Below are 115,343 nucleotides of genomic sequence, written 5' to 3' on the forward strand. Positions count from 1 at the left end.
AACGAAATTACACGCAAGTAGTCGTTGAAGGTTTGGAAGGTAAGAGAAAAAAATACACTCCGATGGATTCTGCACTTCGATTAATCGAAGAGAAGTATAAATCCCCATATTTTCTGTACATAACGCCAGAGACAGCTAATTTATTTGCCTCGTACTCATCTTTTGAGGAATGGATCGTGAAAATTCGACTCTTATTAAATGCAGAACCTACTGTTTTACATCCAATGCTTGAGAGATATCAACATCGTTGGGCTGTGAATAACTTATTATAAGTTTATTATGAGAGGCATATTGTATGTTAGCGGTGTTGTTACCAACAGAATTGTGAATAACTATGTTCATAATGTTTATAACTAAGCAATAAATGTGAGTAATTTAACTGAAATGTGAATAAGTTGTTAACAATTGTGGATAACTAAAATTAACCGCTACAATATATCCGATGTTTATACGAAAAACTCAATCTTCAAATAGGTTGAGTTTTTTTACATTCTAATGATGTATCTAACCAAAATAAAAACTATAATAATAGGTAGGTGAAACTAGAAGGAGGATAAGTTTGTGAAGAAGATCATTAATTTTGCACATCGAGGTGCATCAGCAGTATGTCCTGAGAATACAATGGTATCATTTATAAAAAGTCTTGAATTAGGTGCTACAGGGATTGAAACAGATGTGCAAATGACGAATGATGGACAGCTTGTCTTGATTCATGATGAAGCTATCAATCGAACTACGAATGGTAAGGGCTACATTAAAGATATGACCTATGATGAAATATCTAAGTTAGATGCAGGCTCTTGGTTCGGGGAATCATTTGCAGGAGAACATATCCCCACTTTAGTTGAACTATTGGAACTTCTACGAGAAGGAGATACGATCCTAAATATTGAATTGAAAAATGGAATATTTATGTATCCTGGTATGGAGGATAAAGTCATCAACCTAGTTCGCCAATATGGCATGGCGGAGCGAGTTGTACTCTCTAGCTTTAACCATTACTCTTTAGCATATTGTAAATCCATCGCCCCAGAGATCCGGACAGGGGTATTGTATATGGAAGGGTTGTATAGACCTTGGGATTATGCCTCTTCAGTTGGTGCAGATGCACTACACGCAATTCATTTTGCAGTATTGCCAGAGTTCGTCGCAGATGCTAAGAAACATGGCATCGATTATCATCCGTTTACTGTAAATGATGCTGATCGAATGAAGTTTTTGATTGAAGCGGGTGTTTCCGGAATTATTACCGATTACCCTGATATACTAGCTGAACTATTATCTCAAAGAGGAGTGTGAGTGTGTGAAGAGAACATGGCTACTCGGGTTTGGATTTTTCAGTATTAGTATTACATGGGCATTATATAATGCATTTGTTCCATTTTTCCTCGAGAATTATGTGCAAAGTATAGCACTTGTTGGATTTTTGATGACGATCGATAATTATTTTGCCTTGTTCCTGCAACCATGGATAGGGAACCGTAGCGATCGTACTAGAAGTCGTTATGGTAGAAGAATGCCTTATTTGTTAATTGGGATGCCATTAGCTGCAGTCTTAACGGCCTTAATTCCTTTTCATACAGGATTATTTACGCTGCTATTATTCATGATCCTCATGAACCTTGCAATGAGCTTATATCGCTCACCGACCGTTGCTCTTATGCCTGATATTACCCCAGAGACCGGACGTACAAAGGCGAATGGTATTATCAATTTTATGGGTGGGGTTGGTTCAATCATTGCATTTGGTGTGGGTTCTATGTTGTATGATGTTCATAAATCTGCACCATTTATTGCTGCGGGAATCGTAACATTAATCTGCCTTCTGGTCGTTAATCGTTCCATTAAAGAAGAGAGAGATGGAGTGAATGTACATACTGAACAATCTGTTATTGCAAAAAAACCTCGTATTTCGTTAAAAAAGCAGCTTGATCGTACGACGTTGTTTCTACTAGCAGCTATATTCTTCTGGTTCGTTGCTTATCAAGGTGTGGAAACATTGTTCACACTATATGGTAAAAATCATCTTGGGCTGAGCGAGAATGCCTCTTCTTTCTCACTTACGTTCTTCTCGTTAGCCTTTGTTCTTTTTGCGATTCCAAGTGGATTTCTAGGTAAGCGATTCGGTAAGAAAAAGATGATTATGATCGGTATTTGTGGTCTGTTTACGGTGTTTGCTTTAGTTACCCTTGTAGAGGATTTACTTATGTTACGTCTTGTGCTACTCATAGGTGGGATGTTCTGGGCCTGCATTAATATCAATTCTTATCCGTTTATTATTTCGACTGGTAAAGAGGAGAGTATTGGAACACGAACAGGATTATATTACTTGGTCTCTTCATTAGCTGCCATAACCTCTCCACCTTTATTGGGTAAGATGATCGATAGTTTTGGTTATTCTATATTGTTCTACTCTGCATCAGTAAGTATGCTAATGGCATTGGTTTGTATGTTGATGGTTAAGCAAGATAATGAGTCTTTAAATGTATCGGATAATGGATTATCCCAATAATTTGACACTCTATATAGAACATTTTAAATAAATCTCTGTAAAGTAATTGGAATAAGAAGGTTTTGACGTTATAATATCAGTATTAGAGGATAATCAATCTTGATTATTTTTATTGAATACGAGAAGGAGAGAATAAATTTTATGACGAAAGTACTTATTTTTGGACACAAAAATCCAGACACAGACACAATTTGCTCTGCAATTGCTTATGCGGAATTAAAGAATGCAATAGGTGTAGATGCAGAAGCCGTACGCTTGGGTAATATCAGTGGTGAAACACAATACGCACTGGACTATTTCAAAGTGGATGCACCTCGCTTAGTTGAGACGGTATCGAATGAAGTAGAAGATGTTATTTTGGTTGACCATAATGAACGCCAACAAAGCGCGAGTGACATTGACAAAGTTCGTGTCGTTGAGGTCATTGACCATCACCGTATAGCGAATTTTGAGACAAGTCATCCATTGTATTACCGTGCTGAACCTGTTGGCTGTACGGCGACTATTTTAAATAAAATATATAAGGAAAAGGGTGTAGCTGTTCGTAAAGAAGTAGCAGGATTAATGTTATCTGCAATTATTTCGGATTCGCTTCTCTTGAAATCGCCAACTTGCACGGACGAAGATGTAGCAGCAGCTAAGGAATTAGCTGAGATTGCAGGAGTTAATTTAGAAAGTTATGGACTTGAGATGCTAAAGGCAGGTGCCGATCTTAGTGACAAGACAATTGCCGAATTGATCTCACTTGATGCTAAAGAATTCCAGATGGGAAATTATAAAGTTGAGATTGCACAAGTAAATGCTGTAGATACCAATGACGTAATAACTCGTCAAGTTGAATTAGAAGCTGCGTTGTCTGCTGTTATAGCGGAGAAAGGGTTGGATCTATTCGTATTCGTTGTAACGGATATTCTAAATAATGATTCCATTGCCTTAGCACTTGGTAAAGTAAGCCATGCTGTTGAGCAAGCTTACAGCGTTCAATTAGTTGATAATAAAGCTCTTCTTAAAGGTGTAGTATCCCGTAAATCACAGATTGTTCCTGTATTAACTGAAATTTTGAATAAATTGTAATTTATAAATTAAGAAAGCGCAGTTATAGCCGTAATTTGGCTTGACTGCGTTTTTTCGAAATATAAGATATAAAGTATAAGTTTTACGTTATACTTTATATCTTATATTTCTTGCTTAAACACTTACCGTCCTTATAAGGACGCCGAAGGCGTTTATGCTTGTGATGATATATAAGATAGATCTAGTAAGTTTGCAAAAGAATTATTATTCGGTAAAATGTAGTGTAGGATAAATGATCTTGTCATGAACGGATCAACCTCAGGAGGAATAACATAATGGAAAGAATTCAAACAGAAGAACAGTACCGTCAATTGACACAGGATGATGAATGGACTGTCGTTAAATATGATGCTACTTGGTGCCCCGATTGTAAAACATTAGATAAATTTATGGATAGTATTATTGAGAATAATGCCGATAAACGATTTTACGCATTGGATGTTGAGCAGTTCCCGAATGTATCTGAAGAGAATGATGTAAGAGGGATTCCAAGTTTATTGGTATATCGGAATGGTGAGAAAATTGCACATTTGCATAGTAAATTTGCCAAGACTCCTGCACAGATCACGGAATATTTAGACGCAATTAAGTAATGAATTCAGCGTTGGTTGCTGATATGACAAATACCTTCCCTCAGTATAAATTTGAGAGGAAGGTGTTTTTTGTTGGGATATATAATCAACGATAGTGTCAAAATAGTTTTTTAGCTGTGATATGATGGTGTTGAGGTGAACGATATGTGGAGTTTCTTTCTCCTAAAAACGAATAACATTCAAATAAAGAATAAACTTATCTATTCATATATTATTGTTGTCATGGTTCCCGTTATCATTATAGGTGTTATGGTGATCGGTTATTCTAAACAGTTAGCATTAGATAGTGCAATTGCTCAGATGTCAAATAACGTAGATAGGGTTCGCAATCAAATGGAGAATATGCTGAGAGTGCCTATTGATATATCCAATAAATTATACTTAGACGGAGATTTACAGTCGATAGTGAATAGAAGTTATGAGAACGACATAGAGTTATTCCAAGCTTATCAAGGGTATAAGGAGTTCGCAGAGCTTACTGGGCTCTACACAGAAATTAGCGGAATTCGATTCTACCATCATAATGAAACAATGAGTGATAATCTGGATTTCACTCATATTGACGATAATATTACAGAGACAGAGTGGTATAAGACCGTGGGGACAAGTAATGGAATTGGTTGGTTTTATATGAAGGATAAAGACTCAACGTCAGAGGAGAAGCTAAGTTTAGTTCGACGTATAAGATTTAGTGAATACCCTACACAAGGTGTACTCGTTATTTCTCTGAATCAGAATCGTTTGAATTCAATTTTGAGTAACGAGCCTTTTGAGACGATGATCGCGGATGACAGTGGCTATATTGTAGCAGCTAAGAACCCAGATTTAGTAGGTAAGACACTTGCGGAGCGAGATTTGAATTTTAGCATATCGGAGGCAAGCAAGGATACCTTCGAGGCAGAGGTTAATGGTATACCTTCTAACATTGTTGTAAGTGAACTAACGTTGGAATCTAGTCGTAATGGGCTTAATATCGTCTCTGTATTCTCAACCGAGAGTATTACGAAAGCTTCACAGCGAATTGGGTGGATTGGACTGGTGCTTATTGCCGCGGTTCTAGCATTAGCATTAGGACTTGTTTATATTATATCTCAACTGATTACAAGTAGATTACTTCATCTTAGCAGGCAGTTGAACAAAGTAGCGAGAGGTGATTTCTCCGTTACTTCTGAAATTGATGGTAACGATGAGATAGCACAACTCTCAAGACAATTCAATTATATGGTTATGAGTATTAATGATTTAATGAATCAAGTTTATGAGACGAATGAAATAAATAATAAGTTAGAGATTGCTCAGAAAGAGATCAGACTTAAAATGATGGCTAGTCAAATTAATCCTCACTTTCTATTTAATGTTCTGGAGTCAGTTCGAATGAAAGCCCATATTAATGGGGAAAAGGAAATTGCTTATATTGTTAGGCTATTGGGTAAATTAATGAGAAAAAGCTTAGAAATCGGTGAAGGCAGGACTACGGTAAAAGAAGAAATGGAAATGGTACGTTCTTATTTGGAAATTCAAAAATTCAGATATCAGGATCGGATGAATTTCGAATTATTGATGGATCCAGATGCAAAAGATGTATTTATATTACCTCTTATTATTCAACCACTCGTCGAGAATGGGATTATTCATGGTCTTGAAAGCAAAGAAGTTAATGCGCTTCTAACTGTGAGATGCTGGATAGCTAATAACGAATTGAATATCGAAGTGAAGGACAACGGGCAAGGAATTTCACCTGAGAACTTACGGAAAATTCAGGATTCTTTAGAATGGGACGAAGTGGAAGGGGCTCGAATTGGACTACGAAATATTCACCAAAGACTTAAGTTATTTTATGGAGATGAGCATGGTTTAGTTATTGTTAGCGAGCTTGGAATAGGTACAACGATATTATTTAATGTACCGATTGGGGGAGATAGCTTTGTTTAATGTATTAATTGTAGATGATGAGCCTTCTATTCGTGAAGGGTTAAAGACGATTATTAATTGGGAAGAGTGCGGTTATAAAGTGATCGATACTGCATCAAATGGAAGGGAAGCATTGGCTAAATTTCAACAATTGCGACCTGACCTCACTATCATTGATATACGGATGCCTGGAATGACTGGACTTGAAGTGATCGGCCAAATACGTCAGGAATATAGTAGCGGAAGATTCTTAATTCTAAGTGGATATGCCGACTTTGATTATGCTAAAAGAGCGATTGTTTTTGGTGTAGACGGTTATTTACTCAAACCAGTGGATGAAGATGAATTGGTGGATGAATTGCAACGAATCCACTTATCACTATCCAAAGGTAGAGAGTTGCAGCAACGGAATGCAGAAGATGATCATTATTTGCGTTCACACATGGTGGAGGATTTCCTTTTTCATGAGAGCGAGCAAGGGAATTATGATAATGTTGTGAATTTGGGACTTCTATGGAATTCATTTCAAATCATTTTAATTGAAGTTCATGGTCAAGCTTTCGGGGGATCTATGTATTTAAATGCACTCAAAGGAAAATTAACGGAGTATTTTGAGCAAACTGAACGAGCAATCGTTTTTTCAGCAGGGACTAATATAGGATTATTATTAAATGATATCGTGGAGGGAGAGCAACGAGCTGAGGCATTGTATGAGGAACTTTCTAAGATAACGATGGATTGGGGCTGGGATGTCTACGCTGCAGCCGGACAAGCAGTCAAAGAAATAGGAGAATTAGGTACATCATATAGCAGTGCAACCGAGTTACTTCATTATCGCTTTCTTTTTGAGCATAAACGAGTAATGCTTATCGATGACCTTCAGGTAATGCGGGTAAAATTTGATAATCAACTTGTTGTAAGTCAGGTAGACGAGATTGAGTTATCAGATAAGCTATACTATGCCTTGGACATCCGGAGTAAAGAAGCTGTTTGGCGTGTAATGGAAGAGATTGAACAGCGGATTGTGAGTATAAGAAGCTCAGAACAAACGATGAAATCTTTATATGTTCAGATCCTTACTATCGTAATGAATAAGCTATCTAATAGTAATCCTGAGTTGAATCCAATTATTCAGCAATACTCTGTATTTATTTCAGGCTTGTATCAACAAGATACGTTGAAGGAATTGAGACAGCTAACGATTGATCACCTTAGTAACTTAATAGATAGATTAGGTGGTATCAGTAAGGACACCGTGCTGAAGCAAATGATTGATTTTATCAAGAGAAATTATAATGAAAATTTAAAATTAGAGCTTTTAGCAGAAGTATTTAACTACAACAGTGCTTATTTAGGTAAGCTATTCAAAAATTACACAGGCGAGCAATTCAACACGTTTTTAGACAAAATCCGTATTGATAAGGCGAAGGATTTACTTACTGCAGGCCTAAAGGTACATCAAGTGGCTTCTCGTGTGGGATATGCCAATGTGGATTACTTTCATAGTAAATTCAAGAAATACACGGGAGTTTCTCCATCTTCTTTTAAAGGGAAGGAAAAAGATTAGTAGTATATATAGCGAATAATATCGAAAAATGACGCGCTAAATGACTTGTTTTCATGAAAAACAATAATATTTACATGACTTTCATACTGATTTAATGAATTATGTCTAATTATTATATGATTTTATATAAAATTCATTGGGTATGATGCTCTATTTGATTCAAGTAAGATAGAGTATATCAAATAGAGGAGGGGTCCTTAAGATGGAAACGCTAACAACCAGCGACATTTCCCCCAACAGTAACGGTGGAGGTTCACCGGCTCCAAAAAAGAAAAAAGGGCTTTGGAAGTTGCTTGCACAACAAAAATATCTTTACTTAATGTCTTTACCTTTCGTAATCTGGGTCTTTGTATTTAGTTACTTGCCTTTATGGGGATGGACGATGGCTTTTCAGAACTACAAACCAGCTCGTTCATTCGGTGAACAGAAATGGGTAGGGTTCGAACAGTTCGTAGAGTTATTCTCAGATGAACGCTTTTATCTTGTAATGAGAAACACCTTAGCGATGAGCTTAATGGGATTAGTATTCGGATTTGTAGTTCCTATTATCTTCGCACTTCTATTGAATGAACTTCGTGCAGTAATGTTCAAAAAATTTGTACAAACCGTTTCATATCTCCCTCACTTTGTATCATGGGTGGTAGTAGCAGGTATTATTACGAAGGTGTTATCCACAGAGGGCGGCGCAGTAAACCAATTATTAATGCTTCTTAATATTATTGATGAACCGATTCAGTTCATGGCTAAAGGGAACTTATTCTGGTACATTGTAACTGTTTCAGATATATGGAAAGAGATGGGCTGGAATACAATCATTTACTTGGCGGCAATTACAGGTATTGATTTAGAGCTTTACGAAGCTTCACGTGTTGATGGTGCGGGTCGAATTAAGCAAATGTGGCATATTACATTACCAGGAATTCGGTCAACGATTTCGGTTCTTCTCATTATGTCTATTGGTCACTTGATAAGTATCGGCTTTGAGAAACAATTTCTACTCGGTAACAGTTTAACAACGGATTATCATGAAGTGCTTGATTTATACGCACTGAATTATGGTCTCAATATGGGTAGATTCTCATACGGTACAGCCATTGGGATATTCAACTCAGTTGTGAGTGTTATCTTGCTCTTTACGGCTAATGGTATCTTCAAGAAAATCACTAAAGAAAGCATAATGTAGAAGGAGGGGGTAGATATGCCTAATAAAGCGTTTAATGCAACCAAGTCGGAGAAAATATTTGACGTATGCAATATTATCTTTATGATACTAGTTCTGATCGTTACTTTGTATCCATTCTTAAACGTCCTAGCTATTTCACTGAACGATTCGATTGATACCGTTCGGGGCGGGATAACGATCTTCCCACGTCAATTTACGTTAGATAACTATAAGACTATCTTTGGATATGACACCTTGATTCAAGGGTTAAAAGTATCAGTACTTCGTACATTAGTTGGTACATTGTTAGGATTGTTAAGTGCATCGATGATTGCTTTTACACTCAGTCGTGTAGATTTTTCAGGTAGAAAATTTGTTTCTACATTCCTTGCATTAACGATGTATTTCTCAGGTGGATTGATCCCAACATACATTCTAATGCGCGATTTGAATTTGATCGGAACGTTCTGGGTTTATGTTCTACCTGGATTAGTAAGTGCGTTTAATGTATTTATCGTAAGATCATTTATTGATGGTCTACCGTATGCGTTGCAAGAGTCAGCTAAGCTTGATGGAGCGAATGACTTCACGATTTACTGGAGAATTATTCTTCCATTGTGTAAACCCGTTCTTGCTACGATTGCCTTGTTTATTGCCGTAGGTCAATGGAACGCATGGTTTGATACGTATTTATACAACGGTAGTAATTCTACTTGGACAACTTTGCAATATGAATTGATGAAAGTACTTCAAAGTACTCAATCTGGTGGTTCTGCAGTAAATGCTAATGATATGGCACAAAAGATGGCTCAAATTTCACCAGAATCGATCAAAATGGCGATTACAATCGTCGTTACGGTTCCAATCTTAGTAGTCTATCCTTTCCTACAGAAGTACTTTGTTGGTGGTATGACACTAGGAGCAGTAAAATCATAAGCACTTAAGCAAGTTATTAATTAGGTCTTAGCTATGATGAGTAATGTCTATTCAAATGATATCGAATAGACTACGCATCAGAAATATAGATATAGATAGAGATAGAGATAAAATAGACAAAGACAATGTATAGACAGATCAATCTGCTATACAAATAAAGACTAGACATACGTTAGGGAGGTTTTTTATTCATGGCAACAACTAATAAGAAAAAAATGGCTTTTATCTCGTTAATCGTAGCTTCATTAGCTATTGCAGGATGTGGTAGTAACGCAAACAATAGCGCTGCACCTGTAGATACTGGAGATACAACATCACCAATTACGTTCTCCTTCTTTGGAGCAGATGCAAGTCCAAGCTGGAACAAAATGCAAGATGCAGTAGGGAAAGCAATTACAGAGAAAACTGGCGTAACGTTAAATGCAGAATATGCAATTTCTGGCGGAGGTCAAGATAAAATTGCGCTTATGGCAGCAAGTGGCGATTATCCAGACTTTATCTATGCAAAAAGTGATGTAGCTAAATTAGTAGATGCTGGCGCAATGCTGGATTTGACTGATTTGATTGAAGAGCATGCCCCAAATATCAAAAAAGTGTACGGTGAATATTTGGATCGTCTTCCTTATAATAATGAAGATCGCGCGATCTATGTTATTCCGACGAATGCTGCTGTAAATCAGACAAGTTTTGATGCAACAGGTGGATTTGAGATTCAACATGAAGTTCTTAAGGAACTAGGTTATCCAGAAGTGAAGACACTTACAGATTTCGAGAATGTACTACAGACGTATTATGACAAACATCCTACAATTGATGGTCAACCGACGATTCCTCTGACTTTAGATGCGGATGATTGGAGAATCATGATCACTGTAACGAACCCAGCATTCTATACTACTGGTGCACCTGATGATGGTGAATACTACATTAACCCTGAAACATTTGAAGCTCAACTTCATTACAAACGTCCGGAAGAGAAAGAATACTTCCGTTGGTTGAACCATATGTACAGCATAGGTTTACTTGATAAAGATTCATTCATTCAGAAGAGTGACCAATATAAATCGAAAATATCCAGTGGTCGAGTTCTTGGTCTGATCGACCAAGAGTGGGGATATGCAGATGCTGAGAACGCTCTGAAGACAGCTGGTAAAGACGAAAGAACATATGCACATTTCCCAGTAACACTTTCTGAAGAATACCAAGATCATACCTTTGTAGATACTGGATTCCTATCAGGTTGGGGTGTCGGTATCACATCAGCAACAAAAGATCCTGTACGTGCAATTAAATTCTTGGATTTCCTTGCTTCTGATGAGGGACAAGTCCTTATCAACTGGGGAATCGAAGGACAACATTATAATGTTGTAGATGGTAAACGTGTCATTCCTGAAGATGTTCTAGATCAGAAGAATAATGATAATACTAACTTCATTAAGACAACGGGTATTGGATTATATGGTAATATGTCTGCACATTATGGAGATGGTGTATTAGATCCATCTGGCAACTATTACACAACGAACTTCCCAGAGCAAATCGTAGCTGGATACAGCGAGGCTGAGAAGGAAAGCTTAGCAGCATACAATGCGACTACTTGGAAGGATCTATTCCCAACGGAGAAGGATTTCCCAGTTAAGGCTTACGGTGCGGCATTTAACATTACCGTAGAAGAAGGTTCAAGTTACGCTGTTAAATTCCAAAAAACGCAAGATATTATTCGTAAACGTATTCCAGAAGCAATTCTAACGACTCCTGAGAAATTCGATGCTGTCTATGATGCGATGCTAGTAGAACTTGATAAAGCTGGCGCAATTGAGATGGAAAAAGAGTATACGGAGCTTGTGAAACAGCGCGTAGATCTATGGAGCGGTAAATAATCAGAGTATATAAAGACTAGGGGACTTGCTATAAGCAAGTCCTCTTTTTTTTGAAATATAAGGGAATTTAAGAAAGAGGTGGATAAAAATCGTAATTTTTTCAACCTAAAATCGCAAGTTTACCACCTCAAAATATGGAAATGAATCTTGTAGAATAAGAAATGTAAATAGAAACATTCTCGAGAGGGGTTAGGAAAATGAAAAGAGTTAAACATTGGACAGCATTGATTCTTATAATCATGTTAGTCGCATCGTTGGCAGCTTGTGGAGGGAATGGCAACAATAATACTAAAAATAATGCTGCTGCTCCTGAAAAAACTGAATCAACAGAAACAAAGAATACTGATGAAGCTACTGAACCTGCGGAAAAGGTTGAGCTTTCATTCTGGTCACTAGGAACAACAAATTATGAAGATCTTGCTAAGAAGTATACAGAAGAAAATCCAAACATTACGATTAAGTTTCAGAATACATCTGACCAAACCGCACATCATAATAATTTGACAACTGCGTTGTCAGCGGATTCAGGTGCTCCAGACATCTTCATGCTTGAAATCGGTTTCATGGAGCGTTTCATTAATGCTCAAGATAAATTTCAGAACTTAAATGATTTTGGTGCTAAGGATATTGCCGGCAATTACTTAGACTGGAAATGGAAACAAGCATCTTCCGTTGATGGAAGTTTCCAACTTGGTCTTCCTACAGATATTGGACCAACAGTTGCTTATTATCGTGTAGATCTAGCTGAGCAAGCAGGGCTACCTGTTGATCCTGAGGGATTCGGAGCTCAAATCGATACATGGGATAAATTCGCAACAGTAGCAAAGGATTTCACAGCAAAAACAGGCAAACCATTTGCAGATTTAACAGATCTTGTGTACAACGCTCTTCGTGATCAATCTGCAGACCAAATTTACTTTAATAAAGAAGATGGATCTTTTATTGGAGATACCAATCCACAAGTGAAGAAAGCTTATGATTTCACAGTTCAGGGTATCCAAGAAGGATGGATTGGCAATACACTGCTATGGTCTCCTGAATGGGGTCAAGCAATGAATGATGGAGGATTTGGTGTAATCCTAGGGCCAGCATGGATGGCAGGAAACATTAAGAGTAATGCTCCAGACTCAACTGGTAAATGGAAAATTGCTCAACTTCCAGAGGGTGCTGGTAACTGGGGTGGATCATTCCTAACCATACCTAAAGAAGGTAAGCATCCACAAGAAGCTTATGACTTTATTTCTTGGTTAGATAGTCAAGAAAGCCAACTAGAATCCTTTAAAGCTAGTGGTCTAATGCCTTCAATTCCTGCTTTGTATGAAGATGCGGCATTTACAGGATTCCAAGATGAGTTCTTTGGAGGTCAAGCAACAGCAGTTGAATATGGTAAAGCGGCAGAACGCGTAAAACCTGTTTATTACGGACCATTACATGACCAAACAGATACATTCTTCAAAGATGCACTTAAAAATGTATTAGAGAAGAAAGCAGATCCAACTGAAGAATGGGATGCTGCAGTTAAGAAAGCGAAGACATTAGCGGAACGTAGCTAGTAATTATAAATAGTACCAATATAGCTAGACCATCCAAATTCGCAGGGAGGGACACTTCTTGCGAATTTGGATTTACAAAATATTTCATGGAGGTGCAGCATGGCAGAACCGATTACAGTTCGCCCATCTGTTAGCGTTAAGAAGCCTTTTCTGACGGAAAAACGACGTAGCAATATTACGGCCTATACATTTATAGCCCCATTTTTTATTATATTCTCTATATTTGGGCTTTATCCGATCGTATTCACTATCTATCTATCGTTTTTTAAGTGGGACGCATTGGGTCCAATGAAATATGTTGGGCTTAAAAATTATGATCTTATCATTAGTGATCCTACCTTCTGGATCTCATTTAGCAATACGCTTATTATGGGCGTCATGGGGACGATTCCCCAGTTAATCGTAGCATTATTTGTAGCGATTATGCTTAACTCAGCTCTGACCAAATTCAAGAAAACCTTTCGTATTCTTTATTTCATGCCCAATATTACGTCAATCGTAGCGGTAACACTCGTTTTTAGTACGATGTTCGGAAATAATGGGATGATTAATTGGATCCTTAATGGATTGGGATTAGAGAATGTGGCATTTAACTCGGGATGGTGGGGTGTTAAAATTGCTATTTCTACGATGGTAATGTGGCGTTGGACAGGGTATAATGCCATTATTTTTCTATCAGGTCTGCAAAGCATTCCGATAGACTTATATGAGGCTGCTAAAATTGATGGTGCGAATAGAAAGCAACAATTGATGTATATCACTTTACCATTGTTAAAGCCTTTTATTATCTTCGTAACTTTATTATCAACGATAGGAGCACTTCAATTATTTACGGAGCCATACGTATTCCTCGGACAATCAGGAACTGGTTCTACTCGCGAAGAAGGGGTTACGATGGTTACTTATCTATACAGTGAAGCCTTCCGTAACGGTTTCTTTGGTACAGCAGCTGCAACAGCAGTTATGTTGCTCCTAATCACCATCGTTTTCTCTGTCCTGAATATGATCATATCTAATCGTTTAGGTGGAGATTCAAAAGGAGGTAAAGCATGAGCACAATGAATACATCTTCGACCAAACTAGGCAACCCAGGATTATTTAGTAAAATATTATATTATGTATTACTAATAGTAGGGGCTCTGGTATCCGTTTTTCCATTTTATTGGATGTTTGTAATTGCTACGAATGATCGTGGAGCTGTTTTTAACATACCTCCTTTACTAACAATTGGTGATCAATTTTTTAATAACTTTGAACGTGTATTGGAGAAATCAGATTTCTTCCAAGCTTTAGGTAATTCGTTATTTGTTTCTTCGATGGTTACGATTTCTGTTGTATTCTTTTGTACTCTAGCTGGATATGCGTTTGCTAAGTATGAGTTTCCCCTCAAGAATATTCTATTCGTTTGTGTTATTGCGACCTTGTTTGTACCAACTCAATTGAGTGTACTTCCAACGTACATTATCATGGCTAAGCTACATTGGATTGATACTTACAGAGCGCTTATCGTACCAGCAATGGTTAATGCATTTGGTATATTCTGGATGAGGCAGTATATATCCACTTCAGTGCATTCCGAATTGATTGAAGCAGGCCGTATCGATGGGGCGGGACATTTTCGTGTTTTTTGGAACATTGCTATCCCGGTAATTACACCTGCTATGGCTACACTCGGAATACTGAATTTCATGAATGTATGGAATGACTTCTTCTGGCCACTAGTTGTGTTGAAGAATAAAGAACACTATACGATTCAGATCGCATTGCAACAATTATTCTCAAATCGCGATGGTTTGGATTATGGAATGATCATGTCCGCAACCTTTACTGCAACAATCCCACTATTGATAGTATTCCTTTTCTTTAGTAGATACTTTATTGCAGGTCTTACATCAGGGGCGATCAAGAGCTAAATTATATTTGTTTTATTTTACGCAAGGAATTAGAAGCGCAATGAAGAATAATAGACGTAAGAGACAGCAGGAGGAAGTGAAGAAATGAAACTCCGTCGTAAAATTTTGCTCGCTATTATTCTTCTTGTGTTTATTCCTGTGATCGTGATGGGGGCCATATCATATTATAATTTCTCGAATGCGATGGAGAAGAAATCAAGTCATTTCTATTGGATTTCCCTACTGGAGACAGATCGCAAATTAAAGTACGCTCTTAGTGAAATTACTGCCATCTCTAATGCAGCAATTACACAACCACTCGGTGCAATTCAACAATCTCTGAAGCAACTAGATATGATTATGACTTATGATCGTAAACAGGAAATCAACAATACGTTAATTAACCATCCTATGATCTCATCATTTAGCCTTTATAGTAATGATAGGTTAATCTATCATTATAATGAGCCTCTGTCTTTCGACAGTATGAAGAGAAAAGTATGGTATGAATCGATGCAGAAAGCTGAAGGACAACCTGTGTGGTTTGGACCTGGGGAGAACGGTACGTCAGAACAAGGAAATCCAGTTCTCATTCATTCGCGGGTAATTAAGGACTATTATTCTTTAGAGAATATAGGATCTCTCGTTATTTATGTTAAACCAGATATATTAGATCAAGTTTTTTGGGAGACAGCCACGCTGAAGAGCGGGGATATTTTGCTTGTGAATAAACAGGGAAACATTGTTTTTAACAAAGCAGGCGGTCAAATGGGTGAACATATAGAATTTCCCTTTTTAGCGAGTGGATACTCGAAGGAGAAGGGGTATTATATTGATGATTATCGGGATGAAAAGTCTCTAATCACGTTCTTACCATCCTATAATGAGGAATGGTATTTGGTTGCAATTACACCGATGAATCTGATTCGTTCTGAATCTGACTCTATTCGTAACGTTGCCATTATGTTAGGTCTATTTTCATTATTGTCAGCTTTTTGGTTTGATCAATTTTTCATAAGTAAACTAGTTCGAAGTATCATTAGTGCAGTTAATGGGATGAAACGGGTACAGCAAGGCGTATTTATACCCATTCTTTCGCATAAAAAAAGTGACGATGAAAGAGATTTATTGATCGATGGATTTAATCGAATGAGTACGCAAATTAATGAATTGATATTACAGGTGGAAACGGAGCAAGGTCGTAAGAAGGAAGCTGAATTACAGGCATTAGTGGCTCAAATCAATCCGCATTTTATATATAATTCATTAGAATCTATTAATTCTATGGCTATATTACAAGGTAACAAAGATATCAGTAAGATGGTTATTTCCTTGGGAAAATTACTAAGGATTAGTATAAATGAGAATCAGGAATTAATTCCGATACATATGGAGCTTGAGCATGTACGACATTATTTGAATATCCAGAAATTCCGCTTTGAGGATCAATTTGATTACAGCATTGATTTTCCTGAATCTATGAAATATTTCATGACGCAGAAATTGATCGTTCAGCCGATTGTCGAGAATGCATTATATCATGCAATTGAGCCTATGGAGAGCAAGGGGTATATTACGATTCAAGCTTATGAGTCAGAGAAGGATATACTGATCGATGTCATAGATAATGGACCTGGTTTTGATCAGTCTACATTGATGAACCTATGGAATACGGATTCCACAGGTCAGAAGAAGTACCGTAATAATGGTGTAGGGCTAAAGAATGTTCATGAACGCTTAGTTATTCGATTCGGTAGCCCTTATGGTATTCTGATTTGTTCTTCTCCTGGTTACGGATCAACTATTCGAATTCGTATTCCGAAGATTACTACCTAAATAGTCACATATACTGAGGAGGAGGAGTTATTGTGAGGCGATTTATGAACTGGGGTTGGATCATTGTATATACGATTCTTCTGGTTGTAACGGTCATATTTATTACTGTTAAGGAAGAAGATTCTCCCGTCGATGACACAACCACGGAGAAGATTACATTAACCTTTCGTCATTTTTGGATTCTGGAGCATGATCGGCATGTACTAGATATTTTTGAAGATGTCGTACAGACCTATCAATTATCGCATCCAAACGTGAAGGTTAATTTTGATGGAATGGATCAAACGGTTCATCGAGAACAAAAATTGAAGAGTGAAATGGTCATAGGATCACCACCAGATATGTTTGTATTATTTGGCGGTGCTGAAATTGAACCCTATATTCGTGCCAATCGTTTGATGGATTTAACGGATTTCATAAATGATAATCATTTAAAAAATCAGTTTAAAGATCTTCAATTGTGGACATCGAATGAAAAGGTTTACGGATTACCTATTGAAGGGAATGCGGAGCCGCTATATGTAAATTCAACGATTTTTGAAAGTTTGGGACTTCAAATACCGCGTACCCTTTCAGAATTAAATGAAGCTATCGTAGTATTGAAGCAGAATGGTTATATCCCTTTTGCATTGGGGAATAAGGAACGGTGGCCAGCAGGGATTTTTGCACATTATCTAATGGATCGTTTCTCGAATTCAGATTTGATTAATCAGTTGGTGCAGGGCGAAGAGAATATTGCGTTTCAGAATGAGGACTACTTAAGGGCATTTAATCAATTGGAATTATGGATTAATGATGATGTGTTTGGACCCTCGCCTAATGAACTTTCAACGGAAGATGCTGTGCACCTTTTTACTCATGGTAAAGCGGCTATGTATTTGAATGGGAATTGGGATATTACATTGTTTAACAATGATGATGCCCCGAAGGACTTCCAGAATGAAGTGACTGTCATTCCATTCCCTTCGCTTTATGCTGCCGAAGGAACACGGTCGATGGCAGGGGGATATACCATTGGAATAGGACTATCTTCCAACTTATCTGATGCTAAGAAAGAAGCTGCATTGGAGTTAATGCAAGCTTTTTATACGGAAGAAGTTCAGACACGAATTGTTTATGAAGGTTTACGTATCCCTTCAATGTGGATCAGATTTGATCCTGAGAAGACAGGGCCGATCTTCACTCAAATGATCCAACTCATGGAGGAAAGCTCAATAAGCTTTGTTCCTTATGATAATTTGTTGTCTCCAGAGGTGAAAAGGTCATTTTTAAGAGTGATTGAAGAAATGATTGATGGTAAGAACACTGCAAAAGAGGCATTGGATCAGCTTGATGATGCTTCAAATCAATATTGGAGTCTAAGGAGAAATACGCTCAGTAAGTAAATGTTGGGAGGTTAGATATAATGGTTGCAATCAGTAATAAATATAAGGTGATTTTGGTGGATGATGAGCCTCTAATCTTGCGTAGTCTAAAAGCAGCTATTCCTTGGAATGAGCTAAACCTTGAAGTGGTTGGAGAAGCGAGAAATGGAGAAGGAGCACTTCATTTAATTCAGGAGACTTCACCGCACATGATTATTAGTGATATTCGTATGCCAGGTATTGATGGGATATCTCTGATGAAAGAAGTATCATTGAACAATCCAAAGCTGATATTTATCATCATTAGTGGATACGGCGAATTTGAATATGCCCGTGAGGCACTTCGCCAAGGGGCATTTGATTATCTGTTAAAGCCCATTGATCATGATGAATTAACTGAGATGCTTAAGCGGGCTATTCAAAGATTGGATTCTCAAATTGAGAATGAGGAATTGATACACTCTGTTCAAGTTCTATCATTAATGGCCCGGGAGCGGATGTTTGCAGAACTGATTGAAGGCAATCAAAGATCGCAGCAGCATTTGAAATGGATGGAGAGTAATGAACTAGAACATGATTATTTCATGGTTGTTATTCAGCTTGATCAATATCTGTTATTAAATGGGCATTGGACGACAGGAGAGAAACGTTTATGGCTGTTTGCTATTCGAAATATTCTAGAGGATTGGATTCGATTGAATAAAGGGCTTACTATATTTCCTTTTCATAGTGGGGAATGGATTATTTTATTGCCAAGCATGTTGAATGATAATAAAGTATCACTCGGTGAAGATATTATTCGTCAAATAAAAAAATACTCTAAATTAACCTGTTTTGTTGGTATTAGTCATAGTACTAAGGGAATTGATCAATTAAGTTCGTCGTATCAGAGTGCAACAAGAGCATTATATCAACGTTTTTATGCTGAGCATAAGGGGGCTTTTGTTGATTCGGATTCTACCCATGATATAACTCAAATGAAAGAAGTTAAATATCCTAAGCATATAGAAATATCTATCCTAGAATGTATCCGAAATTTAGATTTAGCGCGAATGTTATCTCTATTTGACCAGATGAAGTTTTATATCGAAGAGAATTCATTAACTAAAGATATCGCTGAACGAATGATTATAGAAATGACAGTCGTTCTATATAGACAGTTTGAGTATGGTAACCTTTTAGTAGATGGATCTTTAGGTGGCTTAATTCAAAGAATTCATGAGATGACAACTCTTCATGAGATGATTCATGCCGTGAAAGAGGCCTTCGAGAAGAGAATGAGAGAGAATAGAGAAAGCCAGTCGAAAGAAGATATTCAGGCAATCGTAGAAAAAGCACAGAACTATATTGTAAATAACTATCACAAGGATTTGGGAATAGAGGAATTGTCAGAGTTGGTGGGTCTAAGTGCTAGCCATTTTTGTATGATATTTAAACAGATTTCTGGATTTACATTCTTAGAATATTTAACTAAATGTCGATTAGAGAAAGCTAAGTATATTCTGAAAAATACCAATGTGAAAGTCTATCAAATAGCACCACTTGTAGGCTATCAAGATCCTAAATATTTCACACAAGTATTTAAGAAAGCGATAGGGAAGACACCAACCGAATATCGTGAAGAGACGGGTTAAAACTTTATAAAAGAAGGGGTGCTATAACGGTAACAATATCAAATAAATTAATATTGACACATGGAATATAGTTCTATATAATAAATTCATGAAAGTGCTTTCAATATTCAATCTTTTTTTGAAAGCGCTTATCGAAAACGTTTCAAATAATCAAGCTAGAATATTTGGAATGAGGTTTTTCATCTTGGTATAGACAGGAATGTTCCTGTGTTTACAATATAATTCAGTCATATTAAAGGGGGATTTACAGGTATGAAAGGGAGAACACCGAAAACGTTTGCGATGTTATTATTAGCTAGTGCGCTTCTTGTATCCGCTTGCGGAAACAATGGTGCTAGTAATAATACAGGAGAGACAAACGAACCAGCAGCAACAAATACAGAGGAAAAAGTCGATACAAGTCCTGTTACGTTTAGTTTTTTCGGGGCAGATGCTAGCCCTAACTGGAATAATATGCAAGATGAAGTTGGGAAAGCAATTACTGAAAAAACGGGTGTTACAATTAATGCTGAATTTGCCGTGCAAGGTGGCGGTCAAGATAAGATTGCTTTAATGGCTGCTAGTGGTGACTATCCGGATATGATTTTTGCTAAAGGCGATATTAGTAAGATGGTAGACGCTGAAGCAATGATTGATTTGACAGACTTAATTGAAGAGCATGCTCCAAACCTAAAGAAAGTATATGGTGATTACATGGATCGCCTACCTTATAGCAGTGAAGATAGAAGTATATATGTCCTTCCAAGTAATGCTCATGTAGGTCAGACTTATTTTGACTCTAGCGGAGGATTTGAAATTCAGCATGAAGTGCTAAAAGAACTAGGATACCCTGAAGTGAAAACTCTGGAAGATTACGAGAATGTATTACAGACATACTATGACAAACATCCAACGATTGATGGACAACCAACGATTCCATTAACATTAGATGCAGATGACTGGAGAATTATGATTACAGTTACAAACCCTGCATTTCAATCAACTGGGGCACCAGATGATGGTGAGTACTATATCAACCCTGAAACTTTCGAAGCTCAACTTCACTACAAACGTCCTGAAGAGAAAGAATATTTCCGTTGGTTGAACCATATGTATAACATTGGATTACTTGATAAGAACACATTCGTACAAAAGAGTGACGAATATAAAGCTAAAATCGCTAGTGGTCGAGTATTAGGTCTAATCGACCAAGAGTGGGGATATGCAGATGCAGAGAATGCTCTAAAAGCTTCAGGCAAACCTGAAAGATCATATGCTCACTTCCCTGTAACACTCACATCGGATATTGTAGACCATGGTTTCCAAGATACAGGGTTCATGGCTGGATGGGGTATAGGGATCACTACATCTGCTGAAGATCCAGTTCGTATTATTAAGTTCTTGGATTACTTAGCTTCTGATGAGGGTCAAATTCTTAAAAACTGGGGAATTGAAGGGAAACACTATGTAATCGAAGATGGCAAACGTGTTATTCCGGCAGATGTATTAGACAAGAAAATCAATGACGCTAGTAACTTCACTAAGACTACAGGTATTGGTTTGTATCTAACATTCTCTGGTCACTATGGTGATGGAGTACTAGATCCAACAGGTAATTACTATACAACTAACTTCCCTGAACAGATTGTAGCTAGCTACTCTGAACCAGAGAAGGAATCATTAAAAGCATATAATGCTACAACGTGGAAAGACCTATGGCCATCTGAAGATGAGATGCCTGTTAAACCTTGGGGGGCTGCTTGGGATTTAGCCGTTGAAGAAGGTTCAGAATATTCTGTAACATTCCAAAAGACTCAAGACATTATTCGTAAACGTATTCCTGAAGCGATTCTGACTACACCTGAGAAATTCGATGCAGTTTACGATGGTATGATTGCTGAATTGAATAAAGCTGGTGCAGAGAAGATGGAAGCTGAATATACAGAGTTAGTTAAAGCAAGAGTAGATCTTTGGTCTGGTAAATAAAAGGGAATAAAACTCAATAATAATACTTGAAGGGCTCTCGTTTTGAGAGCCCTTTTTTGTGATAAAAAACTCTGAAATAAGAGTGTACAAAATGTAGGAAATGGTATATATTATATTTGTAAGCACTTACAACAATAGTTTTTTTGTTTTAAGAAAACGGTTTCTAAACATCACGAATAACATACTTGCTTTAAAGATTTAGAGCATAATAGATACGGGAGGGTTATATTAAATGAAAAGAAAAACGCCAAAAACATTTGCAATGCTGCTCATTGCAAGTGCGCTACTGATTTCTGCTTGTGGAAATTCCAACACAAATAACTCCGGGAAAACAGCAGAATCCACGGGGAATTCAACAAGTACGAATGCGGTCAAGGAAGAGACAAATGACATTTCTCCAATAACGTTTACGTTCTTTGGAGCTGATGGTAGTCCGAACTGGAATAATATGAAGGACGATGTTGGACAAGTCATCACTGAAAAGACAGGTGTTACTATTAATGCAGAGTATGACATGAATAATGGCGGTGACGATAAGATCTCTCTTATGGCTGCGAGTGGTGACTACCCTGATATCATCTTCCCCAAAGGTAACTTAACTAAATTGGTTGATGCAGAAGCTATGATCGATATGACAGACTTAATTGAGGAACATGCTCCTAACTTGAAGAAGTTATATAGTCAGAACCTTAATCGCCTTAAATATAGTACAGCTGATCCAGCCATTTATACAATCCCTACGAATGGTTCTGTCGACCAAACGAGTTTCGATGCAAGCGGTGGATTTGAGATTCAACATAGAGTGTTGAAAGAACTAGGTTATCCTGAAATTCGTACCACAGTAGATTTTGAGAAAGCCTTAAAGGATTATGTAGCGCTACACCCTGAAACAGATGGTGTTCCAACAATTCCATTGTTACTAAATGCTGATGACTGGAAAATTATGATTACGGTTACAAACCCGGCATTTACGGCAACGGGCTTATCGGATGATGGGGAGTTTTATATTAATCCTGAAACATACGAAGCACAATTACACTACAAACGTCCGGAAGAGAAAGAATACTTCCGTTGGTTGAATCATATGTACAATGAGGGACTTCTAGATAAAGATACATTTGTACAAAAAGATGACCAATACCAAGCTAAAATTGCAAGTGGTAGAGTTCTTGGATTAATTAGCCAAGAGTGGGAATATAGTAATGCTGAGAATGCCCTTAAAGCTGCTGGGAAAGATGAATACACTTATGGACATTTTCCAGTGACAATATCTGAAGATATTCTTGATCATTCTTTCCAAGATATCGGATTTGATGGATATGGTATTGGTATCACAACGTCTTGTGAAGATCCAGTTCGAGCTATTAAATTCTTAGACTGGATGGCATCTGAGGAAGGTCAAGTACTAAGAAACTGGGGGATTGAAGGGAAGCACTATAATGTAGAAGATGGTGTTCGCGTTGTTCCCGCAGATGTTCAGGATAGAAAGAATAATGATAATATAGCATTCACTAAAGAAAGCGGCATTGGACTCTACTTTGTCTTCAGTGGACACTATGGAGATGGTGTAAAGGACTCTACTGGTAACTATTATACTACGAACTTCCCTGAACAGATTATTGCCAATTACTCTGATGTTGAGAAGGAATCATTAGCAGCATATAACGCTACAACTTGGAAGGACTTATTCCCAAGTAAAGATGAATTCCCAGTGAAAGTGTGGGGAGCAGCGTATAATATGCCGGCTCCAAGTGACCCAGAATACACTGTAGCCTATCAAAAAACTCAAGATATTATTCGTAAACGTATTCCAGAAGCGATTCTTGCTAAACCTGAAAAATTCGATCAAATTTTCGATGATATGCTAGCAGAACTTGATAAAGTTGGAGCCGTTCAGATGGAACAAAAATACACTGAGTATGTTCAAGATAGAGTGAAATTATGGACGGGTCAATAATTAAGGATATTTGATAATAATACTTAAGGAGCTCTCAATTTGAGAGCTCCTTTTTATGCTGATAATTTTCGGAAATAAGGATATACAAGATAGGAAAAATGATTTATAATTTACAATGTAAGCACTTACATTTTTGAGGTCTTTTCGAGAAAACGATTTCCGCACACCATGATTCTCATTTTTGCTTTAATGATTAAAAATTATATTTATCATGGGGGTTATGTTTAATGAAAAGAAAAACACCAAAAACATTCGCAATGCTACTAATCGCAAGTGCATTACTGATTTCTGCTTGTGGAAACAACAACAGTAATAACTCCAGTAATACAGCAGAACCAGTGGGGAATTCTACAACCACAAATGCAGTAAAGGAAGAAGCTGAAGACATTTCTCCAATAACATTTACTTTCTTTGGAGCGGATAGTAGTCCTAACTGGGTTAATATGGAAGATGATATCGGACAAGAGATCATTAAGCAGACGGGTGTTACCCTTAATGCTGAGTATGACATGACAGGGAATGGTGGAGAAGATAAGGTCGCTTTAATGGCAGCGAGTGGAGACTACCCAGATATTATCTTCCCTAAAGGTAACGTGACCAAATTGGTTGAAGCGGGTGCCCTGATTGATATGACGGATTTAATTGAAGAACATGCTCCTAACTTGAAAAAGTTATATAGTCAGAATCTTAATCGCCTTAAATATAGTACTTCTGATCCAGCTGTGTATACGATCCCTACTAATGGTGCTGTCGATCAAACGAGTTTTGATGCAACAGGTGGATTTGAGATTCAACATAGAGTACTGAAAGAACTAGGTTACCCAGAAGTTAGAACACTTCAAGATTTTGAAAACGTTTTAAAAGAGTATGTAGCTTTACACCCCGAAACAGATGGTGTTCCAACAATCCCATTGTTACTGAATGCAGATGACTGGAAAATTATGATTACGGTTACGAACCCAGCATTTTTAGCAACAGGTTTAGCGGATGATGGAGAGTTTTATATTAATCCTGAGACTTATGAAGCCCAATTACACTATAAACGTCCTGAAGAGAAGGAGTACTTCCGTTGGTTGAACCATATGTATAATGAAGGTCTACTAGACAAAGATACATTTGTACAAAAAGATGACCAATATCAAGCTAAAATTGCAAGCGGTCGGGCTCTAGGATTGATTAGCCAAGAATGGGAATACCAAAATGCGGAGAATGCACTGAAAGCTGCAGGAAAGCATGAGTATACTTACGCACATTTCCCAGTAACGATATCTGAAGATGTTCTTGATCATTCTTTCCAAGCTACAGGGTTTGATGGATACGGTCTTGGTATCACAACGTCTTGTAAAGATCCAGTTAGAGCTATTAAATTCTTAGACTGGATGGCTTCAGAGGAAGGTCAAGTTCTGAGAAACTGGGGATTAGAAGGGAAGCACTACACGATTGAGGACGGTATTCGTGTTATCCCTGCAGAAATTCAGGATAGAAAGATGAATGACAATATTCCTTTCACTAAAGAAAGTGGGATTGGGCTGTATGGGATAATTAGTGGGAAATATGGAGATGGCGTAAAGGATTCAACTGATAACTATTATACAACCAACTTCCCTGAACAGATTGTTGCCGGTTACTCTGATGCTGAGAAGGAATCGTTAGCAGCTTATAACGCAACAACTTGGAAGGACTTATTCCCAGGTGAAGATGAATTCCCAGTAAAAGTGTGGGGAGCAGCTTATAATATGCCGGCTCCAAGTGACCCAGAATACACTGTAGCCTATCAAAAAACACAAGATATTATTCGTAAACGTATTCCAGAAGCGATTCTTGCAAAACCTGAAAAGTTCGATGAAATTTTCGATGGTATGTTAGCAGAACTTGATAAAGTTGGAGCCGTTCAGATGGAACAAAAATACACTGAGTATGTTCAAGATAGAGTGAAATTATGGACGGGTCAATAAAACCACTAGTATCGAGAAATGAATAAATAAGCTGAAATGGCTACGCCGTCCTTATAAAGGAGATTATCCTTTCGATGTTAGCGATACTTCGTATCACTTTAGGGTATCCGTCTCCGCCGAAATATAAGGTATAGAGTATGAAGAATCAATTTCATAATTACGCAACTCGATTTAGATGCATCGGTGATTATGAAATTGATTCAAGTGAAACTTATACTTTTTTATATTTTAAGATAAACAGGCAGTTTAGAGGATGATGTTCCTTTAGCTGCCTGTTTCTATTTTGTGGTCGATGAAGGTGCTTAATGATATAATTAATTTTTGTATGAGAGCAGAATAGTTAGGAGTGAAATCTATGACAGCAGATAGGAAGAAAAGCTGGGTAATGTCTTATCTAAAGCCAGCTTCAAAGTGGGAAGAGGCACTTCCGCTAGGTAATGGACGTATGGGTGCTATGGTATATGGTGGAATTGTAAAAGAAGAATTTCAATTAAATGAAGATACACTTTGGTCTGGTTTTCCACGAGATAGTGTACAATACAATAGCTTACGTTATTTGAACAAATCGAGAGCATTGATTAATGAGGGTAAGTATAAAGAAGCAGAGAACTTGATTAATACACATATGTTAGGTAAAGATTCTGAAGCTTATCAACCGATGGGACATCTGATTATGGAGCAAGAGGGTCTAGTAGATGTTCAGGACTATCGACGTGAGTTAGATCTTAGTACGGGTATTTCGCATACGTCATTCCAAAGTGGGGATACCAGGTATATAAGAGAGTCGTTCATTAGTGCTGTAGATCAGGTCATGGTCGTCACTCTGAGTGCTAAAGGATCTGCAAAAATTAATGTGAAAGCAATGCTAGAAAGTCCACATCAACCTCGAATTTCGGTGAAGGAAGATCAGACCGTTGTGCTTAAAGGGCGTTGTCCAAGCCATATTGAATCGAATTATTTCAGAGATCATCCGCAGTCTATCTTATTTGAAGAAGGTCTGGGTGTAGGGTTTGAGTTACATATAAAAGCTGTTGCCCAAGGTGGAACATTGAGTTTAACGAATAATGTATTACATGTTCATGATGCAGAGTCTGTAACATTCTATATGACAGCAGTAAGTGAATTCGAGAAATTCGATGTAATGCCTGGTTCAACTGGCAAAGATATCGATGAGGTCTGTTCAAACGTATTAAGACAAGCCATACGCATTGGTGAAAGGGCATGTTATGATCGCCATGTGAAGGATCATACAGAATTGTTCGGACGTGTTGATCTGCATTTAGGTTCTAGCACGAATAGTATACTTCCAACGGATGTTCGTTTGAAGGCTTATCAAGATGGAGAACAGGATTCTGAACTTGAAGCGTTGTATTTCCAATATGGACGTTATCTACTTATGGCTAGTTCTCGTCCAGGTACACAGGCCGCTAACTTACAAGGGATATGGAATAACTCCATGGAGCCACCTTGGGGCAGTGAGTATACAACTAATATTAATACGGAAATGAACTATTGGTTAGCTGAAATTGGTAATCTTAGTGAGTGTCATGAACCACTATTCGATTTAATTGAGAATCTTTCTACCACTGGGCGTCGCACAGCGAATGTGAATTATCAGGCTCGCGGATGGGCTGCACATCATAATGTAGATATTTGGGGTCAATCTACCCCCTCTGGCGGTGATGCAAGTTGGGCTTTCTGGCCAATGGGCGGAGTTTGGTTGACATCACATCTATGGGAGCATTATCTATTTACAGGTGATAACGAATTTCTGAAGAATAAAGCTTATCCGGTAATGATGGGTGCAGCTCGATTCTGTTTGGATTGGTTGGTAGAAGGTCCTGAGGGTTATCTCGTTACGAATCCATCTACTTCACCAGAGAATAAATTTCTAACACCTGAAGGTGAGCCATGTAGTGTCTCCATGGCAAGCACGATGGATATGACATTAATACGTGAGTTGTTTACAAACTGTCTTGAAGCCATTTCTATACTCGGACTAGATGGAGATTTCGGTATGGAAATCTCAGCAGCCTATGAACGGCTATATCCATTCAAGATTGGTGAACATGGACAACTTCAAGAATGGTTCCGTGATTTCGAAGAGAGTGAACCAGGACATCGACATGTATCACATTTATATGGTGTGTATCCAGGTCATGAAATTAATCGATTTGAGACACCTGAACTAATTCAAGCAGCCTCAACTTCTCTTAAGCGTCGTATTACTAATGGTGGTGGGCATACAGGTTGGAGCTGTGCTTGGTTAATTAATCTCTATGCACGTTTGTTAGATGGGGAATCGGCATACCAATTTGTTCACACTTTATTGGCTCGATCTACACATCCGAATTTATTTGATGACCATCCACCATTCCAAATTGATGGTAATTTTGGGGGAGCTGCGGGAATCATCGAGATGTTACTTCAAAGTCATCTGAATGAGATTCATCTACTGCCTGCGCTTCCTAGTGAGTGGAGCAAAACTGGTTATATTAAAGGTGTTAAAGCTCGAGGTGGGTTCATCATTGATATGGAATGGGAGAAAGCTAAGCCAGTAACCGTTTGTATCATATCTGAACTAGGTGAACAATGTAATCTTCGCACTAATACTCCACTAGTGCTAGAGGATGGAACAGCTATTGGGAAATGGGATTCCTTAACAGAACAATTCACATTACAACTTGATACAACTAGAGGAGAAAAGATCAAGTTAATGGCACAAAATTAATGTAGTGAAACTTAGGAGGTAATATTTATGTCAGAACAATCTATATCCCGTATTATTGATCATACGCTACTTAAGGCGGATGCAAAGAAAGAAGATATTCAAAAATTAGCTGAAGAAGCTAAAATTCATGGATTTGCATCAGTATGTGTGAATCCAGCATGGGTGGCAGTAGCTCACGAAGTTTTGAAGGATACACCAGAAGTGAAAGTATGTACAGTTATTGGATTTCCACTTGGGGCGTCTACACCTGAAGTTAAAGCATTTGAAGTGGAGAATGCGATTGCGAACGGTGCAGGTGAAGTAGATATGGTGATCAATATTGGTGCTTTAAAGGGACAGGATGACGCTTTAGTATTAAGAGATATCGCAGCTGTCGTTCAAGCAGCTAGTGGAAAAGCGCTCACCAAGGTGATCATCGAGACGTGCTTACTAACAGATGAAGAAAAGGTACGTGCTTGCAAACTAGCTGTCGAAGCGGGTGCTGATTTTGTTAAAACATCTACAGGATTCTCTACTGGAGGTGCAACGAAAGAAGACATTTCATTGATGCGTGCAACAGTGGGTCCTAATATAGGTGTTAAGGCTTCAGGTGGTGTACGTAGTGCAGAAGATGCGAAAGTCATGGTTGAGGCTGGTGCATCTCGTATTGGTACAAGTGGTGGAGTCGCTATCGCTAAAGGGGAACAGTCCAATAGCAGTTATTAATCAAAGCTACACTCGATAACAGCTGCACTATCTTAAAAAAAATAAAAGTTATATACAAGAAATGACCCTCTTTCGTAGAGGGTCATTTCTTGTATATAACATAATCAACTCAAATATAATCATTCTGTATATATGACTTTGCTGTTTTAATTATTGTGATAAAAATGATACACAAAAGTTACTAAATGAACTATAATGAACCCATATGAACTATAATTAAAAATACGAGTTAAAAGAGAGGATTTAATAACTATGGAAAATCGCTATGTATCACATCCCAACGATGTAAAGGTGTTCAATACAGAACGTTTACGTGAGGAGTTCCTGATTGATTCTTTATTTGCTACTGATGAACTTGTGACCGTTTACACTCATGTGGATCGTTTTATTGTAGGATCAGCAGTACCTGTCACGAAGGATATAAAGCTTGAGGTGAATCTTAAGGATATTGGAACAGATTATTTCCTAGAACGTCGCGAGATTGGCATTATTAATGTAGGAAGTAAAGGTGTTGTGATTGTTGATGGTATGGATTATGAGGTGGATGCGAAAGAATGTCTATACATTGGACTTGGCGTAAAGGAAGTTGTGTTCAAGAAAAATGGGGGTTCACAACCTGCTCGTTTCTATTTCAACTCATCTCCAGCACATAAGTCATATCCAACGAAGAAATCAACGCAGGCAGAAGCTACTCCGAATCATTTGGGCAGTATTGCTTCTTCTAATGAACGGACTATTTACAAGTATATTCATCAAGATGGAATTCAAAGTTGCCAGCTTGTCATGGGTATGACAGAACTCGATCCAGGGAATATGTGGAACACTATGCCAAGTCATACGCATAATCGCCGTTCGGAAATATACTTATATTTCAATCTTCCAGAGGATGGAGTAGTATTTCATATGATGGGCCAACCGGATGAAACGCGGCACTTGGTTGTTCGAAATGAGCAGGCTATTATCTCACCAAGCTGGTCTATCCACAGTGGTGTAGGAACAAGTAACTATACATTTATTTGGGGAATGGCTGGTGAGAACCAGACATTTAATGATATGGATGCGGTAGCTATGCAAGATCTGCGTTAATTTATTATAGAAAGCGATGAAACGCTATGAGTCCCTTAAAACGACATGAAAAAATTATGGAGGCCTTAATTTCGGGGCAGGAAGTTACGGTTGTAGAATTGAGTGAGATGTTACAGGTGACAGGTAAAACTGTACGTGAGGATCTCGATAAGCTAGAAAGTATGGGACTCCTAACAAGAGTCCATGGTGGAGCAATATTAGCACAAAATGATCAATTTGGAATTCTAACTAGTAAAGGTGTTACAGAAAAGCATAGTCAAGAGAAAGTTCAAATTGCACAACATGCACTACAGTACATTGAACAGGGTGATATTATTGCGCTGGATGGTGGTAGCACGACACTGGAAATTGCTAAACGGTTGGACAATCAACCCTTGACGGTCATTACCAATGATCTATTCATCATTAATGAATTGACCAGGAAGGACCAGATTATGCTAGTCGTTCCTGGTGGATCACGTGTGCGTAACGTATTAGTGAATGAGGATGCTCCGCGTATGATTTCCGAGTTGAATATTCACAAAGCATTTATTTCGGCTACGGCTATACATCCTGAGTTTGGATTGTCGATTTACACGGGGGATTTAGTTCCTCTAAAAAAAGCATTCATTCAAACGGCGCAACAAGTATATGGTGTCGTTGATCATATTAAATTTGGCCAATTTGCACTTAGGACCTTCGCTACATGCGCTGAAATGGATGTCATTATTACGGACAGTGGACTTCCTGAACAAATGGCCAAGAGATTTAGTGAATCTGGTATTACTTTAGACTATAAATCTTTGGAGGAATAAATCATGGGATTATTCGATTTAACAGGTAAAGTTGCTGTGGTTACTGGGGGCGGGAGTGGTCTTGGTCAAGGAATGGCTATTGGATTCGCAGAGGCTGGGGCAGATATTGTATCTATCTCTTATACAGATAGTGATGAAACGGTAAAAGCTGTAGAAAACCTAGGACGTAAAGCACGTCAGATCAAGGCCGATCTAAGTGATGAAACGGTATTAGAACATGTATTTAATGAGGCGCTTGGGTTCTTTGGTAGAGTAGATATTCTAGTTAATAATGCGGGAATTATACGTCGGGTACCAGCAGTTGATCACCCAGCGAAAGATTGGCATGATGTGATCAATCTTAACTTGAATACTGTATTCTTTCTTTGTCAGTTAGCAGGTAAGCATATGATCGAACGTGGTAGTGGCAAAATTATTAATGTAGCTTCAATGCTATCCTATCAGGGTGGAATTAATGTTCCAGGATATACTGCGAGTAAACATGCGGTAGCAGGAATTACGAAATCATTCGCAAATGAATGGGCATCTAAAGGTATTCAGATCAATGCGATTGCTCCAGGCTACATGGCGACAGACAATACATCAGCCCTCCGCGCTGATGAAGGTCGCTCTAAGGATATTCTAGCTCGTATTCCTGCATCACGCTGGGGAACGCCCGCTGATCTGAAGGGTCCTGCTGTATTTCTTGCATCTGAAGCATCGGATTATTTGAATGGTCACGTCGTTTGCGTAGACGGTGGATGGATGGCACGATAATAGTTGTAGCAGGGGGATAGAATGATGCAATTGGGAATTCTTGCTCATATATTTGGTAAACAGCCTTATGCAGATTTAGCGAAATCTGTTGCTACTCATGGGTTCTCATATGTTCAGCTAGCATTATCTAAAGCACTCTCTGATATTGATTCCACATATGGAAAGTTGAGTCCTGGCTTAGCTAATACAATAGGAGAAGCGTTCGATCAGCAAGGTGTTAGGATTGCAGTTTTGGGATGCTATATTGATCCTGTGAACCCTAATAAGGAACAACGCCGAATGGACTTGAACCGGTTTAAGGAGCATCTTCGCTATGCTCGTGACTTCGGGTGCAGTATGGTCGCCACAGAGACTGGAAATTTGAATACCTATCAATCAACATTTCCGGATCGTTTCGAAGAAATGGGATGGAAGATCTTCCGTGAGAGTATGGAGGAACTGACAGAGGAAGCAGAGAAGTGGGGCGTTCATATTGCTGTTGAACCAGTATCAGTGCATACGGTGCATTCGAAAGAGCATACGCTCCGTTTGTTCGAGGAGATACCGTCATCAAATCTAGGTTTATTATTTGATCCTTGTAATATGATGAAGATCGAACATGTGGAAGATCAGGCGAGCTTCTTACATGGGATATTTCAAGACTTATATTCAAGGATGATCATGATTCATAGTAAAGATGTTGCGTTCTCTGCTGATCAAGTCAAGGGTAACCCTGTTCCAGGGAAGGGGATATTGGATTATCCATTATTCTTTGAACTGTTACAAACGTATACTCCTCATATTGATATTTCTCTTGAAGGGGTTACTGCTGAACAGTCAACTCAAGCTTCTACTTATTTAAGAGAAATATGGAACAGTGTGAGTCGATCTTTCCAAATGTAAATATTTATGAGAAGATATGAATAGTACATGCATAATATCATCATATTTATAATTGATAAGGGAGGCTTTACCATGTCCGAAGAACAACGTTTATCGTTTGAGACCTTGGCTGTTCATGCAGGTCAGGAGATTGATCCTACTACACTGTCACGAGCTGTTCCACTTTATCAGACAACTTCTTATGGGTTTCAAGATAGTGAACATGCAGCTAACTTGTTCGCACTTAAGGAGTTTGGTAATATCTACACGCGGATCATGAACCCTACCACTGATGTTTTCGAGCAACGTATTGCAGCCCTCGAAGGAGGAGCAGGTGCACTAGCAACTGCTTCCGGACAAGCTGCCATCACATTCTCGATTCTTAATATCGCAGGTGCCGGAGATGAAATTGTATCTTCGTCCAGTCTATATGGAGGAACATATAATCTGTTTGCTAATACACTAGCGAAGTTAGGGATCAAGGTGCATTTCGTAGATTCAAATAATCCTGAGAATTTCCGTGCAGCGATTACGGATAAGACGAAGGCTCTTTATGCGGAGACGATTGGTAATCCTCAAGGAAGCATTCTTGATGTAGAAGCGGTAGCGAACATTGCTCACGAACATGGTATACCTCTTATTGTAGATAATACGTTTCCAAGTCCCTACTTACTTCGTCCCATCGAACATGGTGCTGATATTGTTGTTCACTCAGCAACAAAGTTCATTGGAGGTCATGGTACTTCCATAGGTGGTGTTATTGTTGACGGAGGTAAGTTCGATTGGAAAGCTAGTGGAAGATTTCCTGGTCTTACAGAACCGGATCCAAGCTACAATGGCGTAGTCTATACTGAAGCCGTTGGACCTATTGCGTATATCATTAAAGCTCGAGTTCAATTGTTAAGAGATATGGGTTCATCGATATCACCATTCAACTCTTGGATGCTTTTACAGGGTCTAGAGACGCTACATCTACGGATGGAACGCCATAGTGAGAACACCCTTAAGGTGGCTCAATATCTTGAGAATCATGAAAATGTAGAATGGGTTAGTTATGCAGGTCTTCCGAGTCATCCTTCATATGATTTAGCTCAGAAATATTTACCTAACGGTCAAGGTGCAATTCTGACTTTTGGAATTAAGGGTGGCACAGATGCAGGACGAAAATTGATTGAGAGTGTGAAGTTGTTCTCTCATTTGGCGAATGTTGGTGACTCGAAGTCATTGATCATTCATCCTGCTAGCACAACGCACGCACAATTATCTGAAGAAAAACAATTATCAGCAGGTGTTAGACCAGAAATGATTCGATTGTCTGTCGGCACAGAGAATATTCGTGATATCCTACATGATTTGGAACAAGCGATTCAAGCAAGTCAAAATAAATAAATGAGTTGAATAATTTATTATAAAGAAAAGGACATCCCTTAGTGTAAAGGCTAAGGAATGTCCTTTTTTGACATATAAGAATCTAGATGTTTTGGGACCGCATATATATTACGGTTTTTTTTGTCTAAATATAGTTATGGCTATTTACATGGAATTGTGTGAGAGGTATTATATAAAATATAAAGTTGTATTAGGTAAAAATAATTGTATACGTACAAGAAATGATTATCATTATCATTTGAAAGCTGCTCCGGATTATCCGGGGCAGCTTCTGTCATTTTTAGGGTGGTAATAATGCGATTCATTATCAATAGGAGGTTGAATGGTTATGGAGAACACACAAAGAGCATCATCAAGAATGAGATTTAATACATCGAATGCACCTAATCCCAATAAGAAGAGAAAGTTGGATTTACGGAACTTACTACGTAATAATGAAGTTCTCGCTGCTATCGGAAGTGGGTCAATGACACTGATAGCATGGTCAGTAGGACATTCGAATGAATACTTATCGATTATATTATATGTTATTGCCTATGCATTGGGTGGATGGATCACGGCTAAGGAAGGAATCAAAACGTTGATTCAAGAACGTGATCTTGATGTGAATTTACTTATGATCGCTGCAGCCTTGGGTGCGGCTTCTATTGGTTATTGGAACGAGGGTGCGCTACTCATATTTATTTTTGCATTGAGTGGAGCGCTAGAGAGTTATACGATGGATCGCAGTAAGAAAGATATTTCTTCATTAATGGCCCTTAAGCCAGAGACTGCACTTCGGATTGAGAATGGAGATATGGTAGAAGTAAAGATTGACCAACTTCAAATCGGGAATTTATTTCTCGTTAAGCCAGGTGAATTGATTTCTGCGGATGGTTGTGTGCAACGTGGTAACTCTGCTGTTAATCAAGCATCGATAACAGGTGAATCCATTCCAATGGATAAAACTCCAGGAGATGAAGTTTTTGCGGGTACGGTTAATGGGGATGGTGTACTCTATGTTGAGGTTACAAAAACAGCAGAGTCCACGGTATTTGCAAAGATAATTAAATTAGTTGAAGAAGCGGAAAGTGAAGTTCCGAATTCCCAACGTTTCATCAAACGTTTTGAATCGATCTATGCTCGGATTGTCGCTGTAGCTACATTAGCTATTATTATTCTTTTACCCATCCTATTCGGTTGGACTTGGGGTGAATCCTTTTATAAAGGGATGGTGTTTCTAGTTGTTGCTTCGCCATGTGCGCTAGTCTCATCGATTATGCCAGTCATGCTGTCGGCAATTTCGAATCGAGCTCGAAGAGGAATTCTTTTCAAAGGTGGATCTCATGTGGAGAACTTGGCATTGACGTCAGTTGTAGCATTTGATAAGACAGGGACTCTTACACTCGGTACACCTCAAGTAACGGATTTCATCGTTAATGAGCATGTGGATAGCTATGAGTTGCTTACGATATGTGCTTCGATAGAACAGTTATCTGAGCATCCATTAGCCAAGGCTATTGTACACAAAGCTAAAGAAGAGGTTGAAGGACTTGTATTCAAAGAGGTCGAATCCGTTCAATCTGTTACAGGATGGGGAATGTCAGCTAAGGTAGATGGAATGTTGTGGGAGATTGGGAAGAGTAACATACTTGATACGTATATGGTTGAACCATTTTGGTTGGAAACAAGAGAAAGCTTAATGAAGCAGGGGAAGACGGTTTCAGTGATTATGAACAATAACAACATTGTAGGTTTGATTGCCTTCCAGGATATCATTCGTCCACAGGCAGCACAAGCTGTGAAGTCTTTGCAAGATTTAGGTATTAAAGTTGCAATACTAACCGGAGATCACGAAGATACAGCTCAAGTAATTGGTAGACAGCTTGATGTCGATTGGGTTTTTGCTGATTTGCAACCAGAAGATAAATTGTATTACATCAAACAATTGAGAGAGCAACATGGGCATGTGGTTATGGTTGGTGATGGGGTGAATGATGCACCTGCATTAGCTACTGCAACGGTTGGAATCGGTATGGGTATGAATGGCAGTGGTACTGCGTTAGAAGTTGCTGATGTTGTTCTGATGAATGATAACATTGAGGAGATAGCGAGTACTATCAAGCTAGCACAACGCGCTCAAAGAGTGATCAAGCAGAATATGATATTTGCAATTACTGTTATCTTGATGCTAATCATTAGTAATTTCTTTGCAGATATTGCTCTTCCATTTGGTGTGGTAGGACATGAAGGAAGCACTATTCTAGTTATATTAAACGGATTACGCCTGCTAAAGTAATGTATGATGAATCTGTAATCATTTTGTTGACAAATAGAATGTATTAAATCATAATGATTACAGATTATAATTATTATAATTAATAAAATTTATTTATATATTTGTGTTAGGGGGAGAATTACATGTACAAATCAATTATTGTAGGAACTGGACCGGCAGGGTTAACTGCTGCGATTTATTTGGCACGTGCTAATATGAAGCCATTAATTATTGAAGGGCCTCAACCAGGAGGACAATTAACAACCACAACTGAAATCGAAAATTTCCCAGGATTCCCTGATGGAATAATGGGTCCTGAATTAATGGATAATATGCGTAAGCAAGCTGAACGCTTCGGTGCGGAATTCCGTACAGGTTGGGTAAATAGTGTGGAACTGAATGAGCGTCCATTCAAACTGAATGTAGAAGGAATTGGTGAGCTAGTTACAGAAACACTTATTCTATCTACCGGAGCTACTGCTAAATACTTGGGTATTCCAGGGGAACAAGATAATATTGGTCGTGGGGTAAGTACATGTGCAACCTGTGACGGATTCTTCTTTCGTGGTAAAGATATCGTGGTTATTGGTGGTGGGGACTCAGCTCTTGAAGAAGCGAACTTCCTTACTAGATTTGCTTCAAAAGTAACGATAGTGAACCGCCGCGAGGAATTACGTGCATCGAAAATTATGCAAGATCGTGTTCGCGAGAACAGTAAAGTGGAATGGTCACTTAATCGTACTCCGCTTGAAGTAATTGCGGGAGATCGAGGAGTTAATGCTCTTAAAGTGCTAAATAATCAAACAGGCCAAGAGGAATTACTCGAAGCAAGTGGGGTGTTTGTAGCGATTGGGCATCATCCGAATACAGCATTTCTAGGTGGCAGTATCACTACAGATGACAATGGATATATTGTGGTTAAACCAGGAACATCTGAAACGAATATCCCAGGTGTATTTGCTTGTGGTGATGTTCAGGATACAAAATACAGACAAGCGATTACTGCTGCAGGAAGTGGTTGTATGGCAGCTATGGATTGCGAGAAATATATCGAGAATCTGAAATAAAGACCTATCAAATGAGATGATATTCACTCGATAGGTACAAGATGTGGGTTATCAATTTATACAAAAAAGCTTCACCTTCCAACATGCGGAGAGTGAAGCTTTTTTGGCTATGAACCTACGTTAGAAGAATATTAACATACTAATTTGGAATATTACATAGGTGATAATAGCTGCTAAGATGAGAAGAAGTCCAGATTTATGTTTAGATTGAAAAAAACGCAAGATAGCAAGGCTAAACAAAGGAGCGATGACGAGTAAAAATAACAATACTGTGATAAACATCTGCGCCGAGATATCGGAAGTATCAACGTAGGTCAAGAGACATCTACTCTTTTCTATAATGATATGATTTAAATCACATTGGATAGTTCCATTATAGCGAAACCTACGTAGAATGGCAGACCTAAAAAAGGCGAAAATGCGACGAAATCAAAAAAAATCTAAAAATTTTACAATGAAACTCGAACACGCCCTAAAAATTGAGATACAGCAGCATATGAAGCGCCTAGCATAGTTGAATGACTACCAAGTGCTGAGAATTGAACCTGCAACTGGCTTCGATGATAAGGTAAGGTTCGTTGGGCTACAACAGATTGCAATGGAGATTCTAGCCATTCCTTAGCTTCAGCAAGGGGTCCACCAATAATAATAAGTTCTGGATTGAAGCTATTAATAATGTTGGTGATTCCAATACCAAGATAATGTCCAATAGTATTAAAGAGGCCAAGGATTGCTGGATCATGTTGTAAGGCATGTGGAATAAGCTCTTGAGTTGTATGGGCAGGTAAATCTTTCGATAGATCACCGTAGGTGATCTCGGAGGCATATAACTCCCAACATCCTTGATTACCACAGGAGCATTTACTACCATTGGCTTCAATGGTCATATGTCCTGTCTCTCCAGCGTATCCGCGTGCCCCTTTGTAAAGTTGACCATCGACAATAATACCAGATCCAATTCCCATTCCAGCGCTAATGTAAATGAGATGATGGACATCAATTCCGGCACCATAATGGAGTTCTCCTTCAGCACCTGCATTTGCCTCATTATCAATGGTTACTGGGATACTAAAGGCATCCTCTAGGATATCCTTTAAGGGAATCTTCTCCCAACCCAAGTTGGGGGCAAAAAGGATCGTACCACTATCATCGACCATGCCAGGTACACCAACACCGATGCCAACTACACCATGTGGAGAGGAGGGCGCCTTCTGCATAAGAGAACGTATAGCTTGATGCATCTCATCTAGGACAGAAGGGAAGTCACGTTGGGTTAATCTTGTGCTGTATTCTGCGACGATGTTATCCTCAAGATCCGTAAGAATACCTGTTAAATGGGTTACGCTCAGTTCCAGCCCAATGGCATGCCCCGCACTTCGATGAAAGAGAAGCATTGTTGGCTTCCGGCCCCCACTAGATTCACCTGGGCCAATTTCCTCAACTAGGTAATTTGCCAACAATTCAAGGACAAGGTTGGATACTGTAGCTTTATTAAGACCTGTCTTCTCAGAGACTTGTATGCGAGATAGTGGACCGTGACGACGGATCGTATCTAGAACGATAGACTTGTTAATTTTTTTAACCAGCGCTTGATCACCGGTGATTTTCATAAGAATTGTACACATCCTTTGTAAGAAACAGTATAGAATAAAACACTTTGTTTATCCAATAGACAAAGTATAACAGATATGATAAGATCATTGTGATAGCGATTACTTTATAAATATGAGGAGGACATTATAACATGGCCTATTTTGATCAAATTGGAAAAATTGCGTACGAAGGTAACGATTCAAAAAACCCTTTTGCATTTAAAAATTATAACCCAAGCGAAGTAATTGCTGGTAAAACAATGGAAGAGCATTTCCGTTTCGGTATGGCTTATTGGCATACATTAGTTGCGGGAGGTTCAGATCCATTCGGAGCTGAGACAGCTGTTCGTCCATGGGATAAATATACTGGTCTTGATCTTGCCAAAGCTCGTGTTGAAGCTGGATTTGAATTTATGGATAAAATGAGTCTTCCATTCTTCTGTTTCCACGATATTGATATCGCTCCAGAAGGAAATAATCTCCGTGAATTCCAAAGTAACATTGATGTTATTGTTGGATTGATTGAAGATCAAATGAAAGCAACAGGCAAGAAATTGCTTTGGAACACAGCGAATATGTTCACAAATCCTCGTTACATGCATGGTGCAGCTTCAACGAATAACGCTGATGTTTATGCACATGCAGCAGCACAAATTAAGAAGGGTCTTGAAGTTGGTAAACGTCTTGGCGCTGAGAACTATGTGTTCTGGGGCGGCCGTGAAGGATACGAAACACTTCTTAATACAGATATGCAATTGGAACAAGATAACTTAGCTCGTATGTTCCAAATGGCTGTTGATTACGCGAAGGAAATTGGATTTGATGCTCAATTCTTAATCGAGCCTAAACCAAAAGAACCTACAAAACACCAATATGACTATGATGCAGCTACTACAATTGCATTCTTGCAAAAATACGGTTTGGATAAACATTTCAAATTGAATCTTGAAGCTAACCATGCAACATTAGCTGGACATACGTTTGATCATGAAATTCGTGTAGCTCGTACTAACGGTATGCTTGGATCATTGGATGCTAACCAAGGAGATATGCTTCTTGGATGGGATACTGATGAATTCCCAACTGATATCTATGATGCAACACTTACAATGTATGAAGTTCTTAAGAACGGCGGAATTGGCCGTGGTGGAGTAAACTTTGATGCTAAGGTCCGTCGTGCTTCCTTCGAACCAGAAGATTTGTTCTTGTCTCACATTGCAGGCATGGACACTTATGCTAAAGGTTTGAGAGTAGCTGCTAAATTGATCGAAGATCGCGTATTCGATAGCTTTATCGAAACTCGTTACAGTAGTTTCAGTGAAGGTATTGGAGCAGATGTGGTATCTGGTAAAGCTACTTTATCATCACTTGCTGAATATGCTCTTAACAATGAAAACCCACGTAAGAATATTTCAGGACGCCAAGAGCAACTGAAAGCAACTTTGAATCAATATATCTACGCTTAATAATTAGTACGGTAGCGTACTAGCTTTTAGGACCGCCGCTCCTTTCCCACGGGAAGGCGGCGGTCTTCTTTTGTAAAAAAATTAATAAAGTAAGTATAGGAGGGGTATTATGAGTTATGTTATTGGTATCGATCTAGGCACAAGTGCTGTGAAAACGGTACTTGTAGATAAGGATGGCCAAGTAGTATATGAAGTATCGGAAGCGTATCCACTACTTCAACCGAAGCCAGGTTATAGTGAACAAGATCCAGAAGCATGGGTAGAGAAGACATTAATCTCCCTAAACAGAATGATGAAGGATTCAGGTGTAAAACCTTCAGAAGTAGAAGGAGTTAGTTTCTCAGGTCAGATGCACGGCTTAGTATTGGTTGATGATGCTGGCAAGGTGCTTCGCAATGCGATTTTATGGAATGATACACGTACAACCCCGCAATGTCGTAAGATTGAGAAAGTATTAGGTGCTGATCTTCTGAAGATTGCTCGCAATCGGGCGTTGGAAGGATTCACTTTACCAAAGATTCTATGGGTACAAGAACATGAACCGGAAATTCTTAAGCAAGCAGCATTGTTCCTATTGCCTAAGGATTATGTACGTTTCCGTTTAACGGGTGACTATGCAATGGATTATTCTGATGCGGCCGGAACCTTGTTACTTGATGTAGCTGGTAAAGAGTGGAGTGATAGAATCGCGACTGCTTTCGATCTACCACTATCCATTTGTCCACGTCTAGTTGATTCCTTTGATCAAGTAGGAATCTTACTTCCAGAAATTGCAGAGAAGTCGGGATTGCTATCATCCACTAAGGTATTTGCTGGTGGAGCAGATAACGCTTGCGGTGCTATTGGAGCAGGAATTCTAAGTGAAGGCCAAACGATGTGCAGTATTGGTACATCTGGCGTCATTCTGTCATATGAAGAACGTAAGGATTTAGATTTCGAAGGGAAAGTGCACTTCTTTAATCATGGCGAGAAAGATGCTTATTATATTATGGGAGTTACTTTGGCTGCGGGTTATAGTTTGCAGTGGTTTAAGGAAACATTCGCAGCTGATCTTACATTCGATCAAATGCTTGAAGGAATCGACAGTATTCCAGCGGGTAGTGGTGGATTGCTCTTCACGCCATATATTGTCGGCGAACGTACACCACATCCTGATGCTAACATCCGAGGTAGCTTTATTGGGATGGATGCAGGACATGATCGTACCCATTTCGCACGGGCAGTGATGGAGGGAATCACATTCTCTTTGAAAGAATCTATTGATATCCTACGTAATTCAGGTAAGACGATTACTGAAGTAATCTCCATTGGTGGGGGAACTAAGAACGAAAATTGGTTACAAATGCAAGCTGACATCTTTAATGCTACGATTCTGAAGTTGGAAAGTGAACAGGGACCAGCTATGGGGGCAGCCATGCTTGCTGCTTATGGAAGTGGTTGGTTCCCATCTTTACAAGAATGTGCATCACACTTCTTACGAACTGCCAAATCTTATGTACCAAATCCTGAAGCAGTGGCTGTATACGAGAACCTGTTCAGTGTGTATCAAGATGTTTATGGACAAACTCGTGAGTTGAATGATAAGTTAGCTGCATTTCGTAAGTAAATAATCTAGATGCAGAAATAAGTAAATAAACAGCTAGATATCGCCATTTTCTCTCTATTAAGATGAGGAATGGCTTTTTTATGTTGTAATAAAAAGAGTAATCTATGAAGGGTTTATTCGATGAAGCATATATAACGGCAAGATGCATAAATATAGTGGAGTGCAGTGAATTCATTATGGTATTTGCTAATGGTATTTAATACGTTTTGTTAAGTAAATTATGTTACACTATTTGTGTGAAATAACTATAGAAGGACGAGGGATATATGAGAAAAGGCCGTACTCGACTTGTTAAAGCGTTGATCATAGCTACCTTGTTAGCTGTTGCTATTCCACCTTCAGTAGACTTTGAACATGCATTTGCATCCTCGAAGATTACGACTGTGAGATCAGTAAACGATATACAACAGGTGTTACTATCAGCAATGAATGGGCATCAAGTCAATGTTGAATTTGTATATAAAGGGAAAACGAATTCGCTTAAGACGCAATTGAAACAGGCATTGGATCAAGCGATGGAGAGCGATCCTTATATTAATTATACGATTGCAAGTTATGGCTACTCGTATCGAGGAAGTCATAATACCGCAGATGTAAGTGTGAAGCTTAGTTATCGCGAGACAGCGGCAGAAACAGCTTATGTGGAGAAGCAAGTGAATCAAGTGCTGAAAGAGATTATTATTCCTAGCATGAATGATCATGAGAAAGTGAAGGCTATCCACGACTGGATTGTAACTCATCTGAAATATGATACGACATTACAGAAATATACCGCTTTTGATGGGCTAAATACGGGAAGTACAGTGTGCCAAGGATACTCGCTTTTGACGTACAAAATGTTAAAAGAAGCGGGTATTGAGAATAGAATTGTTGAGGGTACTGCCACTCCAGAAGGAAGCAATACAAGTCAACTACATGCGTGGAATCTGGTTCTATTGTCTGGTAGTTGGTATCACTTGGATACAACTTGGGATGACCCTGTCCCTGACCAGAAGGATGTCGTGGGTACAGAATACTATTTGCGTAACGATAAGCAGATGCATAAGGATCACAGCTGGACCAAGCCATATCCTGCTGCAACCACATTATATAGGGATACGTTGTCTATACTCGCTAAACAGGGAGGGAGTAAGGCAGCATTCTATAAAAAATTAGTGAATGATCTTCAATATCACCTTTATGAGCAAAGTGAGATTGTATCTTCGACAGACCAATTAGTTTCCAAGACAAAGGCAGTGATAAATAAAGGTAACCATTCTTTATTATTTCGTTTCCAAGGAAATGAAGCTGAATTGATTGATGAACTACAACAGTTATACAAATTAGGCATAGAGGGAATATCATACCATCATAGTCCCTTTGAAGAGACTGGTGATCTGAAAGTCTATATCACTTGGAAATAAGAGATAGGGTATTGTGCAGAAGAAAGACGGATACACAGCAAAAAGCAGGTCAAGGGATAAACCTTGATCTGCTTTTTGCTGTGTTGAATGAGCAACATGCCCATTCTTAATGTTGATGTGTACTTAGGTCACATTGGTCCAAAGGAATGACTTTGGTTTTCTTCACCCATCTATAGCCAAACCATATGATTAAGAATAGAGGAACGCTAATATAGGATACGACGATACCATACCAATCAATAGTTTCACCTGTGAAAGCCCCGAGGTTCTGTCCGAATATGGCTATAAGACACAGAATAAAGGCGAAGATCGGACCAGCCGGGAACCATCGTGCGCGAAAAGGCAGATCGGATAGAGAATGTCCTTGAACAATAAAAGACTTTCTGAAGCGATAGTGGCAGATGGCGATAGCTAGCCAGTTGATAAATCCGCACATCCCTGAAGCATTTAATAACCAATTATAGACGATACCATCCCCGAAGAAGGAAGCAAGAAACGCTAACATACCTACTGCACTTGTGATAAGCAAAGCATTAACAGGAACACTACGACGGTTTAATTTGCCAAGGAATTTAGGCGCTAGTCCATTTCTAGCCATGGAATAAAGAACCCGAGTGGCTGCATACATACCAGAGTTACCTGCCGATAGAACGGAACTTAGGATGACGGCGTTCATGAGCGCTGCAGCGAAGGCAAATCCCGCTCTTTCAAAGATGAGTGTAAAAGGACTAACCCCAATATTGTTAAGGTCACCATTAAGTAAACTTGGATCTGTATAGGGAATGAGCATTCCGATAACAAATATAGCAAAAATATAGAAGATAAGAATACGCCAAAATACTTGGCGAATAGCACGTGGTACGTTCTGGCGAGGATTCTCGCTCTCGCCTGCAGCAACTCCAATAAGTTCGGTTCCTTGAAATGAGAAACCAGCGGCCATAAATACTCCAACAAAAGCAAAGAACCCACCGTGGAATGGTGATCCGCCAAGGTTGAAATTTTTCATTCCAACGGACTCGCCTCCAAGTATTCCAAAGATCATTAAGATCCCAACTGAAAGGAACACAATAACGGTAATGATTTTAATAATAGCGAACCAATACTCCGATTCCCCATAACTTTTCGTTGATAAGAAATTCAATCCGAACATTAGGAATAGAAACAAAAGGCTCCATAGTCCAGAGGAAGTTTCAGGAAACCAATATTTAATAATGACGGTGGCTGCGGCTAGTTCAGCAGCTATGGTCACAGCCCAGTTATACCAAAAGTTCCAACCCACAGCGAAGCCGAAGGCAGGGCTAACAAATCTTGAAGCATACGTGCTGAATGATCCTGAATCAGGGAGATACGTTGCTAATTCACCTAAACTAGTCATTAGGAAGTAAACCATTAATCCTACTGCAGCGAAAGCTAGTAAGGCTCCACCGGGTCCAGATGAGGAAATAGCGCTGCCGCTAGCGAGAAAGAGTCCGGTTCCAATAGACCCACCTAGAGCAATCATAGTCATATGTCGTGCTTTGAGACTTGGCTTCAATGAAGTTTCAGTCTCTTGTTGGTTCTTTGTCATTAAGTACACTCCTTCTTGAAATAAAATCATTATTCATGGAAGGGGCGGAGAATATCAAAAAGACCGCAGGAAAAAAATGGCGGTCAACATAGTCAAAATCTCATAGCAACAAATATACGCTTCTCCTAACAAAGAAGGCATAAAAATGTGTCTAATTATATGATCCGCACCCTAAATCCATGAAAGATAGCCCAACATGATGTCCTATGGAAGGAAACCATGACAGTTCTGTCCCTATTCGGAAAACAGACCCAGCATACTTGGCTAATAGAAGAAGCAGCCTGTATACTTCGGCGAAGGGTGCCTTTCAATTGCGAATCAACCAGCGGCTTCTAACGCCTCTTCACAATCTACTCATCGCTCTTCGCGACCTCTACCTCATCTTAGAAGGATGAGGATATCTTTATTTAAAATATAAAAAGGTATAACCTGAATAAGGTCTAAGTATAATCAATCCAATGCTCAGGATCAATGGATAAATATTGAACTTATGAACGAGTGCGCTTGGCCATCTGCTGCCATATCGTTCCGGCAGCTTCTTCGCCAGATTCAATCCGTTCAAGAGCCATTCTTGCTTGTAGACTGACTTCGAACTCAGAGTCGTCTACAGCTGCTTCAAGCGCTTCACGTGCGTCTTCGGTACCTACTTCATATAGAAAACGCGCAGCACGCCAGCGGACAAGCTTGCTTGTGTCCTTTAATGATTCTGTCATTGCGGGAGTAGCACTAGCATCGCCAATATCGGATAATGTATCTCCGGCTGTGCGTCGTACGGCGGCTGATTTATCCTTCAAAGCCTCGAATAACAATTCCATTGCTTCCAGAGAACGCAAATCACCGAGATAAATAATAGCAAGGCGGCGAATTTGTACCTTCGTATCATGAAGTGCGACATGTATAAATGGAATTCGTTCTTCTGATGGAACCATGCTGTCAAGTGCAGCATAGCGTATACGCCAATCACTATTCTGCAGTGCTTCTTCAATCTCTTGATCGCTCAACTCCGTACGTTTCTCCATGAATTCTTCATCACTTTTACCGTGTGCTATCGCCTGTTGAATGACTTTTTGTAATCGTTCTGCTGGATACGCTGCTTCAAGCTCTTGCTCGACTTCACGAGCTATATCCTTCAATTCACCATAACGGACACCATAATCTGATAATTTACGTTCCTTAATCATTGTCGCGATCGCGACTTCGGTCACCGCCTGAGTAAAGCGCTCAGAAAGAGCGATTCGTTCTTCACGACCTTCAGCCTTTACCCGAATTTGCATAGGAATTCCACGGAAATATTGTACTAGGACTTCAGCTTCGCCATAGTGTTCACCTGAATCCTGATCAGCTTCGATCCAATTTGTAGTCAAACCATCTTGTCCGAGCCTTTCTTGTACCTCGCCTAAGATAGCTGACCAATCAGCGTTACCTTTTCGTTCGAGCGCTGCAAAATCCGTAGTGTGAAATACGCTTTTTACACCAGGGATGTGAAGCATCTCTTTAATCCATGCTGGGGCAGAACGCTCATTGTCTAGGGTATATGTCTTTCGTAGTCCCGTCTCTATAGTTTCATCTAAATGGAGTTTCATGGTATTAGGACTTGGTGTTGGTTCTATAAATGTAATTTTCATGACATATGCACATCCTTCCTTGTCTATGATAGTTTACCTTATTTTCTTTAGAATAAAAATAAAGGGTTGTGGACTTCGAAATGGTCTCTTGTTTGTGATATAATATGAGGAGCTAAATTTGAAAGGAATGGATTATTTCATGATTAGTACAAGCGGCGTGACACTCCGTTATGGAAAACGCGCACTTTTTGAAGATGCAACTATAAAATTCACACCAGGCAATTGCTACGGACTAATTGGCGCGAATGGTGCGGGTAAATCAACGTTTTTGAAGATTTTATCAGGAGAAATTGAAGCGAACTCAGGTGAGGTTCATATGACACCTGGAGAACGCATGGCAGTACTCAAGCAGAACCATTATGAATATGATGAATTTCAAGTCCTTGAAGTTGTTATTATGGGACATATTCGTTTGTATGAAATCATGAAGGAGAAGGATGTATTATATGCCAAATCCGAGTTCTCGGAAGCGGATGGCCTTCGTGCAGGGGAGCTTGAAGGAGAGTTTGCTGAACTGAATGGTTGGGACGCTGAACCAGATGCAGCGGCACTATTAATCGGTCTTGGGATTTCTCGTGAACTTCATGATAAGAAGATGACGGAACTTAGCGGGAACGAGAAGGTTCGCGTACTGTTGGCACAAGCGTTGTTCGGACGTCCGAATAACCTATTGCTCGATGAACCTACTAACCATTTGGATCTTGAATCCATTGGCTGGTTAGAGAACTTCTTGATGGATTATGAAGGTACCGTTATTGTGGTATCCCATGACCGTCACTTCTTGAATAAAGTATGTACGCATATCGCGGATATTGATTTTGGTAAGATTCAGATGTATGTAGGTAACTACGATTTCTGGTATGAATCTAGCCAACTTGCCCTACGGTTGTCAAGAGATTCTAATAAGAAAAAAGAAGAGAAGATGAAAGAGTTACAAGCCTTTATACAACGCTTCTCGGCCAATGCATCGAAATCTAAACAAGCAACTTCGCGTAAAAAACAGCTTGAGAAGATCACATTGGATGACATTCGTCCATCAAGCCGGAAATACCCTTTCTTACATTTCAAACCTGAACGTGAAGCAGGTAAGCAACTACTTACGGTTGATGGTATAAGTAAATCGAACGGTGATGAAAAAGTGCTCGATAATGTAAGCTTTGTAGTTAACAAAGGCGATAAGATTGCACTAGTAGGACCAAACGGTTTGCCTAAATCGACACTATTTGATGTTCTGATGGGTGAACAACCTGCTGATTCAGGTGAATATACTTGGGGGATTACGACAACTCAAGCTTATTTCCCGAAAGATAATTCCAGTTATTTCGATGGCGTGGATATGAATTTGGTAGATTGGCTACGCCAATATTCTCAAGATCAAGATGAAACGTTCTTACGCGGATTTTTGGGTCGTATGTTGTTCGCGGGAGAAGAAGCATTGAAGAAAGCAAGTGTCCTTTCTGGTGGTGAGAAAGTGCGTTGTATGTTAGCCAAGATGATGTTGAATGGTGCCAATGTTCTTGTGTTCGATGAACCTACGAATCACTTGGATTTGGAATCTATTACAGCTCTCAACAACGGACTTACTGATTTTGATGGAACGATTCTGTTTACATCACATGACCATCAGTTCATCCAAACGATTGCAAATCGGATTATCGAAATAACACCAACCGGTATTATTGATCGTTCGATGAGCTATGATGAATATTTGGATAACGAAGAAATTATAGCGCTGCGGAAACAGATGTATCCAGTAGAAGAATAATTTATAGATGAATAAACAAAAAAAGCTTCTAGTCCCAAGATTGGGATTATAAGCTTTTTTTTGCGTCCTTTTAGCATAAGGGTCTTATACACCTGTACGGCGACGTTGGTTATTCGGTTTTTTATTATTCTGACTTTTTAATGGTTTGGCAGAACCAGCTTGAAAGGTATTCGTTTGGCTTGAGGAAGAGTGCTGTTTCTTTTGATCTAACTTTTTCCGAATGGCATCAGCCAGACTGACTTTTTTAATTTCATTATTTTCGCTCATATGAAAACCTCCCTTTGGGCGTGTACCTTTATTCTAATCTTTTTTAATTATCACTACAAGTGGACTTGTACTTAATATCTTTTTCTATTTATATGACAATTGATAGCTTATGATTTATAATTTTGATCAACAACTAAATATGAACTACAAGCAAGAGAACCCCGCCATTACTAATTCAGCAATGGTGGGGGTTCTGTGAATTGTCTATATTATACATGCGTTATATATTTCTAGAACGTCCTGTAAAGAGAGAAATTATAAACAATACGATAAAGATAAAGAAGAGTATTTTCGCAATAGAAGCAGCAGCGGCAACTATATTGAAGAATCCGAAGATTCCTGCAATCAACGCAATAATTAATAATATTACAGACCATTTAAGCATGATACTCACCTTTCTTTCTGTATATTTAGGATATTTCCTCAGATTCCTTCATAAGGATTAGGAGAATGTATTCGTTAATTAACCTTGGCATTCAAAAATGAATCAACCCCAATTGTGAAGTTGTGGGTCGGCGCTAAAAAATTAGTTATTCTTGTTTCGCCCATTTGGGAAACGGGTAAATAACAGTATCGAACAATATATATTTTAGACAGGAGAGATTTCCCCATGATCGAAATTAGTGTAGTTGTTATAGCGGTTGCTTTTGCTATACTTGTTGTTTTTTTAATAAAAACGCTAAAGGCAGCAACGAAATCATTAGAGAAGACAACGCAGACTTTACAGGAAGTTCAGAAGACGATTGAAGAATTAGGTTATGAAGTGAAACAAACCGTCAGACAAGCGAATGGAATTACTGTAGACCTACAGACAAAGATGAAGCAAATGGATCCCGTGATGGAATCTGTACATAATCTTGGTGAGGTGTTAAGTGAAGTGACGTTCGCGGCTAAGCAACTATCTAGCACAGTAATGGAGAAAATGAAAAAGCCCAAAACCAACGCTTCATCCAACCTTTCTAATGTGCCACTAAGCAAAGCTGAACAACGGACAGTGCAATCTTATGCAGCATTAAATAAGGCAAAGGATTCTAAAGATCCAAATTGGGTGAAATATGTTGATGTCGCTGCTGGAATATGGCAGAAATTTCGTCGCTAATGCAGATTTGAATAATGAGAATTTATTAATAAATATAGTGAAGGTTAACCAGTGATGTATATGTACTTTAAACATAGGTAAGGAGAGGGGCTTGCCTCATTCCTTACCTATGTTTTTTTTGAAGCATATAGATATAATGCATATAATTTTTAGTAAGAATGATCTTTCCCGCGGTTTTGACGTGTTTTTAGTATATAGTTATATCTATGTGTTATGTATGATGAATGGATGAAACCTCAAATTATGGATTATGAATTAAAGGAGCAAACTATGACTATATTAATTGTTGATGATAATCCTACAAATGTCATCATTATACGAGAGATATTAAAGAAAGAGAATTATCTCGATATCTGCTCTTCGACTTCTGCAAAATGCATGTTTGAGATTCTTGGAATTGATAATCATCCTAATCAAGTCGTACCTAATAAGTCTAATATTGATCTCATTCTCTTAGACATGATGATGCCTGAAATGGATGGTATTGAAGCATGTCGTGTAATCCAGCATTATTCACATCTTAGGGATATCCCGATTATCATGGTCACTGCCGTAGGGGATTCTAAGAAACTTGCTGAAGCATTGGATAGTGGAGCAGTGGATTATGTTACGAAACCGATTAATAAAGTTGAACTCATGGCCAGAATTCGGCTTGCATTGCGATTAAAGAAGGAGAACGATTGGCATAAGGAACGAGATCAGAGAATTCAGGAGGAACTCAGAATAGCTGCTTTGGTTCAGAATGCAGTCCTTACTTCTCCCATTGAAGATGATTTATTTGAAGTGCATGCGCTTTATAAACCCTCAGCAGTATTAGCTGGTGATCTGTACGCATGGTATCAGCTAAGGGATGGACGCTATGGGATCATTGTGCTTGATATGATGGGACATGGAATTTCATCTTCCTTAGTCTGTATGTTCATTGCCTCGGTATTAAAAGATACGATTACTACTTATGTGGAGCCAGAGAAGGTCATTCAAGAACTGAATAGGAGATTATATCAGTTATATATTGAGAATGAACTTATACAGTATTACTTCACAGCGATATATTTAGTCGTAGATACACGGAAAAAGAGGGTTGACTATGTTAATGCTGGCCATCCACCTGCACTTTTTTTTCAGGGCAATGAAAGTGCAGTGATGCTACATCAAGTGTGCTACCCAGTAGGGCTATTCGATACTATCGAAGTTCAACAGAAGAGCTTTAATTATGATGGTGATAGTCATATTGCCTTATATACAGACGGCCTGATGGAAATTGTCGCAGGTGATTATGACGCCCAAATGGCTTATTTAATCAGCTATTTTGAAGGTAATCATGAATGGGATGAAGGGATGATGCAACAGGCATTTTTTAATATCGAACTACAGCAAGTACGAGATGATGATAAATGCCTGGTGTGGATCTCACTTAAGGAAGGAGGGAGTCCGGAATGAAATTAAAAACAAAATTATTGCTCGGATTCGGTTCAATGATGATGCTCTTACTAATCATGTCCATGGTTGGATATGATCGATTGAATTATATGAATAGGCAATTAGATCAAGTCTATGAGGAAAGATATGTGAAGGTACGAGATTCGAGTGGGATGCGTGGAGAAGTAAATACGGCATCGAGAATCTTAGTTAGTCTACTTCTTAATGATAAAGACTCGCCTCACTATGTAGATGGTCAAGAAAAATTAGTTACAACGATGACTAATGCAGAGAATTACTTAGATGACATTCTAAATAGTACGAACAATAAAGATGAAGAACAAATGCTAGAGCGTGTTCAGGTGGCATGGGAGCAATTTGTTATTTTCAAACAAAGTCAGTTAGAACTATTAGCTATGGGATTGGACAAGGAAGCACAAACATACCAAATTTCAACGGGTGTTCCTATTCAGATCGAAGCATTAGATAGTTTAGATGAGTTAGCTTCTTATCAGGATCGTATGATTGATGAGGATATGACAAGTGTTAATGCTGGATATCAGCGTTCCATTCGAATCACAGCAATTATTATGGTTATCGGCTTAATGTTGGGTTTAGGAATAATCATGTGGGTTATCCCGAGCCTTTCTAAAGGACTTCATATTATTAATATGATGATCAGTAGCTTTGGTAAAGGTCATATGAAGACGATTCGTCGGCTAAAAGTCACTTCTAAGGATGAGATTGGTGAAGTGGCTCGCGTATTCAAGGAAATGGCGGAGGATCTAGAGGAAAAGCAAGAGTTGGAAATGAGTTATATAGAAGCACAAAAAGATCAGAATTGGCTGAATTCTCATACGAACAAGGTGACACAGTTACTTCGTGGGGTTAACTCATTAGAACAAATATCACAGACTTTTATCAGTGAATTCACACCAGTGTTAGGAGCTCATTATGGCGCGGTTTATATTCAAGGGGAGGACAAGCAACCGAATCGTTTGTTTAAATATGGAACATATGCTGGATCAGGGGATTTATCGACCAAAGACTATTTTGATACCGGGGAAGGGCTATTGGGTCAGAGCGCCATGGATAAAAATCCCATATGTATTGAAGGTGTTCCTAATCAGTATCTATCGGTTCAATCTGCACTTGGGGAGTCCTTACCTTTAAGTCTGATGATTTATCCGATCCTGTTCGAAGAAGAACTAATAGGTGTAGTAGAACTCGCCTCGTTAGGTAAGTTTACACCACTAGAACGACAATTATTGTTACAGCTCACTAATAGTCTAGGTATTGTGCTTAATAATGTTCGCCGTCGGATTAGTATAGAGGAACTGTTGCGTGATTCACAAGCTCTGACAGAAGAATTACAGTGCCAATCAGAGGAGTTGCTGACACAACAAGAAGAGTTACGACGTTCTAATGGACATTTAGAAGAGCAAACAGCAGCACTTAAGAGTTCTGAAGGATTACTCCAGAGTCAACAAGAGGAGCTTGAACAATACAATACGGAATTGATTGCCAAGACTCGTACTTTGGAAGATCAGATGCAACAATTAGAAGAAAAGAATTTCCAAATTGAAAAGACAAGTAAGCAATTGGAGCAGCAGGCAGTTCAACTTGCGATCACTAGTAAATACAAATCAGAATTTTTAGCCAATATGTCACATGAGTTACGTACACCGCTTAATAGTTTGCTTATTCTTTCACAATTATTAACGGAGAACAAAGGGGGCAATCTGACGTCGAAGCAAGTAGAATATGCACAGACTATTTATATGTCGGGTGCTGATTTGCTCAAAATGATTGATGAGGTTCTAGATTTATCTAAGATTGATGCAGGAAAGATGGAAATAAATGCTGAGGTAGTAAGAATTAAAGATATAGATAAGTTTGTTCAACAGAATTTTATGCCATTAATAGGTAGGACTCAAGTGACTCTTCATGTTGATTATGGAGATGATCTACCCGATGAAATTGTGACAGATGCACATCGATTGAAGCAGATTCTACGTAATTTGTTTACGAATGCTTTTAAATTTACAAGTACCGGTAATGTTGATTTTAGTATAAATAGAGTGCAATCCCAGGATATTCCAAGTAAGCTTAAGAAGGGTGTAGGATATATTGCTCTTTCTGTTAAAGATACTGGAATTGGCATTCCACACGATAAAATGGATTTGATATTTGAAGCCTTTCAGCAAGGGGATGGCACAACTAGCCGTAAATATGGCGGTACTGGATTAGGACTATCCATAAGTCGAGAGCTTGCGGCTCTTCTTGGAGGTTATATTGATCTTGAATCAAAGGAAGGGGAAGGAAGCTGCTTCACGTTATATCTACCAGTAGATGTATCCAATGAAGCAATAATAGGTGAAAGGGAGGCTGCGGCCTCGAAATCAGAACCATCTAGCATAAATACAATTCATCGTATAGATACTGATTTTATCAACCATATAAATATGAAATCAAAGGAAATGTTAAACGGACAAATACAGGATGATCGTGATTCTATTGTAGATCAGGACAAAGTATTGCTTATTATTGAAGATGATTTGAAATTTGCAAATATATTGGTAGAAATGGCACGTACACGTGGATTCAAAGTGCTATTTGCATCACAGGGTGATACGGGTTTAAAGATGGCACTACAATTTCTTCCTCATGCAATTATTCTAGATATTCAACTTCCGGTCATGGATGGCTGGTCTATATTAGGTGAGTTAAAGAATTCATCCCTAACTCGACATATTCCCGTTCATATTGTGTCTATCGTTGATGATGTGAAGCAGGGATTGAGGATGGGAGCTATTGCATATTTACAGAAGCCGACTTCTAAAGATTCGTTAGAGAAAGCTTTCTCTTATATTGAATCGTATACGGCGAATACTGTGAAGCGATTATTGATCGTTGAGGATGATGAAACGCAGAGAAATGCGATTGTTGAATTCATTAATCACGATGATGTATCGATTACGGTAGCCTCATCAGGTAGTGAAGCACTGAGAGAACTAGGGAAACAGAAATATGATTGTATGGTATTGGATTTAATGCTTACAGATATGACAGGGTTCGAACTGCTTGATCAGATCCAAGATGACCATCAATTGGTTGATCTACCTATCATTATTTATACGGGGAAACAGTTGGATTCCCAAGAAGAGCTGACTCTACGCAAATATGCGGAGTCCATTATTATTAAAGACGTAAGGTCACCGGAAAGATTGCTGGATGAGACAACGTTATTCTTGCATCGGATTGAAGCTAACTTGCCAGAAGATAAACGTGAAATATTACAAAAACTCCACAACAAAGAAGCACTTTTTGAGAATAAAAAAATATTACTCGTTGATGACGATATCCGTAATGTATACGCTTTATCTAGTGTGCTAGAAAGTTATCAAATGGAAGTCGTATTTGCCGAAAACGGAAAAGATGCTTTAGAAATTCTCGATAAACAATCCGACTTTGACCTGATCTTAATGGATATGATGATGCCAGAAATGGATGGTTATGAGGCGATGCGTCAGATTAGGAGAATACCGGAATTTGGAAATCTACCTATTATCGCTTTAACTGCCAAGGCAATGAAAGAAGACCGTTCAAAATGTATTGAAGCGGGAGCTTCTGACTACGTTAAGAAACCGATACAAACAGAACAACTCCTATCATTAATGCGCGTATGGTTGTATTCGTAAAATATCTTGAAGTAGCTAATTCATAGGAAGCAGGTAATGGAATGATTTCGTGGAAAGGGCTGGGATATATAAATAACAATGTGAATTCATTAGACTCTGAAAGAGAGGACATTGAGCTAGAATTATTGTTAGAGGGGGTCTATCAATTATATGGTTATGATTTTAGAAATTATGCCACACCTTCAATAAAAAGGAGAATATGGAATTTCATTAATACCCATAACTTGAATAATATTTCATCTCTGCAGGAAAAGGTGCTCCACGACCGTCTAACATTCAATCAATTGGTTCATAGTTTATCTATACCGGTTACTGAGATGTTTCGGGATCCGGAGTTATTCAAGTCATTTCGAGCCAATGTAGTTCCAATATTGCGTACGTATCCATACATTCGGATTTGGCATGCTGGATGCTCGACTGGAGAAGAGGTATATTCGATGGCTATTCTCCTTTATGAAGAAGGTCTTTTTGATAAGACTCGTATATATGCGACTGATATGAATAGCCAATCTCTAAAGCAAGCTCAAGAAGGGATATTTGGAATTGAGAAAATGAAGTTGTACACCAAGAATTATATTGAAGCAGGAGGAACTCGTTCTTTCTCAGAATATTATACGGCGAAGTACAATTCGGTTGTTTTCAAACCTTTTTTACAAAAAAATATGATTTTTGCTGAACACAATTTAGCTACGGATCGCTCATTCAATGAATTCAACGTTATTTTATGCCGAAATGTAATGATTTATTTTAATGGTACGTTAAGAGATCAAGTTCATGGGTTGTTTCATGAGAGTTTGAGCCGATTTGGAATTCTAGTTCTGGGTTCGAAGGAATCGATACAACATACTAGCCATGGACATTCATATGAGCCAGTGGACAAAGTGGAAAAAATATACCGAAAAATAAAATGAGAATGGAGGTGAATACCGTGGGGGTTCTAGAACCAATTCATATTCTTTTGGTGGATGACCGACCCGAAAATTTGCTCGCGCTCGAGGCTGTACTAGAAAGTGAACAATATCATCTGAATAAAGCCATATCAGGGGAAGAGGCATTAAGATGCCTTTTGAAGAATGAGTTTGCCGTGATCATTATGGACGTGAATATGCCTGGATTAGATGGAATTGAGACCGCCAAATTAATCAAGGCAAGAAACAAGACGAAGGACATTCCAATCATATTTATATCAGCGAACAGCAAAGAAGCCGAACAGCTCTTCGCGGGTTACTCCGCGGGGGCTATCGATTATATGGTGAAACCATTTATCCCGCAGATTCTGAAGTCCAAAATAGAAGGTTTTGTGGAAATGTATTTGACCAGTAAGAAACATAAGGTGCAATCCATGTTACTTCAACAAAAGACAAGAGAATTAGAGAAGATGAATCAGGAACTTATTTTAGCAAAGGAAGCTGCAGAACTTGCTACCAATGCCAAGACGGAGTTCTTAGCGATGATGAGTCATGAAATTCGGACACCTATGAATGGTGTTATTGGAATGATAGATCTGTTGATGGAAACGGAGCTACAAGAAGATCAGAAGGAATATTCTGATGTCATTCGCAAGAGTGCAGACACACTTGTTGCTGTAATCAATGACATATTAGATTTCTCTAAGATGGAATCTGGAAAAATGGAGCTCGAAGAACATCCCTTCGAAGTTCACGCATGTGTTCAAGAAGTATTTAGTCTTTTTGCGATGGAAGCAAACAAGAAGAGTCTGGAATTGACCTTTTTTATAGATGAAGATATCCCTCAAGTAGTATATGGGGATATGAATCGTCTACGTCAAGTGCTGATAAATCTGATCTCCAATGCTATAAAATTCACAAGTCAGGGTGGAGTATATCTGGTAGTGTCACAGCAGCGGCGTGACCAAGAGTATCTCATACTTGAGTTTACAGTGAAGGATACGGGAATTGGGTTCTCTGATGACAAGCTAGACCAACTGTTTCTTCCTTTTTCTCAACTCGATTCGTCCATGAATCGCAAGTTTGGAGGTACTGGATTAGGTCTTGCTATATGCAAATCGATGGTTGAAATGATGGGTGGTCACATTCGCGCTGAATCGATGGATGAAGAAGGTGCTACCTTTACATTCAGTATTGTTGTTAGGTGCTTAAATGACGAGGAACGTGAATTGTGCATGAGAGATAATCTAGGTCTGCCTGTAACTAGAAGAGATCTCATGTGATGGAAGGTTGAGATGATTTGTTTCATTCATCCATCATTGGGGTTATGAATACTAATAATCAAAATTTATTGTTAGGAGTGTGTCTATGAATAATAACGAAAAATTTGTTGCAAAAACAGAAATAAACAACGGATCTTGTACAGTTTTCCTGACGGGAGAACTAGATTTATCTGTTGCTCAAGAATTTCGACTCGTTATGGAGCCCTTGGTTGAAGATGCGAATCTAGATCTAACTATTAATTTGCGGGATTTGAAGTATATTGATAGTACAGGCATAGGGATTTTATTATCTATTCTAAAGGCAAGACATAGTATGAGTACACAGTTCCTTGTCCAAGATGTCCCTCCGCAAATACAGAAGTTATTTGATATGACGGGTATTTCCAAGTTCTTTGAATCTATAGAGAATTCGGAAGTAGGAAAGGATCGACTGACAAATGACTAATGAAGTTCAGAAAGTGGTGTTAACATTACCCGCAAGTGCTGATTTTGTTGATATCGTAAGATTGAATTTGTATGGGATTTCCACGAAGATGGGATTTTCCTATGAGGAAATTGAAGATATGAAGGTCGCAGTATCAGAAGCCTGTAACAATTCTGTTCTTTATGCATATGGGCAGGAGGATGGATTAGTAGAGGTAACCTTTGAAATGAACGGTGATATATTATCCATTATTGTCAAGGATGATGGAGAGAGCTTTGACAATGTAACTCTTCAAGATGAGTGTAATACGTTACATAATAAAGATCTTGATGATGTTGAAGTCGGGGGACTTGGTTTCTATCTCATGCAGGCACTTATGGATGATGTTATAGTGGAAAGTAAACAGGGGTATGGCACGAAAGTTGTGCTTACCAAACGTGTGATGAGAAGTGAGGAAGCTGTATGAGTGGAAATGTGACTCCCCCCGAGTCTATGAGCGAGGCAGTTAGTCTGATCTGGGAATATCAACAGACAGAAGACAACGAAATTGCAACTGTACTTATCAAGAAATATGAATCGATGGTCAAGATAGCTTCAGGTAAGATTTCTCGTAACCGCCCTGATCTATATGAAGATTTATATCAAGTAGGTCAGATGGCACTAATTCGCCTGTTCAAGCAATATGACATTAGTATGGGGATTCCATTTGAGCCATATGCTATGAAGAGTATTATCGGTCATATGAAGAATTACTTACGTGATAAATCGTGGTATATTCAAGTGCCCAGAAGAATTAAGGAAAAGGGAGCGATCGTTCAGCATGCTATTGATGAATTGACCGTAAAATTCGAGAGATCTCCTAATGTCCGAGAGATTGCTGAATACTTGGATCTGACCGCTGAAGAGACGATAGAGATCTTAGCGGGACGTGAATGTTATCATTATGTTTCATTGGATTCCCCCCTATCACAGGAGGAATCTGGAGCAACTTTAGGTGAATTGATAAGCTCTGATATCAACGATTACGATTCTGTCGAGAAACTTATGGATTTACAACAGGCTCTAAGTCAACTTAAGGAGCAGGAGCAAGAGGTATTGTTGCTTGCTTTTCAAGAAGGAGACTCTCAACGCTCCATTGCTCAGAAGTTAGGCATATCTCAGATGAGTGTATCCAGGATTCAAAGAAGGGCAACGGAGAAGCTAAAAGAAATTATTTCTAATTATTATGATTAATCCCATCATCGCAAGGGCGCGATAGTATTCCTCGTTTGGGAATGTTATCGCGTCCTTTTTGAAATATAGGAAGGTATAAGATACAGCAGCTTATCATCATATGGGATGAAAGGGGAATCCACTTGAATAATAAACCGAGGAACAGACAGTATAACCTGTTATCTTTGTCAGGGCATTGGCAATGGCATGATTTGGTGGTAGATGATTGGTTATCACCCGAAGTTGAGGAACTTCGTTTGAATCATCCATATGCGTCAGAGTGGATTGATATACTACCGCATCAGATAGATTCGAATGTAATCTGCGTGAATTAGAACTTCAAATGGAAAGAAATAACCATCGTTATCTAATGGATGAGATCTTAACTTCGCGGTTTGAATTACTATTGTGGAACAACTTATTCATCTCCTTTCAGGAATTAGTAGTTGCCTCGAAGGAAGCGTATCATGAGGAGTTTATATCCAATCGATTCTATACTCAATTATTCCATCGCGTAGATAGAATGGAACGGTTATTTGTTCACTATAACAAGGAGATTGACACATTAATCTCCATTGATGATGCGGTTTCTGCTTTTCGAGGGAACGAGATTATGAAGACATTAACCATATTGACAGCTGTATTTACACCAGCAACGGTGATTGGTGCGATCTGGGGAATGAACTTTGATATCATACCACTTGCGAACTTAACCTGGGGATTTGTAGGGATGATTCTAATGATTGGATTCACAACGACAGTCATATATTTCTTGCTGCATAAGAAGGGATGGACGGGTGATCTACTGAGGGTAAGTTCTAAGGAGAAGCATGTGTAGTTAGAATACACACGAAGACAGTCACAGTACAGGAATGGGAAAGAGATATGAAGTGGGAGTTACGTTCGCCTTAGTAGCGAACATAACTCCCACTTCCACAAGTTCCTTTCCATATCATATACAGTAATTTATTTGCATTCGATCTAGTTCATTTATAAGCATCAATGTATTTCTGTAAGTCTCCAAGGTATTTACCTATTAAGGGCATATCAACGAATATGCTTAAGATATAACCAAGAATACCTAGAACAACAAAAGTACCAACGGATAAGCCCAGACCTCGAGATAGACCTGCAGTGAAGTTGGTTATGATTCTTTTCTTGGGATGGGTATAGTTCTCGATAATATCTTTAATTTCTACTTTATCAAGCATATCAGCAATTTGATCGAGCCGATTATTAAGATGTTTAACTTCATGTCTGAGTTCGAAAGGATGTTCATCTACATCGTTAGCTTTGATTCTAGTCAATAGGCATCCTCACCTTCTTTGAAATAGGAGAAAGATTTATCAGTGGTTTATTTACTATAGATGCACAAATAGCCGGCTAATTAGCCGGCTATTTGTGTGAATGAACGGCTTAGTATTTAGTCGCGCTCAGTTCTTTATGGACATCTTGGGCTGCTTCTGTAGAAGTATCTTTGACTTTTTTAGAAACGTCAGCTAATTCTTCTGATACATCCGTGCTTGAACTTTTGACGGATTCTACGATATTATTTGTACCTTCAACAACACTTTTTGCTACGTCTGAAGATTTCGTAGAGACGGTTTTAGCTAACTCACTTGCTTTATCACCTACAATTGATGCAACTTCCTTTGTCTTATCGGTCACAAGAGAGAGCTTATCACTGAGATCTCCCCGTAGTTCATTACCTGGCTTGGGTGCGAATAATAGGGCAGCTGCAGCACCGATTAATCCACCAATTAATGCTCCTTTTAAAAATGTGCTACTACTTTGAATTGGATGGTTGTTTTCTTCTTGATTCATCTTCAATCACTCCTCTATAAAATTTGTAATATATGAATCAATTTCATAATTAAGCTACATAGGCGATTATGAAATTGATTCATATAAATAAGATTAAGTATATCTCAAGTTCAGGCAGTACGTCTGAATAGTTGGCTGAGTAACCCTAATAGGAAAACAAAAATAGCTGTTCCTAAAATGGCGGGTACTACTGCAAATCCACCCAATTGTGGACCCCAACTGCCGAATAACCAAACTCCGATCCATGCCCCTACGAAACCTGCGATCATAGACCCCAGTATACCTCCTGGCATATGATTACCAACCAGTGCATCACCGATAAAACCAATAATAATAGCCATTACTATACTAATTAGGATACTCCACATAGAATGACCTCCTTCGTTGTGAGAATGTGATGATGTTGTGTCTTTCTTACTTGCTATTTAAACTACATTGGTAATAATGAAACAAAATGAAAAGAGACAGTCCCACTATGCTTAATAGCTGGGACTGTCCTTATTCGTTGTTATTACGATTGACGGCGTAAGCGCCCTAGTTCTGATACTAGAGATTCAACTTCTGAAATACTAAAGTTATTTTTCTTCATGACTAGTTCGAATACATCCTGAATATCCTCGTATTGATCTAATGAGAAGGCAGAAGCCTGCATAGCAGCTCCACTGGCCATTCTTAACTTTGTTTTAATCTCTTCTATCATGTATTCGATGTTCTCTGGCGTTTTATTCGCTAAATCGGGCATGATGGAACCATCCTTTCTTGTTTTCAAACGTACTTCTTGTATTGTAACATGACTCCCTGCTCATCACCATGAATTGACTCCTCTTCATTTATATTAGGTGTTTTAGGTTGTTTATTTTTCAAGAATGCTAATGTAGAGTACAATCTATTTAAATAAATAAGATTACTAGAATAACTATTGTGAAGGGAGGACATTTCGATGAGAGTTAGGGAGTTGCAGACTTTAAATGGTACGAGTGGACACCATAAAAGAACGGATGAGGCTGGACTGGTAGAATTTTTTCGTGATATTCGAGAACAGCATTCAATAGATACCATTACATTCCTATGTATTGGAACAGACAGGTCCACAGGTGATGCGTTGGGTCCGCTTGTAGGTAGCCACCTGCTTGAATACGGGATTCCTCATGTTGTCGGAAGTCTTTCTTCACCCTGTGATGCACACAATTTAGAGGCTCGTTTAGCAGAAATACCTACTCATCATATCGTGGTTGCGGTAGACGCTTGTCTAGGACAATCGGCTACAGTAGGGCTATTTCTTGTCTCGAATGAACCAATACGACCAGCTCAATCTGTAGGAACCTTTCTTCCAGCAGTTGGACACTACAGTGTAGCGGCCGTTGTGAATGCGAATGGCCCCAGGCCATATTGGACCTTGCAAGTAACATCTTTGTATCAAGTAATGTGTATGGCTGAGCAAATATCATTATCCATTGCTAAAGGGTTCGGTATTTGGAAATCTTAATGAAATGATTCAAAATAGTTTCCTTGGATTAATAGTATTTAGGAAAAGATAAGAAAGAAGGACTAACTATGGAAAAGATAATATACGATGGGAATACATTTTGTTATAAAGATCAAGGCCAGGGAGATCCTTTAGTACTTCTACATGGCTTTTGTGGAAGTACAAGATACTGGGACAGGGTAGTGCCACTGTTATCCGATCATTATCGCTGTATTGTACCAGATCTACGGGGGCACGGATATACGGATGCCCCAATGGGAGCATATACGATTGAACAAATGGCTGATGATGTAGTTCATTTAATAGATGAGTTGAAAATATCTAAAGTGACGCTTTTAGGCCATTCATTAGGTGGATACATTACGCTTTCGTTCGCCGAGAGATATGCCTCACGTCTGAATGGATTTGGTCTTATTCACTCTACTGCCTATCCTGATAGTGAAGAGGTCAAGGAGAAACGCTTACTAACAGTAAGCACGGTCCAAACACAAGGGGTTTCGGCTCTCATTGATAACTTGGTACCAACACTCTTTGCTCCAGAGCATGTGCAATCCATCCCAGAATGGATAAATAGTGCGAAGGAAATTGGTTACAGAACTCCTCCACAGGGAGCGATTGGAGCCACCGGGGCTATGCGTGAACGGCCGGATCGTCGGAAAGTTCTATCCGAAACTGAATTACCAGTGTTACTCGTTGCAGGCGAGAAGGATGGGATCATATCTCCTGATCGAATATTTACTGTTGACAAACCCAATGTAACACAAGTAACTATTGCAGGAGTAGGACATATGAGTATGATGGAAGCGCCGGAGCAATTGGTGGGTCATATTATATCTTATTTAGAAAAGTCTAAATAATGTGTATATCATATTTATTCCATAATATTAACCGAAGGCTATTGAGCCTTCGGTTTTTTAAATTTTATCCTTACATGGGTGCTGGCTTTGCTAGTGTGAATGGCTTACAATCGAGGTTAGTTAAAGATAGTCTGGGTGATGGATGATTAAGGAGCGGAGGCTAGAATATGTTTCGTAGAGATTATATCCTCAGGATGGTTGAGGAAATGACCCAAATGATCGCTAAAGTATTCGATTTAAAAAAGGAACGTAAATATACAGAAGCTCTTTGGGAAATAGATGAACTACTTGGTAAGCAGTTTCCTCTTAATTCAAATTTATTAAATTCCTTGCCCACAGAAGAGATTACAGATATGTTCACGATTAGGGACACGGTTGAATCTGATAAACTGCAAAGTGTAGCACGCCTTCTATATGAAGAAGGAAAGATCTATTCGGAGTTCGGACAGACAGATGAAGGTTTGACAAGGTTCATGAAAGCATTGCATCTTTCTCTTGTTGCGGATTTTCATGGTGCTAATAATGAATTGATCAATCTTCCACAGCAAATCCAGAACATGAAGCAAGCGATTAATGGATATCGTCTACCGCTTAAAACAGAGCTGATGTTATTCCACTATCATGAGAAGAAGGGTTATTATGCTGAAGCAGAGAATGGATTGTTTCGTCTCTTAGAGCGAGAAGGTATCGAACCCGAGGAGGGGCTTACTTTCTATGAAAGACTTAGGAAACTGGATGATCAGAGATTGGATCAAGGGGAATTACCTCGGATCGAGGTTGATGAAGGATTCACGGAAATGAAGCGAAAGATTCAATTGAAGTCATTTGGATCATCAAAATAATTGTGGTATGGTTGCAGTGGTATGGTTGTAGGTAGAATAGATTAACTTAAAGAAAGTGAGATGTACCCTCTTGGAATCATTACACAAACTAATTGAACAATTAATGAACAGCTCTACGATGATTATGGCAACATTAAGCCAGTTGCGTAAGAAGGAGGGGATTCCATATACCAAAGTTCAGATAAAGCCGGTTGAATTAAAAAATGAATTGTATTATCAATTCTCATATTTTGAGAGTAACAAGGTTGCTCATAAGAATGTAACAACAATAGAAGCAACACGTGTGATAAAGGAACTCTTTGAGCAGACCTTTCGTCAGGGGATGATTTGTACTCCAGAAGCGGATTATCAAATATTAATCAGCAAGAAATTTAAGGTGTCGATTTTAACCAAATCACCAACCAAAAGTGAAATTGACCTTTCTCATAATCGCAAAAAGCAGTATGTACTTGAAGAAGGACAACCCATTCCTTTTCTCGTTGAACTAGGAATAATGAATGAACAGGGTAAGGTGTTAGCTCGCAAATACGATAAGTTTAAACAGATTAATCGTTTTTTAGAGATGGTTGAGGATGTACTCCCTAGTCTGCCAGAAGGGCGCACGATCACGATCTTAGATTTCGGTTGTGGGAAATCCTATTTAACTTTTGCTTTATATCATTATTTAGCAATACAGGAGAACAGGTCCTTGAATGTCATTGGACTGGATCTGAAAACTGATGTTATTGAACATTGCAATAGATTAGCTGACAAGTTGGAATATACTCAATTGAAATTTCTTGTGGGGGATATTGCCGAATACGATGAATTAGACAAGGTGGATATGGTCGTTACACTTCATGCTTGTGATACGGCAACAGATGCTGCTTTAGAAAAAGCAGTTCGCTGGAACGCCTCCGTTATTCTCTCGGTTCCTTGCTGTCAACATGAGTTGTTCACACAAGTGAAGAATCCGATATTAGACCCACTGTTATCTCACGGCATATTGAAGGAACGTTTCTCTGCACTTGCCACAGATGGTGTACGTGCAAAATTACTAGATTTAATGGGTTATCGAACGCAGTTATTAGAGTTTATAGACATGGAACATACACCCAAGAATATTCTGATTCGAGCGGTTAAAGGGGAAAGCGGAGATCAGGCACAGCTATGGAAGGAATATACGGAATTCCGAGATTTTCTACAAATATCACCGTATTTAGAAAAGGTGTGTAAAGATCTCCTACCTTCGAATTAAGGTGCAACTCGCACTCAACCTCCAAACGCATCATGAAAAGCATGGCATAGCTTCCCTTGCTCGACTTCCCAGAGGGAAGATAACTCACCACTAACTTCTCGTTCCCACCATTGGTAGAGTAGTTTGCGATTGCTATGATTCTCGTGAATCCATATAAGGTTGCCGATCACTTTGCGGTAATATAATTCTTCGCCTTGCCTGAGTAAGGGATCCGGAATATGTGTCTTCATCCTTTTCAGGGTACGATAAAGCTCTTTACTACAAGCTCTTCGAATGCCACGTGGAGTAGGTAGTGGTGCATCTTTTTTTGATGTGTGATTAAGGGACAATATATTCACTCCTTCCTTTGACAACGTATGCTTGAATATAGACAGAAGACACAACTTCGTAGTATTTGGGCTCAAGTAGAAGATGTGTCTCTTCCTATGTTAGAATGTAAGGAGCATGTGAATATTGGTATCCAAATACATAAATGAAAGAGGGATCTTACCATGAAAACTAATTTAGCAGACAAACTAAGAACGGGGATTTCTCCCCAACAGTTTATGGATGGGATGCAAAAGAATAAAGAAACGTTTCAATCTTATTATGATAAATTCGTATGGGATGTTCCTTCGGATCGTGAATTTTTCGGTAGTTTGAATCATCGCGATGATTTACGCGTTCTTATTCTTGCGGCTGACTGGTGTGGAGATGTGGTGCGTAATATCCCTGTCGTATTTCATGCACTAGAAACTGCAGGTATTCCTACTGAAGTATTGATACTTGAAGAGAATCTAGATGTGATGGACCAATTCCTAACCATGGGTGGAAGATCTGTTCCAGTAGTTATATTCACAGATACTGGTGGTCATGTGCTCGGCCATTGGGGTCCTCGTCCGAAGCATGTTCAGAAGTATATGATCGCTTTTAAACAAGAGAACCCTGATCGTGAAGCCTCTGATTATGCTTCCAATCTGGACATTGTTCGCTCACAAATTGTAGAAGCTTATGGGAAAGGATCCGATTTCCGCTCTGTTATTCTTAAAGAATTGCGTGAAATGATATCGGGAATATAAAAAAGTGATGTTGAAAATTGATAGTTATTCCTTAGGTCCCTTACAGACGAATGCATACCTTTTAACGAATGAAGAAACAGGTAAGGCGATTATCATTGACCCAGGAATGAACCCTGGAGCACTTATCAAAAAAATTCAAAATTTAGATATTGAAGCGATTTTGCTCACGCATGCTCATTTCGACCATATGGGTGGTGTAGATGAAATTCGCAAACTCAAAGGATGCCCAGTCTATCTGCATACGCTAGAAAGTGATTGGCTAACGAGTCCAAAGCTGAATGGATCATTGATGTGGTCACAGGTGTCTCCGCCACTATCGACTGAGCCTGCTGAATTTGATTTGGCAGGAGGTCAGCAGTTAAATTTGATAGGGCATCATTTCACGGTGTACCATACACCAGGTCATTCCCCTGGTAGTGTTAGTTTTCTCAGTGGTAACGATCTATTCTCGGGAGATGTGTTATTCCGATTGGGCGTTGGACGCACCGATCTTTATGGTGGAAGAGAACGAGATCTGTTAGATTCGATACACAATACTTTATTTACATTTAATGATGAAGTGAAGGTATATCCTGGTCATGGTCCACGAACAACAATCGGCTATGAACGCTCCAACAACCCGTATGTGTAGCATGTTGGAAGATTTACCTATACAAAAGATAACAAAATCGTTACAATGTTGTTAGTTAAATGTTAGGCAAACGATAGAAAGCACGCAGGCTGAGGATCAATCTCGGTTTGCGTGCTTTATTTTGTTGTGATTTTTTTTAATATAGAAATGAACGAAAGGGCCAACCTATTCGTACTATAGATGTCGTTGAAAGAAAAGGGTGAAGAAGATGAGGAAAGAGGAATTAAAAAATATTAAACTTGCACAGCAGGGAGATGCTAACGTTCTAGCTGAACTGATCCATGACCATTATGGCTTTTTATATAAATATCTAGTCAAAGTTACGATGGACCCTGTTACCGCTGAAGATCTTGCTCAAGATACAATAGTTCGATGTATGGAGAAATTATACCAATTCGATGGTTCATCCTCATTCTCTTCGTGGCTTATAACGATAGGGACTCGTATATATATTGATCAAATGCGTCGGAAAAAGAGAGAGAAGAATTGGCTCTTTAGGGAACAAGGAATTCGGCGAATAAAGTGGCAGTTTGAGAGCAGGAATGAGGAATGGAGCCAAGTGCTAGAATCCTTAGCGAAATTGTCTGCGGAGCATCGCGTAGCTGTATTGCTAAAGCACTATTATGGATATACATATGAGGAAATGGGAGAGATGCTCTTTATTCCCTCGGGAACCGCTAAATCAAGAGTCGCCAATGCGGTTCGTCAACTAAGAAAGGAGATGAGTTAACAATGGATTGGAATGATCAGGATAGAACAGATGAGGAAATCATCTTAATCGAACTCCGTCAAGGTTTAGATAGAATGGATCATGTGCTGGATCAACCTTCTGTACCATCCAAGGAACAACTGAAAATGCAAATTGCTGAACGATGGAAAGGGCAGCGAATGTTCACAATACTTGAATTGGTATTGTTCTGGTTAGTCTCGTTAGTGGTGATTGCTAGTGGTATGTTACTAGTTTACTCGACACCTTGGAGTTTATGGGTCATTCAGGGGTTTAGTTTTATAGCAGCTTTTGTTCTAGTATTACGCTTTATTATTCATCGAAGAAAAGAGGGGGTGGAATGAATGAATTTAAGGAGATACCTCTTTGGCTTATCGTTATACTGGTACCCATTCTTTTGTTCCAAGGAACTTGGATGTTTCTGGATGCGGGAAAACGTGGGAAGTGGCGTTGGTTCTGGGGTTTATGGGGATTGATTCAGATACCTATACCAATATTGAGTTATTTATTTTTCGTTAGATTACCAGATGAACGTCGTAAGAAAGCATATGAGAGAAAGGATGAGTAATATGGATGTGATGATAAATTGGACATTAATTCTACCTATATTGGTTCTACAGCTTGTCCTTGCCGTGATCGGTTTGATCTCACTATCTAAAGCCCAAATGGTACGTGGCCCCAAGTGGATGTGGGTTCTTATCATTGTTATAGGAAATATGCTAGGGAGTATACTTTACTTTATTGTTGGAAGGAAGGATATGTAATGGATTTACTACAAGTGATAGAACTGACTAAGAATTACGGTAATGAAAGTGCAGTCAGAGGGTTAACATTTGAACTGGAGCAAGGGAAATGTGTAGCTCTACTAGGTCCCAACGGCGCAGGGAAGACAACGACTTTACGCATGCTTGCGAGGCTTCTTCAGCCTACTTCCGGTCAAATTTCTTTTGGTGAACATGGTGGAATTTCAGACTACCGTATGTTGCTTGGGTATTTACCCCAGCAGCCTATGTTTTATGGTTGGATGACAGGATATGAATATATGTATCTCGTAGCGGGATTGAGCGGGATGGGAGTGAAGCAAGCCCAGAATCGTTCAGAGGATGCTTTAGAGAGAGTAGGTTTACAAAATGCGGCAAGCAAACGAATTTCGGGGTACTCTGGTGGAATGAAGCAACGTCTTGGCCTAGCACAAGCCCTTATTCATGAGCCAAAGCTATTACTACTGGATGAACCGGTCTCGGCTCTTGATCCCATTGGGAGAAGAGAAGTGATCGAGCTGGTTCGTCAATTGAGATCAGAGACAACGGTATTATTCTCCACACATGTTCTTCATGATGCAGAGGAGATTTGTGATGATATTCTAGTGATGGCGAATGGGCGTTTAGTCAAGCAGGGAACTCTTGCTTCGTTAAGAGAGGAGTATCGCGATCCACTAGTAATTGTTCAAGTTGAGAGAGAACCGAGTGCATTGTTATGGCTAAATTCTTTAAAGACTAAACCCTATATATTAGAGGCAGATATTAAAGGGGATATAGCAAAATTATGGGTTCAGGAACTCCAGACTGCAAGAGATGAGCTCATGAAAGATGCTACAGATCATAAGATCCCTTTAGTGAAATTTGAAGTGGGGAGCTCTTCCTTAGAAGATATGTTTGTAAAGGTGGTGAATGAGCGATGAGAGGAACTTGGTTATTATATCGAAAAGAAATGCTAGAAATGTCCCGTAGCTTCAAACTACTATGGATTCCTATTGTATTTACAATATTAGGAATTATGCAACCTGTTGTGAGCGTCTATATGCCAGACATTCTAAAGATGTCCAGTGGGGTGCCGGAGGAAATGTTCGCTCTTTATGAACTTCCATCTCCACCAGTGGTTATGGTTCAGGTATTAAGCCAATACAGTACATTAGGTATTCTAGTACTTGTACTTGCCGGTATGAATAGTGTATCAGGAGAACGATATGGGGGTACTGCTGAGTTAATTATGGTACGACCCATTTCTACTATTTCAATTATTTTGTCCAAATGGTTTGCTCAATGTACAGCGCTATTTATGGCCTTTGGTATTGGATATATGGCAGCATATTATTATATCTATCAAATGATAGGAGAATTATCTTGGAAGAGTGGTATCATATCCTTTGGATTGTATGGTCTCTGGCTGCTGTTAGGGATTACAATAACCCTCTTTTTTAGTACTATTCTACGAGGAGGTGCAGCTGCTTTCGTTACCTTAGCTATCCTAGCGATACTTTCTCTTTTGAACGCTATCCTTCCCAGATGGTTTAGCTGGAGTCCATCTCGGTTAATTTCTCTAGCTACGGAGTCTTTGACTGGAAATGGACTATCAGCCTCAACAGCAATTGAGTGTTGCCTTTTTACTGTAGGAATAATCATCCTAGCTATATTAAGTTCATCACATCTGCTCCAGAGACGAGGGCTTCCCAACTAATAGCTGTTTCTCCCAATAGCTTACCGTAGACATCACTATCTTTTTTTAGTAGACTAAAGATTATCTTATTGACATCAAGGAGGTAGACGATGCTAAGTATTGGGAATAGAATTGTAATCGTCGATGACGCCTTTGAACAGAACCTTCCAGTTGGGGAATATGGTTATATTATAGCTTATGACCGCAACCCAGATAATGCATTTGATTATGTCGTTCGTGTGCCGAAAGTAAATCGCAATTTTTTCGTACCTAATAATGATGTTGAGCTTGAAGAAAGGCTCTTACAACAGGAAGTAGAGCGTACGACTCAAGAAGCGCTGATCGATTACGCATTAGCGACATATAATGAAGAACTGTTTAAATGTGTGATGAACGGTGATAATGAGTTTGTTGAGGATAGTGAAATGATCTCAGCAGAAGCCATGTCACAAGAAGAGTTCATTCGGCAGGTTAATCTTCGCGCCTGGATATAGAAGAAGAGTCGGCATATGCCGACTCTTTTTGCAAATATAAGAAAGTATAAGTTTCACTTGATACTCTATTTCTTATATTTCGGCAGAGACGGCTGCCATCCTTGAAAAAGGACGGCATAGCCGTTTCTGCTTGTAGGGATGGAAAGTAGAATGATTGTTGGTTGCTTCTGATTGAATTGTGACAAGTTCTATCCTATAATTATAAACATTATCCTGAAGCTTGAGGCTTAAGTCTTGAACTGCTTGAGAAAGAATAGGGAGGAATATAGACGCATGAATATATCGAACCAAGATGTTCAACATGTAGCAAAGCTCGCCAGACTTAATCTCACTGCAGATGAAGAACTGGTATTCACAGAGCAATTAAATGCGATTTTGCAATATGCAGAGAAATTAGATGGATTAAATACAGAGAATGTAGAACCTACTACACATGTCTTGCACCTAAGCAATGTTATGCGAGAAGATGAAGAACGTGAAAGTCTACCTATAGAAAAGGTATTTGCTAATGCACCAGAAGAAGAAGCTGGACAATTCAAAGTTCCAGCCGTACTAGAATAAGGGTCTTATTATTGAAAGGAGGAATCAAGATTGAGTCTATTTGACTATACATTGTCTGAAATACATAACAAGATGAATGGTGGGGAATTGTCTCCTACGGATTTGGTAGATCAGGCATTCAAGACGATTCAAGAACGTGACAATCGCGTAGGAGCCTATCTTACACTTGATGAAGAACAAGCGAGAGCGACAGCGCGCAAACTGGATGATAAATTAAAGGCAGGGGGAGAGCGTGGCTTATTGTTTGGATTGCCTGTTGGCATCAAGGACAATATTGTAACGGAAGGTCTTCGTACAACTTGTGCTAGCCAGTTCCTCAGTAATTTTAATCCAGTATATGATGCTACAGTAACCAAGAAGTTGCGCAAGGCTGATTCAGTTATCCTTGGTAAAATGAACATGGATGAATTCGCTATGGGTGGATCAAATGAGAATTCTAGCTTTCATCCTGTCCGGAATCCGTGGAATTTAGAACATGTCCCAGGGGGGTCCAGTGGAGGTTCGGCAGCATCGGTAGCAGCAGGTGAAGCTTATTTCACACTTGGTTCTGATACAGGTGGCTCTATCCGTCAACCTGCATCTTATTGTGGAGTTGTAGGCTTAAAACCAACATATGGTTTAGTATCCCGTTTTGGTTTAGTCGCTTTTGCTTCCTCTCTGGACCAAATAGGTCCAATAACTAAAAATGTAGAAGATTCCGCTTATGTCTTACAAGCTATTGCGGGTTATGATTCTATGGATTCAACATCAGCGAATGTTGAAATTCCTGATTATCTAAGTGCTTTAACAGGTGATATTAAAGGACTTCGAATTGCTGTTCCGAAGGAATATGTAGGTGAAGGTGTAGATCCTGTTGTTAAAGAAAAGGTTATGGATGCATTGAAGGTGTTGGAGGGATTAGGCGCTACATGGGAGGAAGTCTCGTTACCTCATACCGAATATGCAGTGGCTACTTATTATTTATTGGCTTCTTCTGAGGCATCCTCCAACTTAGCTCGTTTTGATGGTGTTCGGTATGGTGTTCGTTCGGACAACCCTGCCAATCTTCTAGATCTTTACCATGAATCTCGTAGCCAAGGATTTGGTCCTGAAGTGAAACGCCGGATTATGCTTGGAACGTATGCCTTGAGTTCAGGTTACTATGATGCTTATTATTTAAAAGCACAAAAAGTTCGTACTTTGATCAAGCGTGATTTCGATCAAGTATTTGAAGATTTTGATATTATAATCGGGCCAACAGCTCCGACGACTGCCTTTAAGCTTGGTGAACAAGTAGATAATCCGCTTACGATGTATTTGAATGATATTCTAACGATACCAGTAAGCCTTGCAGGTGTACCTGCAGTAAGTGTTCCTTGTGGTTTTGCAGAAGGCTTACCTGTAGGTATGCAAATTATAGGTAAGGCATTTGATGAGTCTACGGTTCTACGTGTAGCACATGCCTACGAACAACATACAGATTTCCATAAGAATCGTCCTACGATCGTTTCCGAATAAGAAAGAAAAGGAGGGAATAATACGTGTCTACAAGTAAATATGAAACAGTGATCGGACTAGAAGTCCATGTTGAGTTGCATACGAATTCCAAAATTTTCTGTGGTTGCTCTACTGAATTTGGAGCGCCACCGAATACTCATACTTGCCCTATTTGTCTTGGTCATCCAGGCGTATTGCCAGTGTTGAATCGTCAAGCTGTGGACTATGCTATGAAAGCAGCGATGGCATTAAATTGTACTATCGGAGACAGAAGCAAATTTGACCGTAAGAATTACTTCTATCCCGATTCACCAAAAGCGTATCAAATATCTCAGTATGACCAACCCATTGGTGAACATGGTTGGATCGATATCGAAGTGAATGGAGAGACCAAACGGATCGGCATCACTCGTCTTCACTTAGAAGAAGATGCAGGTAAATTAACTCATATTGATGGTGGATATGCTTCATTGGTTGACTTTAACCGTGTAGGGACTCCTCTTGTTGAGATTGTATCTGAACCTGATATTTCCTCTCCAGAAGAAGCGCGTGCCTATCTTGAGAAGATCAGAGCAATTATGCAATACTGTGAAGTGTCTGATGTCAAAATGGAAGAGGGATCCCTTCGCTGTGATGCTAATATCAGTCTTCGTCCTTACGGACAGAAGGAATTTGGTACAAGAGCAGAATTGAAGAACATGAACTCTTTCCGTGGTGTACAGAAGGGTATGGAATATGAACAATTCCGTCAAGCTGAAATTTTGGATGATGGTGGAGAAGTTGTACAGGAAACAAGACGATGGGATGAAGGACAAGGGAAGACAATTTCCATGCGTGGTAAAGAACAAGCACACGATTATAGATATTTCCCGGATCCAGATCTCGTGACATTGTTTATAGATGATGCTTGGAAAGAACGTATACGTGCTTCTATTCCAGAATTGCCAGACGCACGTAAAGAGCGATATACGACTCAATATGGGCTACCCAGTTATGATGCAGCAGTAATTACAGCGTCTAAACCTTTAGCAGATTTCTTCGAAGAGAGCTTGAAGTATACCCAAGATGCGAAAGCTGTATCGAACTGGATTATGGGTGAATTATTAGGGTATCTAAATAGTAGTAACGTTGAACTGTCTGATGTGAGAATAACTGGGCAAGGCTTAGGTGAAATGATCGGTCTGATCGAAAAAGGAACGATCAGTAATAAAATTGCTAAGACTGTCTTTAAAGAGATGCTAGAAAGTGGGAAGTTACCACAGCAAATTGTAGAGGAACAGGGATTAGTACAGATTAGCGATGAGGGGGCTATCCTGGGGATTGTAGAACAGGTTGTAGCTGCTAATCCACAATCTATCGAGGATTACAAAGCTGGCAAGCAGAAAGCGATCGGATTCTTGGTTGGTCAGGTCATGAAAGAAAGCAAGGGGAAAGCCAACCCAGCTATGGTAAATAAATTGCTTGTCGATGTCTTAAGTCGCTAAGGAATTCTCTGAACTAAGGGCTTGTCAAATGTGACAAGTCCTTTTACCTTGAGGGTTATAATAATTCGCTATCAGGTGAAAAGGTGGGAAATCGAATATGATCATGAGACTTTCGTTGTCTGAAGAAGATATTGTTCACCAAATATGGCGCCTTCAGCAAGTTGCTTATCGACTAGAAGCAGAAAAAATTGGTTTTAAAGATATTCCTCCGCTACTAGATACTATCGATACGTTGAGTCAATGTGGGGAGACATTCTTTGGTGAAGTGAATGAGGACGGTGTGTTGCAAGCAGCAATAGCAATAAACAATGAGACGATTGGAACGATGACTATTACACGTATGATGGTCCATCCGGAACATTTCCGTAAGGGAATTGCAGGAAGAATGATTCAATACATTTTCGAACAATATTCGGATATTCCATTGTTTATTGTTTCTACGGGAACTCGCAATATCCCAGCCTATACACTTTATCTGAAATATGGCTTTATTCCCTTCGATACGTATGAAGTAGCACCTGATATAGAATTAACCACATTTCATAGACATTTATAACATATGATAGCTTCAAGACATATTCTTAAGGAGTGTTTGAATTGAATAATCCATGGATCATTGATGATCTCCAAATTTTCCTTCGCTTATTGTTGTCAATGGGTCTAGGTGGAGTCATTGGATGGGAACGAGAAAGATCTAATCGTGCAGCAGGACTTCGTACACATATTCTTGTCTGTTTAGGATCGACTCTAATCATGATGTTATCTATTTATGGGTTTTCTGATTTCGTCAATGAAGCGAATATTCGAATTGATCCAGCTCGATTGGCAGCTTCAGTTATTACTGGTATTGGGTTCTTAGGTGCAGGTACTATTTTATTTACGGGAAAATCAATAACGGGACTAACTACAGCTGCCTCCGTTTGGGTAGTAGCTGCATTAGGACTTTCTGTTGGTGCAGGGTTTCATTTTGCGGCGATTGTAACTACAATATTTATATTAATGACTTTAGTACTTTTCAATAAAATTGAACAACGATTTTTAAATGGAGATAAAATCCATCTACTAACTATTCAAGCTGTAGATACTCCAGAACTTATCGATTCACTATCCAAACTATTATTGGATGAAGGCTTAACGATCAAAAAGATAAATATTAATGAATGTACTAAGCCCCCTGAGAAAGACTCTGAACAAAAGCTACTTGAAATATCATTACAAGTTAGAAGTAAGAAAAAATTTGATTCGTTTGGATTAGCTAATAAAGTTCGGAGTCGAAAAGAGATTACGATGATAACGGTAGAGTAAATCCTAATATTGAGTTCGCTATAAGTAATCGAAGCAGGTATTCTCCATGATGGATGGTACCTGCTTTTGTCTGTTAATAGAAGGTATCCAGATTTTTACCAGTTACTATGGAACCAATATGCGATACGATCTATATATACACGAGGTAGTTTCAATTAAAGGTGGGATATTCAAAATGAACCTCATGCAACAGCAATCATCCATAGTTGAGAAACAAAACCAACAACCCACTAAACGCTCACGAAGGCTTTTTTCCCGTAAACATAAATTCACAGCAGGTTTATTAGCAGCTCTTATGCCTGGACTAGGACATATCTATTTGAGTCTGTTTCGCAAAGGTATTTCTTTTATATTTGTATTGATACTAGATATCTCTGCTCTTTTATATTTCTCTTCGGTAGGGATACATATTAATGTGCCCTTTTTAATTCTTTTAGCATTAATTATTCCAATTATGTATTTCTATAGTTTGTTCGATGCCCTACAAGCGGCAGATTATATAATAATTCGGTCTCCCAAGGGGAGAGTTGAAGATAGCACTCAACAGATACAACGTCATCCTTTTGCAGGTGAGAAGGGACATTCTTTTGGGATTATGCTTGTCCTTGGAGGTATAGTACTAATTCTATTCCATCAGAAGCCTATGTGGTTAGGGGAATTCATTGAACTTTATGGAGAGATTGCCGTAGCGCTTGGATTAGTTTTACTCGGTTTTGGTATTGGGATTAGAGAAATGGTGATTCATTATAAGCGTTAATTGGATTACAAGAGGGGGATGAGCTTGAACAGAAAACATAAAATACGTATTGGAAGATATACAGCTGCCCTCTTATTGGTGACTACAGGATTCTTGTTAATATTAGATATAATTCAGGGTAGTGAGCATATGCTACTTATACTTAAGTGGTGGCCTTTAATAGCAGTAATGTGGGGGCTGGAATCCATTTTCATCTTAATAATTTCTAAGAGGCATAGTGGTGTATCAAGGACTACCTTTCGTCTTGATCTGAAGGGAGTGTCATTATCAGTCCTTTTGTCAGCCTGTGTATTCATTGTGACTCAACAAGAACATTATTTACAGTTGTGGAATAAGGTAAGCCTGAACTTGACCGCATCCTCGGTTGACTTCAGTGAACAGGAGGGTGAACATCTCACCAAAGATGAACAGATGATTCCTGTTACTTTTGACAGTGAAAATATCATTATCAGTAATACCAATGGGAATATTTATTTGCACCGTGAACCTATAGATCATATACAGATTTCAACTGAAATCTGGGTAGACCAGATTAATGGGCCCGAAGTAGAAGATATATTCGAACAGTCCGTAGTTGAGGTAAGTGAAGGGACGACGATTAACATTGAAACCAAAGGGAAAGCCTATGGACAATCGGGAAAGCGCCAACCCCGGATGAATCTTAGTGTGTCACTTCCTGAAGATAGACGATTTAATTATGAGGTTCGGACAATGAATGGGAATATTATCTTAGAAGATGTAAATGCCATAGAAGATATTCAGTTAGAAAGTGCTAATGGGAAGCTTGAAATCAGAAATGTACTAGGAAATGTTAAGGGGAAGACACTAAATGGTGGTGTTCGAATCACCAAGCTTTCTGGCGATGCAGATATTACCTCTAATCAAGGAAATATGGAGGCGACTGATACAACTGGAAGACTACGCTTAACAACACAGTTAGGAAATATTTCTGCTATACGTGTAGGCGGTGACGTTGACATGAGAACGAAGAATGGGAATATCTATGTAAGTCAACCTTTAAGGAATCTTAAAGCTGAATCGCTTAATGGCAATATAGTTGCTATTACTCAGCAAGTTGCAGGAGATTGGGACATTTATAGTGCCGTTGGAATCATGGATCTAAAATTGCCTTTGGAGGGGAATTATAAGCTGAATGGTGTTATTTCCTTTGGTGAGATCCGCTCATCGATTCCTGCCTTTACTATATATAATAAAAAAATATTTGGCACAATTGGTGAAGGGGATTATTTCATTCATATTGATGGGAATAGTGATTTATCAGTGAACTATTATTAATAGGATTGTTATTTTTTGGAAATATTTCGATATAGAGAAGTCAATTTATTGACAACTATCGAATAATAATATTAATATAAGAATAATACTAATCTATACGATGGAAAAAAAGGTGGCGGGTTAGATGGGAACACGAGTCCAACATGCATTGGAACAATTAAAAACTTCTGGTGTTCGGATCACACCCCAACGTCATGCAATTTTAGATTTCTTACTAGAATCCATGACTCATCCAACTGCGGATGAAATATACCGTGCTTTAGAACCAAAGTTTCCTAGCATGAGTGTAGCGACGGTTTACAATAACTTAAAGATGTTTATGGAGTCAGGAATGGTCCGTGAATTGACATATGGGGATGCATCAAGTCGATTTGATGCGAATGTGTCAGAGCACTATCATGTCATTTGTGAACAGTGTGGTAAAATTGAAGATTTTATGTATCCTTCGTTAAAGGATGTTGAGCACCAGGCGGAAAAAGCAACAGGTTATCATGTGAAGGGCTTAAGGTTGGAACTTTACGGAATCTGTGAAACCTGCAAAGAGCACTAAACCGTCGCAACATATTTAAACATGAGATTCCTTCATTAAAGAAGGATTTTTCATGTTTTTTTTGAATAATAAGAAAGAATATATTCTGATCATTTCCTGATGGAATGGTTGTAAGATGATAATGAATGATTTACGGAGGTTTATTACATTGAGAAGAAAACATCAACGAAATAGGAAGAAGAAAAAGCTATTGAGCATCATATTGATGATGTTCATATTTATATTCGCTGGTTATTATGTATTAACTCAAGTGCTTCCTAATAAGGAACATGTTGAACCGAATTGGGTAGCAGCGGACAGACCTATTTTCGTAAAAGGTGAAATGTTGGAATACTCTGCACTAGGGTCAGAAGAAAATTTAAAGATCCCATTGCCGGTTTTACAAGATGTCATAGATCCTTATATTCGGCATGAAGCGGAAACGGAATCTATCATTCTTACAACATCTGAGAAATTAGTACTCCTTACAGCGGATAAGACAGAAGCTATGATAAATAATGAAATAACTGAATTAAGATTTGCTCCAGAAGAATCAGATGGAGTCATGTATTTACCTATCAGTGTATTGAAGGAGCTATATGGTGTGGCTGTTCATGAGGATGTCGATTCAGGGGCGGTTATGCTGATGGAAGCTGGCGAAAGGATCCCTATGGGTAAAGTGGTGACGGGTAAACCAGATCGCACGATAGCTATGCGAGTGGAAAGTTCCATTCATGCACCCATAATTTTAGATGTTCCCGATGGAACTGAGTTAAGAATATGGAGTAGCCAAGATGAATGGTATTACGTGCAGTTAGATAATGGCTACACAGGGTATATTCAAAAGACTAAAGTGGTTTTGAGTGAAGATAGAATAGTAGAATCTCCAGAATCTACAACAACTCGAGCAGAACGAAGCTGGAAGGGCAAGCCTGTTAATCTAATCTGGGAAGCCGTATATCAGCGCAAACCTGATCCTGACTCCATAGGTAAACTACCAGGTGTAAATGTTGTAAGTCCTACATGGTTTAGTATGGTTGATGGCGAAGGTAATGTGCGAAGTCAAGCAGATTTAGAATATGTTAAATGGGCTCATGAGCAGGGAATGGAAGTATGGGGATTGTTAAGTAACAGCTTTGAACCTGATTTAACCTCTGAGGCTATGTCTAGTTTCGAGAGTAGAATAAATGTAATCAATCAGATGATCCAATATGCAGATTTATTTCAACTGGATGGAATTAACATTGATTTCGAGAATGTGTATACAAAGGATGGAGATAATATAACTCAGTTTATGCGTGAGTTGAAGCCTTTAGCCGAGGCAGAGGAACTTATTGTCTCTATAGATGTAACTCCTAAATCTAATAGTGAAATGTGGTCAGTTTTTCTTGATCGAGAGGCATTAGGCAAAGTGGCTGATTATCTCATTGTAATGGCATATGATGAACATTGGGCATCCAGTCCTGAAGCGGGATCTGTCGCATCACTTCCATGGGTGGAGAGATCCTTAGAACGTATTATTGATGAGGATAATGTACCTCCTGAGAAGCTTATTTTAGGAATTCCTCTCTACACAAGAGTATGGTCAGAGAAGGTACTGGATGGTGAAACTAAAGTTAGCTCCAAAGCATTGAGTATGGACTCGGTGGAGGAGATTATTCGTACTAAGAAGTTGACACCAACTTATCTTGAGGCTGAGCAGCAGAACTATGTAGAGTATACAGAAGATGATATTCTCAAGAAAATTTGGATCGAAGATGAAGTGTCTTTAAAGTCAAGAGTGGAATTAGCGAAGTCATTACAACTGGGTGGAATCGCTTCTTGGAATAGAAGTTTTGCAAATGATAATGCTTGGAAGGTCCTTCAAACCATCACTCCTTAAATCTAATATCATATTCTAGTTTAATGAAATCATATATCTTAATTATAGTCATACAAAAAACTGACTCCCCTTTTAAAAAAGGAGGAGTCAGTTTTTTGACAATTTAGAATATTAAATTCTTACTTTGATGAGTGGCTATGTTGTTCTTCTAAATCATCAGCATTAATTGTTGCCACTGTTGGATCCAGAGTGAGTATTGTTCTACAGAACATGCACCGATCAGTTTTACCTAACATTTTTGTTAATTTACCACATTGAGGGCATTGGAGTTGGACTGCACTCGTAGACAACATACCTGCCCAGAAGTAAATCCCCATACTTCCAACCATTGCAATAAGTCCAATAACTAGTCCAATACCAGCAACTATTTTGCCAGCTTGTCCCCAGAATACAATACCTGCTGTTCCAAGCACCATAAGACCCATACCAATCATTGTTAATAATAGTCCCCATGTACGAAAGGAATTTATTTTTGCAGATCTAAACCTCATAGAGTTGATCACCCAATCTATTAGAATAGTATAATTCAAAATTAAAGAAGGAACTCATTTTGTGTATGTAGAAATATAGTATAACTGAAATAGTAATTTTACGCCAAGTGATGCATGGAGGGAACTGTGGAATCTACTAAACTGATAGAACATTATAAGGACGCACTCGATGAAAATAGTATAGGCGCATTTGTCTATGAGCATCGTGATAGCAAATTCCAAGGGTCCTTTTTTCGTGATTTTGACATTCTGTTACTTGTCATACAAGAATCTGAACAGAGTTGTGAAATGATCAACCATATAATGTACGAGGATAAGCGTTGTCAATTGTTACGTATAAATTATATGGAACTTAGGGGGATGCTCGTGGCCGGCGAGAAACGTGATTTAGTGAGGTGTGTTTTTGAGGGTCAAATCATTTCGGATATGGATGGTCGTCTGACGAATATCCGCTTAGAATTTCAGGAATTTAAGCAGCCACTACGTGATCAGAAAATGTTCTTTGAGTTTTCAAAGTTCCTCTGCTTATATTTAGAAGCTAAACGCTATATGAGTGAAGGTTATATTATGGATGCTTATCATAGTGTTACAGATTCTCTTCATCATTGGGCACAAATTGAATTAGTTGAACGTGGAATACGTCCAGAACTGAATGTGTGGGAACAGGTTCGAGGATTAAACACTGCCGTTCATAAACTATACAATGAACTCACTGTGAGCAAAGAATCTGTGGAACAAAGAGTTGAATTGGTATTGTTAGGTTGTGAATTTTCGGTCTTATCTAAAATGGCAGAATGTTCGAATCTACTTATCAAAGTTATGGGTAGTCGTAATAAGCCATGGAGTATTGAGGAATTAATCCGACATCCTCAATTGGAAATGGTGAGTTCCGAGTTGCCGCTTGTACTCAGAAAGTTGGTATACCGTTCAATCATTAAAGAAGTGATGAATGTGAGCGTTGGGGGAAATGATCGTAAGCAAGCTATTCTTTATAGTACGATATGAATCTGAATTGTTAACTAAATAAGAGTGGCTAGGTGGACTAGTTCGTTCGTTAATAATCGCTACCATGATTTGGATTTAAAAATTAGTAAAAATAAGATTGACTCAACAATAGAATCTATGATAAATTATATCTCGCCCCATTAAACGGGACAAACTTCACAACAACTAAATTGTCATTAAGAAATAATGGTTCAAAAAAACTTGTTGACAATCGAACTGACAGTATGATATATTATAGAAGTTGTCGCCGAGAGTAACTGACGACAAACGACGAAATAAATTGATCTTTGAAAACTGAACAACGAGTGAGTGGTTTTCACGAAAGTGAGAACAAAACAAATGAGAAATCATTTGATAGAGAAAGAAATTTCTCGTCAGTTTGTTTCAAAATGAGCGAATCGCTCTTTTCATTAAATCGCCATTTAATTATCTTCTCTGTAAGGATATGGAACAATTAAATGACGGTCAACCAAACTTCGTTTGGTCTTATATGGAGAGTTTGATCCTGGCTCAGGACGAACGCTGGCGGCGTGCCTAATACATGCAAGTCGAGCGGAGTGATTTGAAAGCTTGCTTTCAAATCACTTAGCGGCGGACGGGTGAGTAACACGTAGGTAACCTGCCTGTAAGACTGGGATAACTACCGGAAACGGTAGCTAATACCGGATAACTTGTTTCCTCTCCTGGGGAGACACTGAAAGGCGGAGTAATCTGCCACTTACAGATGGGCCTGCGGCGCATTAGCTAGTTGGTGAGGTAACGGCTCACCAAGGCGACGATGCGTAGCCGACCTGAGAGGGTGAACGGCCACACTGGGACTGAGACACGGCCCAGACTCCTACGGGAGGCAGCAGTAGGGAATCTTCCGCAATGGACGAAAGTCTGACGGAGCAACGCCGCGTGAGTGATGAAGGTTTTCGGATCGTAAAGCTCTGTTGCCAGGGAAGAACGCTTGGGAGAGTAACTGCTCTCAAGGTGACGGTACCTGAGAAGAAAGCCCCGGCTAACTACGTGCCAGCAGCCGCGGTAATACGTAGGGGGCAAGCGTTGTCCGGAATTATTGGGCGTAAAGCGCGCGCAGGCGGTCATTTAAGTTTGGTGTTTAATTCCAGGGCTCAACCCTGGGTCGCACTGAAAACTGGGTGACTTGAGTACAGAAGAGGAGAGTGGAATTCCACGTGTAGCGGTGAAATGCGTAGATATGTGGAGGAACACCAGTGGCGAAGGCGACTCTCTGGGCTGTAACTGACGCTGAGGCGCGAAAGCGTGGGGAGCAAACAGGATTAGATACCCTGGTAGTCCACGCCGTAAACGATGAGTGCTAGGTGTTAGGGGTTTCGATACCCTTGGTGCCGAAGTTAACACATTAAGCACTCCGCCTGGGGAGTACGGTCGCAAGACTGAAACTCAAAGGAATTGACGGGGACCCGCACAAGCAGTGGAGTATGTGGTTTAATTCGAAGCAACGCGAAGAACCTTACCAGGTCTTGACATCCCTCTGAATCCACTAGAGATAGTGGCGGCCTTCGGGACAGAGGAGACAGGTGGTGCATGGTTGTCGTCAGCTCGTGTCGTGAGATGTTGGGTTAAGTCCCGCAACGAGCGCAACCCTTATGCTTAGTTGCCAGCACATTATGGTGGGCACTCTAAGCAGACTGCCGGTGACAAACCGGAGGAAGGTGGGGATGACGTCAAATCATCATGCCCCTTATGACCTGGGCTACACACGTACTACAATGGCCAGTACAACGGGCTGCGAAACCGCGAGGTGGAGCCAATCCCAACAAAGCTGGTCTCAGTTCGGATTGTAGGCTGCAACCCGCCTACATGAAGTCGGAATTGCTAGTAATCGCGGATCAGCATGCCGCGGTGAATACGTTCCCGGGTCTTGTACACACCGCCCGTCACACCACGAGAGTTTACAACACCCGAAGTCGGTGGGGTAACCCGCAAGGGAGCCAGCCGCCGAAGGTGGGGTAGATGATTGGGGTGAAGTCGTAACAAGGTAGCCGTATCGGAAGGTGCGGCTGGATCACCTCCTTTCTATGGAGAATCGTTTCCTGCAACGGAAACATTCAAAGCGTCCGATGTAAGTCGGCGTAAATAGACTTTGCAATGCAAAGTCGACACTCACTCGTGTTCAGTTTTGAAAGAGCAATCTTTCAAAGTAATATCTTTTCCAATACTTACTGGGTGACTGGTGAGGGAAGAAATGATATGATATTCTTCCGCTGAACAAGCGGTAGGAACTTGATCCTTGAAAACTAGATAACGAACGAATTTGCAAGTTGAAACATTCTTGATGATTTTTAAATTGGATTTCATCAATTTCAAATTCATCACTTTTATATTTACGTTTTGTTACTTGTTAACAAAACAAAGTGTAAAAGTAGCTACAATATTTTCTCTTTGAGAAAAATTGAGGTTAAGCTACTAAGAGCACACGGAGGATGCCTAGGCGCTAGGAGTCGATGAAGGACGTGGCGAACAACGAAACTGCCTCGGGGAGCTGTAAGCAAGCTTTGATCCGGGGGTGTCCGAATGGGGAAACCCGGCTGTGGTAATACGCAGTCACTCCCACCTGAATACATAGGGTGGGTAGAGACAGACCAGGGGAACTGAAACATCTAAGTACCCTGAGGAAGAGAAAACAATAGTGATTCCGTCAGTAGCGGCGAGCGAACGCGGATTAGCCCAAACCAAGGAGCTTGCTCCTTGGGGTTGTGGGACGTCTCACATGGAGTTACAAAGGAATATATTAAGCGAAGAGGTCTGGAAAGGCCCGGCATAGAAGGTAAAAGCCCTGTAGCTGAAAATGTGTTCTCTCCGAGACGTATCCCGAGTAGTGCGGGGCACGTGAAACCCCGTATGAATCCAGCAGGACCATCTGCTAAGGCTAAATACTCCCTAGCGACCGATAGTGAAACAGTACCGTGAGGGAAAGGTGAAAAGCACCCCGGAAGGGGAGTGAAATAGAACCTGAAACCGTGTGCTTACAAAAAGTCAGAGCCCTATTAATGGGTGATGGCGTGCCTTTTGTAGAATGAACCGGCGAGTTACGTTCCCGTGCAAGGTTAAGGTGAGAAGCCGGAGCCGCAGCGAAAGCGAGTCTGAATAGGGCGACATATAGTACGTGGACGTAGACCCGAAACCGAGTGATCTACCCCTGTCCAGGGTGAAGGTGCGGTAACACGCACTGGAGGCCCGAACCCACGCATGTTGAAAAATGCGGGGATGAGGTGGGGGTAGCGGAGAAATTCCAATCGAACTCGGAGATAGCTGGTTCTCCCCGAAATAGCTTTAGGGCTAGCCTCGGATGAAGAGTCGTGGAGGTAGAGCACTGATTGGGTGCGGGGCCCGCAAGGGTTACCAAGCTCAGTCAAACTCCGAATGCCATGTACTTATATCCGGGAGTCAGACAGTGAGTGCTAAGATCCATTGTCGAAAGGGAAACAGCCCAGACCATCAGCTAAGGTCCCCAAGTGTGTGTTGAGTGGAAAAGGATGTGGAGTTGCACAGACAACCAGGATGTTGGCTTAGAAGCAGCCACCATTGAAAGAGTGCGTAATAGCTCACTGGTCGAGTGACTCTGCGCCGAAAATGTAACGGGGCTAAACACACCACCGAAGCTATGGCTAGATGCTTTGCATCTGGGGTAGGGGAGCGTTGTATAGAGGTTGAAGGTGTACCGTGAGGAGCGCTGGACACTATACAAGTGAGAATGCCGGTATAAGTAACGAAAAGATCAGTGAGAATCTGATCCGCCGAAAGCCCAAGGTTTCCTGAGGAAGGCTCGTCCTCTCAGGGTAAGTCGGGACCTAACGCGAGGCCGAAAGGCGTAGTGGATGGACAACAGGTTGAAATTCCTGTACCACCGTAATCCGTTATGAGTAATGGGGTGACGCAGCAGGGTAGTGACGCGGACTGATGGAATAGTCCGTCTAAGCAGTGAGGCTTGTGTGTAGGCAAATCCGCACACTAATAGGCTGGGCTGTGATGGGGAGCGAAAATTATAGTAGCGAAGGTCATGATCTCACACTGCCAAGAAAAGCCTCTAACCAGGAGAAGGTGCCCGTACCGCAAACCGACACAGGTAGGCGAGAAGAGAATTCTAAGGCGCGCGGAAGAACTCTCGTTAAGGAACTCGGCAAAATGACCCCGTAACTTCGGGAGAAGGGGTGCCCCGGTAGTGTGAATAGCACGAGGGGGCCGCAGTGAAAAGGCCCAAGCGACTGTTTAGCAAAAACACAGGTCTGTGCGAAGCCGTAAGGCGAAGTATACGGGCTGACGCCTGCCCGGTGCTGGAAGGTTAAGGGGAGTGGTTAGGGGAAACCCGAAGCTATGAACCGAAGCCCCAGTAAACGGCGGCCGTAACTATAACGGTCCTAAGGTAGCGAAATTCCTTGTCAGGTAAATTCTGACCCGCACGAATGGCGTAACGATTTGGGCGCTGTCTCAACGAGAGATCCGGTGAAATTTTAATACCTGTGAAGATGCAGGTTACCCGCGACAAGACGGAAAGACCCCATGGAGCTTTACTGCAGCTTGATATTGAATTTGGGTACGATTTGTACAGGATAGGTGGGAGCCTGAGAAATAGGAGCGCAAGCTTCTATGGAGGCGCCGTTGGGATACCACCCTGATCGTATCTAGGTTCTAACCTAGGACCGTAAACCGGTTCGGGGACAGTGTCAGGTGGGCAGTTTGACTGGGGCGGTCGCCTCCTAAAGAGTAACGGAGGCGCCCCAAGGTTCCCTCAGAATGGTTGGAAATCATTCGAAGAGTGCAAAGGCAGAAGGGAGCTTGACTGCGAGACCTACAAGTCGAGCAGGGACGAAAGTCGGGCTTAGTGATCCGGTGGTACCGCATGGAAGGGCCATCGCTCAACGGATAAAAGCTACCCTGGGGATAACAGGCTTATCTCCCCCAAGAGTCCACATCGACGGGGAGGTTTGGCACCTCGATGTCGGCTCATCGCATCCTGGGGCTGAAGTAGGTCCCAAGGGTTGGGCTGTTCGCCCATTAAAGCGGTACGCGAGCTGGGTTCAGAACGTCGTGAGACAGTTCGGTCCCTATCTGTCGTGGGCGCAGGAAATTTGAGAGGAGCTGTCCTTAGTACGAGAGGACCGGGATGGACGCACCTCTGGTGTACCAGTTGTTCCGCCAGGAGCATAGCTGGGTAGCTACGTGCGGACGGGATAAGCGCTGAAAGCATCTAAGCGTGAAGCCCCCCTCAAGATGAGATTTCCCAATTAGTAAGACCCCTTGAAGACTACGAGGTAGATAGGTTGGAGGTGGAAGTGCAGTAATGCACGGAGCTGACCAATACTAATCGGTCGAGGGCTTATCCTAAAAGTTTTCCGTAGGAAAACTAACTTCGGAAGCGTTACGCTTTGCATCGAAGGAAGAACTACGGAGACAAGTGTTTCAATGCAGATTCGTTCGTATCTAGTTTTCAGGTGATCAAACATCTGATAGCTTTAAAATTTATTTACACTTTTGTGATGAACCAAATTTTAAAGTAATGATTATTCCCTGATAGCTCAGTTGGTAGAGCACTCGACTGTTAATCGAGTTGTCACAGGTTCGAGTCCTGTTCGGGGAGCCATTATGGAGAGGTGTCCGAGCTGGCCGAAGGAGCACGATTGGAAATCGTGTAGGCGCCACAAGCGTCTCGAGGGTTCGAATCCCTCTCTCTCCGCCATAAAGTTTTCATAAGGCCCGTTGGTCAAGTGGTTAAGACACCTCCCTTTCACGGAGGTAACAGGGGTTCGAGTCCCCTACGGGTCACCAATTATTATTAAGATTTTTGAATTAATACTTGATTTAATTTCGAGTTATCTGTTATGATAAACATTATATCTCTTATGGAGGCTTAGCTCAGCTGGGAGAGCATCTGCCTTACAAGCAGAGGGTCGGGGGTTCGATCCCCTCAGCCTCCACCATGAATATTAATTAATGACGCGGGGTGGAGCAGCCCGGTAGCTCGTCGGGCTCATAACCCGAAGGCCGCAGGTTCAAATCCTGCCCCCGCAACCAATTAAATCTATGTGGAACCGTGGTGTAGTTGGCCTAACATGCCTGCCTGTCACGCAGGAGATCGCGGGTTCGAATCCCGTCGGTTCCGCCATTATTATTTCTAAATATGGCTCGGTAGCTCAGTCGGTAGAGCAGAGGACTGAAAATCCTCGTGTCAGCGGTTCGATTCCGTTCCGAGCCACCATTGTTTTTTAAAGATTTGTTATAGGTGCGCCGGTGTAGCTCAACTGGTAGAGCAACTGACTTGTAATCAGTAGGTTGGGGGTTCAAGTCCTCTCGCCGGCACCATTTGGAGGCTTAGTGAAGTGGCTAAACACGGCAGACTGTAAATCTGCTCTCTACGAGTTCGGTGGTTCGAATCCATCAGCCTCCACCATTTCTTTTTAGGGGCATAGTTTAAAGGTAGAACAACGGTCTCCAAAACCGTTGGTGTGGGTTCAATTCCTGCTGCCCCTGCCAATAAGAAATCAAAATTTAAATATGGCGGTCGTGGCGAAGTGGTTAACGCACCGGATTGTGGTTCCGGCATTCGTGGGTTCGAGACCCATCGGTCGCCCCATTTTATTTAAATTTTAGATCTCATTTCAATCAGTATCATAAATAATAATATGGCGGTCGTGGCGAAGTGGTTAACGCACCGGATTGTGGTTCCGGCATTCGTGGGTTCGAGACCCATCGGTCGCCCCATTTATTTCTAAATTGTTGGGAATTAGCCAAGCGGTAAGGCAACGGACTTTGACTCCGTCATGCATAGGTTCAAATCCTATATTCCCAGCCATTTATATGCGGACGTGGCTCAGCGGTAGAGCATCGCCTTGCCAAGGCGAGGGTCGCGGGTTCGATTCCCGTCGTCCGCTCCATTTTATACATGGCGCCATAGCCAAGTGGTAAGGCACAGCTCTGCAAAAGCTTTATCCCCAGTTCAAATCTGGGTGGCGCCTCCATTATTTACGCGGGAGTGGCGGAATCGGCAGACGCACAGGACTTAAAATCCTGCGGTAGGTGACTATCGTACCAGTTCAAGTCTGGTCTTCCGCACCATTTAAGTTATAGTATTTGCGCCCTTAGCTCAGCTGGATAGAGCGTTTGACTACGAATCAAAAGGCCAGGAGTTCGAATCTCTTAGGGCGCACCACTATTGTTGAAGTATTATAATGTGCCGGCGTGGCGGAATGGCAGACGCGCTCGACTCAAAATCGAGAGGGAAACCGTGGAGGTTCGAGTCCTCTCGCCGGTATATAACGAAAAAGGTTTATAGGATTGCTTATCTAAGCAATTTTATAAACCTTTTTTTATAAATATAAGGAAGTATAAGTTTCACTTGAATCAATTTCATAATCGCCGATGCAGCTAAATCGGGTTGCGTAATTATGAAATTGATTCTTGATACTCTATTTCTTATATTTCGACAGAAACGGCTATACAGTCCTTGAAAAAGGACTGTATAGCCGTTTTTGCTTGGGTTCAAGCCATCCTTAAGACTAAGTGTATCCCCGCCTTAGGTCTAGGATAAAAAACCGTCTGTGGTCTGTTTTGGAAATGTTAATGTTGACCTACAATAAGTACATAAGGTTAAGAGATGAAAGGCGGTGAGAATGGATGGATTATAAAAGAAGAAATGGTTTAGCGACGGTCCTTATTATTATTGGAGCATTGTTGCTTCTAGGATTGTTTGGACCGTTGTTTGGTAAGTTGCTCGGATTAGTATTCCCCATCATTTTAATTGCTCTTGGATATTATGGCATACGTCGTGGGAAAGTACTCATAGGTTGGATAGTTCTTGCGATTGGTATTCTGTCCTTGATTGGTAAGTTAGCCTGGTTGATTGGGCCTATTCTTGGGATCGTATTACTGATATATGGAATATCGCTTTTTAAGAATAGAAGAAGAAATTACTAATTTAGTAGTAAGTTATGAAGATTGATATGGAGGGAGTATAAGAATATGAGTGTTTTTCGCCGAATGCGAGACATCACAGTAGCAACCTTAAATGAACGCTTAGAACAAAGTCAGGACCCAGTAAAGTTGATTGACCAATTCTTAATTGCAACTCGTGATGACATTAATGAAGTTGAAAAGCTATATCAACAATATGCTTCACATACAAAACAATTGAAACAGCAGGTTGATCAAGCATCATCTATGAAGGATAGACGTGAGGATCAGGCACTTTTGGCTCTCAAAGCAGGAGAAGATGATTTAGCTAAGCTGGCTCTTCAAGAAAAGATTATATATGAAGAGAAGATTGATCAATATGGAGTACTGTATGAGGAAAGTAGATTATCACTTCGTGAACTAGAAAATCAAATGAATGAACTGAAGCTTGAATATCAAAGCGTGTATAGTAAACGTCAGTATTATGCTGCACGGATGGAGAATCTACGGTTACAACAACGAATGAACCAGCGTATGGGTGAATTCGGAGGCAAAGATGTTCCTAAGATGTTCAATCGATTGGAAGATAATATAACCGATTGGGAATTGGAAGCTCGTAGTTTACGGGAATTGCGCAAAGCAGGTCAACAATTTATTGATCAAGCAAGTGCATCAGTATCTACAATTCTCGAACAAGAAATGGCTAGACTGAAGCAGAAGCTGAACAATAGCGGAAAGGAGTAACCTCATGAGTAAACTATACCGTTCAACAAGAGATAAGATGGTCACAGGGTTATGTGGAGGACTGTCGGAAACGTTGGGCATTGATGCTACGCTTTTGAGGATTCTTGTCCTAATCAGTATTCCTTTCAGTGGTAGCGCCACATTATGGATATACTTTGTTGCATCATTAATTATCCCAAAAGAATCGGTTCCACCATTTAATCAATATGGACACGTAAATCCGGGTTATGGAAATCATGGAAATGGTGCCGGTGGATACAATAAAGGTGGTTTCCAAAGTAACAATACTGCTTATGAATCTGATTATAAGAACTCTAACTCAAGTGGATATTCATCTCACTCGTCTGATTTAGATGAGATGATGAAGGATATTGAGAAGAAAGCATTAAAAAAAGAAGTGGAAGAATTAAAAATAAAACTATCAAAGTACGAGAAGGGAGAAGTGTAAGACATGGGAGTATTCAAAAGAATTAAAGATATGACAAAGGCATCGGTAAATGAGGTATTGGACAAAGTAGAAGACCCAATTGTGATGTTGAATCAGTATTTACGTGATATGGAGGCAGAAATTCACGAAGCTGAGGTAACCGTTGCTAAACAGATGGCCAATGAACGTCGTATGAAACAACGTGTTGAAGAAGCAGTGAAGATGAGTGGACAACGTGAGGCACAAGCAGAGTTAGCTCTGAAGAATGGGCAAGAAGAAGTTGCGCGTAAGTTATTGGAAGAAAAGATTTATTTTGATCAAAAGCACTCTGAATACCAAGGATTACACATTCAAGCTGAGTCTCAAGCGAAGGAACTTGTTCAGCAGTTGCATGAAATGAAAGATGAATTTTACAAGATGCGCAATAAACGTAACGAATTAGTATCGCGTGCTCAAATGGCTAAGGCTAAAAAGCAAATGTCACAAGTAAGTAGTATTCATACTATCGAAAGTGGAAGTGCCTCTCTTGGGTTCCACCGTATGGAAGAAAAGATTATGCAATTAGAAGCTGAAGCTGATGTCATGCAAGTTCCTTACCGTTCAGCACATAGTGGATTAGCTAGTCCGGTGGATGCTGAGAAGCAGCTAAAAGTAGAAGAACAACTAAATGCCTTAAAAGGAAAGTTAAATGGGCCTGTTGTAACAAAGGAAGAAAACAAATAATTAGTATTCGTAATTAATCATATTATGATATGCTAAGTAAGGAGAAGCCATACAGTGTGCAATTCCACGCTGCTATGGCTTTTCGAACTCCACAACGGATAAAATCTACTAATAGAAGAAGGAGGGTAACACTGTGGATAAGAGAAATCGCATCATCGCCATTGGGTTGATAGGTATTGGATTACTTTTGCTTTCGGGCAAGTGGATCAGCTTCTTTACCATCGTTGCTCTCCTATTACTACTATTAGGGATTTATAGAATTCGAAATGGTGATATTAAAAAGGGATATATATTCCTTGGTATAGGTGCTGGTCTGATTATGTTAGATCACTTAATACTCGTTGTTGCGATTTGTTTGATTTCTTTAGGACTATTCTATGGTAAATCTAAGAAGGTACAGACAGAAGATGGTTTTATTCAAAAAACGAGCTTTATGTCTAACTTTGATTGGGATCAATCGCCATGGGTCATAAGAAGTATGAGTATATGGCATGTACTTGGTGAGAGTGATCTAGATTTATCCCTTGGAATGCCGGAGGAAAGAGAGACCGTAATTATGTTTCAAGGTGTTATGGGAGATCTAGATTTGGATATACCTGACTACTATGGAGTAGAGATCGAAGCATTTGTATTATTTGGATCGATTAATTTTGATGGTAAAAAGGATAGTGGCATGATGAATCGCTTCACATGGATATCACCTAACTACTCAGTGAGTGATTATAAAGTGAAGTTCATAGTGTCCTACATCGTTGGTGATATAGATATACGATTAACCTAAGGATAGGAGGGGTAACCTAGTGAAACCCAAGAAACCTGTCAACATGTTATCAAGAAGTATGGGCGAAGGAGCCCTTCTTTCTTTTGTCCTACTTCTTATCATATTATATTTGCTGTATACATATGGTTATTTAGCTGCATTTGATACTTGGGATATCGGAATAAAAACAGTAGCTACGTTAATTCTTGTTCCTATTGGACTGGGCGCAATAATAGGGTTCTATCAAAGCTACCGAATGAAGCGTAAATTAGATCTCATGCGGGTAACATTACTTTCCTGGGAAAAGGGGAGTGTCGCTCGTTCTATGCCTTCTCTCGGAGAAGACGAAGTAGGACGCCTAGCAGAGCAACTCGGACGTATTAGTAAGAAGTGGGAGGATCAAGTCACTTCACTGCAAAAGCTATCTACTCATAATGCACAATTAGCAGAACAAGCTAGAGTCTCAGCAATAGTAGAAGAGCGACAACGGCTAGCACGGGAATTACACGATGCTGTGTCACAACAATTGTTTGCAATTTCTATGACCGCAACGGCCGTTGGTAGAACGTTGGATAAGGATTTCGAAAAAGCAAAGCGGCAGGTTACTTTAATTGAAGAAATGTCTGCGGTTGCTCAATCAGAGATGCGAGCATTATTACTTCACTTGCGACCTGTATACTTAGAAGGAAAACCTTTAGAACAAGGTCTGATAGAATTAGTTAATGAGTTTAAGGTAAAGGTTCCAATGGAGATTGACTTTGAAATGGATAAAGGAATTCATTTAATGAAAGGCATTGAGAACCATTTATTTCGAATTATACAAGAGGCCATGTCGAATACACTTCGTCATTCAAAGGCGAATAAAATGGAAATTCGTATTCATCAGAAACAGGATACCGTAAAGCTTGTCATTCGTGATGATGGCGTTGGTTTTGAATTAGATGATAAGAAGCAGGTATCTTATGGTTTGTCTAATATGAAAGAACGTGTAACAGAGATCGGTGGTTCGATTCAATTTATGACAGCGGTGAATAAAGGAACACGAATTGAAATTACAATACCTATAGTTCATGAAGATACGGGGGAAGAGACTCATGGAGAACGAACAACTGATTAAAGTACTGCTGGTGGACGATCATGAGATGGTGAGAATTGGTCTAGCAGCCGTATTAGGAACAGAAGAAGGTATTGAAGTAGTAGGAGAAGCAGGTAGTGGAGAAGAAGGAATCAGACTAGCTAGGGAGTATAAACCAGATGTGGTATTGATGGATCTTGTCATGGAAGGAATGGATGGAATTGAGACGACTCGTGAATTATTGAAGTTATTCCCTGATTGCAAAGTGATCGTCTTAACGAGTTACTTAGATGATGAGAAAATGTATCCCGTTATCGAAGCTGGTGCATTTAGTTACTTGCTAAAGACCTCAAGAGCCAATGAGATTGCTGAAGCGATCCGGGCAGCAGCCCGTGGCCAATCAGTATTAGAGTCCCAAGTAGCATCCAAAATGATGAATCGGATACGCCACCCTCAGAATGAACCAGCTGCTCATAAAGAACTAACCGAGAGAGAGATGGAAGTACTGCGATTGATGGCTAAGGGGAATTCGAACCAAGAAATTGCGGACGAACTAATCATAGGTATCAAAACAGTTAAATTTCATGTAACGAACATTTTGTCTAAATTAAATGTTGATGATCGGACACAGGCTGCAATTTATGCCTATAAGAATGGACTGACAGAGTAAGACTTAATATATAATGAATTCAGAGAACCCATGAGCCTTGGTAGACTAGGTTCAGGGGTTCTTGTTCGTTCATCAGGTATAAAAGAAGAATAAAAGGGTTATTCTATCTAATAGATTCATAGATTTGGAATCGATAGATAGGAGTTGATAGTGATGATTAATAAAATTGGAATCAATAAAATCATTTTGTTGGTATTATGTATTTCTGTCATGCTTATTGGTGTTGGAATGAATACATTCAAAGATCAGCAAGGAAATCATGAGGACAATCGACTTGAAGATTTAATTCAATGGGGACATGAATTGGTAGATTCACCCCTCACAATTGTCGTTAAATGGCAAGGGGAATGGAGAACTAATGGAAAGAAGAGCCCTATAGAAGCGGCACAGGAGTTGGCTTCGAATATCAGGGTCTCTATGCCAGAGCTTGTATCCAATACAGAATACATAACCTACAGATCAAATACTGATATTGAAGGTATTAATGTTATATTTAACTGGCAAGTGATCACAGAAGATAGGGGTTACATGATGGTGACATTAGAATGCTCTGATTCTACGAATGAGAAATCGCTCATAAGTTTACATGAAAAGATAAAAACGCATTTATCGAATCTAGATGTTGAATGGAATGCTTCAGTTCAGGGAAGTGTAGATGGGGAACTGTCAACTGAGGAAATAATGAAAGAGGTAGAAGCACAGTTACATCGTAATATAGATTTTAATAAAGTCGAAAGTTACAAAGATGATATGACCATTAGTCATTCGTATCGTGCTCCAACACTTGGATTTAATCTTGTTAGTGGAGAAAATTATATTGATTTTCAAACTGCGGTCCATCGGGATGAGATGTTAGGTATAAATCGCATAACAATAGGATTTCCAGTGATCACAATTGAATTTTGAATCCATTATTCTTAAAGTAAAATTAATCTCAGTAAATTCATAAGGAATAAGATGGCATCCTAACTAACAATATGTTAAAATAGCATCACATCATTTTACCCGTTTTAATACAAAGGTGTAAGTGATATAATGCATAAAATATACTAAATAAATTACATAGAAAGAATGAGGAGCCATGGCTGAGAACTTTAATCTTGAAGAATTGCAGAACCCTAGTGCAGTATTTTTCCTTTTTGGAGCAACCGGAGATTTAGCAAGAAGAAAGCTATTCCCTGCAATTTATAGTTTATATCGTGAAGGTAAATTGAAAGAAGATTTCGCAGTGATTGGTGTGGCCCGTCGTTCGCGTTCACAAGAAGAATTCAGAGAAGATGTTTATCAATCTATTCGGGAATTTTGCCGCTATAAAACAGAGGATAATGAAGAATGGCGAGTGTTTGCTCAACATTTCGAATATAAATCTTTGGATATCAACGATGTAAACGGATTCCGTGAATTAAAAGAACAAACTGAAAAAATAGAAGAACGATATAATATTCCTGGTAATCGCATGTTTTATTTAGCATTGGCACCAGAATTATTCGGAAATGTATCTTTCAATCTAGAAAAAGGTGGCATGCTGGAAGGACCAGGATGGAATCGCCTTGTCATTGAGAAACCTTTCGGATATGATTTGAAATCAGCTGAAAAGCTAAATGAACAAATCCGCCAGGTATTTGAAGAAGAAGAAATTTATCGAATCGATCATTATTTGGGTAAAGAAATGGTACAGAATATCGAGGTTATCCGTTTCTCGAACGCTTTCTTCGAACCGTTATGGAATAACATGCACATCGCTAACATACAAATCACATTAAGTGAAACTGTGGGTGTTGAAGAGCGTGGAGGCTATTATGATCATGCAGGAGCTTTGAAGGATATGGGACAAAACCATATGCTCCAAACGTTAGCTATGATTGCTATGGAGCCACCAAGTCGCTTGTTGCCCGAGGATATACGTGATGAGAAGGTGAAGGTACTACGTTCACTTCGACCATATAAGACGAATGATGAAGTAGAGGAAAATGTGATTCGTGGACAATATATCAAAGGAAGTGCCCGTGGACAAGATTTACCTGCATATCGCGATGAAGACAAGGTAGATCCAAATTCAAATACGGAGACATACTTCGCTACTCGTCTATTTGTAGATAACTTCCGTTGGGCTGGGGTTCCATTCTATATTAGAACTGGGAAGAGACTTCCAGTGAAAACAACAGAAATCGTAGTAGAATTCCGTAGTATGCCAACGAATGTGTATTTAGGTCAGAAACATAAACTTGAACCAAACCTATTGGTTATTCGTGTTAATCCTATGGAAGGGATTTATGTTAAGATCAATGCGAAGAAGCCGGGGTCTGAGAACGATATTCAACCGGTTGCAATGGATTTCTGCCAAAGTTGTATGGTTGGTATTAATTCTCCAGAAGCATATGAACGTCTATTACATGATGCTGCACGAGGTGAATCGACTTATTTCACACGTTGGGATGAAGTGGCATCCGCTTGGTCATTTGTTGATCATATAGCTAAGGCTTGGGCAGATGAACCAAGTAAATTATCGACTTATCCAGCAGGTTCTTGGGGACCTAAAGAAGCAGATGAGCTACTTGCAAAGGATGGGTTCCATTGGTGGCCTGTTAATGGTCAAGATGAAGATAATGTAGTATGGCAAAAGTATAATTAATTGTCTGTAAAATTTTCATCCTCATGCAGGGTTGCATGAGGATGATTTGCATGGAAAATGTGGTACAATAATAGACATGACTTTAGAGATGAAGGGAAATGTGAAATGAACGAAGCAATAGATGCAACTTTGCAGAAGGAAGTGGATAAACGCAGAACTTTTGCGATTATTTCCCATCCGGATGCTGGTAAAACAACTTTAACAGAGAAATTACTACTGTTCGGTGGTGCGATTCGTCTAGCGGGTACCGTAAAAGCCCGTAAAGCGAGTAAGCACGCGACAAGTGACTGGATGGAGATTGAGAAGCAACGTGGAATCTCGGTAACATCTTCTGTTATGCAATTTGATTATAATGGACATCGAATTAACATTTTGGATACACCTGGTCACCAAGATTTTAGCGAGGACACCTATCGAACTTTAACCGCTGCCGATAGCGCAGTGATGTTAATTGACGTAGCTAAGGGTGTGGAGCAACAGACTGTTAAACTATTTCAAGTATGCGCACAAAGAGGTATTCCAATCTTCACGTTCATTAATAAGTTAGATCGAGAAGGTCGTAGTCCATTTGAACTTATGGAAGAGTTAGAACAAGTTCTTGGAATTCGTTCGGTTCCTATGAACTGGCCGATTGGTACAGGTCGTGATTTATGTGGAGTGTATGATCGCATGAAGAATCAAGTTGAACTATTTCAAGGAGACGATCATTCCGTCATTAAAGTTCAGAAGGTGGATGGCTACCGTGATCCTATCATTCGCGAGATGGCTGGGGAGTACTTGCATGATCAGCTTTGTCAGGATTTAGAACTACTTGATGTAGCGGGTGATCCATTTGATCTTGAAAAGGTGAATAGTGGTGAATTGACACCTTTATTCTTTGGTAGTGCGATTAATAACTTTGGAGTACAGACATTCCTAGAAAATTTCTTACAGTTGGCTCCTAAGCCAGAGCCACGCCGAAGTAGTGGGGGGCTAGTACAACCTACTAATGAGAAATTCTCGGGATATGTATTTAAAATTCAGGCAAATATGAATCCTGCTCATCGAGATAGAATCGCTTTCTTACGAATCGTCTCGGGGACATTTCGCCGTGGTATGTCAGTTAAACATATCCGTGTAGGTAAAGAAATTAAGTTGTCTCAGCCACAACAGTTTCTTGCTCAGGATCGTGACATCGTCGAGGAAGCATATCCTGGAGATATTATAGGATTATTTGATCCGGGTATATTCCGAATTGGTGACTCTATAAGTCAAGACAGTGATATGGTGTTTGAAGAACTTCCAACATTCTCTCCTGAAATATTTGCTAAGGTTACAGTTAAGAGTGCACTTAAACATAAGCAATACCAGAAAGGAATCGACCAATTAACAGAAGAAGGTACGATTCAAGTTTTCAAAACTGTGAGTTTTGATGATACGATTCTTGGAGTTGTTGGTCAGCTTCAATTCGAAGTGTTTGAATATCGAATGAAGGGTGAATATGGTGTAGATGTACAACTTCAACGAATGCAGTATCAATTCGCAAGATGGATTATTGACGAGAATCTCGATGCTAGTAAATTCCGCATAAATTCGACTCTTGTACAAGATAAAAAGGGAAACTATGTTGTGCTATTTGAAAATGAATATGCCATGCGGACGGCTATGGAAAAGAATCCAACCGCTAAGTTTCTAGAAATTGCACCTTAAGAGATATACTAAAATCCCCCTAACTTTAATTAAGGTTAGGGGGATTTTAGTAATCATTTGTTGTCCATTGTGATCATGTTCATTTCATGAGCGAGCAGTTTCATGATAATGAGACAGGTGTAACAGATTTAAGATGATCTTGTGCAACTTGAATGAGGTCATCCTGTTGCGTGGGGTCAATATTCTTCCAGATCATTTCGAAAATCGCTCCAAGTCCTGGTAATGCCGCTTCGGGGCCATCTACAGAACCTTCAATCATTTGACGTAGTTCAGCATCGTTCTTGTTGTGAACTTTGTGAATAATTGCTTGTCTCAGGTCAAGTACTATCGGCATATTATCTCCTCCACTTAATTGAAGTCATCGTTAATATACCCTTGATATCTCGATGAAATACAAGTTTGAAGATCAATATGCTATAATCATTGAATATCATTGAACATTCGGAGGTCTTGCAATGGCAAAAAAACAGTACGCCATCATTGGTATGGGGAGATTTGGTTCTAGTGTCGCAACGGCACTAACTGATATGGGATTTGATGTTCTAGCCATTGATTCTAATGAACAGCGTATTCAAGAAATATCGAATATTGTCACCCATGCGGTGTCCGCTAATTCAACAGATGAAGATGCATTACGCGCTCTTGGGATCCGTAATTTTGAAGTTGTGGTTGTTGCTATTGGCCAAGATATACAATCCAGTATTCTCACTACACTCATCTTGAAGGACTTAGGGATACCTACATTAATTGTGAAGGCTCAGAATGAACTTCATGGGAAAGTGTTACAAAAGATTGGTGCAGACAAAGTTATATTCCCTGAACGAGATATGGGACTTCGTGTCGCTCATCATTTGACTTCACCCAATATTCTAGATTATATCGAGTTATCGGATGATTATAGTATTGTTGAAATGAAAGTATCAGATGTTATGATCGGTAAGAATTTGAAGGAATTAGATGTTCGTGCTCGATTCGGTTGTAATGTTATGGCTATTAAGACAGGCGCTAAGATGAATATCTCACCAAATGCGAATCAACCGTTAGACAAAGAAGATGTACTTGTTATTTTAGGACAAAAAGATGATTTGATTAAATTAGAATTGGCATTTTCCGAATAAATAGGTATAGGATAAGGATGGTATAAGATGGACATTACATCCCTAAGCAATACACGAGTTAAAGAATGGGCACAATTGCTGGAAAAGAAGCATCGAGATCGTAATAACAAATTTGTTGTAGAAGGCGTCCATTTAGTACTGGAAGCATTGCAGTCTGGAGCCAATATAGAGTGTATTGCTTACGATATGGATAAGGGTATACCTAGCGAATTGAAACAAGTGAGTTCTAATGATGCCGAATGGATTGGTGTATCTTCTGCGATCATTGGAAAATGCACAGATACTGTAACACCTCAACCGGTATTTGCGGTTGTTCGTAAACAGTCTGTAGATCTAGAACAGTTACTTTCCATCAAGAATAGCTTAGTGATGGTTCTTGATAACGTACAAGATCCTGGGAATGTAGGTACGATTATTCGCAGCGCAGACGCGGCTGGAGCGGATGGTGTTATTCTGGGTCATGGTTGTGCAGATCTGTACAATCCTAAGACTATTCGGTCAACGATGGGGTCATTTTTTCATTTGCCTGTAGTTGAGGGGCAGTTATTAGAAATATTACCTCAAGCTAAACAAAGTGGGGCTAGACTAGTGAGTACGAGTCTGCAAGCCGAGTATACATGTTATGAATATGATTTCTCTGCAACCACGTGGCTACTTGTAGGTAATGAGGCGCAGGGTGTGTCAGAGCCTGTTAAGAAGTTGGTGGATGATTCCTTGATAATTCCTATGAGGGGACAAGCGGAGTCACTTAACGTAGGTATGGCATCCTCTGTGTTGATGTTCGAGGTTATGAGACAACGACATTACCGCAGTAAATAGGATAGACTGTTATCCATTAATTGACTAATAGGTATTATTTATGTAATATAAAGTTACGCTTAATTTTCAGCATATGCTGAGAAGCGGGGGAACCATTTTTTTGGGGCGAATCAATTCATATTGTAGGGAACCATCTTTCCCGAGCCCGACAGCTAACCTCGTCAGTAGTAGATGGGTCAAATTCTCTATTAACATTTTTACTAATGACCCGTTATCGGGTCTTTTTGCGTCTTTATGACCCGATATCCAACCGAGGTGAAGTTTTTTTCACTATTCGAGTTGGGGATGGGTCATTTTTATTTTTAAAAGGAAAAGGAGGGACAAATGTAACGACCACCAATCTATTTTCTAGGAGGAGTCATATGCCGCAACCGAAATATATCACCGATATTAATAAAATCATGGAAATCCCGGAACATGACCGTCAGATACTCAAACAGATAACGGAGAAATTCGTATTTCGTGTAAATGATTATTACTTGAAGCTAGTGAATTGGGAGGACCCAAATGATCCAATCCGGAAATTAGTCATTCCGAATGAAGGAGAATTGTTAGAGTATGGCCGCTGGGATGCTTCCGATGAAGATACCAACTACGTTGTTCCAGGATGTCAGCATAAATATAGAACGACGGCTTTATTAATTGTATCTGAGGTATGTGGTGCTTATTGTCGGTATTGCTTCCGGAAGCGGTTATTCCGTAATGATGTGAAAGAGGCTATGTCCGATGTGAGCCCTGGAATCGAGTACATTGCGAAACATCCTGAGATTAATAATGTACTGTTGACGGGAGGAGATAGCTTAATCCTTGCAACGGCAAAGCTAGAAATAATATTAGATCAATTACGTGAGATTGAGCATGTCAAAATTATTCGATTAGGTTCCAAAATCCCTGTATTTAATCCAATGCGGATTTATGAGGATGAGAGATTGTTAGAACTTATAAAGAAGCATTCGACTACTGATAAACGTATCTATGTCATGGCCCATATAAATCATCCGCGTGAAATAACGCCTGAAGCAAAACGGGGGTTTGAGGCGTTACATCAAGCAGGAGCGGTTATTGTGAACCAAACTCCTATTTTACGTGGCATTAATGACAATTCTGATGTACTTGCGGAACTTCTTGACCAATTATCTTGGGCCGGTGTTACACCCTATTATTTCTTTATTAATCGCCCAGTTGCAGGCAACCTTGATTTCGTTCTACCTTTAGAGGAAGTTTATCATCTTGTAGAAGAAGCTAAGGCGAAGACTTCAGGATTGGGTAAACGAATTCGCCTTTCTATGAGCCATACTTCTGGAAAAATTGAGATTCTAGCTATTGAAAATGGAAAGGCTTATTTAAAATATCATCAATCTAGAGATGATGAGTATGGGAAGTTCATGATTCTAGATTGTCCGAGGGAAGCTACATGGTTTGATGATTTACCGGGGAATGAGAAGTACTGGGAAAAGCCAGAGAAGAAATCCGATCAAGTTGTTTCGGTTAATGAAATGCCTGAAATGCCACAAAGAATTGAACGTTCGAAATTGGTTAAAGTGAAAGTGCACTAGGAATAGTTTTCATATGAAAAGACTGGTGTCTCCAAGGGTTATCCGTGGAATGCCAGTCTTTTTGGTGATTCACGGAGAAATGTTCTACTTTTTTACATAATTACTTCATATGCTTGTATTGAGAATGATTGCAGGCAATAGGAGGTTAATCATGAGAAGAAAGGTGAGGTGGAGTAGCCAACGTAGCAGTAAACCTAAAAGTAGGATGAGACTTTGGCTTGTAGGAGTACTTATTTTTTTAATTGTATTAACTCAGGGATTTGCTTATGTTGATCGTAATTTAAAACCTCCAATTATGCATTTAGCTAAGATCAGAGTGAAGCAAATTGCAACTGAAGCAATAAATGAGGCGATAACTTCACAAGTTACAAAAGGGCAGGATTTCGAGCAGTTAGTGAATTGGAAGATGGATTCAGAAGGCAAAGTATCTGGGTTCATGCTAAATTACGCAGAACATATGAGAATAACATCAAATACCTTTAAAGTTGTTCAAGATACATTAAACAATGTCGATCAATTATCAGAACATATTCCTGTTGGGATGGCACTTGGAAGTCCTATATTAGCTTCATTTGGGCCTGCAGTTCCAGTAAGAATTGAACCGCAAGGGGCAGCAAAGGTTGAGTTATCCACAAGACAACGTGATGCTGGAATCAACATGATGTTGGTGGAAGTCTACATCCATGTTAGTGTTGACGTTGCTGTAGTCATTCCTTTTGATATGGAACATGAAGTGGTAGATACGGAAATACCCATATCCTATTTACTGGTGGTGGGAGACGTACCTATGTATTATTACAACTCGAAAGGTCAAGCTGTTGGAGGAAATGGCGAAGACGCTCCGAATATTTCAATTCCAATGGCTGAAGATAATACCACGGGAGAAACAGGAGAAAAGGATGCTACGACGGACGCTCTTGAGCAATCAGACTTAGAACAACCATAAAAAGAAGGATACCACTAATATTAAGTGGTACCTTTCTTGACTTGCTTACGTGATTTTCGTTCATCTTGTTCCCAGCGGTGGAGGAGTGGATAAGGATCAAATGACCATTCGATAAGTCCACTATCGCGATAGATCCCATAATGTAGATGTGGAGGGAATTTACCTTGTGTTCCTGGTTTTCCGTAACCTGAACTGCCTACATAACCAATCACTTGTCCAGCCGTGACTATATCACCAGGTTGCAACCCTTTTTCATAACCCATGAGATGGGCATAGTAGTGATAATGATTGTTAATATCCCGAATTCCAACTCGCCATCCTCCGAATGAATTCCAACCCTTCAGTTCTATGACGCCATAGCTAGTGCTTCGGACTGGAACACCATGATGTGCAAAGAGATCTGTTCCTTCATGAATACGAAATCCACCCCAGTTACGACCACTACCCCAGGTGCTGCGATATGAATAATGACTGTTTAGTGGAAGGGGAAAGGCATGATGTGTTAACTCAGGAATACTGAATTGCTCGTATAATTTAGCGAATTGTTGGATTCGTTGAACAGCTCGGCTATTATGATAGTATTCCCATAAAGCAATGCTGAAATCATTCTGGGATTGACCATATTGAAGTAAGTAGCTAGCCATGCTATACAGCAAATCCATATCATTATTCATATCAGCAAGTTGATCACCAGATCCATCTCTTCCTAATCCACCAAATATCGAGATCGATATGGGATTATTATCGAATTGATCTGGATTGAGTGCCCCAGCCCAAGCGGGTGAGGACATATATATCCCACTAACTCTAAAAGGATGTGCTCGGTCTTTGGGGTGAGCGATAGTTAAAGTTCGTTCATATTGATCAATCGCGGCAATACGATACCAAGGAATTTGTGTTACGGCACTTATTTTCTCATAGAGAATTTTTCGTGCAGAATTGACATCCATATTTTGTGGTAATATGCTCTTTTTAGATATCTCTGGGGTCTCATACGCATACGCGGATGACCCGCAATACAAAGTTAGGATGGTAGCAACTGAGATACTAATCCATCTGTATAATTGGATATTTTTGTGTGAGCGTAGCGAAAACATCAGTGTACCTCCTTAATTTATCAAAACGACTTCACATCATTACGTTCGAAACAATAGCAGTAGATATCCTTAGGGTGAATCAATAAGAGTTATTTTATCCAAACTTTTATTGAATTTTGAAAATGAGGTATTTGACTAAATTAAGTGATATACTAAGTTATCATAGACTAACATCCAGAAACTAATTGACGAGCATTTCATCCTTTAGGAAAGGTCGATACTACATGTCCCGAAGTACCACTAAGGAACCGAAACCAGATTGGATACGAATCAAATTAACAACTGGAGATAACTATCAGGAAATAAAGAGTATGATGCGCTCCAAGACTCTGCATACCGTGTGCGAAGAAGCGCGTTGTCCGAATATCTATGAATGTTGGGCTAATCGTACCGCAACATTTATGATATTAGGGGATGTTTGCACGCGTGCTTGTCGGTTTTGTGCCGTTAATACAGGTATGCCGACGGAATTAGATTTAGATGAGCCGGAACGTGTGGCAGATGCTGCTGAAAGTATGAATTTGCAACACTGTGTCATTACAAGTGTAGCGCGTGATGACTTGCAAGATGGAGGAGCGTCTATTTTTGCAGCAAGTATACATGCAGTTCGTAAACGGCTACCTCTCTGCAGTGTGGAGGTATTAATTCCAGATTTCCTCGGAAACCCGGATGCCTTGAAGATTGTGATGGATGCGAAACCAGATATACTGAATCACAATATTGAGACAGTAGAACGTTTATCCGATCGTGTACGTGCCAAAGCAAAATATCGCCGATCTATGGAACTATTGAAGAATGCAAAGGTATTACAGCCAAATATTCCAACGAAGTCAAGCATGATGCTTGGTCTTGGGGAAGAATGGGATGAAATTTTGCAATCTATGGACGATTTGCGAGAAGTCGATTGTAATATTCTGACACTAGGACAATACTTACAACCTTCATCGAAGCACTTGGATGTGGTGAAATATATCCCACCTGAGGATTTTGCGAAATTGAAAGAGGAAGGATTGAAAAGGGGCTTTAGTCATGTTGAATCAGCCCCACTTGTTCGGAGCTCTTATCATGCGCATGAACAAGTGAAATCAGCTTCTCAACATTAAAGATGTGTGGTTACTCATCAGGAAAGGCAGGGGAAATGGGTTTGATACTTGCAGGTGGTAAGAATTATGAAATTTTGAAAGATCATAAAGATGGTTGGAACCCAGAAGCCTTCCGTGATCGGTATAGTGATGTGCTGGAAAGATATGATTATATTATTGGTGATTGGGGATATAACCAATTACGCTTGAAGGGATTTTATCGTGATGGTCATCCTAAGGCAACGAAGGAATCTACCTTTTCTAGCATAGTGGATTATATTAATGAATATTGTAATTTTGGATGTGCATATTTTGTGCTCGAGAAGAGTCGAGAATCACAACCAAAGGAACAAAAAGAACACAAGGTACAAAAGGAACAGAAGGAACATAAGGAAGAAGAAAAAAGCAGCACTTAACAGAAGTGCTGCTTTTTTGTGTATGGATAAGTATTGTTTAACGTAGGAAAGCTGATTTTACACGATCCCAAAAAGGATAAGGACGATATCTAGCAAAACTGATTTTTTGTTCTGAAACTTTGCAGCTAACTGATATTAAATCATCGACGGGTAGAACAATATGATCAATCGTAATTAACAAACGCTGGTCTTGATTGGGGTAAATATTACATTCATGGTGTTTGGGAAGTAAGAGCGGTGCGCCCATCGTGCGGTAAACGCGATTATTTATGGAAGCTATCTCGGCAATTTGTATGGCCTCTATAGATGGATGAACCATAGCACCTCCAAGACTTTTGTTGTAGGCGGTGCTTCCGGAAGGAGTCGAGACACAAATACCATCACCCCTGAACATTTCAAAGCTAGCCTGATTGATATCAATTTGAGCTACAAGCGTCCCATATACACCTTTAAGTGTGAACTCATTCAGTGCTACGTGAGTCGTAGTTCCTGATTTCTTATGAATAGTTAGCTCTAAGAGAGGATATTTGACGATTCGAGCTGTGTTCTCAGCAGATATGAAATCATGACTCATAAGTTCAATTAATTGAGCTAGTTCGTCTGATTTCCAGTCAGAGTAAAATCCTAAATGACCTGTATGTACACCTACAAATGCAATATTAGGAATGTGATTAACGAACGTATGAAAGGCATGCAACATGGTGCCGTCACCACCTATAGATATGACAATTTCAGGTGATACTGCATCGATTACAAAATGGCGCTGTGCCGCAAGTTGGTGGAATTGCTCTGCTAATTCAGCAGACAATTGATCCCCACGGTCCAGAACATAGTATCTCAAGGGTGATAAGCTCCTTTGTTATATGTTTAATATATCGATCATAATCAATAACTGGACAGAACACAATGGTTCATTTATCAAATAATCGCCGACAACGTGACCACAATAACTTAATGTTCCAGCAAATCATTGCAAAGATGATCATAGCTAAGAGAATTATGAAATTAATGCCAATGAGATTTATATATCCTTCAGGCGAATAAATGAAGGGTTGTGGTCGAGTTGATAACTCAGTAAGGAAGATCGTACTATGTGCCTCAATCCCTCCAGCTAGTGGTTCCCAAAGTAATTTAACAATGCACGCAGCGATAATTCCATGAGCTAAACGAGCGACTAGAAAAGGCCAGTAACGGATATTAGTGGAATGAAGTATACTCGCAATCTGTGCATGAACAGATAGTCCACCCCAAGAGAGAATAAAGGCAGCTGCAGCAACTTTAAATGACAATGGAATGTAAGTAATAGGTTGGCCAGCGAAACGTGCGCCTAAGGTCACCTCAAAGGTTCCTCCAACTAAGGATTGAGAAAGTGCAGGGGGCATGTTCACAATCGAAAGAGACTTTTCAATGACCAGATATAACCACTTCATAATGCCAGCTTGAGTAAGAAGTTCTAGAAATACTGAAAAAAACACAACAAGTCCACCAACAACGACCATAAGCTGTAAAGATGACAGTATAGCTTGTCGGAATAATTCACCTATATTTCTGCCATCATTTATTCTTGCAGCATGCATAGCTCTAAATGCTTCTATCAGACGGTTTCTGTGAAGCTTAGAAGGTACTGAAGAAGTTAATACTGATTCTTGGACGGTAGGTTCACCGTGAAACCGCATAAGGATACCTACGAGAAAACCTCCACCATAATGAGCGATTGCTAGGATCGGAACAATAAGTGGATTATGAAAAAAACCAATGGAGACTGCACCAATTAAAAATATAGGATCGGAGGATGTTGTAAAAGCGACCAGACGTTCACCTTCATCACGGTTGATCATCTTTTGTTCCCATAATTGAGCGGTTAATTTAGCACCAATCGGGTAGCCAGATACATAACCCATGGCTGCAACGAATCCACCACTTCCAGGTATACGAAAGATAGGTCTCATTAAAGGATCAAGAAGTGTTCCGATCAGATGAACGATACCAAAACCAAGTAAAACTTCTGATATGATGAAAAAAGGAAAGAGTGAGGGAAATAGCACATCCCACCAAATAACCATTCCTCGCAAGGCAGCTTCTAAATACGCATTGGGAAAAATAAACATAAGGATACTTAGTGCTAACAACCCGAAAATAAAAAGTGGAGCTCCAAAGTAGGATTTAATACTCAACAATTGCGCCTCCTGACCTATAGAGAACAATTCCTTCTGTAATACCTAATTTTATGACATATGTAGGACAAACATTACCAATAATCTATAGTAAGCGGTTACATAGCCCGTGTAATATTTGTATTTCTGTGTTAAAATGATTATATTGACGCTTATATTTTATAGGAATATATGATTTGGATGGAGTGATGAGATCATGGGAGTTGTTGCCGGTATTATCGTCTGTGCTTTCGTGTATGTCATTCGAGCCTCATTAAACCGTTCAGGTGAAGAGGATTGGAGAAGTTATTAACTTAACACAAGGGGCTAAACAGAAAGACGTTTAGCGCCTTTATTTATTTAAATATAAGAAAGTACAAGTTTTACGCTATACTTTATGTCTTATATTTCTCGCTTAAACACTTACCGTCCTTATAAGGACACCGAAGGCGTTTATGCTTGTTTGGTATACTTTGTTATACTATAATTTAGTGAAGTGTTTATGAATTGAAAGTAGGTGATTTCAAATGAATTCTAATCAAAGCATTTATGATAATCTCGGAGGCGAACAAGCCTTACGCGCATTAGTTGAATCTTTTTATCCGAAGGTACAGAAAGATCCATTGCTTAGTCCTTTATTTCCAGCGGATATTAACCCTGTTAAAGAGAAACAATATATGTTTTTGAGTCAATTTTTCGGAGGGCCTTCTCTATATTCAGATCAATTCGGACATCCCATGATGCGAGCTCGACATCTACCTTTTCCAATAACAGAACAACATGGTGTAGCTTGGCTCAAATGTATGGGCGAAGCTCTTTCTGATATTGGCGTGGAAGAATCCTTAAAAGATTTTGTGTTACATCGGCTTTCTGGTCCTGCACATCATTTCGTGAATACTCCTGAATCAGACAAATAGTTTTGCATTGAACATAATTGAAGGGAAGTCAGAATATTGAGCACTCTAGAACCCCTATACTCCATCAAGATTAATTGCTTACACTGTGAACAGGATTTTCAATCATCACGAGTACGTACTAGTTTTAAGAAATCGGTCCGTAATGATGCGGATTTTTGCTCTTATTATAAGGAAGAGAATCCTGATTATTATGTGGTGAGGGTATGCCCTAAATGTGGATATGCATCCACTGAGAATTCGGCTACGAGGTTAACTGATAACCAGAGAAAAGAGATAACGACGAAGGTAAGTGCACGTTGGGTTGAGCGAGATTTCAATGGTCATAGAGATTGGGATAACGCGCTTGAGACATATAAGTTAGCATTGGTATGTGCACAGATCATTGGAGATTCAGAGAGGCTTATTGCGAGTATTCTCCATCATATAGCATGGTTATATCGTTATAAGGGGGATATAGAACAAGAGCAACGGTTTTTGAGGTTCTGTTTAGATTCTTACATCTTAGTGTATGAGCATGAAGGTATTGGAGCTAATAATGCTCGATTGTTATATTTAATTGGGGAACTTAACCGTAGAGTGGGTGATTTCAACCAAGCTGTATTGTGGTTCTCACGAGTAATTAATGATAAGAAAATTATGGATGCTTCTATGATTCGTGCTTCAAGAGAACAATGGGCCGTATTAAGAGAACAGATGATAGCCAAAAAAGTTGATTTGCCAGATGAGATGAAGCAATAGGAATTGAATTAAATATGCGCTTAGAAGTTATAGATGTCGGGAAGGTTAGGCCCACGCCATAATCTCTAAGCGCTATTTCTTCTATTGATAGTTAACGTAATGGTTGATCACATAATAAGTAGTCTCTATCGGTATCTATGATGTTAATCTTATTATTGCAGCAGGGGAAGACAAGAAGTTTTTTCTTTCCCTCATGGATCACTTGAAGTTCCTTTGGTTTCATAGGCAGAAGAACATTATCCATTGCACAAAAAGGACAGTTAGGTACATAAACATCACCCATGATAATGTCATATGGCCAAGTATTTTGGAAAGGGATCACGATGGATCCTTCTCATCTGTCGACTTTGGAGCATCTTCTTTGCTGAGTTCAGCAATTTTTTGTAATAATATATGTTGAGGCATATGCATTAGATGCTCAATAGGGACACCTAGTTTCTTCGATAGAGTGATGGCTGTCTCTGGTGATATTTGTAATGGTCTCATGGTACGATCCCTCCGATATTAGAATGACTTAGTACAATCGTATATTATAGTTATACCGCTATTGAAAGTCCAATTCAAATATAAAATAGAGTTGAGAGGGGATATATGTTATGAAGTCTAATTTATCATTAACTTGGGATTTGGAGTCGATCTTTCCGGGTGGATCATCATCACAAGAATTAAATGACTTTTTAAGCAAATTAGAAAAGGATATTGCAGCTGTTCAGCAAATAATACAGGATGCCATTGCTCCTGTTGATATTCAAGCAACTAAGGTTTTTGATGGATTTATTGCATCCTATGCAAGTTGTGTAGAACGTGTCTCTGAAGCTAGTTCCTTCGTCTCCTGTCTTGGAGCTCAGGACCAGCATGATAAGAAAGCCATTCAATTATCCGGTAAAGTGACGAATTTACAGGCGCAGCTCATGAGTGTTAGTGCCGAGTTCGAGCATTTACTTCGTAATACAGAGGATGAAGTTTGGGATCAGTGGATGGAACGTGAAGAGTTAGTTGAACTATCATTTGTTCTTAATGAGAGCCGTGAACAGGCCCGTGAGAAGTTAAACCCTGAGCTTGAAAGTCTTGCACTTGATTTAGCTGTAGATGGATATCATGGATGGGGGGGATTCTACGATACAATTGTAAGTCATGTACAGATTCCATTCGATGAAGATGGTACAACTAAAATGTTATCTGCAGGGCAAGCAGCGAATAAACTTCATGATCCTCGTCTAGATATAAGAGAGTCGATGTTCGACAAATGGGAAGAAGCGTGGACAAAATCAGAGGATTACTGTGCAGATACATTAAATCATTTGGCAGGTTTCCGTCTGAAATTATATGATCGTCGGGGTTGGAATAGTATTCTGCAAGAACCCTTATCGATAAATCGAATGTCACAACAAACATTAAATGCCATGTGGAATGTTATCATTGATAATAAGTCGGTATTTGTTGAGTACTTAGAGAGAAAAGCTAAAATTCTTGGTGTTGAGAAGTTGAGTTGGGTAGATGTTGAAGCACCAATTGGTAATATATCAGGGAAAATAACCTATCAAGAAGCTGCGGAGGATATTGTGAAGCAATTCCGCAAGTTCAGTCCTAAATTGGCTGAATTCTCTGAGTTGGCCTTCGATCAAGGTTGGATAGAAGCGGAAGATCGCCCTGGTAAACGTCCAGGTGGATTCTGTACTGCACTTTCTGTTAGTAAAGAAACTAGAATATTCATGACTTTTGGAGGTACAGCATCCAATGTTTCGACGCTAGCTCATGAACTTGGTCACGGTTACCACCAGCATCTAATGAATGATTTGCATGTACTGAATCAGAATTATGCTATGAATGTTGCGGAGACTGCTTCTACATTTGCTGAGATGATTGTAGCAGATGCTTTGGTTAAGGCGGCGACAGATCCACAGGAGAAACTTGCCTTACTTGAAGAGAAAATCCAGAATAGTATAGCTTTCTTTATGAATATTCATGCTCGGTTCTTATTCGAAACGCGGTTCTATGATCTTCGTAAGAACGGTCTTGTTAGTGCACAAGAGTTAAGTACACTTATGGAAGAAGCACAACAAGAAGCCTTTTGTGGTGCATTATCGTCGTATCACCCACATTTCTGGGCTGCAAAACTTCATTTTTATATTACAGATGTACCATTTTACAATTTCCCTTACACATTCGGATATATGTTTAGTACAGGTCTATATGTTCGAGCACAACAGGAGGGTGCATCTTTCGCCGATAAATATGATCTTTTGTTACAAGATACCGGTATGATGACTGTAGAAGAATTAGCATCCAAGCATTTAGCTGTTGATTTGACTGGCCCAGAATTTTGGCAAAGTGCTATCGACTTGTGTATTTCAGATGTAAAGGAATTTATGGAGATGACTGAACATTTGGCTTGATTTCCTCCACATTAGTAAAATCAAGTTGGGTTTTATTGTAGAAAAAAGACGAAGATTCCCGCAAGGGGATCTTTTTTTCGCGAATTGTTCCATTAATCATATTGTCGTTTTATGATGGATTTTAGCATAATATATCATAATTAATTGTAAATCACAGCATTAATTAGGGATATATACCCAATTTTGTTTGAATATGTTGATAGATGTTATTTTAGCATTTATAATGAGTCATAAGCCCTATAATATGGGCGAAAAAAAAGGGAGAAGGGATTTAATGATCAAGATTGATCAATTATCGTTAGCAAGACAAATGGATATTGTATTTAAAGAACTAGAACAGGAATTAGCTGGTTTAAATTCTGGCACTTTGTTTATGCAAATTCGCAATAATGTTGTTGGGAAGTTTGGAATTCGGCAAAATCCGATTGCTGGGCGTAATGGTAGCTTTCCTTCTTCCGAAGAAGGTCTTAATGCTGTACATCAACTATCTTTTAGGAACATGGCCATTGAAAGTCTGAAGTACAAATATCATTGGACTCATGGTGAGATTAGTTATGACTTCACGATACGCCAAGGCATACTTATGGTAGATGCAATCCTAGAATCTAATTACAACATGGCAAACCTAATGATTCGTTATTCACGTAATACATATCAAAATGCTTCATCGGACTTATTATAATTCGTATAAAATACAATTTTATCAAAAATGTAATTGGATTTAAAAAAGAACAGAGTGGACCCTAACGAACCAATAGCTAGGGATCCAAACTGTTCTTTTTTATTTTTAATTGACTCAATTTCATAATCGCCTATATCTAAACAGGTTTGCGTAATTATGAAATTGACTCTAACTACTCTTAATCATTTGACGTAATACAGTTTGCAGAATCCCACCATTGTGATAGTAATCTACATCTACCATACTATCTAATCTAGCAATAGCCGTGAAATTGAACTGTGTACCATCTTCACGAGTAACAGTGACAGTGAGCTCCTGACCAGGCTTAATATCATTATTAACACCTATAATATCGAAGGATTCACGTCCGTTTAATCCAAGGCTCTTCCAGCCGGTTCCATCTTGGAATTGTAAAGGAAGAACGCCCATACCGACAAGGTTACTACGGTGTATACGTTCATAACTCTCAGCAATGACAGCTTTAACACCTAGCAAAGTAGTACCCTTAGCAGCCCAGTCACGTGAGCTACCTGTACCATATTCTTTACCTGCAATAACGATTAGATTCTGCTTGTGGTCCTGATAATCCATTGATGCATCGTAGATGGACATGACCTCTTCCGTTAAGAGATTAGTTGTTACACCACCCTCTGTACCAGGAGCAACTTGGTTACGAATACGAATATTTGCGAATGTTCCTCTCATCATAACTTCATGGTTACCACGACGGGAACCATATGAGTTGAAGTCCTTACGTTCTACACCATGTTCCTTCAAGTAGAGACCCGCTGGACTAGAAGGGGAGATATTCCCTGCTGGTGAGATATGATCCGTTGTAACGGAATCACTCAATAGTGCTAGAACACGGGCTGAACGGATATCTTTAAGATCTGTTAGTTCTGCCTCAAGGTTCTCGAAGAAAGGTGGGTTCTGAATATAAGTAGAATTATCATCCCATTCGTATAATTCACCTTCCGGTATTTCAATTGCGTTCCAACGCTCATTGGCCGTAAATACATTCTCATATTTACTACGGAACATCTCAGGAGTAACAGACGTAGCGATAGCTTCCTTAATTTCCTCAGAAGTAGGCCAGATATCTCTCAGGTAGACAGGTTCATTGTTCTGATCATAACCTAATGGGTCATTGTCTAGATCAATATTGACTGTACCCGCAAGTGCGTATGCAACAACCAATGGAGGTGATGCAAGATAATTAGCTTTAACTTGAGCATGTATACGACCTTCAAAGTTGCGGTTACCTGAGAGAACAGCAGCTACAGTTAAATCATTATCAGCAATTGCTTGGTTTACTTCATCTGGAAGTGGGCCTGAATTACCGATACAGGTTGCGCAACCGTATCCGGCTAAATAGAATCCAAGAGCTTCAAGAGATTCTAATAATCCAGCTTTCTTTAAATACTCGGTAACCACTAATGAACCTGGTGTTAAGCTACTCTTCACATAACCTGGTTTTTTGAGACCACGTTCAACAGCTTTCTTGGCCAGAAGTCCAGCACCTAACATAACACTAGGATTTGAAGTATTCGTACAACTAGTGATTGCAGCGATAACCACGGCTCCAGTACCAAGTTTGCTAACGGTACCATCGGTATGTTGAATACTTACGGTTTGATCGATCTTGCTGTCGCTAAGACCATAACCACCTTTGTCTAATGGTGTGCGAATAATATCGTTGAAGGAATCCTTCATATTACTTAATTCAATACGATCTTGAGGTCGCTTAGGTCCAGCTAAACTAGGAACTACAGAAGCTAAATCTAATTCGATGACATCAGTGAACTCTGGATCAACGGTATATTCGGTACGGAACATATCTTGAGCTTTGTAATATGCTTCCACGAGTGCAACCTGTTCATCAGAACGACCAGTATTTCTCAAATACGATAGTGTCTCATTATCGACAGGGAAATATCCGATTGTTGCTCCATATTCAGGAGCCATGTTAGCGATTGTTGCTCGATCGGCTAGGCTAAGGTTAAGTAGCCCAGGTCCAAAGAATTCAACGAATTTCCCAACAACGCCTTTTGTACGTAAAATCTGAGTCACAGTAAGTGCTAAGTCAGTTGCAGTCGCACCTTCATTTAGACTTCCTGTAAGCTTGAATCCAACAACTTCAGGCATGATGAAATAAAGAGGTTGTCCGAGCATTCCAGCTTCCGCTTCAATTCCACCTACACCCCAGCCTACAACACCTAAACCATTAATCATGGTTGTATGGGAATCCGTTCCTACAAGTGAATCTGGGTACACAACCGTCTCTCCATCAATGACTTTAGTTGCTGCTACGGAAGCGAGATATTCAAGGTTAACTTGATGTACGATTCCAGTTGCTGGTGGAACAGCACGGAAGTTATCGAAAGCTGTTTGAGCCCAACGTAGGAATCGATAGCGTTCCTCATTACGTTCGAATTCCATATCCATATTAATTGCTAGTGAATCGGGTGCTCCGAAAGCATCGACCATTACGGAATGGTCAATTACGAGGTCTACGGGTACAAGTGGATTAATCTTCTTAGGGTCACCGCCAGCTTTTTTAACGGTATCTCTCATTGCAGCTAGATCTACTACGACAGGAACACCTGTGAAATCCTGAAGTACGATTCTTGCAGGAATAAACGGTATTTCTTTATTCTCGTCACGGCCATTATTCCAATCTGCAAGTTGTTTAACATGTTCTTCTGTAATGGCTCTTCCATCAAATTGACGAATTGCAGCTTCAAGTAGCACTTTAATAGAAAAAGGAAGTGTAGAAACGCTACCGATTCCTTGCTTCTCTAAAGATTGCAAACTGTAGTAACGATAGTTCTTGCCATTGACAACTAATTGCTGTGCGGTAGAAAAGTGATCTTTCCCGGGCATAAATGTTCCTCCTTAAATTTTTAAATTTTCATTTTGATATTCGTCGTAAGAAGTTAGAACTGAAAGTACTCCCTTAATAGTGTAACTCTTAAATATTGTTTCATCAGGTGAAACGGTATTTCAAAAAAATCATTTATTTAAGTATACCGTTTACAATGAAGCTAGTAAAGGGATTTTTACTTCCATATCAAGATATAAATGATGAATATACATTGAGAAAACTAGTAATAATATCTGCTTCATAAGATTAAATGGATAGAGTGTCAAGCACGTTCATATATTGATATTAATTAACCGCATATTAGTTGGAAAAGGGAGGAATTAATCATATGGAACAACCATGGAAACAGTTATTATTTACTTATGTTAATCAATATAACCAATGCCAGATTGATTACCGAGCGGAATCACAGCAACAAGTGGTAACCGATATGTCGTTTGTAATGGAAAGATCTAAGCGAATGAAAAGGTTATCGGACTGGTATGAGATGCGGGAATCCATACCACTACGAAGTGAAACACGAGCAAAATTGATACAAATGATTCGAGAATCAGATCAAGATGTGATACTGGATATTCAGCTTCACTCCAAGCTTTATTATTCTAAGGGAGGAATGACTCATCGAGAAGATATGATACAACGTGAACGTTTAAATTTTATTCGTGATGGATTCCAATGGGTTATCGTATCGATCGAACAGCTAACCGTTGAACGTCACCCTAATCTTGAGAATTTATCACTACCTAATGAAGG

General features: G+C 39.6%; 103 protein-coding genes, 18 tRNA genes, 2 rRNA genes, 1 pseudogene and 2 riboswitches (2 of these 126 running past the window's edge). Of the genes and pseudogenes, 106 read left to right on the plus strand and 18 right to left on the minus strand.

The features are described from left to right. The 28 genes from LPB68_RS15345 to trxB all read left to right on the plus strand — a co-directional run. Positions 1-272 carry the 3' portion of a hypothetical protein gene (locus LPB68_RS15345; RefSeq protein ID WP_068656860.1) on the plus strand. It extends 256 nt beyond the left edge of the window, so the window shows 272 of its 528 coding nt (coding positions 257-528); its start codon lies beyond the left edge, outside the window; its stop codon occupies positions 270-272. 289 nt (positions 273-561) lie between these two features. Beyond that, entirely contained in the window at positions 562-1,299 is a 738-nt protein-coding gene (locus LPB68_RS15350) for a glycerophosphodiester phosphodiesterase (protein ID WP_068656858.1), read from the plus strand. 4 nt (positions 1,300-1,303) lie between these two features. Beyond that, positions 1,304-2,512: an SLC45 family MFS transporter gene (locus LPB68_RS15355; protein WP_068656856.1), complete on the plus strand. Its 1,209-nt coding sequence runs from the start codon at positions 1,304-1,306 to the stop codon at positions 2,510-2,512. Between the two features lie 141 nt (positions 2,513-2,653). Then, entirely contained in the window at positions 2,654-3,586 is a 933-nt protein-coding gene (locus LPB68_RS15360; protein WP_068656855.1) for a manganese-dependent inorganic pyrophosphatase, read from the plus strand. Between the two features lie 275 nt (positions 3,587-3,861). Next, on the plus strand, positions 3,862-4,179 hold the full coding sequence (locus LPB68_RS15365) for a thioredoxin family protein (protein WP_068656853.1): 318 nt from the start codon (positions 3,862-3,864) through the stop codon (positions 4,177-4,179). A gap of 144 nt (positions 4,180-4,323) precedes the next feature. Further along, the gene (locus LPB68_RS15370; protein WP_068656851.1) at positions 4,324-6,111 is read left to right on the plus strand and encodes a sensor histidine kinase; all 1,788 of its coding nucleotides are present in this window, start codon (positions 4,324-4,326) and stop codon (positions 6,109-6,111) included. Further along, positions 6,104-7,657: a response regulator transcription factor gene (locus tag LPB68_RS15375; protein WP_162274316.1), complete on the plus strand. Its 1,554-nt coding sequence runs from the start codon at positions 6,104-6,106 to the stop codon at positions 7,655-7,657. The genes LPB68_RS15370 and LPB68_RS15375 overlap by 8 nt, the downstream gene beginning before the upstream one ends. 202 nt (positions 7,658-7,859) lie before the next feature. Further along, positions 7,860-8,840 carry an ABC transporter permease gene (locus tag LPB68_RS15380; RefSeq protein WP_068656848.1) on the plus strand — a complete coding sequence of 327 codons (981 nt, stop codon included), beginning with the start codon at positions 7,860-7,862 and terminating at the stop codon, positions 8,838-8,840. Positions 8,841-8,855: 15 nt separating this feature from the next. Continuing rightward, positions 8,856-9,755 (plus strand): carbohydrate ABC transporter permease, encoded by a 900-nt coding sequence (locus LPB68_RS15385; RefSeq protein ID WP_068656846.1) that lies wholly within the window; start codon positions 8,856-8,858, stop codon positions 9,753-9,755. A gap of 191 nt (positions 9,756-9,946) precedes the next feature. Next, entirely contained in the window at positions 9,947-11,635 is a 1,689-nt protein-coding gene (locus tag LPB68_RS15390; protein WP_068656844.1) for an ABC transporter substrate-binding protein, read from the plus strand. Between the two features lie 197 nt (positions 11,636-11,832). Continuing rightward, positions 11,833-13,188, plus strand: coding sequence for an ABC transporter substrate-binding protein (locus LPB68_RS15395; RefSeq protein ID WP_068656842.1), 1,356 nt, complete (start codon positions 11,833-11,835; stop codon positions 13,186-13,188). Positions 13,189-13,287: 99 nt separating this feature from the next. Beyond that, entirely contained in the window at positions 13,288-14,241 is a 954-nt protein-coding gene (locus LPB68_RS15400; RefSeq protein ID WP_068656841.1) for a carbohydrate ABC transporter permease, read from the plus strand. Continuing rightward, complete coding sequence (locus LPB68_RS15405) at positions 14,238-15,101, plus strand: carbohydrate ABC transporter permease (protein WP_068656839.1); 864 nt, start codon at positions 14,238-14,240, stop codon at positions 15,099-15,101. Before LPB68_RS15400 ends, LPB68_RS15405 begins: the two co-directional genes overlap by 4 nt. Before the next feature lie 84 nt (positions 15,102-15,185). Continuing rightward, positions 15,186-16,916, plus strand: a complete 1,731-nt coding sequence (locus LPB68_RS15410) for a cache domain-containing sensor histidine kinase (RefSeq protein WP_068656837.1) — start codon at positions 15,186-15,188, stop codon at positions 16,914-16,916. A gap of 32 nt (positions 16,917-16,948) precedes the next feature. After that, positions 16,949-18,301 carry an ABC transporter substrate-binding protein gene (locus tag LPB68_RS15415; protein ID WP_068656835.1) on the plus strand — a complete coding sequence of 451 codons (1,353 nt, stop codon included), beginning with the start codon at positions 16,949-16,951 and terminating at the stop codon, positions 18,299-18,301. Between the two features lie 20 nt (positions 18,302-18,321). Next, a complete protein-coding gene (locus LPB68_RS15420; RefSeq protein ID WP_068656833.1) occupies positions 18,322-19,914 on the plus strand; it encodes a response regulator in 1,593 nt (530 codons plus the stop codon). Between the two features lie 252 nt (positions 19,915-20,166). Then, positions 20,167-21,879 (plus strand): ABC transporter substrate-binding protein, encoded by a 1,713-nt coding sequence (locus tag LPB68_RS15425; protein ID WP_068656832.1) that lies wholly within the window; start codon positions 20,167-20,169, stop codon positions 21,877-21,879. Between the two features lie 232 nt (positions 21,880-22,111). Beyond that, positions 22,112-23,836, plus strand: coding sequence for an ABC transporter substrate-binding protein (locus LPB68_RS15430; protein ID WP_068656830.1), 1,725 nt, complete (start codon positions 22,112-22,114; stop codon positions 23,834-23,836). Positions 23,837-24,063: 227 nt separating this feature from the next. Then, positions 24,064-25,791, plus strand: a complete 1,728-nt coding sequence (locus tag LPB68_RS15435) for an ABC transporter substrate-binding protein (RefSeq protein ID WP_068656828.1) — start codon at positions 24,064-24,066, stop codon at positions 25,789-25,791. 355 nt (positions 25,792-26,146) lie between these two features. Beyond that, a complete protein-coding gene (locus LPB68_RS15440; RefSeq protein WP_068656826.1) occupies positions 26,147-28,522 on the plus strand; it encodes a glycoside hydrolase family 95 protein in 2,376 nt (791 codons plus the stop codon). A gap of 27 nt (positions 28,523-28,549) precedes the next feature. Continuing rightward, positions 28,550-29,227, plus strand: a complete 678-nt coding sequence (gene deoC, locus LPB68_RS15445; RefSeq protein WP_068656824.1) for a deoxyribose-phosphate aldolase — start codon at positions 28,550-28,552, stop codon at positions 29,225-29,227. Positions 29,228-29,479: 252 nt separating this feature from the next. Beyond that, a complete protein-coding gene (gene kduI, locus LPB68_RS15450) occupies positions 29,480-30,313 on the plus strand; it encodes a 5-dehydro-4-deoxy-D-glucuronate isomerase (RefSeq protein WP_198402135.1) in 834 nt (277 codons plus the stop codon). A 26-nt stretch (positions 30,314-30,339) separates the two neighbouring features. Then, positions 30,340-31,107: a DeoR/GlpR family DNA-binding transcription regulator gene (locus LPB68_RS15455; RefSeq protein WP_068656820.1), complete on the plus strand. Its 768-nt coding sequence runs from the start codon at positions 30,340-30,342 to the stop codon at positions 31,105-31,107. A 3-nt stretch (positions 31,108-31,110) separates the two neighbouring features. Further along, positions 31,111-31,863, plus strand: coding sequence for a 2-dehydro-3-deoxy-D-gluconate 5-dehydrogenase KduD (gene kduD / locus LPB68_RS15460; RefSeq protein WP_068656818.1), 753 nt, complete (start codon positions 31,111-31,113; stop codon positions 31,861-31,863). Positions 31,864-31,884: 21 nt separating this feature from the next. Continuing rightward, positions 31,885-32,745: a sugar phosphate isomerase/epimerase family protein gene (locus LPB68_RS15465; protein WP_068656817.1), complete on the plus strand. Its 861-nt coding sequence runs from the start codon at positions 31,885-31,887 to the stop codon at positions 32,743-32,745. 72 nt (positions 32,746-32,817) lie between these two features. Further along, on the plus strand, positions 32,818-34,113 hold the full coding sequence (locus tag LPB68_RS15470) for a homocysteine synthase (RefSeq protein ID WP_068656815.1): 1,296 nt from the start codon (positions 32,818-32,820) through the stop codon (positions 34,111-34,113). Between the two features lie 328 nt (positions 34,114-34,441). Continuing rightward, positions 34,442-36,391, plus strand: coding sequence for a heavy metal translocating P-type ATPase (locus LPB68_RS15475; protein ID WP_068656813.1), 1,950 nt, complete (start codon positions 34,442-34,444; stop codon positions 36,389-36,391). A gap of 122 nt (positions 36,392-36,513) precedes the next feature. Next, positions 36,514-37,437 (plus strand): thioredoxin-disulfide reductase, encoded by a 924-nt coding sequence (trxB, locus tag LPB68_RS15480; RefSeq protein WP_068656812.1) that lies wholly within the window; start codon positions 36,514-36,516, stop codon positions 37,435-37,437. 449 nt (positions 37,438-37,886) lie between these two features. Here the strand turns inward: trxB and LPB68_RS15485 are convergent, their stop codons facing one another. Beyond that, a complete protein-coding gene (locus LPB68_RS15485) occupies positions 37,887-39,047 on the minus strand; it encodes an ROK family protein (protein ID WP_068656810.1) in 1,161 nt (386 codons plus the stop codon). A 134-nt stretch (positions 39,048-39,181) separates the two neighbouring features. On the opposite strand from LPB68_RS15485, the gene xylA reads away from it, so the two are divergent. From xylA to LPB68_RS15500, 3 genes are all read left to right on the plus strand, one after another. Further along, positions 39,182-40,495 (plus strand): xylose isomerase, encoded by a 1,314-nt coding sequence (xylA, locus tag LPB68_RS15490; protein ID WP_068656809.1) that lies wholly within the window; start codon positions 39,182-39,184, stop codon positions 40,493-40,495. Between the two features lie 109 nt (positions 40,496-40,604). After that, positions 40,605-42,101 (plus strand): xylulokinase, encoded by a 1,497-nt coding sequence (gene xylB / locus LPB68_RS15495; RefSeq protein ID WP_068656807.1) that lies wholly within the window; start codon positions 40,605-40,607, stop codon positions 42,099-42,101. A gap of 266 nt (positions 42,102-42,367) precedes the next feature. Next, positions 42,368-43,504, plus strand: a complete 1,137-nt coding sequence (locus tag LPB68_RS15500; RefSeq protein WP_068656805.1) for a transglutaminase domain-containing protein — start codon at positions 42,368-42,370, stop codon at positions 43,502-43,504. A 106-nt stretch (positions 43,505-43,610) separates the two neighbouring features. On the opposite strand, the gene LPB68_RS15505 is transcribed toward LPB68_RS15500, so the two are convergent. Together LPB68_RS15505 and LPB68_RS15510 are read right to left on the minus strand one after the other, a co-directional pair. Further along, positions 43,611-45,071, minus strand: a complete 1,461-nt coding sequence (locus LPB68_RS15505; protein ID WP_068656803.1) for an amino acid permease — start codon at positions 45,069-45,071, stop codon at positions 43,611-43,613. A gap of 179 nt (positions 45,072-45,250) precedes the next feature. Beyond that, positions 45,251-45,455, minus strand: a riboswitch (Lysine riboswitch). A gap of 104 nt (positions 45,456-45,559) precedes the next feature. Next, positions 45,560-46,696 carry a virulence factor gene (locus LPB68_RS15510; RefSeq protein ID WP_068656800.1) on the minus strand — a complete coding sequence of 379 codons (1,137 nt, stop codon included), beginning with the start codon at positions 46,694-46,696 and terminating at the stop codon, positions 45,560-45,562. 139 nt (positions 46,697-46,835) lie between these two features. Here LPB68_RS15510 and LPB68_RS15515 point away from each other — a divergent pair, with 139 nt between their 5' ends. Continuing rightward, the gene (locus LPB68_RS15515) at positions 46,836-48,461 is read left to right on the plus strand and encodes an ABC-F family ATP-binding cassette domain-containing protein (RefSeq protein WP_068656942.1); all 1,626 of its coding nucleotides are present in this window, start codon (positions 46,836-46,838) and stop codon (positions 48,459-48,461) included. An 84-nt stretch (positions 48,462-48,545) separates the two neighbouring features. Here LPB68_RS15515 and LPB68_RS15520 read toward each other — a convergent pair whose 3' ends face one another. Then, on the minus strand, positions 48,546-48,728 hold the full coding sequence (locus LPB68_RS15520; protein WP_068656798.1) for a hypothetical protein: 183 nt from the start codon (positions 48,726-48,728) through the stop codon (positions 48,546-48,548). Between the two features lie 220 nt (positions 48,729-48,948). Continuing rightward, positions 48,949-49,113, minus strand: coding sequence for a DUF1328 domain-containing protein (locus LPB68_RS22365; protein WP_082865649.1), 165 nt, complete (start codon positions 49,111-49,113; stop codon positions 48,949-48,951). Positions 49,114-49,338: 225 nt separating this feature from the next. On the opposite strand from LPB68_RS22365, the gene LPB68_RS15530 reads away from it, so the two are divergent. The 10 genes and pseudogenes from LPB68_RS15530 (at position 49,339) to LPB68_RS15575 (ending at position 59,612) form a co-directional block, all read left to right on the plus strand. After that, entirely contained in the window at positions 49,339-49,827 is a 489-nt protein-coding gene (locus LPB68_RS15530; protein ID WP_068656794.1) for a DUF948 domain-containing protein, read from the plus strand. A 270-nt stretch (positions 49,828-50,097) separates the two neighbouring features. Next, positions 50,098-51,267, plus strand: coding sequence for a fused response regulator/phosphatase (locus LPB68_RS15535; RefSeq protein ID WP_068656941.1), 1,170 nt, complete (start codon positions 50,098-50,100; stop codon positions 51,265-51,267). Continuing rightward, positions 51,264-54,947: a response regulator gene (locus tag LPB68_RS15540; RefSeq protein ID WP_068656793.1), complete on the plus strand. Its 3,684-nt coding sequence runs from the start codon at positions 51,264-51,266 to the stop codon at positions 54,945-54,947. The genes LPB68_RS15535 and LPB68_RS15540 overlap by 4 nt, the downstream gene beginning before the upstream one ends. A gap of 41 nt (positions 54,948-54,988) precedes the next feature. Continuing rightward, positions 54,989-55,858 carry a CheR family methyltransferase gene (locus tag LPB68_RS15545; RefSeq protein WP_068656791.1) on the plus strand — a complete coding sequence of 290 codons (870 nt, stop codon included), beginning with the start codon at positions 54,989-54,991 and terminating at the stop codon, positions 55,856-55,858. Between the two features lie 17 nt (positions 55,859-55,875). Further along, a pseudogene (locus tag LPB68_RS15550) lies at positions 55,876-57,007 on the plus strand (response regulator); the annotation flags it as partial. Between the two features lie 210 nt (positions 57,008-57,217). Next, the gene (locus tag LPB68_RS15555) at positions 57,218-57,583 is read left to right on the plus strand and encodes an STAS domain-containing protein (RefSeq protein ID WP_068656789.1); all 366 of its coding nucleotides are present in this window, start codon (positions 57,218-57,220) and stop codon (positions 57,581-57,583) included. Further along, entirely contained in the window at positions 57,576-58,028 is a 453-nt protein-coding gene (gene rsbW / locus LPB68_RS15560; RefSeq protein WP_068656787.1) for an anti-sigma B factor RsbW, read from the plus strand. Before LPB68_RS15555 ends, rsbW begins: the two co-directional genes overlap by 8 nt. Beyond that, positions 58,025-58,795 carry a sigma-70 family RNA polymerase sigma factor gene (locus LPB68_RS15565; protein WP_068656785.1) on the plus strand — a complete coding sequence of 257 codons (771 nt, stop codon included), beginning with the start codon at positions 58,025-58,027 and terminating at the stop codon, positions 58,793-58,795. The genes rsbW and LPB68_RS15565 overlap by 4 nt, the downstream gene beginning before the upstream one ends. Before the next feature lie 122 nt (positions 58,796-58,917). Beyond that, positions 58,918-59,109 carry a hypothetical protein gene (locus LPB68_RS15570; RefSeq protein ID WP_068656783.1) on the plus strand — a complete coding sequence of 64 codons (192 nt, stop codon included), beginning with the start codon at positions 58,918-58,920 and terminating at the stop codon, positions 59,107-59,109. A gap of 8 nt (positions 59,110-59,117) precedes the next feature. Continuing rightward, complete coding sequence (locus LPB68_RS15575; RefSeq protein ID WP_082865647.1) at positions 59,118-59,612, plus strand: CorA family divalent cation transporter; 495 nt, start codon at positions 59,118-59,120, stop codon at positions 59,610-59,612. 148 nt (positions 59,613-59,760) lie between these two features. On the opposite strand, the gene LPB68_RS15580 is transcribed toward LPB68_RS15575, so the two are convergent. The 4 genes from LPB68_RS15580 to LPB68_RS15595 all read right to left on the minus strand — a co-directional run bounded on the left by LPB68_RS15580 (position 59,761) and on the right by LPB68_RS15595 (position 61,340). Further along, positions 59,761-60,081, minus strand: a complete 321-nt coding sequence (locus LPB68_RS15580) for a DUF5665 domain-containing protein (protein WP_232510190.1) — start codon at positions 60,079-60,081, stop codon at positions 59,761-59,763. A 109-nt stretch (positions 60,082-60,190) separates the two neighbouring features. Next, positions 60,191-60,598, minus strand: a complete 408-nt coding sequence (locus tag LPB68_RS15585) for a YtxH domain-containing protein (protein WP_068656780.1) — start codon at positions 60,596-60,598, stop codon at positions 60,191-60,193. Between the two features lie 110 nt (positions 60,599-60,708). Beyond that, a complete protein-coding gene (locus LPB68_RS15590) occupies positions 60,709-60,966 on the minus strand; it encodes a GlsB/YeaQ/YmgE family stress response membrane protein (protein ID WP_068656779.1) in 258 nt (85 codons plus the stop codon). A 143-nt stretch (positions 60,967-61,109) separates the two neighbouring features. Next, a complete protein-coding gene (locus tag LPB68_RS15595) occupies positions 61,110-61,340 on the minus strand; it encodes a DUF1128 domain-containing protein (RefSeq protein ID WP_068656777.1) in 231 nt (76 codons plus the stop codon). A gap of 198 nt (positions 61,341-61,538) precedes the next feature. Between LPB68_RS15595 and yyaC the strand changes: the two genes are divergently transcribed. The 4 genes from yyaC (at position 61,539) to LPB68_RS15615 (ending at position 65,020) form a co-directional block, all read left to right on the plus strand. After that, positions 61,539-62,084: a spore protease YyaC gene (yyaC, locus tag LPB68_RS15600; protein ID WP_082865646.1), complete on the plus strand. Its 546-nt coding sequence runs from the start codon at positions 61,539-61,541 to the stop codon at positions 62,082-62,084. A gap of 68 nt (positions 62,085-62,152) precedes the next feature. Next, complete coding sequence (locus tag LPB68_RS15605) at positions 62,153-62,941, plus strand: alpha/beta fold hydrolase (RefSeq protein ID WP_068656775.1); 789 nt, start codon at positions 62,153-62,155, stop codon at positions 62,939-62,941. Between the two features lie 167 nt (positions 62,942-63,108). Then, entirely contained in the window at positions 63,109-63,783 is a 675-nt protein-coding gene (locus LPB68_RS15610) for a DUF6483 family protein (protein WP_068656773.1), read from the plus strand. A gap of 70 nt (positions 63,784-63,853) precedes the next feature. Next, the gene (locus tag LPB68_RS15615) at positions 63,854-65,020 is read left to right on the plus strand and encodes a class I SAM-dependent methyltransferase (RefSeq protein WP_418303806.1); all 1,167 of its coding nucleotides are present in this window, start codon (positions 63,854-63,856) and stop codon (positions 65,018-65,020) included. Between the two features lie 14 nt (positions 65,021-65,034). Here LPB68_RS15615 and LPB68_RS15620 read toward each other — a convergent pair whose 3' ends face one another. Further along, positions 65,035-65,349, minus strand: a complete 315-nt coding sequence (locus tag LPB68_RS15620) for a hypothetical protein (protein WP_068656772.1) — start codon at positions 65,347-65,349, stop codon at positions 65,035-65,037. 162 nt (positions 65,350-65,511) lie between these two features. Here LPB68_RS15620 and LPB68_RS15625 point away from each other — a divergent pair, with 162 nt between their 5' ends. The 18 genes from LPB68_RS15625 (at position 65,512) to LPB68_RS15710 (ending at position 79,656) form a co-directional block, all read left to right on the plus strand. Beyond that, positions 65,512-66,078 (plus strand): thioredoxin family protein, encoded by a 567-nt coding sequence (locus LPB68_RS15625; protein WP_068656770.1) that lies wholly within the window; start codon positions 65,512-65,514, stop codon positions 66,076-66,078. A 7-nt stretch (positions 66,079-66,085) separates the two neighbouring features. Then, positions 66,086-66,709, plus strand: a complete 624-nt coding sequence (locus LPB68_RS15630) for an MBL fold metallo-hydrolase (RefSeq protein WP_418303841.1) — start codon at positions 66,086-66,088, stop codon at positions 66,707-66,709. A gap of 208 nt (positions 66,710-66,917) precedes the next feature. Beyond that, positions 66,918-67,439, plus strand: a complete 522-nt coding sequence (gene sigY / locus LPB68_RS15635; RefSeq protein ID WP_068656766.1) for an RNA polymerase sigma factor SigY — start codon at positions 66,918-66,920, stop codon at positions 67,437-67,439. A 2-nt stretch (positions 67,440-67,441) separates the two neighbouring features. After that, the gene (locus tag LPB68_RS15640; protein ID WP_068656764.1) at positions 67,442-67,780 is read left to right on the plus strand and encodes a YxlC family protein; all 339 of its coding nucleotides are present in this window, start codon (positions 67,442-67,444) and stop codon (positions 67,778-67,780) included. Further along, a complete protein-coding gene (locus tag LPB68_RS15645) occupies positions 67,777-68,004 on the plus strand; it encodes a hypothetical protein (protein WP_068656763.1) in 228 nt (75 codons plus the stop codon). The genes LPB68_RS15640 and LPB68_RS15645 overlap by 4 nt, the downstream gene beginning before the upstream one ends. Before the next feature lies 1 nt (position 68,005). Further along, positions 68,006-68,200, plus strand: coding sequence for a PLDc N-terminal domain-containing protein (locus tag LPB68_RS15650; protein WP_068656761.1), 195 nt, complete (start codon positions 68,006-68,008; stop codon positions 68,198-68,200). After that, entirely contained in the window at positions 68,200-69,117 is a 918-nt protein-coding gene (locus LPB68_RS15655; RefSeq protein ID WP_068656760.1) for an ABC transporter ATP-binding protein, read from the plus strand. The genes LPB68_RS15650 and LPB68_RS15655 overlap by 1 nt, the downstream gene beginning before the upstream one ends. After that, on the plus strand, positions 69,114-69,893 hold the full coding sequence (locus tag LPB68_RS15660; RefSeq protein WP_068656757.1) for an ABC transporter permease: 780 nt from the start codon (positions 69,114-69,116) through the stop codon (positions 69,891-69,893). Before LPB68_RS15655 ends, LPB68_RS15660 begins: the two co-directional genes overlap by 4 nt. Before the next feature lie 89 nt (positions 69,894-69,982). After that, positions 69,983-70,366, plus strand: a complete 384-nt coding sequence (locus tag LPB68_RS15665) for an ATPase (RefSeq protein ID WP_068656755.1) — start codon at positions 69,983-69,985, stop codon at positions 70,364-70,366. A gap of 273 nt (positions 70,367-70,639) precedes the next feature. Continuing rightward, positions 70,640-70,927, plus strand: coding sequence for an Asp-tRNA(Asn)/Glu-tRNA(Gln) amidotransferase subunit GatC (gene gatC, locus LPB68_RS15670; protein WP_068656753.1), 288 nt, complete (start codon positions 70,640-70,642; stop codon positions 70,925-70,927). A gap of 30 nt (positions 70,928-70,957) precedes the next feature. After that, entirely contained in the window at positions 70,958-72,424 is a 1,467-nt protein-coding gene (gatA, locus tag LPB68_RS15675) for an Asp-tRNA(Asn)/Glu-tRNA(Gln) amidotransferase subunit GatA (RefSeq protein WP_068656751.1), read from the plus strand. 23 nt (positions 72,425-72,447) lie between these two features. Then, entirely contained in the window at positions 72,448-73,887 is a 1,440-nt protein-coding gene (gene gatB, locus LPB68_RS15680) for an Asp-tRNA(Asn)/Glu-tRNA(Gln) amidotransferase subunit GatB (RefSeq protein WP_068656750.1), read from the plus strand. Between the two features lie 97 nt (positions 73,888-73,984). Continuing rightward, positions 73,985-74,443 carry a GNAT family N-acetyltransferase gene (locus tag LPB68_RS15685; protein WP_068656748.1) on the plus strand — a complete coding sequence of 153 codons (459 nt, stop codon included), beginning with the start codon at positions 73,985-73,987 and terminating at the stop codon, positions 74,441-74,443. Between the two features lie 41 nt (positions 74,444-74,484). Then, positions 74,485-75,192 carry an MgtC/SapB family protein gene (locus LPB68_RS15690; protein WP_068656746.1) on the plus strand — a complete coding sequence of 236 codons (708 nt, stop codon included), beginning with the start codon at positions 74,485-74,487 and terminating at the stop codon, positions 75,190-75,192. Between the two features lie 175 nt (positions 75,193-75,367). Further along, positions 75,368-75,949 (plus strand): hypothetical protein, encoded by a 582-nt coding sequence (locus LPB68_RS15695; RefSeq protein WP_068656744.1) that lies wholly within the window; start codon positions 75,368-75,370, stop codon positions 75,947-75,949. A gap of 24 nt (positions 75,950-75,973) precedes the next feature. Further along, on the plus strand, positions 75,974-77,245 hold the full coding sequence (locus tag LPB68_RS15700) for a DUF4097 family beta strand repeat-containing protein (RefSeq protein WP_068656742.1): 1,272 nt from the start codon (positions 75,974-75,976) through the stop codon (positions 77,243-77,245). A gap of 124 nt (positions 77,246-77,369) precedes the next feature. Further along, positions 77,370-77,795 (plus strand): peroxide-responsive transcriptional repressor PerR, encoded by a 426-nt coding sequence (perR, locus tag LPB68_RS15705; protein ID WP_068656740.1) that lies wholly within the window; start codon positions 77,370-77,372, stop codon positions 77,793-77,795. 148 nt (positions 77,796-77,943) lie between these two features. Next, positions 77,944-79,656: a glycosyl hydrolase family 18 protein gene (locus LPB68_RS15710; protein WP_068656738.1), complete on the plus strand. Its 1,713-nt coding sequence runs from the start codon at positions 77,944-77,946 to the stop codon at positions 79,654-79,656. 119 nt (positions 79,657-79,775) lie between these two features. On the opposite strand, the gene LPB68_RS15715 is transcribed toward LPB68_RS15710, so the two are convergent. Further along, positions 79,776-80,147 (minus strand): YgzB family protein, encoded by a 372-nt coding sequence (locus LPB68_RS15715; RefSeq protein WP_068656736.1) that lies wholly within the window; start codon positions 80,145-80,147, stop codon positions 79,776-79,778. 126 nt (positions 80,148-80,273) lie between these two features. Here LPB68_RS15715 and LPB68_RS15720 point away from each other — a divergent pair, with 126 nt between their 5' ends. The 31 genes from LPB68_RS15720 to LPB68_RS15870 all read left to right on the plus strand — a co-directional run bounded on the left by LPB68_RS15720 (position 80,274) and on the right by LPB68_RS15870 (position 97,786). Further along, positions 80,274-81,152 carry a nucleotidyltransferase-like protein gene (locus LPB68_RS15720; protein WP_157756169.1) on the plus strand — a complete coding sequence of 293 codons (879 nt, stop codon included), beginning with the start codon at positions 80,274-80,276 and terminating at the stop codon, positions 81,150-81,152. 487 nt (positions 81,153-81,639) lie between these two features. Then, positions 81,640-83,195 (plus strand): 16S ribosomal RNA (locus tag LPB68_RS15725). 380 nt (positions 83,196-83,575) lie between these two features. After that, positions 83,576-86,504: ribosomal RNA gene (locus LPB68_RS15730) — 23S ribosomal RNA — on the plus strand. Together the 16S and 23S rRNA genes with 18 tRNA genes alongside form the textbook arrangement of a ribosomal RNA operon. A 180-nt stretch (positions 86,505-86,684) precedes the next feature. Next, positions 86,685-86,760 (plus strand) — tRNA-Asn (locus LPB68_RS15735). A 4-nt stretch (positions 86,761-86,764) separates the two neighbouring features. Beyond that, positions 86,765-86,856 (plus strand) — tRNA-Ser (locus LPB68_RS15740). Between the two features lie 14 nt (positions 86,857-86,870). Continuing rightward, positions 86,871-86,945 (plus strand) — tRNA-Glu (locus tag LPB68_RS15745). 76 nt (positions 86,946-87,021) lie between these two features. Further along, a tRNA-Val gene (locus LPB68_RS15750) sits at positions 87,022-87,097 on the plus strand. 17 nt (positions 87,098-87,114) lie between these two features. Next, a tRNA-Met gene (locus tag LPB68_RS15755) sits at positions 87,115-87,191 on the plus strand. Positions 87,192-87,204: 13 nt separating this feature from the next. Further along, positions 87,205-87,282: transfer RNA gene (locus LPB68_RS15760), tRNA-Asp, on the plus strand. Between the two features lie 17 nt (positions 87,283-87,299). Further along, a tRNA-Phe gene (locus LPB68_RS15765) sits at positions 87,300-87,375 on the plus strand. Between the two features lie 28 nt (positions 87,376-87,403). After that, positions 87,404-87,479 (plus strand) — tRNA-Thr (locus LPB68_RS15770). Between the two features lie 3 nt (positions 87,480-87,482). Further along, positions 87,483-87,567, plus strand: a tRNA-Tyr gene (locus LPB68_RS15775). Positions 87,568-87,576: 9 nt separating this feature from the next. Beyond that, a tRNA-Trp gene (locus LPB68_RS15780) sits at positions 87,577-87,650 on the plus strand. 24 nt (positions 87,651-87,674) lie between these two features. Next, positions 87,675-87,750 (plus strand) — tRNA-His (locus LPB68_RS15785). Positions 87,751-87,802: 52 nt separating this feature from the next. Beyond that, positions 87,803-87,878: transfer RNA gene (locus LPB68_RS15790), tRNA-His, on the plus strand. A 16-nt stretch (positions 87,879-87,894) separates the two neighbouring features. Next, positions 87,895-87,969: transfer RNA gene (locus LPB68_RS15795), tRNA-Gln, on the plus strand. Positions 87,970-87,976: 7 nt separating this feature from the next. Continuing rightward, a tRNA-Gly gene (locus LPB68_RS15800) sits at positions 87,977-88,051 on the plus strand. A gap of 10 nt (positions 88,052-88,061) precedes the next feature. Then, positions 88,062-88,135, plus strand: a tRNA-Cys gene (locus tag LPB68_RS15805). An 8-nt stretch (positions 88,136-88,143) separates the two neighbouring features. Then, positions 88,144-88,232: transfer RNA gene (locus LPB68_RS15810), tRNA-Leu, on the plus strand. Positions 88,233-88,249: 17 nt separating this feature from the next. Then, positions 88,250-88,326 (plus strand) — tRNA-Arg (locus LPB68_RS15815). Positions 88,327-88,349: 23 nt separating this feature from the next. Further along, positions 88,350-88,428 (plus strand) — tRNA-Leu (locus LPB68_RS15820). Between the two features lie 362 nt (positions 88,429-88,790). Then, positions 88,791-89,090 carry a LiaF transmembrane domain-containing protein gene (locus LPB68_RS15825; RefSeq protein ID WP_068659001.1) on the plus strand — a complete coding sequence of 100 codons (300 nt, stop codon included), beginning with the start codon at positions 88,791-88,793 and terminating at the stop codon, positions 89,088-89,090. 45 nt (positions 89,091-89,135) lie between these two features. Continuing rightward, positions 89,136-89,810: a PspA/IM30 family protein gene (locus LPB68_RS15830; RefSeq protein WP_068659003.1), complete on the plus strand. Its 675-nt coding sequence runs from the start codon at positions 89,136-89,138 to the stop codon at positions 89,808-89,810. A 4-nt stretch (positions 89,811-89,814) separates the two neighbouring features. Continuing rightward, the gene (locus LPB68_RS15835) at positions 89,815-90,258 is read left to right on the plus strand and encodes a PspC domain-containing protein (RefSeq protein ID WP_068659006.1); all 444 of its coding nucleotides are present in this window, start codon (positions 89,815-89,817) and stop codon (positions 90,256-90,258) included. Between the two features lie 3 nt (positions 90,259-90,261). Continuing rightward, positions 90,262-90,960: a PspA/IM30 family protein gene (locus tag LPB68_RS15840; RefSeq protein WP_068659007.1), complete on the plus strand. Its 699-nt coding sequence runs from the start codon at positions 90,262-90,264 to the stop codon at positions 90,958-90,960. Positions 90,961-91,093: 133 nt separating this feature from the next. Then, positions 91,094-91,741 (plus strand): cell wall-active antibiotics response protein LiaF, encoded by a 648-nt coding sequence (gene liaF, locus LPB68_RS15845; RefSeq protein ID WP_068659009.1) that lies wholly within the window; start codon positions 91,094-91,096, stop codon positions 91,739-91,741. 19 nt (positions 91,742-91,760) lie between these two features. Beyond that, entirely contained in the window at positions 91,761-92,837 is a 1,077-nt protein-coding gene (locus LPB68_RS15850; RefSeq protein ID WP_068659011.1) for a sensor histidine kinase, read from the plus strand. Beyond that, positions 92,815-93,465, plus strand: coding sequence for a response regulator transcription factor (locus LPB68_RS15855; RefSeq protein ID WP_068659013.1), 651 nt, complete (start codon positions 92,815-92,817; stop codon positions 93,463-93,465). The genes LPB68_RS15850 and LPB68_RS15855 overlap by 23 nt, the downstream gene beginning before the upstream one ends. A 153-nt stretch (positions 93,466-93,618) precedes the next feature. Further along, positions 93,619-94,371 carry a YwmB family TATA-box binding protein gene (locus tag LPB68_RS15860; protein ID WP_068659018.1) on the plus strand — a complete coding sequence of 251 codons (753 nt, stop codon included), beginning with the start codon at positions 93,619-93,621 and terminating at the stop codon, positions 94,369-94,371. Between the two features lie 175 nt (positions 94,372-94,546). Then, positions 94,547-96,097 (plus strand): glucose-6-phosphate dehydrogenase, encoded by a 1,551-nt coding sequence (zwf, locus tag LPB68_RS15865; protein ID WP_068659020.1) that lies wholly within the window; start codon positions 94,547-94,549, stop codon positions 96,095-96,097. 105 nt (positions 96,098-96,202) lie between these two features. After that, on the plus strand, positions 96,203-97,786 hold the full coding sequence (locus LPB68_RS15870; protein ID WP_068659100.1) for a peptide chain release factor 3: 1,584 nt from the start codon (positions 96,203-96,205) through the stop codon (positions 97,784-97,786). A 100-nt stretch (positions 97,787-97,886) separates the two neighbouring features. Here LPB68_RS15870 and LPB68_RS15875 read toward each other — a convergent pair whose 3' ends face one another. Then, the gene (locus tag LPB68_RS15875; RefSeq protein WP_068659022.1) at positions 97,887-98,120 is read right to left on the minus strand and encodes a small acid-soluble spore protein SspI; all 234 of its coding nucleotides are present in this window, start codon (positions 98,118-98,120) and stop codon (positions 97,887-97,889) included. A 121-nt stretch (positions 98,121-98,241) separates the two neighbouring features. Here LPB68_RS15875 and LPB68_RS15880 point away from each other — a divergent pair, with 121 nt between their 5' ends. From LPB68_RS15880 to yunB, 4 genes are all read left to right on the plus strand, one after another. Beyond that, complete coding sequence (locus LPB68_RS15880) at positions 98,242-98,904, plus strand: potassium channel family protein (RefSeq protein ID WP_068659025.1); 663 nt, start codon at positions 98,242-98,244, stop codon at positions 98,902-98,904. A 27-nt stretch (positions 98,905-98,931) separates the two neighbouring features. Continuing rightward, complete coding sequence (locus LPB68_RS15885) at positions 98,932-99,723, plus strand: TrmH family RNA methyltransferase (RefSeq protein ID WP_068659028.1); 792 nt, start codon at positions 98,932-98,934, stop codon at positions 99,721-99,723. Positions 99,724-99,769: 46 nt separating this feature from the next. Continuing rightward, positions 99,770-99,905: riboswitch (cyclic di-AMP (ydaO/yuaA leader) on the plus strand. A 180-nt stretch (positions 99,906-100,085) separates the two neighbouring features. Next, positions 100,086-101,279 carry a KamA family radical SAM protein gene (locus LPB68_RS15890; RefSeq protein ID WP_068659030.1) on the plus strand — a complete coding sequence of 398 codons (1,194 nt, stop codon included), beginning with the start codon at positions 100,086-100,088 and terminating at the stop codon, positions 101,277-101,279. Positions 101,280-101,430: 151 nt separating this feature from the next. Then, on the plus strand, positions 101,431-102,225 hold the full coding sequence (yunB, locus tag LPB68_RS15895) for a sporulation protein YunB (RefSeq protein WP_068659032.1): 795 nt from the start codon (positions 101,431-101,433) through the stop codon (positions 102,223-102,225). 20 nt (positions 102,226-102,245) lie between these two features. On the opposite strand, the gene LPB68_RS15900 is transcribed toward yunB, so the two are convergent. Beyond that, positions 102,246-103,322 carry a M23 family metallopeptidase gene (locus LPB68_RS15900; protein WP_082865748.1) on the minus strand — a complete coding sequence of 359 codons (1,077 nt, stop codon included), beginning with the start codon at positions 103,320-103,322 and terminating at the stop codon, positions 102,246-102,248. 224 nt (positions 103,323-103,546) lie between these two features. Here LPB68_RS15900 and lipA point away from each other — a divergent pair, with 224 nt between their 5' ends. Together lipA and LPB68_RS15910 are read left to right on the plus strand one after the other, a co-directional pair. Further along, entirely contained in the window at positions 103,547-104,425 is an 879-nt protein-coding gene (lipA, locus tag LPB68_RS15905) for a lipoyl synthase (RefSeq protein WP_068659036.1), read from the plus strand. Between the two features lie 35 nt (positions 104,426-104,460). Continuing rightward, positions 104,461-104,820, plus strand: a complete 360-nt coding sequence (locus tag LPB68_RS15910; RefSeq protein WP_232510245.1) for a YutD family protein — start codon at positions 104,461-104,463, stop codon at positions 104,818-104,820. Positions 104,821-104,857: 37 nt separating this feature from the next. On the opposite strand, the gene LPB68_RS15915 is transcribed toward LPB68_RS15910, so the two are convergent. Both LPB68_RS15915 and ylbJ read right to left on the minus strand, forming a co-directional pair. Continuing rightward, on the minus strand, positions 104,858-105,661 hold the full coding sequence (locus LPB68_RS15915; protein WP_068659038.1) for an NAD kinase: 804 nt from the start codon (positions 105,659-105,661) through the stop codon (positions 104,858-104,860). Positions 105,662-105,731: 70 nt separating this feature from the next. Then, the gene (gene ylbJ / locus LPB68_RS15920) at positions 105,732-106,994 is read right to left on the minus strand and encodes a sporulation integral membrane protein YlbJ (protein ID WP_068659040.1); all 1,263 of its coding nucleotides are present in this window, start codon (positions 106,992-106,994) and stop codon (positions 105,732-105,734) included. Positions 106,995-107,500: 506 nt separating this feature from the next. On the opposite strand from ylbJ, the gene LPB68_RS15925 reads away from it, so the two are divergent. Continuing rightward, positions 107,501-107,890, plus strand: coding sequence for a globin domain-containing protein (locus LPB68_RS15925; protein ID WP_068659042.1), 390 nt, complete (start codon positions 107,501-107,503; stop codon positions 107,888-107,890). 36 nt (positions 107,891-107,926) lie between these two features. Beyond that, positions 107,927-108,628, plus strand: a complete 702-nt coding sequence (locus LPB68_RS15930; protein WP_099458697.1) for a DUF2225 domain-containing protein — start codon at positions 107,927-107,929, stop codon at positions 108,626-108,628. Positions 108,629-108,719: 91 nt separating this feature from the next. Here LPB68_RS15930 and LPB68_RS23450 read toward each other — a convergent pair whose 3' ends face one another. Both LPB68_RS23450 and LPB68_RS15940 read right to left on the minus strand, forming a co-directional pair. Beyond that, positions 108,720-108,950 (minus strand): hypothetical protein, encoded by a 231-nt coding sequence (locus tag LPB68_RS23450; protein ID WP_068659046.1) that lies wholly within the window; start codon positions 108,948-108,950, stop codon positions 108,720-108,722. Beyond that, entirely contained in the window at positions 108,947-109,114 is a 168-nt protein-coding gene (locus tag LPB68_RS15940; RefSeq protein WP_071193212.1) for a YycC family protein, read from the minus strand. Before LPB68_RS15940 ends, LPB68_RS23450 begins: the two co-directional genes overlap by 4 nt. A gap of 110 nt (positions 109,115-109,224) precedes the next feature. On the opposite strand from LPB68_RS15940, the gene LPB68_RS15945 reads away from it, so the two are divergent. Further along, positions 109,225-111,024 carry a M3 family oligoendopeptidase gene (locus LPB68_RS15945; protein ID WP_068659048.1) on the plus strand — a complete coding sequence of 600 codons (1,800 nt, stop codon included), beginning with the start codon at positions 109,225-109,227 and terminating at the stop codon, positions 111,022-111,024. 274 nt (positions 111,025-111,298) lie between these two features. Then, complete coding sequence (locus LPB68_RS15950) at positions 111,299-111,706, plus strand: O-methyltransferase (RefSeq protein ID WP_068659051.1); 408 nt, start codon at positions 111,299-111,301, stop codon at positions 111,704-111,706. 168 nt (positions 111,707-111,874) lie between these two features. Here LPB68_RS15950 and acnA read toward each other — a convergent pair whose 3' ends face one another. After that, positions 111,875-114,589, minus strand: a complete 2,715-nt coding sequence (gene acnA, locus LPB68_RS15955; RefSeq protein WP_068659053.1) for an aconitate hydratase AcnA — start codon at positions 114,587-114,589, stop codon at positions 111,875-111,877. 329 nt (positions 114,590-114,918) lie between these two features. On the opposite strand from acnA, the gene LPB68_RS15960 reads away from it, so the two are divergent. After that, positions 114,919-115,343, plus strand: partial view of an amidase domain-containing protein gene (locus tag LPB68_RS15960; protein ID WP_068659055.1) — the beginning only. 580 nt of this gene lie beyond the right edge of the window; 425 of the gene's 1,005 nt are visible here — the first part of the coding sequence; its start codon is at positions 114,919-114,921; its stop codon lies beyond the right edge, outside the window.

The sequence above is a fragment of the Paenibacillus crassostreae genome (assembly GCF_001857945.1).
GTDB lineage: Bacteria > Bacillota > Bacilli > Paenibacillales > Paenibacillaceae > Paenibacillus_AQ > Paenibacillus_AQ crassostreae.

What these genes read in the sequence shown, in the direction of transcription:
- LPB68_RS15360 (WP_068656855.1), top strand. Translation starts at nt 2,654, where the DNA reads ATGACGAAAGTACTTATTTTTGGACACAAAAATCCAGACACAGACACA.
- LPB68_RS15365 (WP_068656853.1), top strand. Translation starts at nt 3,862, where the DNA reads ATGGAAAGAATTCAAACAGAAGAACAGTACCGTCAATTGACACAGGAT.
- LPB68_RS15370 (WP_068656851.1), top strand. Translation starts at nt 4,324, where the DNA reads ATGTGGAGTTTCTTTCTCCTAAAAACGAATAACATTCAAATAAAGAAT.
- LPB68_RS15380 (WP_068656848.1), top strand. Translation starts at nt 7,860, where the DNA reads ATGGAAACGCTAACAACCAGCGACATTTCCCCCAACAGTAACGGTGGA.
- LPB68_RS15385 (WP_068656846.1), top strand. Translation starts at nt 8,856, where the DNA reads ATGCCTAATAAAGCGTTTAATGCAACCAAGTCGGAGAAAATATTTGAC.
- LPB68_RS15390 (WP_068656844.1), top strand. Translation starts at nt 9,947, where the DNA reads ATGGCAACAACTAATAAGAAAAAAATGGCTTTTATCTCGTTAATCGTA.
- LPB68_RS15395 (WP_068656842.1), top strand. Translation starts at nt 11,833, where the DNA reads ATGAAAAGAGTTAAACATTGGACAGCATTGATTCTTATAATCATGTTA.
- LPB68_RS15400 (WP_068656841.1), top strand. Translation starts at nt 13,288, where the DNA reads ATGGCAGAACCGATTACAGTTCGCCCATCTGTTAGCGTTAAGAAGCCT.
- LPB68_RS15405 (WP_068656839.1), top strand. Translation starts at nt 14,238, where the DNA reads ATGAGCACAATGAATACATCTTCGACCAAACTAGGCAACCCAGGATTA.
- LPB68_RS15410 (WP_068656837.1), top strand. Translation starts at nt 15,186, where the DNA reads ATGAAACTCCGTCGTAAAATTTTGCTCGCTATTATTCTTCTTGTGTTT.
- LPB68_RS15420 (WP_068656833.1), top strand. Translation starts at nt 18,322, where the DNA reads ATGGTTGCAATCAGTAATAAATATAAGGTGATTTTGGTGGATGATGAG.
- LPB68_RS15425 (WP_068656832.1), top strand. Translation starts at nt 20,167, where the DNA reads ATGAAAGGGAGAACACCGAAAACGTTTGCGATGTTATTATTAGCTAGT.
- LPB68_RS15430 (WP_068656830.1), top strand. Translation starts at nt 22,112, where the DNA reads ATGAAAAGAAAAACGCCAAAAACATTTGCAATGCTGCTCATTGCAAGT.
- LPB68_RS15435 (WP_068656828.1), top strand. Translation starts at nt 24,064, where the DNA reads ATGAAAAGAAAAACACCAAAAACATTCGCAATGCTACTAATCGCAAGT.
- LPB68_RS15440 (WP_068656826.1), top strand. Translation starts at nt 26,147, where the DNA reads ATGACAGCAGATAGGAAGAAAAGCTGGGTAATGTCTTATCTAAAGCCA.
- deoC (WP_068656824.1), top strand. Translation starts at nt 28,550, where the DNA reads ATGTCAGAACAATCTATATCCCGTATTATTGATCATACGCTACTTAAG.
- kduI (WP_198402135.1), top strand. Translation starts at nt 29,480, where the DNA reads ATGGAAAATCGCTATGTATCACATCCCAACGATGTAAAGGTGTTCAAT.
- LPB68_RS15455 (WP_068656820.1), top strand. Translation starts at nt 30,340, where the DNA reads ATGAGTCCCTTAAAACGACATGAAAAAATTATGGAGGCCTTAATTTCG.
- kduD (WP_068656818.1), top strand. Translation starts at nt 31,111, where the DNA reads ATGGGATTATTCGATTTAACAGGTAAAGTTGCTGTGGTTACTGGGGGC.
- LPB68_RS15465 (WP_068656817.1), top strand. Translation starts at nt 31,885, where the DNA reads ATGATGCAATTGGGAATTCTTGCTCATATATTTGGTAAACAGCCTTAT.
- LPB68_RS15470 (WP_068656815.1), top strand. Translation starts at nt 32,818, where the DNA reads ATGTCCGAAGAACAACGTTTATCGTTTGAGACCTTGGCTGTTCATGCA.
- LPB68_RS15475 (WP_068656813.1), top strand. Translation starts at nt 34,442, where the DNA reads ATGGAGAACACACAAAGAGCATCATCAAGAATGAGATTTAATACATCG.
- trxB (WP_068656812.1), top strand. Translation starts at nt 36,514, where the DNA reads ATGTACAAATCAATTATTGTAGGAACTGGACCGGCAGGGTTAACTGCT.
- LPB68_RS15485 (WP_068656810.1), bottom strand. Translation starts at nt 39,047, where the DNA reads ATGAAAATCACCGGTGATCAAGCGCTGGTTAAAAAAATTAACAAGTCT.
- xylA (WP_068656809.1), top strand. Translation starts at nt 39,182, where the DNA reads ATGGCCTATTTTGATCAAATTGGAAAAATTGCGTACGAAGGTAACGAT.
- xylB (WP_068656807.1), top strand. Translation starts at nt 40,605, where the DNA reads ATGAGTTATGTTATTGGTATCGATCTAGGCACAAGTGCTGTGAAAACG.
- LPB68_RS15500 (WP_068656805.1), top strand. Translation starts at nt 42,368, where the DNA reads ATGAGAAAAGGCCGTACTCGACTTGTTAAAGCGTTGATCATAGCTACC.
- LPB68_RS15505 (WP_068656803.1), bottom strand. Translation starts at nt 45,071, where the DNA reads ATGACAAAGAACCAACAAGAGACTGAAACTTCATTGAAGCCAAGTCTC.
- LPB68_RS15510 (WP_068656800.1), bottom strand. Translation starts at nt 46,696, where the DNA reads ATGAAAATTACATTTATAGAACCAACACCAAGTCCTAATACCATGAAA.
- LPB68_RS15515 (WP_068656942.1), top strand. Translation starts at nt 46,836, where the DNA reads ATGATTAGTACAAGCGGCGTGACACTCCGTTATGGAAAACGCGCACTT.
- LPB68_RS15520 (WP_068656798.1), bottom strand. Translation starts at nt 48,728, where the DNA reads ATGAGCGAAAATAATGAAATTAAAAAAGTCAGTCTGGCTGATGCCATT.
- LPB68_RS22365 (WP_082865649.1), bottom strand. Translation starts at nt 49,113, where the DNA reads ATGCTTAAATGGTCTGTAATATTATTAATTATTGCGTTGATTGCAGGA.
- LPB68_RS15530 (WP_068656794.1), top strand. Translation starts at nt 49,339, where the DNA reads ATGATCGAAATTAGTGTAGTTGTTATAGCGGTTGCTTTTGCTATACTT.
- LPB68_RS15535 (WP_068656941.1), top strand. Translation starts at nt 50,098, where the DNA reads ATGACTATATTAATTGTTGATGATAATCCTACAAATGTCATCATTATA.
- LPB68_RS15540 (WP_068656793.1), top strand. Translation starts at nt 51,264, where the DNA reads ATGAAATTAAAAACAAAATTATTGCTCGGATTCGGTTCAATGATGATG.
- LPB68_RS15545 (WP_068656791.1), top strand. Translation starts at nt 54,989, where the DNA reads ATGATTTCGTGGAAAGGGCTGGGATATATAAATAACAATGTGAATTCA.
- rsbW (WP_068656787.1), top strand. Translation starts at nt 57,576, where the DNA reads ATGACTAATGAAGTTCAGAAAGTGGTGTTAACATTACCCGCAAGTGCT.
- LPB68_RS15565 (WP_068656785.1), top strand. Translation starts at nt 58,025, where the DNA reads ATGAGTGGAAATGTGACTCCCCCCGAGTCTATGAGCGAGGCAGTTAGT.
- LPB68_RS15575 (WP_082865647.1), top strand. Translation starts at nt 59,118, where the DNA reads ATGGAAAGAAATAACCATCGTTATCTAATGGATGAGATCTTAACTTCG.
- LPB68_RS15585 (WP_068656780.1), bottom strand. Translation starts at nt 60,598, where the DNA reads ATGAATCAAGAAGAAAACAACCATCCAATTCAAAGTAGTAGCACATTT.
- LPB68_RS15590 (WP_068656779.1), bottom strand. Translation starts at nt 60,966, where the DNA reads ATGTGGAGTATCCTAATTAGTATAGTAATGGCTATTATTATTGGTTTT.
- LPB68_RS15595 (WP_068656777.1), bottom strand. Translation starts at nt 61,340, where the DNA reads ATGCCCGATTTAGCGAATAAAACGCCAGAGAACATCGAATACATGATA.
- yyaC (WP_082865646.1), top strand. Translation starts at nt 61,539, where the DNA reads ATGAGAGTTAGGGAGTTGCAGACTTTAAATGGTACGAGTGGACACCAT.
- LPB68_RS15605 (WP_068656775.1), top strand. Translation starts at nt 62,153, where the DNA reads ATGGAAAAGATAATATACGATGGGAATACATTTTGTTATAAAGATCAA.
- LPB68_RS15610 (WP_068656773.1), top strand. Translation starts at nt 63,109, where the DNA reads ATGTTTCGTAGAGATTATATCCTCAGGATGGTTGAGGAAATGACCCAA.
- LPB68_RS15625 (WP_068656770.1), top strand. Translation starts at nt 65,512, where the DNA reads ATGAAAACTAATTTAGCAGACAAACTAAGAACGGGGATTTCTCCCCAA.
- LPB68_RS15630 (WP_418303841.1), top strand. Translation starts at nt 66,086, where the DNA reads ATGTTGAAAATTGATAGTTATTCCTTAGGTCCCTTACAGACGAATGCA.
- sigY (WP_068656766.1), top strand. Translation starts at nt 66,918, where the DNA reads ATGAGGAAAGAGGAATTAAAAAATATTAAACTTGCACAGCAGGGAGAT.
- LPB68_RS15640 (WP_068656764.1), top strand. Translation starts at nt 67,442, where the DNA reads ATGGATTGGAATGATCAGGATAGAACAGATGAGGAAATCATCTTAATC.
- LPB68_RS15645 (WP_068656763.1), top strand. Translation starts at nt 67,777, where the DNA reads ATGAATGAATTTAAGGAGATACCTCTTTGGCTTATCGTTATACTGGTA.
- LPB68_RS15650 (WP_068656761.1), top strand. Translation starts at nt 68,006, where the DNA reads ATGGATGTGATGATAAATTGGACATTAATTCTACCTATATTGGTTCTA.
- LPB68_RS15655 (WP_068656760.1), top strand. Translation starts at nt 68,200, where the DNA reads ATGGATTTACTACAAGTGATAGAACTGACTAAGAATTACGGTAATGAA.
- LPB68_RS15660 (WP_068656757.1), top strand. Translation starts at nt 69,114, where the DNA reads ATGAGAGGAACTTGGTTATTATATCGAAAAGAAATGCTAGAAATGTCC.
- LPB68_RS15665 (WP_068656755.1), top strand. Translation starts at nt 69,983, where the DNA reads ATGCTAAGTATTGGGAATAGAATTGTAATCGTCGATGACGCCTTTGAA.
- gatC (WP_068656753.1), top strand. Translation starts at nt 70,640, where the DNA reads ATGAATATATCGAACCAAGATGTTCAACATGTAGCAAAGCTCGCCAGA.
- LPB68_RS15685 (WP_068656748.1), top strand. Translation starts at nt 73,985, where the DNA reads ATGATCATGAGACTTTCGTTGTCTGAAGAAGATATTGTTCACCAAATA.
- LPB68_RS15695 (WP_068656744.1), top strand. Translation starts at nt 75,368, where the DNA reads ATGAACCTCATGCAACAGCAATCATCCATAGTTGAGAAACAAAACCAA.
- perR (WP_068656740.1), top strand. Translation starts at nt 77,370, where the DNA reads ATGGGAACACGAGTCCAACATGCATTGGAACAATTAAAAACTTCTGGT.
- LPB68_RS15715 (WP_068656736.1), bottom strand. Translation starts at nt 80,147, where the DNA reads ATGAGGTTTAGATCTGCAAAAATAAATTCCTTTCGTACATGGGGACTA.
- LPB68_RS15825 (WP_068659001.1), top strand. Translation starts at nt 88,791, where the DNA reads ATGGATTATAAAAGAAGAAATGGTTTAGCGACGGTCCTTATTATTATT.
- LPB68_RS15830 (WP_068659003.1), top strand. Translation starts at nt 89,136, where the DNA reads ATGAGTGTTTTTCGCCGAATGCGAGACATCACAGTAGCAACCTTAAAT.
- LPB68_RS15835 (WP_068659006.1), top strand. Translation starts at nt 89,815, where the DNA reads ATGAGTAAACTATACCGTTCAACAAGAGATAAGATGGTCACAGGGTTA.
- LPB68_RS15840 (WP_068659007.1), top strand. Translation starts at nt 90,262, where the DNA reads ATGGGAGTATTCAAAAGAATTAAAGATATGACAAAGGCATCGGTAAAT.
- LPB68_RS15855 (WP_068659013.1), top strand. Translation starts at nt 92,815, where the DNA reads ATGGAGAACGAACAACTGATTAAAGTACTGCTGGTGGACGATCATGAG.
- LPB68_RS15860 (WP_068659018.1), top strand. Translation starts at nt 93,619, where the DNA reads ATGATTAATAAAATTGGAATCAATAAAATCATTTTGTTGGTATTATGT.
- zwf (WP_068659020.1), top strand. Translation starts at nt 94,547, where the DNA reads ATGGCTGAGAACTTTAATCTTGAAGAATTGCAGAACCCTAGTGCAGTA.
- LPB68_RS15870 (WP_068659100.1), top strand. Translation starts at nt 96,203, where the DNA reads ATGAACGAAGCAATAGATGCAACTTTGCAGAAGGAAGTGGATAAACGC.
- LPB68_RS15875 (WP_068659022.1), bottom strand. Translation starts at nt 98,120, where the DNA reads ATGCCGATAGTACTTGACCTGAGACAAGCAATTATTCACAAAGTTCAC.
- LPB68_RS15880 (WP_068659025.1), top strand. Translation starts at nt 98,242, where the DNA reads ATGGCAAAAAAACAGTACGCCATCATTGGTATGGGGAGATTTGGTTCT.
- LPB68_RS15885 (WP_068659028.1), top strand. Translation starts at nt 98,932, where the DNA reads ATGGACATTACATCCCTAAGCAATACACGAGTTAAAGAATGGGCACAA.
- LPB68_RS15890 (WP_068659030.1), top strand. Translation starts at nt 100,086, where the DNA reads ATGCCGCAACCGAAATATATCACCGATATTAATAAAATCATGGAAATC.
- yunB (WP_068659032.1), top strand. Translation starts at nt 101,431, where the DNA reads ATGAGAAGAAAGGTGAGGTGGAGTAGCCAACGTAGCAGTAAACCTAAA.
- LPB68_RS15900 (WP_082865748.1), bottom strand. Translation starts at nt 103,322, where the DNA reads ATGTTTTCGCTACGCTCACACAAAAATATCCAATTATACAGATGGATT.
- lipA (WP_068659036.1), top strand. Translation starts at nt 103,547, where the DNA reads ATGTCCCGAAGTACCACTAAGGAACCGAAACCAGATTGGATACGAATC.
- LPB68_RS15910 (WP_232510245.1), top strand. Translation starts at nt 104,461, where the DNA reads ATGGGTTTGATACTTGCAGGTGGTAAGAATTATGAAATTTTGAAAGAT.
- LPB68_RS15925 (WP_068659042.1), top strand. Translation starts at nt 107,501, where the DNA reads ATGAATTCTAATCAAAGCATTTATGATAATCTCGGAGGCGAACAAGCC.
- LPB68_RS15940 (WP_071193212.1), bottom strand. Translation starts at nt 109,114, where the DNA reads ATGAGACCATTACAAATATCACCAGAGACAGCCATCACTCTATCGAAG.
- LPB68_RS15945 (WP_068659048.1), top strand. Translation starts at nt 109,225, where the DNA reads ATGAAGTCTAATTTATCATTAACTTGGGATTTGGAGTCGATCTTTCCG.
- LPB68_RS15950 (WP_068659051.1), top strand. Translation starts at nt 111,299, where the DNA reads ATGATCAAGATTGATCAATTATCGTTAGCAAGACAAATGGATATTGTA.
- acnA (WP_068659053.1), bottom strand. Translation starts at nt 114,589, where the DNA reads ATGCCCGGGAAAGATCACTTTTCTACCGCACAGCAATTAGTTGTCAAT.